Below are 115,343 nucleotides of genomic sequence, written 5' to 3' on the forward strand. Positions count from 1 at the left end.
GACCGCCCGCAGCACGACCGGCTGGAGGGCACGCTGGCCGTCACCGCGGCGTGCGTCCTGCAAGGTGCGCGGATCGTGCGCGTCCACGACGTCCGGGCCACCGTGGCCGCGGTCCGGACGATCGAGGCGGTGCTCGGATTCCGCGAGCCGCTGGCCCCCCGCCACAACCTCTGATCCGGACTCCGAACACCGGGCTGCAAGGCCCGCCGCGTGCTCGATCTGTGCTGATCCACGGGTTCTTTTCATCGTGTGCTGTGACTCTGGCCACGGTGTTACCACCGGTAACGGCTGCGGTGCTACCGTTAGTAACAGATGATATTGGAGAGAGGGTCAATAACGATGACGAGCACCGAGGCGACGCCGTTCTCGCTGGAGCTCAGCGAGGACGTCAGCGAGGTCCAGCAATGGGTCCATGAGTTCGCGAAGGACGTCATTCGTCCCGCCGCGGAGGAGTGGGACGAGCGCGAGGAGACTCCTTGGCCGCTCATCCAGGAGGCCTCGAAGGTCGGTCTCTATTCGCTCGACTTCTTCGCCACCCAGTGGCTGGAGCCGACGGGGCTCGGCATCCCGGTCGCGTTCGAGGAGCTGTTCTGGGGTGACGCCGGGATCGCGCTGTCGATCGTCGGCACCGGCCTCGCCGCCGCCTCGATCGCCGCGGTCGGCCTGCCCGATCAGGTCGCCGAGTGGGTCCCGCAAATGTTCGGCACCGCCGACGACGTCAAGCTGGGGGCCTTCTGCGCCTCCGAGCCGGACGCCGGCAGCGACGTCGGCTCGATCCGCACCCGCGCCTCCTACGACGAGGCCAAGGACGAATGGGTGATCAACGGCACCAAGACGTGGGCGACCAACGGCGGCATCGCCGACATCCATGTCGTGGTCGCCTCGGTCTACCCCGAGCTCGGCAGCCGCGGCCAGGCGAGCTTCATCATCCCGCCGCACACCCCGGGCTTGAAGCAGGGCCAGAAGTTCAAGAAGCACGGCATCCGCGCCTCGCACACCGCCGAGGTCATCCTGGACGACGTGCGCGTCCCGAGCCACTTGATCATCGGTGGCAAGGAGAAGTTCGACGAGCGCATCGCCCGGGTCCGCGAGGGCAAGAGCGCCAAGGGCCAGGCCGCGATGAAGACCTTTGAGACCACCCGGCCGACCGTCGGCGCGATGGCCCTCGGCGTCGCGCGCGCCGCCTACGACTACGCCCTCCAGTACTCCCAGGAGCGCGAGCAGTTCGGCAAGAAGATCGGTGACTTCCAGGCCATCGCCTTCAAGCTCGCCGACATGAAGTGCCAGATCGACGCCGCCCGCCTCATGGTGTGGCGCGCCGCCTGGATGGCCCGCACCGGCAAGGACTTCACCAGCGCCGAGGGCTCCATGGCCAAGCTGATGGCGAGCGAGGCCGCCGTCCGCGTCACCGAGGAGGCCATCCAGATCCTCGGCGGCAACGGCTACACCCGCGAGTACCCGGTCGAGCGCATGCACCGCGACTCCAAGATCTTCACGATCTTCGAGGGCACCTCCGAGATCCAGCGCCTGGTCATCGGCCGCACCATTACGGGCCTGCCCGTCCGCTAGCCCACACCGGTCAGCCCTCCGCGCACGAGACAAAACGCCCCTGGCGGTCACCGGCCGCCGGGGGCGCCGCTGTTTGAGGACGACCGCGTCACCGAGCAAGAGGTCAGACCTATTTCTTGATTTTCATCTAGAAAGCGCTTTCTTCCCATCGGATCTCATGTAAAGATCCGATGTATCCCCCTCAGTGGATCGTGGAAGGGAGCCCCCCGTTGCGTACGCGCCGGCCTTCACGCCTGAGAATCCTGACGGCTCTGCCGACCCTCCTGCTCACCTCGTTCACGGCCCTCGGGGCCAGTCCCGCCGCCGCGGCGCCGGCGACGCCGGTCACGGCGTCGGCGTTGCCCGACGGGCTGGCGCTGACGCCGCCGATGGGGTTCAACAACTGGAACGCCACTGGCTGCGACATCAACGAGCAGATGATCCGCGACACCGCGGACATCTTCGTCTCGTCCGGCCTGAAGGACGCCGGCTACGAGTACGTCAACATCGACGACTGCTGGGCCGAGCCGCAGCGCGACCCGGTGACCGGGCGGTACGTCGCGCACCACGAGCGGTTCCCGAGCGGCATCAAGGCTCTGGCCGACTACGTGCACGGCAAGGGCCTCAAGCTCGGCATCTACACCAGTGCGGGCACGGAGACGTGCGCGCGGACCATGCCCGGCAGCCTCGACCACGAGGAGCTCGACGCGCAGACCTTCGCCGACTGGGGCGTGGACTACCTCAAGTACGACAACTGCCACAACCAGGGCAGGCCCGCCGTCGAGCGCTACACCAAGATGCGCGACGCGCTGAAGAAGACGGGACGTCCGATCGTCTACTCCATCTGCGAATGGGGCCAGAACAAACCCTGGGAGTGGGGGAAGGACGTCGGTCACCTCTGGCGTACGACCGGTGACATCACCGACAGCTGGACCTCGGTGGTCTCGCTGTTCAAGCAGAACGCCCCGCTCGCCCCGTACGCCGGGCCGGGGCACTGGAACGACCCGGACATGCTGGAGGTCGGCAACGGCGGCATGACCGACCGGGAGTACCGCTCGCACTTCAGCCTCTGGTCGATCATGGCGGCGCCGCTGCTGATCGGCTCGGACCTGCGCAAGGCGACGCCGCGGACGATGGAGATCCTGCGCAACCGCGAGGTCATCGCCGTGGACCAGGACGCACTGGGCGTGCAGGGGCGCGTGCTGCGCGACGCCGGCGGACGCTGGGTGCTCGTCAAGCCGCTCGCCAATGGCGACGTCGCGGTGGCCCTCTTCAACGAGACCGAGGAGACGGCGACCTTCGAGGTGACGGCCGCGGAGCTCGGACTCCCGAAACGCCCGGCGTACGTGGTGCGTGACCTGTGGGCGCACCGCTCGTTCGAGAGCGCGGGCACGTTCTCGGCGTCCGTCCCCGCCCACGGCACCGTCATGTACCGGATCAAGCCGGGCGCCCGGAACTGGTGGCGGCAGCCGCCGCTCCCCGAGTACGGGCTGAGCCTGGCCGCTCCGGCGGCGGGCATCCCCGGCACCATCACCCCGGCGGGACGCCCGTTCACCGCGGACCTCACCGTGACCAACCGGGGTCGCGCGCCGATGCTCGCCGTGCGCCACACGATCGACGCGCCGGACGGCTGGAAGGCCGAGCCGCTCGGCCGCACGAGCACATCGGTGCTCCGGCCGGGCAGGCGGTTCGCCACGCGCTTCCGGATCACGCCGCCCGCCGGTCTCGCACCGGGCGGTCATGAGCTGACCGGCACCCTCGCGTACCGCTCGGCGGCAGGCAGCCGCGTCAGGTCCGTCGCCACCGAAGAGCTGATCGTGCCGGAACGGGTGCCGTCCGGTGCCTCCAACCTCGGTGACGTGCGGTGGGCCGTCGCGCGCAACGGCCTCGGCCCGGTCGAGCGCAACACCTCGGTGGGCGGCGCGCGGCCCGGCGACGGACGTCCGATGAGCATCAACGGCAAGGTGTACGGGACGGGCCTCGGGACGCACGCCCCAGCCGAGCTCATCTTCTACCTCGACCGAGCCTGCTCCTCGCTCTCCACCGACGTCGGCATCGACGACGAACGTGACCCGAGGCCTGATCCGGCGCAGGGCACGGCGACCTTCCAGATCTGGGCGGACGGCACCAAGACCGCCGACAGCGGCGTGCGCACCTGGCGCGACGACGCCGTGCACCTGGAGGGCGACCTGCGCGGCGCCTCGTACCTGCGGATCGTCACCGACGGCGGGCCCGACGGCTTCCGCTGGGACCGCGGCGACTGGGCCGCGCCGACGCTCACCTGCGGACAGTGAGGTGACAGGCCGATGAATCCCTTCACTCCCTCGCGCCGCGGTTTCCTCGGCGGAGCCCTCGGCGGTGTCGCGGCCGGGGCGGTGCCCCTGCCGAGGACCGCGGCGAGGCGCGGGCTGCGCGACCTGATGAGCACGGACCGCGCATGGGAACGGTTCCTCGCCGACCAGGACCTGCGGTGGGCGCGCCTGCCTCGCGCCTGGTACGAGGGGCCCTTCCTCGGCAATGGGTTCCTGGGCTCGATGGTCTACCAGGAGCCCGGCAGGAACGCGCTGCGCTTCACCGTCCAGCACAGCCAGGTGCAGGACCACCGGCCCGCGTTCGGCAACGAGTGGGGAGTCGCCCGGCTGCCGGTCGGGAACCTCGCCCTCGAACCCGCCGGCGAGATCACCGAAGTCGACCTGCGCCTGGACCTGTGGAACGCCGAGCTGCGCGGCACCCTCACCACAAGCCGGGGACGCATCCGGCTGCGCGCGTTCATCGAAAGTGGCCGGTCCCTGCTGGCCGTCGCGATCAAGACCACCGCCGGGGAGAACGGCGCGCGCCTGGTCTACCGGCCCTCGAAGGCGGTCAGCCCGCGGATCATCCGCGAGGACCCGCCGAAGGCGATGCAGCCCAACCCTGACCCGCACACCCGCGTGGACGGCGGCGTCACGCTCACCGTGCAGCCGCTCGCCGCCGGTGGGCAGACTGTGACGGCGCACACCGAGCACCGCGAGCGCAGTGAGCGGATCTTCTACCTGACAGTCGCGCATTCCCATCCGGAGCCCACTGCCGAGGCGAAGGCGCTCGGCACCGTGCGATCCGCGCCCCGGCTCACCGCCCTGGAGCGGGAGCACCGGACCTGGTGGCACCGCTTCTACCGCAAGAGCTTCATCTCGATCCCGGACGGGCTGCTGCAGAGCTTCTACTGGATCCAGCTCTACAAGCTGGCGTCCGCCGCCCGCGCCGACGCGCCCATCATGGCGACGACCGGGCCCTGGCTGGAGCCGACCCCGTGGCCCTCGGTCTGGAACAACCTCAACTCCCAGCTCGAATACTGGCCGGTGTACGGGTCGAACCATTTGGAGCTCGACCCGATACCGCGCTCGTTGAAGGCGTACCAGCGCATCCTCGTCGAGGCCCTCCGCCCGGAGTTCCGCGCCGACTCGATGGGACTGCGGCGCAGCACCGACGCGCAGTTCGACGACGCGGGCTTCGTGGGCGCGCCCGGGTATCCATCGCCGGATCCCGAAATCGGCAACCTGCCATGGCTGCTGCACAACGCCTGGCTCACCTACCGCCACAGCATGGACGAGCGGATCCTGCGCGACGTCGTCTTCCCGATCCTGCGCCGGGCCATGAACTACTACCTGCACTTCCTCAAACCCGGTGACGACGGCCGGCTGCACCTGCCGCCGACGTTCTCCCCGGAGTACGGGACCGCGCCCGACTGCAACTACGACCTCGCCCTGATCCGGTGGAGCTGCCGGACGCTGCTCGACGCCGCCGAGCGCCTCGGGGTGGCCGACCCGCTGGCCGCCCGCTGGCAGGAGGTGCTCGACACGCTCGTGGAGCCGCCGGTCGACGGCAACGGGTTCATGGTGGGGACAGGCGTGCCGTTCGCCAAGTCGCACCGGCACTACTCGCACATGCTCGCCGTCTACCCGCTCTACCTGGTCAACTGGGACCGGCCGCAGGACCGCGACCTGATCGACCGGTCGCTGCGGCACTGGATCGGCTTCGAGGGCGCACTGCGCGGCTACAGCTTCACCGGGGCCTCGTCGGTCTCGGCCGCGATGGGCCGCGGTGACGACGCGCTGAAATACCTGCGGGAGTTCGTCGCGCGCTTCGCCCAGCCCAACACCCACTACTACGAGGCCGGGCCGGTCATCGAGACGCCGTTGTCCGGTGCCCAGTCGCTGCACGACATGCTCTGCCAGAGCTGGGGCGGCGTGATCCGCGTCTTCCCCGCCGTGCCCGCGGCCTGGCGGGACGTCACCTTGCACAACTTCCTGACCGAGGGAGCCTTCCAGGTCAGCGCCGTACGCGAGCGAGGGGTCACGCGGTTCGTCCGGGTGCTGAGCCTGGCCGGGGAGCGTTGCCGCCTGCGGCACGGCCTGCCGGGCAGGCCCGCCGTTCGCGGCACGCGAGGCCGCCCGCCCGCCTGGCGCGACCTCGGCGGTGGCGTGATCGAGATCGACCTGGCGCGGGGGCAGGAGGCCGTCGTGCACGTCCGTGGGGCCGACCCGGACCTGGTGATCGCGCCGGTCCGCGTCACGACCAAGGCACCGCCCTGGGGCCTGCCGCCGCTCCCGCCGGCCGGGCAGGCGGTACCGGTCGAGCTCGCCGGTCATTTCGACAACGACGGCATCACCAGCGAGTTCTTCATGGGCGACGGCGACTTCGACGGCACGGGCGCCACCTACCCGGCCGCCGCCCTGCCACAGACCGGACGGGTGACCGCCGACGGCGTGGAGTTCCTGTTCGTCAACGGGATCGAGGGCAGCGCGAACAACGTCACCGCGGCCGGGCAGACGATCCCCGTGCCGGCGGGCCGCTACGCGCGGCTGCATGTGCTCGGTGCGAGCGACAACGGCAACGCCGGCACCACGGTGACGGCCGTCTACGCCGACGGTGGCACCGCGGCGGTCCCGCTCCGGCTCACCGACTGGAAATCCAACCCGGCCTACGGCGAGTCCGCCGCGGTACGGGCGCCGCAGTTCCACACCCGGACGGGCGCCAAGGACATCGCGGTCACGATCTTCCATCAGAAGGCCGACCTCGACCCGGCGAGGGAGCTCACCGCACTCCGGCTGCCGAACCTCACCCGGCCTCGCCCGCACCTCTTCTCCCTCACCCTGGAGAAGCCCTCATGAACAGGCGAACCGTGCTGACCAGCGGCGGGCTCGTCGCCGGTGGGGCGCTCAGCTCCGCGTTCATTCCGGAGAGTGCGCGGGCGACGACCGGCAGACCGGCGTTCCAGGTGATGACGCCCGCCGCGACCGTGGCGGCGCGCACCGACCGGCGCCCTGTCGCGGGCGGCGTGCACGACCCGAACGTGGGCCGCACCTTCATCTCGTGGAGCGGGCAGTACGAGAACGGCTACGTCCAGGCCTACGACCACCGTTCCCGGACGTGGTCGGGGCCGCTTCAGGTGACCGAGGGCGAGCACGACTCGCACAACTACCCCACGCTGATCCAGGCCCGGGACGGGCACCTGCTCATCGTCGTCGGCATGCACAACGTCGGCACGGTGGTGGCGCGCTCCGCCCTCCCGCACTCGATCGAAGGCCTCTGGCAGGTGCGCACGGTCGCCGAGGGAGCGGCGGCGAGCTACCCGATGCCGTTCAGGGCGCGGTCGGGGGAGATCTTCGTGTTCTTCCGTGAGACCACCAAGACCATCGACCCGAGAGTGCCGAGCGACACCCGGCCGATCCTCTACCTGCGCTCCCGGGATCACGGGCGCACCTGGAGAAGCTCCGCAGCGCTCACCGGCGCCCCGTACGCGCTCGGCTCGACCGATCGCGCGGACAACCTGAACGAGATCTACATCGGCCAGCTCCGCTACGACCCCGGCGGTCGCGGGCGGCCTGAACGGGCGCACCTGGTCTGGACGCTCGCGGGTGGCGGCCCCGATCAGCATCTGCACGACTACTTTCACAAGGACATCCACTACGCCGCGTTCGATCCGCGGACTCTGCGCTTTCACGGCCCAGGCGGACGCGACCTCGGCGTCCAGCTCACCGACGACGAGCAGGAACACGCCTGCAAGGTCGCGGTCACGCCGCTCGCGCGCCCCGCGCAGCTCAAGTCTCCCGACTACATCCAGCTCGTCGGCACGACGACGAGCGGTCGCCCGTTCGCGGTGTGGTCCGCGGCCGATGACACCGGGCTCTGGCACGTCTTCGTCTCCCGGCGGCAGGCCGGCCGGTGGCGTACCTCGGAGGTCGCGTCGGGGCTGCGCACTCGGGAGATGGAGCCGGTGGCAGGGGACGTCTGGCGGGTCTACACCACGCGTGACGCAGAGCCCGGCGTATCCACCTACCTCCTCGGGCCTGGCCGTTCCTGGCGGCCGGAGACGCAGATCGCCACGGCCAAGCCCGTACAGCGCATCGAACTGATCGCCGGGTTCCGCGATCCAGCCCGGATCCTCATCACCGGGGCGTCGAGCGCCCGGGACGTGTCCATCGCCGACGGCGACATCCATGTCGCGGGCCTGACCTGGAGGTGACCCTATGACCGAAAGCCCCCTCTCCCGTCGTGCGTTGCTGGGGGCCACGGCCGCCGGCGCGGCGTCCGCCACGCTGATCGGGGGAACGGCCACGGCCGCAGCCGCCGACGGCCTCGTGGACGTCGATGTCGACTGGCCACGGTTCCTGGCGGACGCAGACCTGATCTGGAAACGCCTGCCGCAGACCTGGTACGAGGGGCCCTTCCTCGGCAACGCGCTCCTCGGCTCGGGCATCTACGCCGAGCCCGGCGCCAACGCGATCCGGTTCAACGTCCAGCACAGCCAGGTGCAGGACCACCGCCCGCAGTTCGGCTCTCTGTTCGGCCTGGCCCGGCTGCCCATCGGCTACCTCACGCTGGAGCCGGTGGGCGCCATCACCGGGATCGACTGGCGGCTCGACCTGTGGAACGCCGAGTTGCGCGGCACCGTGACGACCGCCGCCGGCAGCCTGACACTGCGCGCGATCGTGCACGACGACCGGTCGGTGCTCGCCGTGGAGGTGAATCCGAGTGAGGGTGAACGAGGGTTCCGCTGGGTCTTCCACCCGGCCAAGGCGATCAGCCCCCGTGCGGATCCCGTCTTCAACAAGCCGCCGCCCGAGGGATACACCGCCAACCCGGAGCCGTCGGTGGCCCGGCACGGCGACCTGGAGGTGATCGTGCAGCCGCTGCTGGCCGGCGGGCAGCACGTCACCGCCTGGCAGGAGACGCGTCGCGGCCGGCGCCGCACCCTGTACGCGGCCGTGGCCTGGTCGTTCCCCGAGACGACGGCGGAGAGGGAGGCGGTGCGGATGGTGCGCGGCGCCGCCCGCCGCTCGTTCACCGCGCTCACGCCCGGCCATCGCGCGTGGTGGCACGCCTACTACCGCAAGAGCTTCCTCTCGCTGCCCGACCGGCGGGCGCAGGCCTTCTACTGGATCCAGCTCTACAAGATCGCCTCGGCGGCGCGGCGGGACGCGCCCGTGATGGCGACCAGCGGGCCCTGGCTGGAGCCGACACCGTGGCCCGCGGTCTGGTGGAACCTCAACGTCCAGCTCGAATACTGCATGATCCACGGCTCGAACCACCTCGAACTCGACGCGGTCACCCGCAGCCTCGACAGGTACCGGCGCAACCTGGTCGACCAGGTCGACCAGCGATACCGGGCCGACTCGGCGGGCATCCCGCGGACGACCGACATGACCCTGCTCAACAGCGGCGGCACCGGCACCAGCGGCTTCCCGGTGGGCATCCCTGGCCAAGCGTCACCGACGCCCGAGGTCGGCAACCTGACCTGGGCGCTGCACAACGTGTGGTTGTCCTATCGCCACACCATGGACCTCACGATCCTGCGCGATGTCCTCTACCCGCTGCTGCGCAGGGCCGTGAACTACTACCGGCACTTCCTGGCGCCCGGCGCCGACGGGCGGCTGCACCTGCCGTTCACCTTCTCGCCGGAGTACGGCGTCAACGCGCCCGACTGCAACTACGACCTGGCCCTGATCCGGTGGGGATGCCAGACCCTGCTGGAGACCGTGGAGGCCTTGGGCGCCCGCGACCCGCTGGTCCCCGAGTGGAGGAAGATCCTCGCGACGCTCGCCGACTACCCGGTCGACGGGAACGGTTACATGATCGGCGCCGGCGTGCCGTTCGCCAAGTCGCACCGGCACTACTCGCACCTGCTCATGATCTATCCGCTGTACGAGGTCACCTGGGAGCAGCCGGACAAGCGCGCGCTCATCGACCGTTCGCTGAAGCACTGGATCAGCTTCGAAGGGGCGCTCCAGGGCTACAGCTTCACGGGCGCCGCGTCCATTTCGGCGCAGATGCAGCGCGGCGACGATGCCGCCTTCTACCTGTCGGAGCTGCTCCGCCGCTTCGTGCAGCCCAACACCATGTACAAGGAGTCCGGCCCGGTCATCGAGACGCCCCTGTCGGCCGCCCAGTCCATGCACGACATGGTCTGCCAGAGCTGGGGCGAGGTCATCCGTGTCTTCCCAGCCCTGCCCGCCTCCTGGCCGGACCTCGCCGTGCACGACTTCCGGACGCAGGGAGCCTTCCTCCTGTCGGCCGTACGCCGGTCGGGCCGCACCGAGTTCGTCCGCCTGAAGAGCCTCGCCGGCGCACCCTGCCGTCTCCGCCCCGGGATCCCCGGCCCGCTGAAGGTCCGCAGCGCGTCTGGACGCCGTGTGCCGTGGCGCGTCCTGCCGAACGGCGACATCGAGATCGGCATGCGCCGCGGTGAGGAAGTGATCGTGCACAACGCCCGGCACCGGCCCGATCTCCAGGTCGGGCCGGCGGCGCCCGGCTCCCCGGCTCCGCCCTGGGGGCTTCCCGCCTAGGCGATCTCGATGTGGGCCGCGTCCACCCTCAGGTCCCGGTGAGCTGGTAGGCGCGGAGGTCCCTGATGAGCAGATGGCAGTTGCGGAGGGAGCCTGAGGTGTCGCCGAGGGAGCGGTAGATGCCCCACTTGGGGCGTACCCGGTCGGCGAGGAAGGTGTCCACGCCGGTGCGCCGGGCGTCGATGACCGTGGTCCCGCCGCTGCGGATCACCCAGCGGACCGAGCCCGCGCCCCCGTTGCCGATCTTCAGCTCGTAGTCGACGTCGATCCACTTGTCGTGCAGGGGTTCGAGGTCCGTGCGGCCCACCAGGATGTCGGGTCCGAAGACCTTGTGCTCGATGGTCTGCCGCCCGTTCACCCGGCGGAGCGAGGTCACCGTGATCGGCGCGGTGCCGCTGCCGGGCTGCTTGGTCTGCATGATGTGGGTGAACGTGGTGGTCGCGCGCAGCGAGTTCGGGATGAACATCGAGTAGGTGAGCCGCCAGGTCTCGCCGAGCAGCATCCGCAGGTACGCGCCGCCGGCGGGGTTCCTCCCGCCGGTGACCTCCTGGCGTTGCCGGTCGGTCGAGGTGTCGCGGTCGATCGTGTGCATGTTCCAGCGGTAGTGGTCGCCCTCGGCGAAGATGTGCGGCTGTCCCTCAGAGTGGGAGTCGGCCCGGTCGTCCTCGATCGTCTCGAAGGCGCGCAGCCCGTCCCGGCTGGGAACGGGGGACCAGCGCAGCTGCCAGGTGGGTGCCGCCATGGCCCGGGAGCCTAGTGGGATCCCGGCCGCGGCCAGCCCGCCGCCGAGTGCGGTGCCTTTGAGGAAGGTCCGGCGTGAGGTCATGATGCTCCTTAGCCGCCGCCCGTCCCGATCATCGCTTGTTCATGATCGGGCGCTTCGGGCGGGGATGGACGAGAGACCGCCATCAAGATACATCCGATGTTTGGTTTGTAAAGGTCTCTAACTAATTTCGCACGCCGCCTTCTCGACTCTCCCCAGGTGACGGCATATTTCCAGCCCCATCGAAGGCCGGATGTGAAATTTCAATCCGTTGACAGTCGCGCCCGGTCGTGACAAGACGGGGGTTCAAAGATCCAACCTTTCCGGTCTGGCTCCCCGCCCGTCCGGCAGACGGAAAACGGAGGGATCATGCGGCCCCGAGCTTCGTGGAAGACCCGACCGCGCGCGCTGGCGGCGGCGACGGCGATGGTGCTCGTCGCCTGGCTGCTCGCGGCGGTGACGGCGGCGCCCGCCGGTGCGGCACCGGTGCGGTACGAGGCGGAGAACGCCGCCATCTCGCAGGGGGTGGTGGAGTCCAACCACGCCGGGTACTCGGGGACCGGGTTCGTCAACGGCACCAACGCGACCGGCAGTTACGTGGAGTGGACGGTGAGCGCCGCGTCGGCTGGGACCGCCACCCTGGGTGTCCGGTACGCCAACGGCACGACAGTGAACCGGCCGATGGACGTCGCGGTGAACGGAACGGTGGTGTCGGCGGCGCGGGCGTTCGGCGGCACCGGCGCGTGGACGACGTGGGCCACCTCCACCCTGACCGCTCCGGTCAACGCGGGCGCCAACACGATCCGGCTGACCGCCACGAGCGATGCCGGCGGGCCCAACCTCGACTGCCTGGACGTCGAGGTGGCCGCGCCGGGCAACGACTACCAGGCCGAGGACGCGACGATCTCGCAGGGCGTGGTGGAGTCCAACCACGCCGGGTTCACCGGCACCGGCTTCGTCAACTACGACAACGTGGCCGGCTCGTCGGTGGAGTTCGCGGTGAACGCCGCGAGCGCGGGCCCGGCGTCGCTGACGTTCCGGTACGCCAACGGCACGACGACCGACCGGCCGATGTCCGTCGCGGTCAACGGCACGACCGTCGTGGCGAGCCAGTCGTTCCCGGGCACCTCTGCCTGGACGAACTGGCAGGAGATCTCCGTCAACGCCACGCTCAGGGCGGGCGCCAACACGGTGAAGGCGACCAGCACGACGGCCACCGGCGGCCCCAACCTCGACCGGCTGAGCGTCGGCGCCCCCGTCGACACGCAGCCGCCCACCGCGCCCGGTCAGCCGGTCTGCGCCGCCGCCGACATCGGCGAAACGACGATCAAGCTGAGCTGGCCGCCCTCCACGGACAACGCCGGCGTGGTCGCCTACGACATCTACAACCTCGGCCAGAAGATCGCCGAGGCCCCGAACCCGCCCGGCCCGCCGTACACCGTCACCGGCCTGACCGCCGACACCACGTACACGATCTCGGTCTTCGCCCGGGACGCCGCGGGCAACGTCTCGGCCAGCAGCCCCGAGGCCACCTGCAGGACCAGGCCGGGGGAGACGCAGCCGCCGACCGCGCCGACCGGCCTCACGAGCTCCAACGTGGGCTCGACGAGCGTGAGCCTCAGCTGGACCGCGTCCACCGACAACGTCGGGGTCACCGCGTACCAGATCCGGTCCGACGACAACAACGCGGTCATCGACCAGGTCACCGGCAGCCCGCCCGCGACCAGCCGGAACGTGACCGTGCTCGCATGCGGCACCGCCTACAGGCTGCACGTGGTCGCCCGCGACGCCGCGGGCAACACCTCGGCCAAGAGCAACGTGGTCTCGTTCACCACGAGCGGCTGCGGCAACACCCCTGGCACGCCCGCCCAGGTCTCGGGCGGCTGGGACATCCCGTGGGACATCGCATGGTCACCGGACGGCTCGTTCGCCCTGGTCACCGAGCGGGACACCTTCCGGGTCTTCAGGATCAACAAGGACGGGTCCGGCAAGACCCAGGTCGGCACCGTGCCCAACAGCCAGACCACCGACGGCGAGGGCGGCCTCATGGGCGTCGCGCTCTCGCCCACCTGGAACGGCACGAGCGACAGCGAGGTGTTCTTCATGCACACCTCTTCCGACGGCAACCGCATCGCGAAGATGACCTTCAACGGCTCGGCGCTCAGCGGCTACACCGCGATCGTGACCGGTATCCGCAAGAACCGCTACCACAACGGCGGGCGGATCAAGTTCGGCCCGGACGGCCAGCTGTACGCGGCCACGGGCGACTCGCAGCAGGGCGGCCTGGCACAGGACCGCAACTCCCTCAACGGCAAGATCCTGCGCGTGACCAAGTCGGGCGCGGCGGCTCCGGGCAACCCGTTCGGCACCCGGATCTACAGCTACGGCCACCGCAATCCGCAGGGGATCACCTGGGACGCGGCGGGACGGCTCTGGTCCTCCGAGCTCGGCAACTCCTCCGTCGACGAGCTCAACCTGATCGAACCGGGCAAGAACTACGGCTGGCCGACCTGCGAGGGCGATTGCGGCACCGCGGGGATGACCAACCCGAAACGCACCTGGTCGGTCGCCTCGGCGTCGCCCAGCGGCATCGCCTACGTGAACGGCGCGCTGTTCATGGCGGCCCTGCGCGGCCAGCGCATGTGGCGGATCGTCCTCGACGGCCCGAACGTCGTCTCGGCCAACTCGTACTGGAACGGGACCTACGGCCGCCTGCGCGCGGTGGAGAAGGTGCCCGGCGCCAACGCCCTCTGGTTCGGCACGACCAACTCCGACAACAACGGCAACGGCACGGCCGACCGGCTCTTCCGGTCGAACGTCGGCTGACGTGCCAGAGAGAAGCCAGCCATGCGGTCATCGCTGCGGTGCCTCTCGCTCAAAGCGCTCGCGCTGCTCACCGCGGTCACGGCGGTGCTCGCCGTGACCGCGGCGCCGCCCGCGACCGCCGAGCTGCACCATCCACGCCAGGCGTTCCTGCGCGGCTCCATCGGCGGCCTCTTCCTGCACTGGGGGATGCGCACCGCGCCCGCGCACACCAGCTGCAGTGCCTGGGAGTCGGCCGTGACCAACGGCGGCTGGAACCCCTCGTACTGGGTGAACGAGGCCAAGAAGCTGCACACGCAGTACATCGTGCTCGCCACGTTCCACAGCAGGCTCGGCTACGCGCGGCCCTGGCCGTCGGCGATCCCTGGCAGCTGCCGGACGAACCGGGACTTCCTCGGTGAGCTGGTCACGGCGGCCAACGGCCAGGGGCTGCGGGTCATCCTCTACATGACCGACGACCCGCAGTGGTGGAACGAGGGCCTGGGCTCGGGGCAGAGCTGGCTCAACTCCTCCGCCTACTCCTCGTACAAGGGCCGCAGCGTCGATCTGCACACCCGTGACGGGTTCGGCGAGTTCTCCTACGACAACTTCGTGGAGGTCATGCAGCGCTATCCGGAGCTGGCGGGGTTCTGGATCGACAACGACAACGCCTATTGGGAGCGCAACGGCCTGTACGAGCGGATCCGGCGCGACCGGCCCCACTTCACGCTCAGCAACAACAACGAGGACACGCCGATCATGGACATGATCAGCAACGAGCAGAAGACCGGGATGACGCCGTCGTACGACTACCCGCAGGCCGTCTACACCGCCGCGCCCAGGCTGATCGAGGCGGATTTCAAACTGCCCACGAGCGGCGCGTGGTGGTACACGGGCTCGGACAACGCGGTGGACCGCCGGCTGACGCTCGGCCGCCTCATCACCAACGCGGGGTCGTCGGTCAAGGCGCTGATGGCGGAGACGCCGATGAAGGCGGGGCGGATGCCGCCCGCGCAGGAGGCGTTCAACAACTTCGCCAACGGCTACCTGGAGGAGATCTGGGAATCGCTGCACGGCACCGAGGGCGGCGGCTACATGTACGGCGGCCTCAAGCCCGGCTTCTGGAACGACGGTGCCCACGGCGTCACGACGATCAGTAAGACCGACCCGAACCTGCACCACGTCCACGTGATCACCCGGCCGTCCGGCAGCACCCTGCGGATCCGCGACAACGGCTATGAAGTCGCCTCCGTGACTGACCTCAGAACGGGCGCCCCGGTGAGCTTCGGCCAGTCCGGCGGGACGCTGACGCTCAACGGTGTCTCGAACTGGGACCAGTACGACACGGTGTTCAAGGTGGTCACGGCCGGGCGCGAGGGGATCCTGCCGCGTTCCACCTACACCATGAGCGCGAGCGCCTCGGCGAGCGGTCACCCCGCCTCACACGCGGCCGACGGCGATTACCTGACCTACTGGGACGCCACCTCGGCGCAGCCGGTGTCGTTGCGCTTCGATCTCGGCTCGGCCAAGCCGGTGCGGTACGTCGGCATCAACCAGCGTGAGGACTCGACGACGTACCCCGCGTCGGGATCGGCGCGCATCCGCGACTACCGGGTCTACGTCAGCGACGACGGCAGCAACTGGGGCAGCCCGATCAAGACCGGCACGCTGCCCAACCACCGCGGCGTGCAGATCATCGACCTCCCCGCCACCACCACCGCCCGGCATGTGCGAGTCGAGAAGGTCAACAGCCACGGCGTCGCGCGTCTGCGGGTCGACGAGGCGTGGATCGGCACGGCGTACGCCGGGGACGGCGGTCCGGGCGGTCCCGGCGACCACCAGGCGGAGGACGCCACGATCTCGCAGGGTGTGGTGGAGTCCAACCACGCCGGGTTCACCGGCAGCGGCTTCGTCAACTACACCAATGTCGCGGGCTCCTACGTGGAGTTCACCGTCAACGCCGCCCAGGCGGGCAACGCCACGCTGACCTTGCGCTACGCCAACGGCACCACCACGGACAGGCCGATGGACATCGTCGTGAACGGCGCCGTGGTGTCGGCCGCGCGTTCCTTCGCCGGAACGGGCGCCTGGACCTCCTGGGCCACCACCACCCTCACGGTTCCGCTCAACGCCGGGGCCAACACGATCAGGGCCACCGCCACCACCGCCAACGGCGGGCCCAACCTCGACAAGATCACCATCGGATGAGGCGAGTGACCCATGCGCAACCACCGCATCCCACCCCTGACGATTCTCGTCGCACTCGTCGCGGCGGCCGTCCTCGCCATCACCGTGACCGAGGTGGCCACCGCCTCGGTCACGCCCGCCGCCCAGACCGCGTCCGCCACCTCGACCACGTCCACGTCCGCGTCCACCACCACCGCCTCGGCCGTGCCCGCCGCCTCCGCGCGGGCGCCGATCACGTGCCCGTCCGGCGGGCCGTACAACGTACGGAGCTACGGCGCGACCGGCAACGGCTCGACCAATGACACAGGCGCCATCAACCGGGCCATCGACGCTGCGTCGGCCGCCGGCGGCGGGGTCGTGCGGTTCCCGGCGGGGACCTACCGGTCCGCGAATTCCATCCATATGAAGAGCAACATCACCATCCAACTGGACAGCGGCTCGACCATCCTTGGCTCACCCAACGACGACTACGACCCGCCCGAGCCGAACCCGAACGACGAGTACCAGGACTACGGCCACAGCCATTTCCACAACGCGATGATCTGGGGCGACCGGCTGTCGAACCTGTGCTTCACCGGTTCGGGCACCATCGACGGCGGCGGCCACCTCATCACCGGCAACCCGGACTCCGGTGAGGCCGACAAGATCATCTCCCTGACGCGTTGCGAGGGCTTGGACGTCAGCGGGATCACGCTGCGCCGCGGCGGGCACTTCGCCATGCTGACCAACGCCTGCAACGACATCTCCTCAGACCGGCTGCGCATCGACACCGCCAGCGACCGGGACGGCTGGAACGTCATCAACGCCCAGAACGTCACCATCACCAACGCCGACATCTCCGCCGACGACGACGCGCTGGCCTTCAAGAGCGACTGGGCGCTGGGCCGGACGTACGACAACGGCCACGTCACGGTCACCGACTCCCGGCTCTCGGCGGAATGCTGCAACGCGCTGATGTTCGGCTCGGAGACCTGCGGCGACTTCACCGACTACCGGTTCGAGCGGATCACGATCAACGGCTCGAACAAGTCGGGCCTCGGCATGGTCTCGATGGACGGGACGACGATCTCCGACGTCCACTACAAGGACATCAGCATGACCGACGTGCGCGGCGCGATCATGCAGAAGGTGGGCACCCGCAGACGATGCGGTGACAACCCTGGCGTCGGCCGCATCCAGAACATCACGTACGAGAACGTCACCTCGTCCGGCCAGAGCAGCACCAACTTCACCGCGACGCTGTGGGGCGAGTCGGGCGCGAACAACCGCATCCGCGACGTCACGTTCACCAACGTCGATCTCACCGTCCCGGGCGGGAACGGCTGCATGGGCACCGGCGTGCCCAGCAACGACCCGAACAACTACAACCCGGTGAGCATCGGGACGCGGCCCGCGTACGGCTGGTACATCCACAACGCCCACGACATCCGGTTCGTGGACAGCTCCGTGCAGTTCGTGAGCAACGACTGCCGTCCGGCGGTGATCGCCAACACCGGCGGCGGCGTCTCGTTCGAGCGCTTCACGGCCGAACGCGGCAGCAACAGTCCCTTCGACATGGGCTTCCAGTCCATCACCGGCTACTGCGTCGCCAACAGCTCCAACACCGGCGGCGGGGCACTGCGGACCAGCGCGACCGGCGGCTCCACCCAGGCGTGCGGCCCGGCGCCCGGCAACCGGTTCGAGGCCGAGAACGCGACGATCTCGCAGGGCGTGGTGGAGTCCAACCACGCCGGGTTCACCGGCAGCGGCTTCGTCAACTACACCAATGTCACGGGCTCGTACGTGGAGTTCACCGTGAACGCGGCGCAGGCGGGCAACGTGCCGCTCACCTTCCGCTTCGCCAACGGGACGACGGTCAACCGGCCGATGGACATCACCGTCAACGGCGTCCTGGCATCCGATGAGCTCGCGTTCCCGGGCACCGGCGCCTGGCCGAACTGGACCACCACAAGCATGACCGTCCCCCTCAACGCGGGCGCCAACACCATCAGAGCCACCGCCACGACGGCCAACGGCGGACCCAACCTCGACCATCTCGCCCTGCCCGGCTGATACCCGCCCGCCCCCGACCAGGAGGCCGTTGTGCCCTGTGCCTGGAGAACATGTGCCCGGAGAACCTCCGCGGCCCTGACCGCCCTCACCCTGCTGACCGCCTCCGGCGTCGTCGTGACCGGGAGGGCCGACGCGCTTGTCGCGTCGGCTCGGCCGGCCATCGCGCTGGAGAACGGACTCGCCCGCACACCCCCGATGGGGTTCAACAACTGGAACACCACCGCCTGCAGGCCGGAGTTCAACGAGGCGATGGTCAAGGCGATCGCTGACATCTTCGTCTCGCGAGGGCTCAAGGACGTCGGCTACGAATACGTCAACATCGACGACTGCTGGGCGGAGCCCCAGCGCGACGCGAACGGCGATCTCGTGCCTCACCGGACCCGGTTCCCGAACGGGATCAAGGCCGTCGCCGACTACGTGCACTCCAAGGGGCTCAAGTTCGGCATCTACACGTCGGCGGGCACCAAGACCTGCAACGGCGCGGGCGGGTTCCCCGGCGCTCTCAACAACGAGCAGCGAGACGCCGATCTCTTCGCGAGCTGGGGCGTCGACTACCTGAAGTATGACAACTGCAACAACCAGGGCGTGGATGCGCAGGTGCGCTACACGCGCATGCGTGACGCGCTCGCCAACACCGGCCGCCCCATCACCTACTCCATATGCGAATGGGGGAGGACCGGTCCGCCGCGCGTCTGGGAGTGGGGCAAGGACGTCGGCAACCTCTGGCGTACGACCGGCGACATCAGCGACAACTGGACCAGCATGATCGGCAAGGCGCAGGCCAACCGGAGCCTGGCGCGGTACGCGGGGCCGGGGCACTGGAACGACCCCGACATGCTGGAGGTCGGCAACGGCGGCATGACGCCGGCCGAGTACCGCACCCATTTCAGCCTCTGGGCCGTCATGGCAGCCCCGCTGCTGATCGGTTCCGACCTGCGCGAGGTGTCCGAGGACACGTTCACGATCCTCAAGAACACCGACGTCATCGCGGTCGACCAGGACAAGCTCGGCCGCCAGGCCACCGTCGTCAGCGCCTCCGGCGGCCACGTCGTCTACAGCAAGGTCCTGGCGAACGGGGATCGCGCCGTGGCCCTGTCCAACGAGACCACCGCCACGGCGACGATCGGCACGACGGCGGCCGCGATCGGGCTCGGCGGCTCGGCCTCCTACACGCTCAAGGATCTGTGGACCAAGTCGACCCGGAAGACCACCGGGGCAGTGAGCGCCTCCGTGCCCGGCCACGGCACCGTGCTCTACCGCGTGTCCCGGGGCGGCACATCCCAACGGTACGAGGCCGAGGACGCCACGTCCGTCAGCGGCAGCACCGTCGACCGCAACCACTCCGGCTACTCCGGCAAGGGATTCGTCAACACCCCCAATGCGACCGGCAGCTACGTGCAGTTCACGGTGAACGCGGCGCAGGCCGGCCGGCACACGCTGGCCTTCGACTACGCCCACGCGGGCACTGCCGACCGGCCCGCCTCCCTGAGCGTGAACGGGACGGCCGCCGGCACGGTCCCCTTCGCCCCCACCGGCGCGTGGAGCCTCTGGCGCACCGCCACGGCGGCAGTGAGCCTGAACGCGGGCGCCAACACGATCCGTCTCACCGCCACCGGTACGGGCGGCCTGCCGAACCTGGACTACCTCGACACCCTGGAGGTCGGATCATGAGAAGGCGAACGATCGCGCGCCTGACCGCCGTTCTCGCGACGGTGGCGCTGCTGGTGCCCGTGCGCGTCCCCGGCGCCTCGGGCAACGCCGCAGCGCCGACGCGGTACGAGGCGGAGAACGCCGCCATCTCGCAGGGGGTGGTGGAGTCCAACCACGCCGGGTACTCGGGGACCGGGTTCGTCAACGGCACCAACGCGACCGGCAGCCATGTGGAATGGTCGGTGAACGCGGCGTCCGCCGGGACCGCCACCATTGCGATCCGGTACGCCAATGGCACGACGTCGAACCGCCCAATGGACGTCACCGTGAACGGAACGGTGGTCTCCGCGGCCCGGGCGTTCGGCGGCACCGGTGCCTGGACCACCTGGGCCACCTCCACCCTCACCGCTCCGGTCAACGCGGGCGCCAACACGATCCGGCTGACCGCCACCACGGCGGCCGGCGGGCCCAACCTCGACTACCTCGATTTCGAGGTGGGCGGGTCTCCGAACCCCGGGACGCCGGTCCAGGCCAACGGACAGCTCAAGGTCTGCGGGACGAAGCTGTGCAACCAGCACGGCCAGCCGATCCAGCTGCGCGGCATGAGCAGCCACGGCCTCCAGTGGTACTACCAGTGCCTCAACACCGGCTCGCTCAACGCGCTGGCCCAGGACTGGAAGGCCGACGTCCTGCGGATCTCGATGTACATCCAGGAGGGCGGGTACGAGACCAACCCGCGCCTGTTCACCGACCGGGTGCACAACCTCATCGAGCAGGCCACGTCGCGCGGCATGTACGCGATCGTCGACTGGCACATGCTGAGCCCGGGCGACCCCCACCACAACCTGGCCAGGGCCAAGACGTTCTTCACCGAGATCGCCCAGCGGCACAACGGCAAGAACAACCTCCTCTACGAGATCGCCAACGAGCCGAACGGGGTGAGCTGGGCGAGGATCAAGAGCTATGCCGAGAACCTCATCCCGGTCATCCGCCAGCACGATCCCGACACCCCGATCCTGGTCGGGACCCGCGCGTGGTCGTCGCTCGGCGTGTCCGACGGGGCCGACGAGACCGAGATCGTCAACAGCCCGGTGAACGCGTCCAACATCATGTACACCTTCCACTTCTACGCGGCCTCGCACGGCTCGGAGTACCTGAGCACCCTGTCGCGAGCGGCCGACCGGCTGCCGGTGTTCGTGACCGAGTTCGGCACCCAGACGGCCTCGGGTGACGGCGGCAACAACTTCACCCGGTCGCAGCAGTACCTCGACCTGATGGCGAGCAAGAAGATCAGCTGGACGAACTGGAACTACTCCGACGACTCCCGGTCCGGGGCCGTCTTCAAGAGCGGCACGTGCCCGAACGGTCCCTGGACGGGGACCGCGCCGCTGAAGCCCGCCGGGGTCTGGGTGCGGGAGCGCACCATGACCGCGGACGAATTCCCCGCAGGCTGACCCGCGCGAGGTGCCGCCCCTGCAGCTCGGGGGCGGCACCGGCCTGTATTGGACATCACGTCAGTGACTCTGATCGCAGCGGCCACCATCGTGACGATCTCGGCACCGGCATGGCGTACGGTTCTCACCATGACGACTGCGGGGACGGCGAGTCCCGGGGCGCGACGCGACCCGGGACGGCGGCGTGCCCTGCTGGAGGCGGCCGACCGGGTCATCCAGCGCGAGGGGCCGGGGGCGTCCATGGCCTCGATCGCCGCCGAGGCGGGGATCAGCAAGCCCATCCTCTACCGGCACTTCGGCGACAAGAGCGGCCTTTACCAGGCACTGGCCGAGCGGCACACCCGCAAGCTGATCGAGGGTGTGCAGGAGGAGTTCTCCCGCGCCACCTCGGTCCGGGCCCGCACCCGGTCGACGATCGACACCTATCTGTCGACGATCTCGAACAACCTCAACCTCTACCGCTTCCTCATGCACCGGGCCAGCGCCGAGGACGCCGCCACGCACGGCGCGATGAGCACCATGATCCGGGGGCTCAGCCGGGAGCTGGCCGAGGTCATGATCGCCGAGAGTGAGCTCACGGACCGCACCCGCGCCTACGTGTGGGCCCACGCGGTCGTCGGGATGGTGCAGACCGCCGGGGACTGGTGGCTCGACCACGCCGACGAGGTGCCGCGCGAGACCGTGGTCGACAGCCTCGCCGACCTCATCCTGGGCGGGCTCCCGGCCGCCGCCGCGTCGTCCCACCAGGTCCTGGAACTGTTCAGCGAATAACCCGACCTGCGGGTCAGGCCGCCGGGAGCACGCTCTCGGCGACGTGCCGGGCGCGGTCCTCGGTCACTCCGGGCCTTTTGAGGGACACGAAACCCCCGAGCAACCGCTCGGCCTCTGCCTCGTTGTAGACGGGGATGACGACCGAGAGTTCGATCGTGGCTCTGTTCACATCCCGGGGACCACGGCGGCCAAGGAGACGGTTGTATGACGTAGGTCACATGCGCCGGGATGCCCGATCGCTGCCAGGATGGAAAGTGATCACTTATTTCTGATCGGGAGGAGGCCGGGGATGGAGCTGGAGCAGCTGGCCGACCCGCTCGCGGAGGTGCTCGCCGAGCGCTACGGCGCCGGTGTCCAGATTCGCGGGCTGCGCCGGGGCAGCGGCGGTGCCTCCCGGGTCACCTGCGGATTCGAGGCCGTCACCGCGGCCGGCGAGGCGCACCCGCTGATCCTCCGGCTCACCACCCAGGGCGTGATGGCGGGCGGTCCGCTGTCGCAGGAGGCCGCACTGATGCGCGCGGCGGGCGCGGCCGGTGTGCCCAGTCCCGAGGTGATCGCCGCCGGGGACGCCAGCAGTGAGCTCGGCGCTGAGTTCGTGGTGATGGAACGCGTGGAGGGCGAGACGATCCCGCGCAGGATCCTCCGCGATCCCGCGCTGGCGGACGTCCGGCCCCTGCTGGCAGGTCAGTGTGGCGAGGTCCTCGCGGCGATCCACCGCATCCCCGTCGCGAGCGTTCCGCAACTGGAGCAAACCGACCAGCTGGAGGCCTGGCAGGCCGTGCTGGACGCCATCGGTGAGCCGCATCCCGCGCTGGAGTTCGCGTTGCGCTGGCTGACCCGCAACCGCCCGCCAGCGCGCCGGTCGGTTGTAGTGCACGGCGACTTCCGCAACGGCAACCTGATCGTCGGCCCTGACGGCATCAGGGCGGTGCTCGACTGGGAGCTGGCCCACCTGGGCGACCCTCTTGAGGATCTTGGCTGGCTGTGCGTAAAGGCCTGGCGGTTCGGGGCCGAGCCTCCGGTCGGCGGGTTCGGCACGTACGACCAGCTGATCGAGGCGTACGAGAAGGCGGGTGGAGCCCAGGTGGACCGCGTGGCGCTGCGGTGGTGGGAGATGTTCGGCGTGGCGCGCTGGGCGATCATCTGCGTCATGCAGGCTCAGCGCCATCTCACCGGCGGCGAGCGCTCGGTGGAGCTCGCCGCGCTGGGACGCCGGGTCGCCGAGAACGAATGGGACCTGCTGCGGATGCTCCCGTGATCACCTGCCGCCGGCGAGGTGGGCGTAGACGATGACGTTGTCGCGGTAGGAGCGCTCGTGCTTGTCGTAGGAGCCGCCGCACGTCACCAGGCGCAGACCCGCATAGCGGACGTCTCCGTACACGCGGTCGCGCGGGAAGTCCCATTTGCGGATCTGCTCGACGGCGTCCACCCGGAACAGTGCCTTGGTCCCATCGCGGCGGAGCACCCTGATCCGCGCGCCCGGCCTCAGCCTATGGAGCTCGTAGAAGACCGCCGCGCCGTCCAGGTCGTCGTAATGGCCCAGCACCACCGCCGACCCCCGGCTGCCCGGTGCGGGACCGCGCTGATACCAGCCCGCGTGCCCCGAGTGCTCGAACGGCGGGACCTCCACGGTCCCGTCGTCCTTCTTGTCGAGCCGCATCACCGGCGCGTCCACGCCGATCTCCGGGATCTCCAGCCGCTCCGGCGGCGACGCCGGAAGCTCCGGGCCGTCCGGGATGTTCCAGATCGCCCGCGGCCCGCCCTGGTCGCGGTAGTCCGGCTGCTCGCGCGGCTCCTTCACGCCCTGGCCCACGGCCATGGCGCCGAACACCGCCAGGCCGACGGCGATCAGGTAGCCGCCGTTACTCTCGCCCACGTGCCCTGGACCGGAGCAGTGCCACGCCGCAGATGCCGACCGCGCCGGCCACCATGGCCAGCCCCAGCCCTGTCCAGGGAACTCCGGGCCCCTGGGTTCCACCTCCGCCGGTCCTGACCCAGCCGTCCGGCGGCTTGTGGTCGCGGTCCCTCGACTTGTGCCTCTCGATGGATATGCGCCCGGTCTGGGGGTAGCCGGACGGGACGCACTTGGAAATCACCGTGTACCGGCCTGGCTCGACCTGCTTGACCTTCGCCTGAATGCTGAAGTAACCCGTACTGACCGCGCCCCGGCCGCTCGCCGGACCCGAGACGCTGACGAACGAGTCGTTGTCCCTGCAGCCTCCCGACACGGTGATCGTGTCGCCTGGCCGTACCGTCCCAGGGTCGATCTCGAGGTCGTCGGCCCATGCCGCCGGTATCGCCAGCATGGTGCCCGCGAGCACCGCCGCGCAGATGGCGGCCGACCTGGTATGCACCCTGCTTCCCCCCGAGGCTCGTGGTGCGGCGACTCGTGGCGCCACGGGGGTGTGCCCCGCTCGGTGGTGATTCCCGGCGGGTGCCCGGCCAAGGCCGCGCTGGGGGGATCTTTAACGACTCTTACCGAGCTGAGAGGCCGGGCTGCCCTATTAGACAGCCAGCGCGGCTTGTCCCTTGATAGGGCGGCTGAGTGGGGGCTGTGGGAAGGCGGGGAGCCCGGCCTCTTTTCTTCTCTCTATCCGGTCACTGGATCATTGGAGGAGGTGCCATGACCGGGGCGAGAGGTCCGGTGCCTGTCCGGTGCTGGTGCCCTTCGCCGTGAAGATCTCTCCCTGGTGGGTCACCAGCGCGCCCGCCTGGTAGGTGGTGCCGCTCTGCCAGGCGGCCACGCCCACCGGCGAGATGCGGCTCGTCCGGCCGTCGGCGCTCCGTGTCCGGGTCAGCGCGGTCGGCCCGACCCGGACCGGGCCGGTGTACGGCCGCCAGCGCACGCCGTCGGTGGAGTACTCGATCGCCAGCCCGGGGTTGCGGACGTTGGCGGTGAGCATGCCGCCGGAGATCTTCGCGCCGGGCAGCGGGATGCGGTAGTTCACACCCTTGCCGCGCAGCCCGACCGGCTTGTAGAACGACAGCAGCGGGAAGGTCGCCTGCCCGAGCGTGTTGTTGAAGACGTCCCACGCGGCGAGCATCTCGGCGGTGCCGGGGGTCCTGCGGTTCCAGGCCCGCTCGGCCACGCCGAGGAGCTTGGGGTACGCCTGGTACTCGCGGATGTCGGGGGTCTTGCCGTTCTCGGCCCACAGCTGGGCTTCGAGCCCGAGGATGTTCTTCTTGCCGGCCTCGGTGAGCTTCACCCAGTTCGGGTCGGGAGTGAACGGGCCGCCCCAGCGCGTCTCGGTGGCGTTCGCGTACACGTTGAACGGCTGGTAGGTGAACGTGCTCTTCTCGTCCACATAGGCGGCCCAGTAGTAGCCGGGCTCGTCCGGGTCCTTGTTGTAGGCCAGGTCCATGTAGAGGTTCGTCGCGTGCGCGAGGATCACCGGCGTGCCCTCGTTGGCGAACCTGTAGGCCCAGTCCTCACGGCCCCAGCCCCAGACGTTCTGCCAGGGGAGCGGCGCGAAGTTCTTGAGCCGCAGGTCGCGGGTCGGGTCGGTGACGTCCTCCCAGCCCGCCGTGGTCTTGGCGACCTTCTGCGCGATGCCGTTCCACTTGGTGAAGAACAGGTCCGCGAGCTGCTCGCCGCTCTTGCCCGCCGTCTCGGGGTTCTTCTGGCAGGCGGGCGAGCCCGACCACCAGCCGGGGGGCGGCCCGGGCGGCTCGTCGCCACCGAGGTGGAACCGGTTGAGCGGGGCCTTGGCGTCCGCGTACATCTTCCCGACCTCGGTCACGACCTTGGTGAGGAACGCGTAGGTGCTCGGGATGCACGGGTTGACGAGGTTGTCGTTGTAGTACTGCACGCTGACGTGCTGCGAGGTGTCCGCCGGGTCGAGCAGGCGGTAGGTGTCGTCCTTGGTGCGCTGGTAGCGCCGCTCCATCGACTGCACGGCCGCGCGGGCGTGCGCCGGGAAGTTGAACTCGGGCACGACCTCGATGTGACGCTCGGTGGCGTAGGCGAGGATCTCCTTGAAGTCCCGCACCGAGTAGTGGCCGCTGCCCTTGCCGACGAAGTTGGACATCGACTGCTCGAAGCCCTGGTAGGCGGGGGTACGGCCGAGGTTGGCCTCCTTCTCGTCGCCGGGCTTGCCGGCGATGCCGTCACCGCGGCCGAGGTCGTTCACCGAGCCGAATCCCTGGTGCAGCGCGTTCTTCTCGGGCAGGTCAAGCGCCCGCTTTGAGCCGAAGCCGGTGAGCTCGGGCAGCCCTGGGATCTCCACCCGCCAGCCCTCGTCGTTGGTCACGCCGAAGTGCAGCCGGTTCATCTTGGTGAAGGCCATCAGGTCCAGGAACTTCTTGACGGTCTCCTTGGTCTCGAAGTGCCTGGCCACGTCGATGTGCAGGCCGCGGTAGCCGAACAGCGGCGCGTCGGCGACCGTCGCCCGCGGCACGGCGACGGTGCCCGTGCCGGCGACCTGGTACGCGGTGGCGGGGATCAGCTGCCGCAGGGTCTGGATGCCGTAGAGCACGCCGGCGCGATCGGTGCCGACGATCTCCACGCCCCTGCCGGAGCCGGTGAGGATGTAGCCCTCGGCGTCGGCCTTGCCGTCGCGGTCGACGTCCAGCTTCGGGTCGAGGCGCAGCGAGATGGGCGCGCCGCCGCCCTTGGCCACGTCGCGCAGCGCCGACCTCAGGTATCCCGCCTCACCGCGCAGCGCAGCCGCGGCGTTGATGGGCGAGGAACCGCCGATTCGCACGGTGCCGCCGGTGGCGGTCGCCGACAGCGGCTGCGGCAGGATCCGTTGCTGGAGCGTCAACTGCCGTTTGCCGGAGGTGTTCTCGGCGAACCGGGTGGCCGCGGACTGCACCGGGCGCACGTCGCCGGAGAAGGCCTTGGTCTGCTTCGGGTCGGCCGGGTCGAGCAGGGTCTTGGACGGCACCCACCGGGGCTTTCCGTCGCCGTACGCGATGCTCCATCCGGCGGGCCCGTCCGTTTTGTGGGTCGCCCAGAGCTCGATGTTCATGTCGATCGTGCGGCGTTCGCCGGGCGCCACCGGCCTGAACGTGGCCGTCGGCTTGAGCGCGTAGAAGTCGCCGCTCTGGGCCCTGTCCGCACGGGCGACGGACAGTCCCTGGTCGGCGAGCTGCTTGCGCGCGATGTCGCCCGCGGCGCCGGTGAGGACGGCGGCGGGCTGGCGGACGGAGCTGAAGTACATCGTCCATCCACCGGCGAGCGCGCACCGGCGGTCGCCGTTGGCGAGGGTCAGCCGCGCCGGGAAGTAGCTGGCGTCGGTGACGGTGTGGTCGGCCGGCTGGTAGGTCATCAGCAGGTCGCGGGCGTCCGGGGCGCAGGCCGCGGACGCGGCGAGGGGGGTGGAGGCCACGGTGAACGTCGCGGCGAGCGCGGCGACGGCCGTGGCGGCGGCTGCGGATCTGTTGGGGGTCTTCATGGCAGCGTGAACCGCTCTCCTGGAATCGGCGTCGATCTCAGCGGCATGAATCGAATAGGAAAGTAACCTATCTATTTGCCGTGGGCCCAGCGCCTGATCCGGCCACCCGGAAAAGCGCAGGCCGGAGGGCTGGCCGGAGCCGGTCATCAGGGAGATCTTGACGGCGCTCAGCGCAGGCCGAACTCCCAGTTGCGGCCTTCCTTGTACTCCTTGAGGATCCGCCGCGCGGTCGTGGTCACGTGGACCTCGTCCGGGCCGTCGAAGATGCGCCCGGCGCGGGCGTGCCGGTACATGTGGTCGAGCGGCGTGTCGGGGGTCAGCCCCTGCGCCCCGTACACCTGGATGGCGCGGTCGATGACGTTGTGCAGCATGCGCGCCGCGGCCACCTTGATGACCCCGATCTCCACGCGTGCCTGGTCGCCCTCGTCGATCTTGTGGGCGGCGTGCAGGGTGAGCAGCCGCGACGACTGGATCTCGGTGTACGAGTCGAACACGTGCTGCTGCATGAGCTGCTTCTTGGCGAGCGGCTCGCCGAAGGCGGTGCGCTCGTGCAGCCGCGCGCACATGAGGTCGAACGCGCGCTGCGCCTGCCCCAGGAAACGCATGCAGTGGAAGATCCGGCCGGGCCCGAGGCGTTCCTGGGCGATGACGAAGCCGTGCCCGCGCGGCCCCAGCAGGTTGTCCTTCGGCACCCGCACCTCGTCGTACAGCACCTCGCAGTGGGCGCCGTCCAGGCCGAGCACCGGGGTGTCGCGCACGATCGTGTAACCGGGGGTGTCGGTCGGCACGAGGATCATGCTGAACGACAGGTAGGGAGAGGTGCCCTCGGGCTCGGTCCGGCACATGACCGTCGTGTACGCGGCGCGGCTCGCGAGCGTGGTGAACCACTTGCGGCCCCGGATCACCCACTCGTCCCCCTCCAGGGTGGCGGTGGTGGTGAGCTGCGTCGGATCGGAGCTGGAGATCCCGGGCTCGGTCATCGCGAAGCTCGGGTTGATCTCCGCCTGCACCAGCGGCTTGAGGAACCGGTCGCGCTGCGGCTCGCTCGCGTACCGGTGGAGCATCAGCGAGTCCTGGAGCGTGTAGGTGCCGAGCGCGAGCTGGCCGAACTCACTCCGTCCCTGCACCTCGTTGACGTACACGTAGTCGAGGAACGGAAGTCCCCCGCCGCCGAGCTCCTTCGGATGGCCGAGCGCCCACAACCCCTCGGACTTGACCTGCCGCTGGAGATCGGCGAGGGTCTCGGCGGCCTCCTCCCCGCCGCTTTGCAACACCGGCTCGGCGGGCTCGACCCGTTCGGTCATGAAGGCGTGGACGGCGTCGCGGATCGGCCGGACGGACGCGGGCACCTCAAAGCTCATGATCCCTCCTCGGGTCTAGAATCGCATTCTGTCCTGGATCGAGGAGATGCGCGATGGCCCAGCCCCACGACGCCCCGACCGCCGCCGAGCTCGTCGCCGCCGTCCGGGAGTTCCTCGAACGCGACGTGCTGGGCTCGCTGGAGGGCCGGACGCGCTTCCACGGCCTGGTCGCCGTCAACGTTCTCGGGATGGTCGAGAGAGAACTGGATCTCGGCGCGGCACAGGATCAGGCCCATGCCGCGCGGCTCGCCGAGCTGGGATTCGCAGACGACGCGGAGCTCGCCGCCGCGATCCGGGAAGGGTGGCTGGACGGCCGGTACGAGGAGCTCAAATCCGCACTCCTCGACGCCACGCGCGACAAGCTCGCGGTGGCCAACCCCTCGTACAGAAGCTGAGCCCGGGCGCCCCCGCGTAGGGGGCGCCCGGGCTCAGGGGATCACGCCCGGGATCAGGTGGAGCCGGTGAGCTCCAGCTCCTTGACCTTCGGGTCGCCCGCGTCGGCGACGTAGTCGTCCGACTTGGTGGCGTCGTCGCCGTCCTTGACCTTGGCGGCCTTGAGGATCAGCGTGCCGAGGATGGCCACGAGCAGGTTGAGCGCCAGGGCCAGGACGCCGACGTAGATCGTCATCTTGGTGTCGAAGCCCAGCTCGCTCAGGTTGTAGGCCGAGCCGCCGAAGTGCTTCTTGCCCTTGAGCGGGTTCGGGATCTCGTACAGCAGCCACATGCCCCACGCCAGGCCGGCCGCCCAGCCCGCGATCAGCGCGCCACGGTGGAACCAGCGGGTCATCAGGCCGAGCGCCACCGCCGGCAGCGTCTGCAGGATGATCACGCCGCCGATGAGCTGCAGGTCGATGGAGAACTGCGGGTCCAGCAGCAGGATGCACGCGACCGCGCCGACCTTGACGACCAGCGAGACCAGCTTGCTGACCGTGGCCTCCTGCTTCTCGGTCGCGTCCTTGCGGATGTACTCCTTGTAGATGTTCCGCGTGAACAGGTTGGCCGCGGCGATCGACATGATCGCGGCGGGGACCAGCGCGCCGATGCCGATCGCGGCGTACGCCACCCCGGTGAACCAGCTCGGGAACATCTGGTCGAAGAGCACCGGCACCACGGTGTTGCTGTCGGTGCCGATCGGCTTGGTCCCGGCGGCGATGGCCATGAAGCCCAGCAGCGCGATCAGGCCGAGCACGAGGCTGTAGGCGGGCAGCGCCGCCATGTTCCGCTTGATGACGTTGCGGTCCTTGCTGGCCAGCACCCCGGTGATGCTGTGCGGGTAGAGGAACAGCGCCAGCGCTGAGCCGAAGGCGAGCATGGCGTAGTTGAGCTGGTTGGCGCCGTTCAGCAGGGTGCCGTCGCCGGGGTTGGGGGTCGCGGCGAACTTCTTCTCGGCCGCGTCGAAGATGTCGCCCCAGCCGCCGAGCTTGCTCGGGATGTAGAGCACCGCGACGATGATCACCAGGTAGATCAGCACGTCCTTGACGAACGCGATGAGCGCGGGCGCCCGCAACCCGGACTGGTAGGTGTAGGCGGCCAGGATCGCGAACGCGATGATGATCGGCAGATGGCCGGTCACGCCCATCGCCTTGAGAACGGCCTCGATGCCGATCAGCTGCAGCGCGATGTAGGGCATCGTCGCGACGATGCCGGTGATCGCCACCAGCAGCGCCAGCGTGGGGGAGCCGAACCGGGCCCGCACGAAGTCGGCCGGGGTCACGAAGCCGTGCACGTGCGACACCGACCAGAGCCGGATCAGCACGAGGAAGACCAGGGGGTACACGACGATCGTGTACGGCACGGCGTAGAAGCCCATGGCGCCCGCGCCGAACACCAGCGCCGGAACCGCGACGAAGGTGTAGGCGGTGTAGAGGTCACCGCCGATCAGGAACCAGCTGATCCAGGAGCCGAAGTTGCGGCCGCCCAGGCCCCACTCGTCCAGGCTGTCCATCGTGGCCGGCCGCCGCCAGCGCGCCGCCACGAAGCCCATACCGCTGACGAGCAGGAAGAGGAAGCCGAAAATGATCAACTCGGTGAGGTGGTCCTTCATCGGTCAGTCCTCCTTCCGCTTGGTCATCCGGTAGACGATCAGCGTGGTGACCACGCCCAGGGGGATGAAGGCGAGCTGCATCCAGTAGAAGGCGGGGAAGCCGGCCAGCCGGGGCTCCTCCTTGTTGAACAGCAGCGTCAGCAGGGGGATGACGATGGGGACCAGCAGCAGCCAGTTCCAGTGGCTGCGGTCGGTCCGCCGCGTCTCCGGCGGTTCTTGCGAGGCCAAGGGATCCTCCTCGTACCGTGCTCATACACGACCTGTCCACATTGTGAGACAGGTCACGCTCAGGGGTGAGTCGGGCGGAGCCTACCTTCTCCCTGGTCACAGGCAGATATCGGACACGGTACGAGTTGGGTGGATCGGTCCAACACATCAGGATCCGGATCCCGTTTCGGGTGATCCGGTTCAGACGGTCCGGTCCGCCGCCGTCTTCGGCTCGTGCCGGACGTCCTCGGGCCGGTCCAGCTCGCGGAGCCAGCAGGCGAACTCCACCAGGACCCCGTCGGGGTCCTTGAAGTAGATCGACCGCACGAAGACCCCTTCGTGTACGTCCTTGGCGACGCCGAACTCGCTGTCGTCGTGGTTGAGCAGTACGCCGACGTCGATCCCCTTGGCCACGAGCTTGTCGCGGTACTCCTCGATCTTCTCCGGCGGCACGTCGAAGGCGATGTGGTTCATCGAGCCGACCGCCGACAGCAGCTCCCCGCGGTCGGGGAGGGTCTTGGGCGCCGACACGCCGGGCACGGGGTCGGGGGCGTCGGGGAACCAGAAGAACGCCAGCGCGTTGCCGCCGCCGCAGTCGAAGAAGAAGTGCTGGCCCCAGCCCATCGGGAGCTCGATCGTCTTGATCAGCGGCATGCCGAGGACGCCGGAGTAGAAGTCGACCGTGCGCTTCATGTCGCTGCAGACGAGCGCCACGTGGTTGACTCCGCGCAGTTCGAACTCGGTGTTGTCGCCGGTCATGAGTGGGAGCTCCCGTGCCGTAAGTGGTCCCTTGCATCCATCATGGCAAGCCCGGCCGGAATTGAGAACCCTGGCAGGCCGGCCGGCGGCACGCCGGGGACGGCCGGGCCGCTCGACCCCCGGGCGCGGACCCGGTAAGCTCGCCGCATGCGAATCGGGACCCACCAGTGGTGGTGGCGCCGCTGAGGCGGAGCCAGATTCGTGCTTGCTCGAACTTCCAGGCGACCGCCCTCACCCGGCGGTCGTTTTCCGTTTCCGCCGGTGTGCAGGGCCTGACGACGAGGGGCCACCGCGGTGGAGAACGACCGATATCAACCGCAGACCAGCGGGTTCGTGACAGCCGGGGGCGTACGGGTCACCCGTACGGCGACACCGGTCGATCCCGAGCGCAAATCCGACGTGCTCAACGCCCTCGTCGCGGCCGTGGGGGAGCGGCGCGGCGGCGTGCTCAGCTCCGGCATGGAGTACCCCGGCCGCTACAGCCGCTGGCACATGGCCTACCTCGATCCCTGCCTGGAGATCGTCGCGCGGGGCCGGGTGCTGACGGCGCGGGCGCTCAACGGCCGCGGCGAGGTGGTGCTCCCGGCGCTCGCGGGCGTCCTGCGCGGCACCGGGGAGGTCCGGGCCGACGAGCGGGACCGGTTCGAGGTCTTCATCCCGCCGACCGAGGAGTTCTTCACCGAGGAGGAACGCAGCCGGCAGCCCACCGTCTTCACCGCGATCCGCGCGATCGTCGACCTGTTCCGGTGCGACGACCCGCATCTCGGGCTGTACGGGGCGTTCGGCTACGACCTCTCGCTGCAGTTCGAGCCGCTCCGGCTCAGTCTGGAGCGGCCCGCCGACCAGCGTGACCTGGTGCTGCACCTCGCCGACGAGATGGTGGTCGTCGACCGCAAGCTGGAGGTCTCGCACCGCATGTCGTACGACTTCACGGTCGGCGACGCGAGCACCGCCGGGCTGCCGCGCGAGACCGAGCCGACCCCGACGGTGGTCGCCGCCGAGCTGCCGCCCCAGCCGGTGCCGGGCGTCTACGCGCAGATGGTGCGGGAGGCGAAGGACAAGTTCATCCGCGGTGACCTGTTCGAGGTGACCCCCGGCCACGCGATGTACGGGCGGTGCGACTCACCCTCGGCGTTCTTCGAGCGGCTGCGCGAGACCAACCCCGCGCCGTACGAGTTCCTGTTCAACCTCGGCGACGGCGAGTACCTCGTCGGCGCCTCCCCGGAGATGTTCGTCCGCGTCAGCGGAGACCGGGTGGAGACGTGTCCCATCGCGGGCACGATCCGGCGCGGCGCGGACGCGCTGGAGGACGCCGAGCAGATCCGGACCATCCTGACCTCGCTCAAGGACGAGTCCGAGCTGACGATGTGCACCGACGTCGACCGCAACGACAAGTCGCGGATCTGCGTGCCGGGCAGCATCAAGGTGCTGGGCCGCAGGCAGATCGAGCTCTACTCGCGCCTGATCCACACCGTCGACCACATCGAGGGGCGGCTGCGTCCCGGCTTCGACGCCCTCGACGCGTTCCTGACCCACATGTGGGCGGTCACCGTCACCGGCGCGCCCAAGACCTGGGCGATGCAGTTCATCGAGGACCACGAGGAGTCGCCGCGGCGCTGGTACGGCGGGGCGGTCGGGTTCGTCGGCTTCGACGGCTCGATGAACACCGGCCTCACGCTCCGTACCGCCCAGATCCGCGACGGCGTCGCGACCGTCCGCGCCGGGGCCACCCTGCTGTACGACTCCGACCCGGACGAGGAGGAGCGCGAGACGCACCTCAAGGCCAGCGCCCTGCTGCGCGCGCTCGAACACGGCCAGGACGCGCCCGGTGAACACGAGACCGAGGCGGCGGAAAGGCCCGGCGACGGCGTGAAGGTGCTGCTGGTCGACCACGAGGACTCGTTCGTCAACACCCTCGCCGACTACTTCCGCCAGAAGGGCGCCGACGTGGTCACCCTGCGGCACGGGTTCCCGGTCCGGATGCTGGACGAGCACGCCCCCGACCTGGTCGTGCTGTCACCCGGCCCGGGCCGGCCGGAGGACTTCGACACGGCGAGCCTGCTCGACGCCCTGGACGCGCGCGACCTGCCGGTCTTCGGCGTCTGCCTCGGCCTGCAGGCGATGGTCGAGCACGCGGGCGGCGAGCTGTCGCTGCTGCCCGAGCCCGCCCACGGCAAGCCGGGACAGGTGCGGGTGACCGGCGGAGCGATCCTCGGCGGGCTGCCGGAGGAGTTCACCGCCGCCCGCTACCACTCCCTGCACGCCAAGCCCGAGCAGGTGAAGGGCTTCCAGATCACGGCCCATATCGGGGACGTGGTGATGGCGATCGAGGATCCTGGACGCAAACGCTGGGCGGTGCAGTTCCACCCCGAGTCGATCCTCACCGCAGCGGGGCGGTCCGGCCATCGCATCGTGGCCAATGTGCTGGAACTCTGCAAGAAGTAGGGGTCTGCACAAAAGTAGGGCCTCTGCCGGAATTAGGGTGTGACCGGAAATGCAGGCCGGTTTGCGGGGTCCCCGCGCGGGGACCCCGCCGCCATGTTGACACTACTCTGGCTCATAGCGGTGATCATGATCATCGCAGGCATCTACGTCATCATCGCCCGGCGCGAACTGCTGTTCGGGATCATCCTCATCGTCCTCGGCTTCCTCGTCGGCCCCGGCGGGGTGAGCATCTTCAATCCCTGACCGGACCTGACAGGTATTCCTGCCAGCCTCGTTCCCATGAGTGAAAGAGCGCTGGCAGGAAAGATCGCACTGGTGGCGGGGGCCACCCGCGGTGCGGGCCGTGGCATCGCCGTCGAGCTGGGCGCCGCGGGGGCGACCGTGTACGTGACGGGTCGCACGACCCGCGAGAGCCGGTCGGAGATGAACCGGCCGGAGACCATCGAGGAGACCGCGGAGCTCGTCACCGCCGCCGGCGGGACGGGCATCGCGGTCCAGGTCGACCATCTGGAGATCGACCAGGTCGACCGGCTCGTCCGGCGGATCGACGAGGAGCAGGGCCGTCTCGACGTCCTCGTCAACGACGTCTGGGGCGCCGACCATCTCTTCGAGTTCGGCAGCGCCCTGTGGGAGCACTCCCTGGAGAACGGGCTGCGGCTGCTCAAGCTGGCGATCGAGACGCACGTCATCACCAGCCACCGCGCGCTGCCGCTGCTGATCAGGAACCCCGGCGGGCTGGTCGTGGAGGTCACCGACGGCACCGCCGAGACCAACGCCGAATATCGCAAGGAGTCGGGCTACTTCTACGACCTCGCCAAATGGACGGTGATCCGGATGGGGCTCGGGCAGGCCGCCGAGCTCGAACCGCACGGATGCACCGCCGTCTCGGTCACGCCCGGCTGGATCCGTTCCGAATCCATGCTGGAGACCTTCGGCGTCACCGAGGACGACTGGCTCGACGGCGCGAAGAAGAGCCCGCATTTCGCCATCTCCGAATCGCCCGCGTTCGTGGGGCGTGCCATCGCTGCGCTCGCGGCCGATCCGGACCGGCACCGGTGGAGCGGGCAGTCGCTGTCCAGCGGCGGGCTGGCGCAGGTGTACGGCTTCACCGACATCGACGGCAGCCGGCCGGACGCCTGGCGCTACATCGCCGAGGTCGCGAACGCGGGGAAGCCCGCCGACACGACCGGCTACCGGTAGAGCGGCTGTCGGTAAAGGGCGGCGAGCCGGGCGGCGGTCTCGCGCATGCGGTCCCGCAGCTCCACCGGCTCCAGGATCTCGATCTCCGGGCCGAGACGCAGCAGTTCGGTGTACGCGACGTCTGGCGACTCGACGGGCAGGCGGGTGGTGACCCAGCCCTGCTCGTCGGGTTCGCCCGCCTCCTCGGCGGCCCGCTGTGCGGCGTACGGCTCCACGTTGTATCTGAGCCGCCGCAGCCCCAACGGGCTCAGCCGGACGGTGATCTCCTCGCGGAGCATGGACCGCAGGAACGCGGCCGCCTGTCCGGCCCAGTAGCCGGACAGGTCGAAGCCCTCGTCACGGTCGAACATCTCGCCCACCGGCTCGACCGCGGTGATCCGGTCGACCCGGTAGGTGCGGTGGCCGTCGCCGACATGGCCGATCAGGTACCAGGTCCCGTTCTTGAGCACGAGCCCGTACGGCTCGACGACGCGGGTCACCTCGTCCTGCTTCCGGTAGCGGAGCTCCACGGTCTCGTCGCCCCACACCGCCTGCGCCAGCCGCGCCAGCAGCGGCGGCGGGTCGGCGTTGCCGAACCACCCGGGCGCGTCCAGATGGAAGCGCTGCCCGGCGCGCGCGGACGCGTCACGGAACGGCGCGGGGAGTGCCGCCAGCACCTTGAGCTGCGCCGCTCCGACCGCGTCGGCCAGTCCCATGTCCCCGGCGGGCCCGGGCAGGCCCGACAGGAAGAGGGCCTCGGCCTCCTCGCGGCTCAACCCGGTCAGCCGCGTCCGGTAGCCGCCCACCAGCCGGTAGCCGCCGTTGCGGCCCTGCTCGGCGTAGACCGGCACCCCCGCGGCCGACAGCGCCTCGACGTCCCGGTAGACGGTACGTTCGGAGACCTCCAGCTCCTCGGCCAGCTGCCCGGCCGTCATCGTGCCGCGGGCCTGCAGGAGCAGGACGAGTGAGATCAACCGGGCGGCGCGCATGGGCCCATCTTGACGCAGCACGGCGGGGGCTGCCACGCTGGCGTGGCTCAGTGGATGATCCACAGCCCGCGTCCGGAGCCGCCCATGACCTCGCCGATCGCCCGTGACACCATCGTCGACGCGCTGACCGAACGGCTGCGCGACGATGTGCTGAGCGGACGCTATCCGCCCGGCTCCTACCTGCCGCCCGAACGCGAGCTGGCCGCCGCGTACGAGGTGACCCGGACCTCGCTCAAGCACGCGATCGTCCGGCTGGTTCAAGTCGGGCTCGTGGAGACCAAGCACGGCGTGGGCACCCGCGTCCGCGACTACGAGCGGTTTGGCGGCCCGGAGCTGCTGCCCCTGCTCGTCCGCACCGTCGGGCCGTCCTGGATGGGCGAGATCTTCGAGGTCCGGCGCGAGATCGGGGCGCAGGTGGCGGCCAAGGCGGCCGTGCACATCACCACCGAGCAGCGCGACCGGCTCATGGAGCTGGCCGACCGGCTGCGCGCCGCCGCCGACGCCGGGTCGGCGCAACTGACCGAGTGCGAGATCCACCGCGTGATCGCCTCCGCGACCGGCAACCGGGTGTACGGCTTCCTGGTCAACGCGCTGCTCAACGCCTACATGGAGGTCCGCGACGTCTTCCGGTACGCGTTCGCCGACCCGGCCGCCGCCGCCGACCGGATCGCGCCACTCGTTGAGGCCCTGTGCGCGGGCGACCGGGACCGCGCCCGCGCGGCTGCCGACGCCTATCTGGCGGAAACCGAGCGGCTCATGCTCAATCCGCCCCTCGCCGACCAGGTGATCCGCCAAATCTGACAGCTTTGTGGCAGAAATAGCCCTCTTGGCTGTCGCAGGGTCATCCGGCCTTGTTAGCGTCTCGCGACATGGCGACAACGGAACACGCACTCACGGGGACCGCTCCGACCGCCGGGGACGACCGGCTGACCCTGCACTCCTTCATCGACGCGCTGCCCAAGGTCGAGCTGCACGTCCACCTCGTCGGGTCGGCGTCGGTGCCGACCGTGCTGGAGCTGGCCCGGCGGCACCCGGGCGGCCCCGTCCCCACCGGGGAGGAGGAGCTCCGGCGTTTCTACAGGTTCACCGACTTTCCGCATTTCGCGAAGGTGTACGAGGCGGTCTCCAACCTCGTGCGCACCCCCGAGGACGTCGCCACGCTGGTCCTCGGCACCGCCCGTGACCTGGCGGCCCAGAACGTCCGGTACGTCGAGCTGACCGTCACCCCCTACACGCACCAGCGCATGGGGATGCCGATGCCCGCCATCACCGAGGCGCTGGACCTGGCGGTGCGGCAGGCGCGGGACCTCTACGGCATCCAGGTCGCCTACATCTTCGACATCCCGGGCGAGTTCGGGCCGGAAGGCTGCCGCCAGACGGCCCGGCACGCATTGGAGCACCCGCCGGAGGCCCTCGTCGGATTCGGCCTGGGCGGCATCGAGCAGATGCGGGCCGCGATCCGCGACGAGATCCGCGAGGCCTTCCGCGCGGCGCGCGGCGCCGGGCTGCGCAGCCTCCCGCACGGCGGCGAGATGAGCGGCCCCGAGACGATCTGGGAGGTCATCGAGGGCCTCGGCGCCGAACGCATCGGCCATGGCATCCGCTGCCTGGACGACCCGCGCCTGGTCGCCCACCTGCGCGAGACGCAGATCCCGCTGGAGGTCTGCCCCACGTCCAACGTCTGCACCGGGCAGGTCCCCGACATGGCCGCGCACCCGCTGCCGCGGCTGCTGGAGGAGGGCCTGTTCGTCACCCTCAACAGCGACGACCCGCCGATGTTCGACACCACCCTCACCGGCGAGTACCGGGTGGCGGCCGACGTCTTCGGCTTCGGCCGGGCACAGCTCGCCGATCTCGCCCGGAACGCGGTCGCCGCCTCGTCGCTGGACGGGCCGGGCAAGCAGGCGATCGTCCAGGAGATCGACGCCGTCGCGTGAACCCCGCGGTCCGGCCTCCGGTCAGCCCCAGGCGAGCTTGCGCCAGGGGCTGCCGGGGTCCTCGACCAGGATCCGGTGGCCGGTGAGCGAACGGTCGTACCACTCGCCGAGCTCACCGTCGTCGAAGCGGAGCATGCGGCCGAGGATGTACCCGGCCGAGTAGTCCTCCCAGGACTTATAGACCTTGGACGCGTAGTGGCCGGCGCGCAGCACGCAGTCCTCGGCGGTCTCGGTGTCACAGAAGCCCGCGTTCAGCCCCCAGCGGGCCATGTTGACGGCACGCCCGAAGTCGTAGCCGAAGACGCTGTCCACGCGGCCCTCGGGCGGCAGCAGGCCGTCGATCCGGAACCGTTCCTCGTACCGGGCGATCTGCCGGGCGAGCTGGACGAGCTCCTCCGTCGTCTCCACGGAGACCTGCTTCTCCTGGCACCAGCCCGCGATGGCCGAGTGCCAGGCCAGCGGGTCCGTCATCCCGGCCGCGCGCCGATCCAGGACGATCTGGATGGCCGGATCGCAGTTCTCCGCCGCCAGGAGCCTGTCCATCTGCTCGCGCCAGCTCGCGGTGTCGGTGATGCCCCAGTCGTGGGAGAGCAGCGTGCGGTTGTGCTCGGGGTCGCGGTCGGTGCCGGTGATGGTGTTCCAGGCGACGCCGTTGCCGACGGCCAGGTGCGCCCCCACCGCGAGCGCGGCCGTGAGCCGCCCCCACGTGGGGGCCTCGTGGTCGGTGACGAGGATGTCGTAGTCGCGGTCGGGTCGCCGTTCGGCCTCCGCGAGGATGGCGGCCACCTGCTGGTAGCCGTCGCCGGCGGGCGGCATCTGGGCGAGCATGTCCCGCAGGGGCCCGACGGCGTCGCGCGCTCCGGCGTCGGCCACGATCAGGCGTGCGGCGTGGACCGCCGCCCGGTCGGCGCGCTTGTTGTCCTGCAGGGCCCGGAACCCCGACATCGCGCCCCAGGCGCGCCGGGCCGCCTCGGCGGTCCGGCCGGCGCCCGCCAGGACGTGGGCCGCCTGGCCGTCGAGGACGGCGCGCGCCTCGGCCGCGTCGCCGGGAAGCCCGCCCGCGGCCTGGTCCGCCCGGCCCAGCACCTGCAGCGCCTCGTCCGTACGGCCCGCGCCCTGGAGCGCACGGGCCTCCCGGGCACGCACGGCGACGGCCGAGACCCAGTCGCCGCCGGCCTCCATCGTGCCGGCGAGGGCGGCGAACGCCGCGGCGGCGTCCTCGAACCGCCCCTGCCGCTCGTACTTGCGCGCCCGGTCGAGCAGCTCGCCTGTGTTGTCGGCGGCCTGGTATGTCATGAGATCACACCGTACCGGCCCCGGTCAGGCCAGGGGTTCGACTTCGACGCGGGTGTCATGGAAGACCGGTCCGCCGCCCAGGTCGGTGTCGCGTTCGTCGACGACCGCGTTGGCGTTCGACCCGCCGCCGAACTTGGCCCAGTGTCCCTTCGTGGTGCCCGCGACCCCCGGGCGCAGCCGGTCGGTCACCTCCACGGTCACCTCGAACGAGCCGCGTTCGTTGACGATCCGGGCGCGGTCGCCGGTGGTGAGCCCGCGCGCCGCCGCGTCGTCCGGGTGGAGCTGGACGGCCGGACCGCCCGACCGGCGGCGCAGCTCGGCGTTGTTGCCGAAGATCGTGTTGAGGAACGTGTGGGACGCGCCCGAGACCAGCGCCAGGGGATAGCGGCGGGCCCGTTCGGGGTCCGCGACCTCGAACGGCGCGATGTAGTCGGGGAGCGCCGGGTGGCCGCCGCCGGCCGCGCGCTGCGACCGGAACTCCAGGCGGCCCGAAGGCGTGGGGAACTCCTCCGCGTACGGCAGGAACGGCTCCGGCACGTTGAGGCGGACGAAGCCCTCCTTACGGAGCCGGTCCAGCGTGATGCCGTCCAGCCACGGGTGCCCGGACGACAGGAGCTGCTCGGCGATCTGCTCGTCCGAGTCGTACAGGCTCGGCTCGGCCAGGCCCATCCGGTGCGCCAGCCGCCGGAACGTCTCGGTGCCGGACAGGCACTCGCCCGCGGGCTCCACGGCGGGCTCGTTCCACGCCAGGTAGAGATGCCCATAGCCCGAGTTCATGTCCTTGTGCTCGTGCTGCATCGTCGCGGGCAGCACGATGTCGGCGTAGTCGACGGTGTCGGTGGGGAACTGCTCCAGCACGACGGTGAACAGGTCCTCGCGGGCCAGCCCTTCGCGGACCTTGTTCTGGTGCGGGGTGCTGCCGACCGGGTTGGCGGCGATGACGAACAACGCCTTGACCGGCGGATCGTCCCGCTCCAGGAGACCCTCGCCCAGCCTGCTCATCGAGAGCGTGCGCACCGGGCCCGGCCGCAGATCGTCGCGGAACACGGCGGCCTGGTCGAGCTTGACGTGCCCGGACGTGGAGTAGCTGACCCCGCCGCCGCGCAGCGCCCAGTCGCCGGTCACGGCCGCGATGCCCGCGATGGTCCGCAGCGTCATGCCGCCGCCCGCGTTGCGCTGCAGGCCCATGGTGGCGCGGATCGCGGTCGGCCGGGTCCGCGCGACACGTTCGCCCAGAGCCACGATCGACTCCGCGGGAATGCCGGTGATCTCGGCGGCGCGGTCGGGCGGGAACTCGGCGATCCTGTCCCGGAACTCCTCCCAGCCCAGCGTGTGCTGGGCGAGGAAGTCCTCATCCTGGGCGCCGAGGCCGACGATCACGTTGAGCAGGGCGAGGGCGAGCGCCCCGTCGGTGCCGGGCAGCGGCGCGAGGTGCTCGTCCGCCTGCTGGGCCGTACGGGTGCGCACCGGGTCGATGGCGACCAGACGGGCGCCCGACCGGCGGGCCTCCTGGATGAACTTCCAGACATGGTGCCCGCTGGTCAGCGGGTTCGAGCCCCACAGAATGATCAGCTTGGCGTGGGCGAGGTCCTCGGGGTCCATGCCCGCCGAGGAGCCCATCGCCTGCTTCAGGCCTTCGCTGCCCGCCCACGAGCAGATGTTGGGGGCGTGACCGGACGCGCCCAGCGTGTTGAAGAACCGGCGGCCCGGGGTACCGCCCAGGCCCTGGATGAAGCCCAGCGTCCCGGTGCCCCAGTAGGGCCAGATCGCCTCGCCGCCGTGCTCCTCGACGACCCGGCCGAGCCGCGCCGCGATCTCGTCGAGCGCCTCGTCCCAGCTGATGCGCTCGAACCTGCCCTCACCCTTGGCGCCGACCCGGCGCATCGGATGAAGGATCCGGTCGGGGGCCTCGGCGTGCTCCAGCCACCGGTTGACCTTGGTGCACAGGGCGCCGCGGGTGTACGGGTGGTCAGGGTTGCCGCGCAGCCTGACCGCCTTGCCGTCCTTGACCGTCACCACCCACGAGCAGCCGTCGGGGCAGTCCAGCGGGCAGGCCCCCAGAACCTTCAACTCCGTGCCCATCAGACCTCCCCTTCGAACGTGTCCGCGAAGTAGGCCTCGACGTCGGGCCCGCCGGGATTGGCCAGCACGTGCCGCAGCCAGGCCCGCCGCTCATGATCCACCGCCGCGCCCTCCCAGACGCAGAAGATCGCCGGCGTCGGATGCGGGGCCAGCGCGGTGGGATCGTCCAGCGGCGCCGAGTAGAGCCGCTGGTGGATCTCGTTCTCGCCGGCCCACCAGTCGTACAGCACGAAGCAGAAGTCGCCCGCCCGGTGCACGACCACAAAGCCGATCCCATAACGATCGTGCTGCACGGCAGGGGAGGGGAACACCTCGGGCGCGAGCTTGAGCGCCGCCTCGGTCAGCTCCTGCGGCGGCCGCCCGCCCTCGGAGGCGATCCCGTACACCTTGAGCCGCCACCCGGCGTCCTCGTGCGGCCCGATGAACGTGATCGGCCGCGGCCGGTGGGGCCCGCGGACCGTGATGATCTGCTGAGACACGGCCACCCTCATCCCTCCACAACAGGCGAACGCCCCTAGTCTGCTGGATGGATTCACGAGTGTCACCTTGAGACGCACATTACGTCGCGCCCTCGCGGGATCCTGTCGGCGGGCGGGACTAAGGTTGCCGGGGCGGTGAACGAACGAGGAGGGGGAGATCCCGGTGGCGATCGACAAGGTCGAGATCGAGTTTCGCAGTGACGTGGTCGTCGAGCTGATCAAGTCTGCGGCGTCGGACGCCGACGTCTTGTGGGCGGCCCGCGTGTCCACCAAGGGCGAGAGCTCGCTGGCGGAGATCGAGGCCGACCCGGAGCGTTCCAAGGGCCTGATCAACTTCCTGATGCGCGACCGGCACGGCACCCCGTTCGAGCACTCGTCCATGACCTTCTACGTGAAGGCCCCCATTTTCGTCTTCCGTGAGTTCATGCGGCACCGCACGTTCTCCTACAACGAGGAGTCCGGCCGCTACCGCAAGCTCGACCCGGTCTTCTACGTCCCCGGCCCCGAGCGCAAGCTCGTCCAGGAGGGCAAGCCGGGGAAGTACGTCTTCGTGGACGGCACGCCTGAGCAGCACAAGCTGGTGACCGAGGCCACCAAGGAGAGCTACCGGCAGTCCTACCGGGCCTACCTGGAGATGCTGGAGGCCGGCGTGGCGCGCGAGGTCGCCCGCACGGTGCTGCCGGTCGGCCTCTACTCCTCGATGTACGCGACCTGCAACGCCCGCGCGCTCATGAATTTCCTCTCCCTGCGCACCCAGCGCGAGGACTCCGCGTTCCCCTCGTTCCCGCAGCGCGAGATCGAGATGGTCGCCGAGAAGATGGAGGAGCAGTGGGCGGCCCTCATGCCGCTCACCCATGCCGCCTTCGAGGCCAACGGCCGCGTCTGCCCCTAGTGGCAGAGGGTCAGAGATAGTTGCTGATCTCGATCAGGTTGCGGTCGGGGTCGCGGAAGTAGACGCTGCGGATGGGGCCGGTCGCGCCGGTGCGTTCGACGGGCCCCTCCTCGATGGGCACGCCGTGCTCGGTGAGCTCTTTGACGACCTGGTCGAGCGGGGTGGCGGCGATCAGGCAGAGGTCGGCGGTGCCCGGCAGGGCCCGGTCGGCCTTCGGTTCGAACTCGTGACCGGCCCGGTGCAGGTTGATCTTGCTGTGGCCGAACGCGAGCGCGTGGCGGCCGTCGCCGAACGAGACCGCCTCCATGCCCAGCACCCGGGTGTAGAAGTCGATCGTGGCGTCCAGGTCGGCGACGGTCAGCACCAGGTGGTCGAGCCTGTCGATGCGCATGCCCCAACGGTAGGCACCACAGATGGAATCTACAATGTAAAGGCGTCAGCCTCCGGAGACGGCGGGGAGGATGTAGACCTCGGCGCCGGGGATCAAGGGCGTCGCCAGCAGCGCGAGATCCCGTATGTTCGCGGGCCCGATGAACACGTTGACGTGCGGCCGGATCGCGCCCTGTTCGTCCCGTACGCGGCGTTCGACGGCGGGCAGCTCGCGGCCGAGGGCGTCCAGCAGATCGCCGACCGTCGCGCCGTCGGGCAGCTCCACCGGGACGACCGGCCGGGCGCCGGCGAGATCGCGCAGGGCGCCGGGCAGCCGGACCTCGACGGTGATCACGTCGTGGCCGCCCGCACGCACAGGACGTCGGGCAGATGGCGGACGACCTCGGTCCACGACTCGCCCCCGTCCCGGCTGGCGTAGACGAAGCCGTCGCGGGTGCCGAAGTAGACCCCCGCCGGGTCGGCCTGGTCGGTGCACATCGCGTCGCGCAGGACGGTGGTGTAGCAGGGCTCTTCGGGCAGCCCCTCGCTCAGTGACCGCCAGGTGCCGCCGGCGTCGTCCGACCGGTAGACCTGCAGGCGATGGCCGGTGGGGCTGCGGTCGTCAGCGCCGTTGAGGGGCAGCACGTACACCGTGTCGGGCCGGTGCGGGTGGACGGCGATCGGGAAGCCGAAGTCGGCGGGGAGCCCCTCGTCGATGCGCGTCCACGAGGAGGCGGCGTCGTCGCTCCGGTAGACGCCGCCGTGGTGCTGGAGGAAGAAGCGCCCCGGGTTGGACGGGTGCAGGTCGATCTTGTGCACGCACTGGCCGTACTCGGGGAACGCGTCGGCCTCGGGGAAGAAGTCCGCCTTGATGCCCCGGTTGCGCGGCGCCCACGTCGCGCCGCCGTCGGTCGTCCGGTAGACGCCGCCGGTCGAGATGGCCACGGTGACCGTCTGGGGATCCCCAGGGTCGGGGAGCACGGTGTGCAGGCACAGTCCGCCGCCGCCGGGCTGCCAGGTCGGGCGGTGAGGGTGTTCCCACAGGCCTTCGACGAGCCGGAACGTGTGCCCGCCGTCCTCGGAGCGGAACAGCGCCGCAGGCTCGACACCCGCGTACACCACATCGGGCTCGGACTCGGAGAAGCGCAGCTGCCAGATGTCGGCGAGGGCGGTCTCCGCCGGCTGCGGGAAGGCGATCGGGGGCTCTTCGGAGTCCTTGGCCGGCTCGCTCCAGCTCTGCCCGAAGTCGTCCGAGGTGACGATCGAGACACCCCAGAACGGGCTGTTGACGGCGGCGAGCATCCGGCCGCCGTCCGCGATCCCGATGGCCGTGACCGGGGTGCTGGGGAAACGGAGGGCATCGGTCGTCCATTCCGCCCGCCCGCGCCGGCTGCGGGCGGTGAAGAGACCCTTCCGTGTGCCGATGACGAGTACGACGTCGTCCATGACGTTCTCCCCGGTGAGACCTGGTGTAACGCCATGCTGACACGCTGCAGGCCGCCTGGGCCGGCTACTTCCGGAACGATGGTGAGATTAGGGCCGCAGGACGGCCTGTGTTTGCGTGACCTGGGCGATCCGCTTGCCGTCGGCGTCATGCAGGTCGGTCTGGACGACGATGGACGTGCGGCCGACGTGAAGTGGCCGCGCCACGGCGTTCACGTGCCCTGAGCGGAGGGCGCGGAAGAAGTTGGTCTTCGACTCCAGCGTGGTCGTGGAGGCGCCCGGCGGCAGGTTGAGAAACGCGCACGCGGCGCCCAGGGTGTCGGCCAGAGCCATCAGCGCGCCACCGTGCATCACGCCGCCGGCGGTGCAGCGGTCCGGGTCCCAGGCGAGCCGCCCGGTGACCTCGTCGGGCCCCGCGGTGTCGATCTCGACGCCCAGCGCGCGGGCGAACGGCATGGCATCGGCCAGCCGGCCTGGGGTGATCTCGGTGGTCATCATGCTCCTTGTCGGCTGCTTGAGATCACCTTCGTCGCCGGGCGGCGGCGGGTCCATTACCTCGGAGGTAAAGAGTGAGGTGAGCGGCATTACATGCGAGGTAATCGCTCCCGTGACGTGGTGGTCGATAGCGTCGGGGGCGTGACGACGATGACGACATCACTCAGCGACGTGCGGCCGATCGGGGAGCAGTTGCGCGCCTGGCGCCAGCGGCGGCGGCTGAGCCAGCTGGAGCTCGCCTCGGCGGCCGACGTGTCGACCCGCCACCTGAGCTTCGTGGAGACGGGGCGTTCGGCGCCGAGCCGCGAGATGGTCCTGCGGCTGGCCGAGCAGCTGGAGGTGCCGCTGCGCGACCGCAACCTGCTGCTGGTCTCGGCGGGCTTCGCTCCGGTGTACGCCGAGACGCCGATGGAGGAGCCGCGGATGGACTCGGTGCGGTCGGCGCTGCGGCTCGTCCTGGACGCGCACGAGCCGTTCCCCGCGGTGGTCGTGGACCGGTTCTGGAACCTGATCGACGCCAACGGCGCCGCGGCCCTGTTCATGGAAGGGGCGCCGCCCGAGCTGCTGGAGCCGCCGGTGAACGTGCTGCGGCTCAGCATGCATCCGGAGGGCATGGCCAGGAACATCCTCAACCTGGGGGAGTGGCGTGCCCACATGGTCGACCGGGTGCGCAGGCACGTGGCGCTCACCGCCGACGAGTCCCTCGCACAGCTCTACCGCGAGCTGCGCGACTACCCGGGCACCGACCCGGTGGCCGAGGCCGTCGTGACGCCTTCCGGGAACGAGGTCGTGGTGCCCCTGCGGATGCGGGCCGGGGGCGAGGAGCTCTCGTTCATCGGCACGATCGCCACGTTCGGCACGCCGGTCGACATCACGGTCGCCGAGCTGGCCATCGAGTCGTTCTACCCGGCCGACCAGCAGACCACCGACTTCCTCCGCCGCCGCGCGGGCTGGTGAGGGGCCGGGGGGCCGTCTGACTAGGACTTGCCCGGCTGGGATTCCTCGGCGCCGAGGAGGTCGTGGCGGATGCGGGCCGGGGGCACGCCCAGCCGCTGGAGCTCGCCGACCGAGCTCCGGATCATCTCGGTCGGGCCGGACACGTAGACGTCATGGTCCTGCCAGTCGTGGAATCGGCTGAGCACATCGGGGATCTGCCCTCGCATGCCGTCGTATCCGGGCTCTTCGGACAGGACGGGGATCACTTCGAGCCAGGGATAACTGGACTCCAGCAGGCGCAGATCCGGCAGGTCGTACAGGTCCCGCTCGGCACGCGCGCCCACCAGCAGCTGGATGTTGCGGTGCCGTCCGGACATGATGACCTGCTCGGCCAGCGCCTTGAGGGGGGCCAGGCCGGTCCCCCCGGCGATGAGCAGGAGGTCGCGGTCGGACTCGGGGTCGAGTGTCATGCTGCCCAGCGCCGGACCGAGCAGCAGGCTGTCGCCGGACGTGGTGTGCCGGACCAGGCTGCCGCTGACCCAGCCGCCGGGCAGGGCCCGGACGTGCAGGCGCACCATCCCGTCCGAGCGCGGCGCGTTGGCGATCGAGTAGGGCCGCCAGACGCGCGGCCAGCGGGCGGTCTGCACCGTGAGGTACTGCCCGGCGGTGAACGGGAGCTGCTGGGCCGGGCGGAGCGTCAGCACCGCCAGATCATGAGATCGGCGGTCGTGGTCGTGCACCTCGGCCACCCACCAGGGCGGCGTGTGCTCGGCGTCCTCGTCCGCGGCGGCGAGCATCAGGCTGCTCGCCTCCTGGTAGGCGGCGGTCCAGGCGGCCTCCACATCCGGTGTCCACTCGTCGCTGAACTTGCGCAGCGTCGCGATGAGCGCGGCCCCCACGGCCGGGTAGTGCTCCCGGAGCACCCCGAACTTGCGGTGATCACGGCCGAGCTGTGAGAGGTAGCCCGCGAGCGTGCCGGGACTGTCCAGACTCCATACGATCTTGGTGAGCGCGTGAAAGAGGCGGTCGCGTTGGATGTCCATTGCCGGTGGGAACATGGCGCGCAGCCGTGGATTCTCCGCGAATAGCCTCCCGTAGAAATAGGCGGCCGCCTTGTCTGCCGATGTCCCGAGTTGCGCGAAATTCTCTTTAACGAGGCGGGGTTCCAATGACATTGCCAAGCTCGCCCCCCTGGCTTTGTCTCCGGTCCCTCGACATTCCCCAGCGTCTCCAACGCCCCACGAGCGGCCCGGTCTGGTGAGATTCTCCCACCCAAAGCCGCTGGTACTCAACCGTTTCGCGGCAAGGTGCACGCATGCCCACGATTAGTAATCGAGTCATGATTCTCCGTAATCACCATTGAGTCGCTTGAGGAGAAGAATACTGATCAGTATTCAACAACCTGGGTTGTGCGGAGTTGATCGTCTCGGCGAATGGCCCTTGTGGGTCGCAAACTTTCGCGACACGAATGTGTCCGTAGATCGCCGCAGAAGGGGTAGGTGGATGCGGTGGAGAAATTTCATCCCGGGTATGAGGTTTCTGAATTCGTGCCCGGGGAGGGGTTGTCGGCCTGCGTGCGCCAGGGGATTACGGCAAGCTGGGACGGGGCCGGACCAGGGGTGGGGCGGTCCGAAAAGCGGGTCATCCGTCATGATGGCCCTGGCGAACGCGACGATTCGCAGCAAATCGGGTACCGAGCCGTGGCCACCGTTCATCGAGCCGGCCGGTGCTCATCGAGAAGGGGGACACAGGAATGGACGAGGCGACCCGCGGGGCTCCGGGCCCCCACGCCGCCCCCGGGAAATCTCCGCCGCTCATCGGCGTCACGACCTACCTCGAACCGGCCCGCTGGGGCGTGTGGGTCCGCGAGGCGGCCCTCCTTCCCGCGTCCTACGTGCGCGCGGTCGAACGGGCGGGCGGCGTTCCGGTCATGGTGCCGCCGATGGCCGGCCTGCGCGGGCTCGACAGTCTGGTCGGCGGGCTCGACGGCCTCATCCTCGCTGGGGGCGGGGATCTCGATCCGGAGCTGTACGGCGCGGAACGGCACGAGGCGACCGGGCCGCCCCAGCCGCAGCGCGACCGTTTCGAGCTCGCGCTCGCCCGCGCGGTGGTGGACGCGGACCTGCCGTTCCTGGCCATCTGCCGGGGCATGCAGATCCTCAACGTGGCACGCGGCGGCGCGCTGATCCAGCACCTGCCCGAGGCCGTCGGCCACGAGGGGCACGCCCCAGGCGCGGGCCTGGTGGGCAGGCACGGGGTGCAGATCAGCTCGACCAGCACGATCGGCAAGATCCTCGGGGACGCCGTGGAGGTGCCGACCTACCACCACCAGGCGGTCAGCCGGCTGGGCAAGGGCCTGGTCGCGGTCGCCTGGGCCGACGACCAGGTGGTCGAGGCGGTCGAGCTCCAGGGCCACCGGTTCGGGCTCGGCGTGCAGTGGCATCCCGAGGAGGGGGACGACCGCCGGCTGTTCGAGGCCCTGGTCGCCGAGGCGTCCGGGCACTGATCATCCGGCAGCTGATCATTGTCCCTGCCGGTGGGTAGGTTCATGCCACGCCGCCCGCCGGAGGTCGCCGCATGCCCCTGGACCCGCAGACCGCGAGATTCCTCGAAGACGTCCGCGCCCTGGCCGCGTTCGCCGGACCCGAGCCCACGATCGAGGACATGCGCAGCGCGCTGGGTCTGTCGTTCTTCAGTGAACGGCGCGATCTGCCGCAGGTGACCGACACGACCGTCCTGGCCGCAGGCGGGCCGGTGCCCGTGCGCCTCTACCGCCCCGTTCCCCCCGGCGGCCCGCCCCTCCCCGCGATCGTCTACTTCCACGGCGGCGGCTGGGTGATCGGTGATCTGGAGAGCGTGGACGCCGCCTGCCGCGAGCTGGCCGCGCGCGCCCGCTGCGCGGTGGTCAGCGTGGACTACCGGCTCGCGCCCGAGCACCCGTTCCCGGCGGCGGTGGAGGACGCGTGGGCGGTGACGGCCGGTGTTGTGCACGATCCCGAGCCGTACGGCGTCGATCCGCGCGCCGTCGCCGTGGCCGGCGACAGCGCCGGCGGCAACCTGGCCGCCGTGGTCGCCCTGCTCGCCCGTGAACGCGCCGTGCCGCTCGTCCACCAGCTGCTCGTCTACCCGGTCACCGACACCGCCATGGACACCGCCAGCCACGCCGAGTTCGCCACGGGATACGGCCTGGACGGCCCGGCACTGCGCCGTTTCATGGGGCTCTACCGTGGCGTCGCCGATCCCGCCGACCCGAGGCTGGCCCCGCTGCGCGCGCCCGACCTGTCCGGGCTGGCCCCCGCCACGGTCATCACCGCCGAATACGACATCCTCCGCGACGAGGGCGAGGCCTACGCGCGCAAGATGCGGGCGGCCGGTGTCCCGGTCGAGCTCCGCCGGTTCGAGGGGGTCGTGCACTCGTTCTTCCTGCTCCCTGAGATCTTCGATGCCGGTGTCGAGGCGATGGAGTTCGCTGTGCGACGATTGCGCGCGGCATTCGACGACGCGATCTCCGGGGAGATGGGTGCGGCATGAGCAGCGATGTGGATGCGGGCGACCTGGCTCGGTATGCGGCGTACGAGCGGCTGAAGATCGACTGGGCGGCGCCGCGGGTGCTGCGCGTCACGATCAGCGGCCCCGGCAAGCTCAACGCCGTCGACACCGTGGGGCACCGCGAGCTCGCCGGGATCTGGCGTGACGTCGACGCCGACGACCGGGTGCGCGCGGTGGTGGTGCGCGGCGAGGGCACCGCGTTCTGCGCGGGCGGCGACCTGGCGATGATCGAGGAGATGATGACCGACCACGCGGTCCGCACCCGGATCCTGCGTGAGGCCCGCGACATCGTCATGAACATCATCGACTGCGGCAAGCCGGTCGTCAGCGCGATCCAGGGGCCCGCCGTCGGCGCGGGGCTGGCCGTCGCCCTGCTGGCCGACATCTCGGTCGCCGGGCGCACGGCCAAGCTGCTCGACGGCCACACCCGGATCGGCGTCGCGGCCGGCGACCACGCCGCGATCATCTGGCCGCTGCTGTGCGGCATGGCCAAGGCCAAGTACTACCTGCTGCTCAACGACGTGCTCACCGGCGAGGAGGCCGAGCGCATCGGGCTCGTCAGCCTCAGCGTCGCCGACGACGAGGTGCACGAGCGGGCGCTGGAGATCGCCGGGCGCCTCGCCGACGGCGCCGCCGAGGCGGTGCGGTTCACCAAGCACGCTCTCAACAACTGGTTGCGCATGGCCGGGCCGGCCTTCGACGCCTCGCTCGCGCTGGAGTTCCTCGGATTCACCGGGGCCGACGTCCGCGAGGGCGTCGCCGCCGTCCGGGAGAAGCGGCCCGCCCAGTTCGGCTGACCTCATTCAGGGCGACGCCCCCAGGCCGGGGCGCCGAACTCCGGTAAGCGCGCCGTCCTCAGGCCTCCGGTGCGCTGACCGTCGGTTCGTGGTGCACCTTGAAGTTGACCGAGTTGGCGATGAAGCACATCTCGTGGGCGCGCTCGTGCAGGGCCACGGCGCGCTCGGCGTCCGCCGGGTCGCTGACCGTCACGTGCGGCCGCAGCACGATCTCCTGGAAGTGGCCGCTGCCGTTCGGCGTCTCCACCATCGTCCCGTACGGGCGGTCGGCGTACGCCGTGACGGTGATCTTGGCGCCGACGCACAGATGCAGGTACCACAACATGTGGCACTGCGACAGCGCGGCGACCAACAGCTCCTCGGGGTTCCAGCGTTCGGGGTCACCGCGGAACGCCGGATCGGCGGAGCCTGGGATGCCGGGTTTCCCGGCGGCAGTGACGTCGTGGTCGCGTCCGAAGGCACGGTATCCGCTGGTGCCCGTGCCCGAGTTGCCGGTCCAGGTGACTTCCAGTTCGTAGTGGTGCGTTTTCGGCATGCAACCTCTCTTCTCCGTGCCCTCAGTATGACTTGGGGAGGCCGAGCTCGTGCTGGGCGATGTGGGCGAGGACGAGTTCCTCGGCGACCGGGATGTTCTTGGCTATGCGCGCGTCGCGGAACATGCGGGCCACCGGGTACTCCAGCGAGTACGCCATGCCGCCGTGCGTCTGGAACGCCCGGTCCGCCGCCTGCCACGCCGCGTCGGCGGCGGTGAGCTTGGCGATGTTGGCCTCCGAGCCGCACGGCCGGCCCCGGTCCCAGAGCCAGGCCGCCTTGTAGGTCATGAGGCGGGCCAGCTCGACCTGCGCCTTGATCTTGGCGAGCGGGAAGGCGACGGCCTGGTTGGCGCCGATGGGCTTGCCGAACGGGGCACGGTCGCGCGCGTAGTCGCAGGCGACCTGGAGCACGAGCTCGCCGAAGCCCACGCCGCTGGCCGCCGCCAGGATGCGCTCGGGATTGAGGATGTCCCACATCACCGCGAAGCCCTGGTCCACGTGCCCGAGGACGCGCTCGGCCGGGACCCGTACGTCGTCCAGGAACACCATGCTGGACGCGACGGTGTTGGTGCCGAGCTTGGGGATCGGCTGGTAGCTGAGCGTGCCCTGGGCGATCGCGTCCTTGATGTCGACGAGGAACACCGTGAAACCGGCCGTGCGCGGCTTGGCCTCGGCCGCCGGGATCGTCCGGGCGACCAGCACCAGGAAGTCGGCGCGCTCCACCCCTGAGATCCAGATCTTCTGCCCGCCGACCAGGAAGTGGTCCCCGTCGCGGCGGGCCTGCGTGGTGATGTTGATGGCGTTGCTGCCCGCGTCCGGTTCGGTGATGGCGAAGCAGGTCTCGATCTCGCCGGACACGATCTTCGGCAGGAACTCGCGCTTCTGCTCCTCGGTGCCGTGCCGCATGATGGTCAGCCCGCCGAAGGCCGGGGTCAGCAGGTACATGAACGAGGCCGCCCCGCCCGCGCCGCCGGCCGCCAGGCTCTCCAGCGCGACCGACAGCTCCAGCAGCCCCTGGCCTGCGCCGCCGTACTCCTCCGGAATGGCGAGGCTGTGCCAGCCGCCCTCGACCAGCTCCTGCCAGACCTCCTCCGGCCAGCGCTTCTCCGTGTCGCACCGGTCCCAGTAGGCCTGGTCGTACTTCCCTGCGATCGCCCGCACGCCCTCCTGGACCGCCAGCGCGCTCTCGGGCAGGTTGAAATCCACTGCGCCTCCTCCGCATGCCGTTCTTCCCAAACCGTAGCCGACCCAGTAAGCGGTCACTGACATCACACCCCGCCTCGCGCCATGCCATACGGTTTGGTATGTTCGGCCCATACCAAACGGTATGGAATGGTGAGGGCATGGCGAGCAGACGAGACTGGCTGGACGCGGGCCTGGCGATCCTGGCGGAGCGGGGCGCCCCGGCGCTCACGATCGAGCGGCTCACCGGGCGGCTCGGGCTGACCAAGGGGTCCTTCTACCACCACTTCAAGGGGATGGGCGGCTACAAGACCGCGCTGCTCGCCCACTTCGAGGCAGAGTCGACGACCCGTTTCATCGAGCTCACCGAGGCGGACCCGCACGCCCCGGCCCTGGCCCGCCTCCAGCGGCTCCTCGACCTGGTCATCGACAAGGACGACCACGGACCCGAACTGGAGGTGGCGGTCCGCGCCTGGGCGCAGCAGGACGCCGAGGTGCGCGAGCTGCAGGAGCGTGTGGACCGCACCAGGATCGACTACCTGCGTGCCCTCTGGCTGGAACTCACCGGCGACCCGGACGAGGCCGCCCGGGTCGCCGATCTCTTCTACATGATCACGATCGGGGCGGAGCACGTCATCCCGCCGCTGGCGAAGGCCGACCTGCGCCGCCTCTTCGAACACGCCCTGCGCCTCGCCGCCGGCGGCCGCGCAGCCGACCCCTCGTAGGAGGACGTCCCATGAGCAATGTCAACCGCCGCGTTCCCCGGCCGGCCAGCATCCCCTGGCTCATCATCGGGATCGCGATCATCCACACCGTCTACGCGTTCGTCGCCCTGGCCGGCACCTGGGGCGACATCGTCCAGGACGGCGTCGTCAACTCGGTCAGCGGCGATCCCGAACGCGAGGCCGCCCTCTGGTTCTTCTACGCGGGCATCGGCTTCATGGCCATCGGCACGTTCGCCCACCGTGCGATCCGCACCACCGGCCGGCTGCCCCTCCAGGTGGGCGTCTACCTGCTCCTGATCGGCGGGACCATGGTCGTCATCCAGCCCGCCTCCGGAGGGTTCCTCGTCCTCGTCGCCGGGCTCCTGGCCTTGGCCGCCGCGCGCCTCACCCCGGCCGATACCCCCTGATCACCCCTTGACGGTGAGGAGGGGGCGGAGCTCGGCGACCGGGTCGGCGACGCCACCCGCCGCCAGGCCGGCGACGACCGGGCCGATGTCCTTGTACGCCCAGGGCGCCTCCTGCTTGAGATCGCGCCGCCACGCCGCCATCACGTCGGACCGCCGCGCCACCACGGGGTCGCGGTGGTCCAGCGGCGTGACCACGCGGAAGTCCCGCAGGAACGCGTCGAGCTCATCGTCACCGGCGCGCGCCGTCGCCCCGCGCGGAACGCGCCGACCGGCGCCGTGGCAGGCGCTCGCGAGCGTGCGCGGATCGCCGTGGCCGCGGAGCACGTAACTCGCCGCCCCCATCGAGCCGGGCACGATCACCGGCTCGCCCCACATCGCGTACGGGCCGCCGGCCGTCTCGGCGAAACCTCCCGCGGGCGTCGCGCCCTTGCGGTGCACGACCCGATCGCCCTCCTGCCAAAAGAGGTTGTGCGGCGCGTCGTACAGCAGGCGCGCCGAAAGCTCGCCGCACTCAGCCGCCAGGCCCGCCCGCATCGTCAGGGAGAGAAAGAACCGGTTGCCGAGTGCGAAATTCGCGGCGTTGCCGAAGGCGTCGAGGTAGGAGCGCCGCGCGGGCTCGGACCGTTCGTTGAGGGGGAACGGCAGGATCCCGTTCCGCGGCCGTGGCAGGCCGGACGGCCAGCCGGCGCGGAGGTGGTCGAGCGCGGTGGCGTTGGCCTGGTGGCCCAGCGACAGCGAGCCGCTGTGCGCCATCACGACGACCGTCCCGGGGGACAGTCCCCAGGCGTGGGCTGCGCGGGCGTCGTGAACGGCCGAGACGTACTGCAATTCGACGAAATGATTGCCTCCGCCGATGCCGCCGATGATGCTGTCGTGGCTCGTGCCGCCCGCGCTGCCGATCCAGTCGGCGAACGCCTCGGCGGTGGCCGCCGGGAAGGCGGGCGCGTGCATCCGGTCGAGGGAGTCGTCGGCGTCCTCCGGCTGAACGCCCGGCCAGCGGGCGTCGCCGGTGAGCAGCAGCCCCGGCAGGCCGTCCCGCAGCAGGGCCTCGCGCTGGGCGGGGGTGAGCGCGATCCGCCGGCCGCCCTCGAAGAACAGATGCCGGAGGCGTCGTTCGAGCGCGTCCAGCCGGGGGCGCACCCGGTCGGCCTGGAGCGAGGTGACCTCCAGCCGCATGCCGCAGTTGATGTCGTTGCCCACCGCCTGGGGCAGCAGCGCGTGCTCGGTCTCCAGGACCGTGCCGATCGGGATCCCCGCGCCCTTGTGGAAGTCAGGTGTCAGGGCGACCCGGGTGATGCGCGCGCCGGGCGCGACCCGGGCGAGCGTGTCGGCGGTCTCCAGGAGGGTGAGCACCTCGTCGACGGCGGCGGGTTCGAGCGGGACCTCGGGGCCGGCGCAGATCTCGACGGGGATGCCCCAGCGGTTGGGGAGGTGGAGCCAGGCGTCGTCGACGCGGACGAGCCGGTGGTCCTGGCGAGCGGGCGCGCTCGGGCGAGAAGACATGATGAAGATCCTTCGGGCTGCTGGAAGCGCGGCGGAGCGCGCGCAGGGAAAGGGAGAAGGGCGGGTGGCTCCCCGCCTGGGCCTCGGGTCAGCAGCCGCGAGGTGAGAGGCGAACGTAGCGCGCGCCGGGCGGGGCGCGCCAGCGGTTATCGGCCTCCGGGGAGGTCCAGATAGCGCGTGACCATGCGGGCGATCAGGTCGGCCACCTGGTCGGGCGGCTCGGTGGGGAGCACGATGTGGCTCATCGTCAGCCGGACCGCCGCCTCGGCGATCTCGCTGAACGCCTCGCGGTCGAGCTCCGGCCACTCCGCCAGCGCGTGCTCGATGATGCGGGTCCGCGCGGTGAACAACACGGGCTCGGCCTGGGTGGTGAGGAGGGGGAGCAGCTCGTCGCCGCCGGCGCCGGTCAGCACCACCTTCGAGATCGGGTCGTCGGCGGACAGCTCCAGCGTGAAGCGCACCGCGGCGGCGACGGCGGAGTAGAGGTCGTCGCTGTGCTCGGTCAGGATCCGGTCGATGCCGTCCACGTACCGGTCGTTGTCGCGCATGACCACCGCCTGGGCCATGCCCCACTTGTCGCCGAACTCGTTGTAGACCGTCTGCCGGCTCACGCCCACGGCGGCGGCGACGTCCTGCATACGCACGCCCCGGTAGCCGCGCTGGACGAGAAGATCGACGGCGGCGTCCAGCAGGGAGTCGCGGAGGGAGGCACGGTCTCCGGGCACGCGAGGCCCTCCCTTCCAGTCGATTCGCCGGTGACCATTATCGTCGGCACATGGTCGATGATGACTGTCTGACACTGAATCGTGCCCTGTGGGACGAGCGCGTACCGGTCCATGTCGCCACGTCCTGATCTGGGAGGGTCATGAACGGCATCCTGGTGGCCAATCGCGGTGAGATCGCCGTCCGGGTGATGCGCGCGGCGGCGGAGCTGGGCGTCAGGACGGTCGGCGTCCACACCCGTGACGACACCGCGGCCCTGCACACGCGGCGTGCCGACGAGGTTCGCGAGCTGCCCGGGGAGGGCGCCGCCGGCTACCTGGACCAGGACTCGATCCTGGCCGCGGCCAAGGACGGTGGCGTCTCCGCGATCCATCCCGGTTACGGGTTCTTGAGCGAGAACGCCTCGTTCGCGGCACGGTGCGCCGGCGCCGGGCTGACGTTCGTCGGACCGCGGCCTGAGTTGCTGGAGCTCTTCGGCGACAAGACCCTTTCCAGGGAGGTCGCCGCCGAGCTCGGCGTGCCGGTGACGCCGGGCACGAGCGGGCCCACCTCGCTGGCCGACGCGCAGGCGTTCGCGGCGGCCCACGGGCCGGTGATGCTGAAGGCGATCGCCGGAGGCGGCGGGCGCGGCATGCGCGTCGTCGAGAGCGCGGCCGAGCTGCCCGAGGCGTACGAACGGTGCCGGTCCGAGGCGTTCGCCGCGTTCGGCAAAGGTGATCTCTACGTCGAACGGTACGCACCACACGCCCGGCACATCGAGGTGCAGATCGTGGGTGACGGCTCCGGTGCCGTCACCCACCTGTGGGAACGCGACTGCAGCGTCCAGCGGCGTCACCAGAAGCTCATCGAGATCGCCCCCGCTCCGTCGCTCAGCGCCGGACTTCGCGACCGCATCCTCGACGCCGCGACGGCGATGGCGGCTCACGTGCGGTACGGGAGCCTCGGCACGTTCGAATTCCTCGTCACCGGCGGGGAGTTCTGGTTTCTGGAGGCCAACCCGCGGTTGCAGGTCGAGCACACCGTCACCGAAGAGATCACCGGTGTCGACCTGGTGAAGACGCAGATCCGCCTGGCGCGGGGTGAGAGCCTCGGCGACCTCGGGCTGGCGCGACCGCCCGCGCCCGCCGGGTGCGCGCTGCAGGTACGGGTCAACACCGAGACGCTGGACCGCGACGGGACGCCCAGGCCGGAAGCGGGCACGCTCACCGCGTTCAGCCCGCCCATGGGGCCCGGCGTGCGCGTCGACACCCACGGCTACACGGGCTACCGGACGAGCCTGAGATACGACCCGCTCCTGGCAAAGGTCATCGTCCGCGCGGAGGACTTCCCGGCCGCCGTGGCCAGGGCGACCGGCGCGCTCAGCGAATTCGAGATCACGGGAGTGGCGACGACCGTGCCCCTGCTCCGGGGGATTCTGCGGCATCCGGCGTTCGCGGACGGCGCGTTCGACACCGGATTCGTGGCCGAGCACCTCGCCGAGCTGCCGACGGCCTCGGAGCGGCCCGCCGGTGCTCCCGCCGCACCCGGCATGGTCGCGGTGGCCGCGCCGCTCCAGGGCACGGTGGTCAGCGTGGACGTGGCCGAGGGCGATCTCGTCCGGGCGGGAGCGCCCGTGGTGGTCCTCGAGGCCATGAAGATGGAGCACGTCGTCCGCGCCGTCGCGTCCGGCGTCGTCCAGGCGCTCGCCGTCACGCCGGGCCAGACCGTCACCGACGGCGCTCCGCTGCTCTTCATCGAACCCGCGGAGACCGACGGCGACCACGCCGACGACGAGGCCGAGATCGACCTGGACGAGATCCGCGGCGACCTCGCCGAGGTGCGGCGGCGCCACGAGATCGGCCTGGACGCGTCCCGCCCCGAGGCCGTCGCGCGGCGGCACGCGCGCGGCCACCGGACCGCCCGGGAGAACATCGGCGACCTCTGCGACCCCGGCACCTTCACCGAGTACGGCGCGCTCGCCATCGCCGCCCAGCGCCAGCGGCGTTCCCTGGAGGACCTCATCGAGCGGACCCCCGCCGACGGCATGGTCTGCGGCGTCGGCGACGTCAACGGGCACCAGTGCGTGGTCATGTCCTACGACTACATGGTGCTGGCCGGGACGCAGGGCTACCAGAACCACCGCAAGACCGACCGGATGCTGGAGATCGCCGAACGCCGCCGCCTGCCCCTCGTCCTGTTCGCCGAGGGCGGCGGAGGACGGCCCGGCGACACCGACACCACCACCGTGTCGGGCCTGGACGTCATGAGCTTCCACGCGATGGGGCGCCTGAGCGGGCTGGTCCCGCTCGTCGGCATCGCGTCCGGCCGCTGCTTCGCCGGGAACGCCGCCCTCCTCGGCTGCTGCGACGTCATCATCGCCACCCGCGACGCCAACATCGGCATGGGCGGGCCCGCGATGATCGAGGGGGGCGGCCTGGGCGTCTTCCGGCCCGAGGAGATCGGCCCGGCCGCGGACCAGGTGCCCAACGGCGTCATCGACATCCTCGTCGAGGACGAGCCCGAGGCCGTGGAGGCGGCCAAGCGCTACCTCTCCTACTTCCAGGGCACGCACCTTCACGACCGGCAAGCGTCGTGGACCTGCGACGACCAGCGGCTCCTCCGCCACGTCATCCCCGAGAACCGGCTCCGCGCCTATGACGTCCGCCGGGCCATCGTGCACCTGGCCGACACCGGTTCGGTGCTCGAACTCCGCCGCGGCTTCGGAGCGGGCGTCATCACCGCCCTCATCCGCGTCGAGGGCCGCCCCTTGGGGCTGATCGCCAACAATCCCGTGCACCTTGGCGGCGCCATCGACCGCGACGCGGCCGACAAGGCGGCCCGCTTCCTCCAGCTCTGCGACGCCCACGGCCTCCCGGTCGTCTCGCTCTGCGACACTCCGGGCTTCATGGTCGGACCCGACGCCGAACGCACCGCCACCGTCCGGCACTTCAGCCGCCTCTTCGTGATCGGCGCCAACCTCCGCGTCCCGATCGTCACGATCGTGCTGCGCAAGGGCTACGGCCTCGGCGCGCAGGCCATGGCGGGCGGCAGTTTCAAGGCGCCGCTCGCGACCCTCGCCTGGCCGACCGGCGAGATCGGCGGCATGGGTCTGGAGGGCGCGGTCCGCCTGGGATTCCGGAAGGAGCTCCAGGCCGCCGAGGATCCCCAGGCCCTCTTCGAGCAGATGGTCGCCGCCGCCTACGAGCACGGGAAGGCCCTCAACGCCGCCTCGGTCTTCGAGCTCGACGACGTCATCGACCCCGCCGACACCCGCCGCTGGATCACCACCGCCCTCGCCGGCGCCGAACTCCCCACGACGCCCCGCCGCTGGATCGACACATGGTGAACGCCGGCGCAGGGATGACCCTGCGCCGACGTTCAGACGGACGTCCTGATCAGCGGAGCGTGATCAGCGGAGGTCGAACCGGTCGAGGTTCATGACCTTGTCCCACGCCGCGACGAAGTCGGTCACGAACTTCTCCTTCGCGTCGTCGCTCGCGTAGACCTCCGCGAGCGCGCGCAGCTCGGAGTTCGAGCCGAAGACGAGGTCGGCGCGGCTGGCGTTCCACTTGACCTGGCCCGTGGCGTCGCGGCCCTCGAACGTGGTCGCGTCCTCCGACGTCGCCTTCCACGTCGTGCCCAGCTCGAGCAGGTTGACGAAGAAGTCGTTGGTCAGCGTCCCGGGGCTCTCGGTGAGGACGCCGAGCGGCGACTGCTGGTAGTTCGCGCCGAGGACGCGCAGGCCGCCGACGAGGACCGTCATCTCCGGGGCGCTCAGGGTCAGCAGGTTCGCCTTGTCGAGCAGCAGGTACTCGGCCGGCAGGCGGTTGGCCTTCCCGAGGTAGTTGCGGAACCCGTCGGCCTTCGGCTCCAGGGCGGCGAACGACTCGGTGTCGGTCTGCTCCTGCGAGGCGTCCACGCGGCCCGGCGTGAAGGGCACCGTCACGTCGTGACCGGCGTCCTTGGCGGCCTTCTCGACGCCGGCGGCGCCGGCGAGGACGATCAGGTCGGCGAGCGAGACCTGCTTGCCGCCGGTCTGCGCGGCGTTGAAGGACTGCTGGATGCCCTCCAGGGTGCGCAGCACCACAGCCAGCCGGTCGGGCTCGTTGACCTCCCACCCGATCTGCGGCTGCAGGCGGATGCGGGCGCCGTTGGCGCCGCCGCGCTTGTCGCTGCCACGGAACGACGACGCCGACGCCCACGCGGTGGACACCAGCTGGGACACCGACAGACCCGAGGCGAGGACCTGCTCCTTGAGGGAGGCGACGTCCTCGGCGTCGATGAGCTCGTGCGTCACGGCGGGCAGCGGGTCCTGCCACAGCAGCGTCTCGGCCGGGACCTCCGGGCCGAGGTAGCGCACGACCGGGCCCATGTCGCGGTGGGTCAGCTTGAACCACGCCTTGGCGAAGGCGTCCGCCAGCTCCTCGGGGTGGTCGAGCCAGCGCCGCGTGATCTGCTCGTAGACCGGGTCGACGCGCATCGAGAGGTCGGTCGTCAGCATCGTCGGGGCGACGCGCTTGGACGGGTCGTGGGCGTCGGGGACGGTCTCCGCTCCGGCGCCGTCCTTCGGCCGCCACTGGTTGGCGCCGGCCGGGCTCTGGAACAGCTCCCACTCGTAGCCGTACAGGGTCTCCAGGAAGCTGTTGTCCCACTGGGTCGGGGTGGGCGTCCAGATGCCCTCCAGGCCACTGGTGATCGCGTCCGCGCCCTTGCCGGTGCCGAAGGTGTTCTTCCAGCCGAAGCCCTGCTCCTCGATCGGGGCGGCCTCGGGGTCGGGTCCGACGTGCTCCGACGGGCCCGCGCCGTGGGTCTTGCCGAACGTGTGACCGCCGACGATCAGGGCGGCCGTCTCCTCGTCGTTCATCGCCATCCGGCGGAACGTCTCACGGATGTCGCGGGCCGCGGCCAGCGGGTCGGGGTTGCCGTTCGGGCCCTCGGGGTTGACGTAGATGAGGCCCATCTGGACCGCGCCCAGCGGCTCCTCGAGCTCCCGGTCGCCGGTGTAGCGCTCGTCGGCGAGCCAGGTGGTCTCCGGACCCCAGTAGACGTCCTCGTCGGCCTCCCAGACGTCCTCACGGCCACCGGCGAAGCCGAAGGTCTCGAAGCCCATGGTCTCCAGCGCGACGTTGCCGGTGAGGATCATGAGGTCGGCCCACGAGATGCTCTGGCCGTACTTCTTCTTGACCGGCCACAGCAGCCGGCGCGCCTTGTCGAGGTTGCCGTTGTCCGGCCAGCTGTTGAGGGGCGCGAAGCGCTGCTGGCCCGCTCCGGCGCCGCCACGGCCGTCGCTGATGCGGTAGGTGCCCGCGCTGTGCCACGCCATCCGGATCATGAACGGGCCGTAGTGGCCGAAGTCGGCCGGCCACCAGTCCTGGGAGGTCGTCAGCACCTCGGCGATGTCGCGCTTGACGGCGTCGAGGTCGAGGTTCTGGAACGCCTCGGCGTAGTCGAACTCCTCGCCGAGCGGGTTGGCCACGGGGGGGTTCTTGGCAAGGATCTTCAGATTGAGCCGCTCCGGCCACCACTGGCGATTTCCGCCACCCTGAGTCGGGTGGGGTGCGCGCCCGTGCGCGACCGGGCAGCCGCCCTCACCTTCCGGCTTCTCGTCGGTGACGATTGCGTCGTGGTTCTCGGTCATGGGAATCCTTCCGGACCAGGGGATCGGAGCTCGGGAACTGCCGGGTGAGCTCAGGAACTGCGGGTGCTCGAACAGTCGGGGCACAGGCCCCAGTAGGTGACCTCGGCCTCGTCGATCGAGAAGCTCTGGTCGTCGGACGCGGTCAGGCAGGGCGCCTCCCCGACCGCGCAGTCGACGTCGGCGACGACACCGCACGACCGGCATACGACGTGGTGGTGGTTGTCCCCGACGCGAGACTCATAGCGGGCCACGGAGCCGGACGGCTGGATGCGGCGCAGCAGCCCCGCGTCCGTCAGCGTGTGCAGCGAGTCGTAGACGGCCTGGTGGGAGACCTTCGGAAGACCCTCGCGCACGGCACGGATGATCAAGTCCGTGTCGGCGTGCGGATTCGCGTACACGGCGCCCAGCACGGCGACCCGAGGGCGGGTCACCCGCAGCGCGGCGCCGCGCAGCAGCTCCTGGAAGTCCGAGGTCATGGCCACGGCAGACAGGTAAGCCCATTTTCTTGAATGAGTCAAGACAAGGGCTCGGAGTGACCCGGACGGGGCTCGCAGGACGGGGCCATGTCCCCCAAAGATCCGATCTCGGTTTCCCCCGGCTTCTATGGGTGAGAAAGGGGACGTCGCGGAGCGAAAGGGGGCGCCGTGGAGCGAAAGGGGAGGGCATGGCGGAGCGGAAAGGGCGGGCGCTGGTGCTCGCGCCCATGCGGGGACCGGGCTGGGAGCTGCTGAACGAGCTGGCGGACGTGGTCTACGAGCCCGCGTACGAACCCGCGGCGGAGCAGCGGCCCTTCCGGCTCCGCCCGGCCGCCGACGTCGCGCGCGGGCTTGCCGAGACCGGCGCCACGATCCTGGTGGCCGAGGCGGACGAGGTCGCCGGGCCGGTGTTCGACCATCCCCTGGAGCTGGTCGCGGTCACCCGGAGCGACCCGGGGAACGTGGACGTCGCGGCGGCGACCGCTCGGGGGATTCCGGTGCTCTGCACCCCCGGGAAGGGTGCGGACGCGGTCGCCGAGCTCACGGTCGCGCTGCTCTTCGCGGTCGCGCGGGGAGTCGTGGCGGCCGACCGGTCGGTACGGGAGGGATCGGTTTACGCCGGGGGAGTCACCCCGTACCAGCGGCACAGGGCGTGGCAACTGGCGGGGCGGACGTTCGGCATCGTGGGCCTGGGCGCGGTCGGCCGGGCCGTGTGGTGGCGGATGGACGGCCTCGGCATGCGGGTCGTCGCGTGCGACCCCTACGCGGAGGGTGCGACGCACAAGCTGCCGGAGCTGCTCAACGTCGCCGATGTGGTGTCGATGCACGCGGCGCTCACCGAGGAGACCCACGGGATGATCGGGGACCGGCAGTTCGAGATCATGAAGGACGGCGCGGTGTTCCTCAACACCGCACGGGCCGAGCTGCACGACACCGGCGCCCTGGCGAGCGCGCTGTCCTCGGGCAGCTTGGCGGGGGCCGGACTCGACTCCGGTGAGCCCTCGCATCCGCTGGCGGGGCTGCCGAACGTGGTGCTGACGCCGCACATAGGCGGGGCGACCTTCGACGCCGAGGCCGACCAGGCGCAGCTCGTGGCCGCCGACATCGAGCGGTTGCGAAGGGGCGAACTACCCCAGCACTGCGTCAATCCCGAGGTCTTCCCAGCGGTTCCAGGCGCCGGGCCGGGGCGATCAAGTTGATCACGTTTCGGTTGCACAGGCGTAGGCGATCTTGCCTGATGAACGGGACATTTCGTAAGTTCACCGCAAACGGGGTGCCCCTGAACGTCCCCGGCAGGTCAGCGTCGACCGTCCCGCCCGTCGATCCGGGTCCGGGTTCGGGCATGCAGGCCTGCCCTTACTCCCCCGGAGGAGACGCCATGTCCGAGGTCAACCGCCGCGACCTGCTGGCCGGAGCCGCGGCCTTCGCGGGCTTCGCCACCGTGGGCCTGCTGCCCGGCACGGCCGCCGCGACGACCCGGCAGCGCCCCGGCGCCGCCCTGCCGCCCTCGCTGACCACCGGCGACAAGGCCGTGGTCGCCCGTGTCGACGCGCGCCGCGCGCTCAAGCACCTGAAGGTGCTCAGCGACGAGATCGGCTGGCGTGTGGCCGGCACCCGAGGCGAGCACCGCGCCGCCCGCTACGCCGCGGGAGTGCTGCGCGACCTGGGCTACAAGGTCCAGCTCCAGCCGCTTCCGGTGCCCGACAAGAACCTCGCCGAGATGCGCGTGGAGGTGAAGGGCCGCCGCGAGCACTGGCAGAGCTGGGCCGTGCTCAACGCCGCCACCGGCCGCGTCAAGGGCGAGGTGGTCGACCTCAAGGACGCCACCGAGGTCACCGCCGACCTGACCGGCAAGATCGCGCTCTTCAACCGGGTCGCCGGCAAGGAGCTCGTCCAGGCCAAGGCCGCCGTCGCCAAGGGCGCCAAGGCCGTCCTGATCCAGAACGTGCGCTCGACCACCTACCCCGAGCGCAAGGCCCAGTCGCTCAACATCGTGTTCGCCGAGTACGTGCCCGTCCCGGTGCTGGTCCTGGCCGAGTACCACGGCACGCAGCTGCGCTCCGGCGTCCGGCGCTTCACCCTCGAGGTCACCAAGCACACCAACCTGACCTCGTACAACGTCATCGCCGACCGCAAGGCCACCTTCCCCAACCCCGAGGGCAAGACGGTCATCGTCAGCGGCCACTACGACAGCGTGCCCGGGTCGCCCGGCGGCAACGACGACGGCAGCGGCACCGTGCTGTCCATGGAGCTGGCGCGGGTGCTGAAGCGCCTGCCCACCCAGCAGAACATCCGGATCTGCCTGTGGGGCGCGGAGGAGCTCGGCCTGGTCGGCGCCCGTTACTACGTGAGCAAGCTCAGCGCCGAGGAGCTCAAGCAGATCACCGGCGTGTTCCAGAACGACATGGTCGCCACCAGCCACCCGCCGGCGGGCACCTACTGGCTGCTGTCGGTGGACGGCAACGCCAACACCACCACGACCGCCGTGCTGGAGGCCGCCAAGCGGCTCGGCTACGTCGGCCAGACCAAGGGCCCGGTCGCCCGCGGTTCGAGCGACCACGAGGCCTTCTTCGAGAAGGGCGTCGCGGCGGGCAACTTCAGCTGGCGCGGTGGCGAGTCCCCGGCCCAGCTGGAGCCGGTCTATCACACGCCCGAGGACACCGTCCGGGGCAACGTCAGCCTCCAGCGGCTCCAGGTGTCGCTGGAACTGATCGGCGCCGCCGCGTACGACGTGGCGCGCCGCCGCTGACCTGAGGTTTCGCGCGCATCCGGTGGCGGGCCCTCCGTCAGGGAGATTCCTGGCGGAGTGCCCGCCACCGTTCGTGTTCGCCCCCATCGAGTAGAGTGTCGAGCTTGTGGCAGGCTGACCGCGGCCGGACGGGAACCGTCCGGGCGGCCGGCGGCTGCGGGGATCGCTGGTATCCCCGGTGGCGCGAGGTGCGCCACCGCTGTGGCCGAGCGGCACGGCCCCCCGGGCATGACCGGGGCGCGACCGAGGGTGCCGCAGTGGGGCGGCCACCGCTGCTTATGTCGCCTCGACACCGGGGGAGAGCTTGCGTCCGATTCTCGCCGACGCGCCTTCGAGCGCCGTGTTCCGCTCGCCTGGTGGCGCACCGCCACCACGCACGCTGCTGGACATCCTCGACGCCACGACGCTGCGGCATCCGTACGCGCCCGCGCTCGACGACGGCGCCACCCGCCTCGACTACGACGGCATGCGCGCCGAGGCCGACCGCATGGCCAAGGAGCTGGAGCAGGCCGGGATCGGCCCCGGCGACCGCGTCGGCGTCCGCGTGCCCTCGGGCACCGTCGACCTGTACGTGGCGATCCTGGGCGTGCTCACCGCCGGCTCCGCCTACGTTCCCGTGGACGCCGACGACCCGGACGAACGAGCCGCGCTGGTCTTCGGCGAAGCCGGAGTCTGCGCCGTCATCGGCGACGGCCGCGCCATCACGATCCTCGGCACGCCCGGCGGCCGCACCGGGCGGCCCGGCCCGGACGACGACGCGTGGATCATCTTCACGTCGGGTTCGACCGGAAAGCCCAAGGGCGTGGCCGTCACCCACCGCAGCGCGGCGGCGTTCGTCGACGCCGAGGCCCGGCTCTTCCCGGCCACCGAGTCCGACCGCGTGCTGGCCGGGCTCTCGGTGGCGTTCGACGCCTCCTGCGAGGAGATGTGGCTCGCCTGGCGGCACGGCGCCTGCCTGGTCCCCGCGCCGCGGTCGCTGGTGCGCACCGGCATGGACCTCGGACCCTGGCTGGCCGGACGTGGCATCACCGTCGTGTCGACCGTGCCCACGCTGGCCGCGCTCTGGCCGGTGGAGACCCTGGACGGCATCCGCCTGCTGATCTTCGGCGGGGAGGCCTGCCCGCCCGAGCTCGCCGCCCGCCTGGCCGTTTCCGGCCGCCAGGTGTGGAACACCTACGGCCCGACCGAGGCCACCGTGGTGGCGTGCGCCGCCCCTCTCGGCGGTGACAGCCCGGTACGGATCGGCCTGCCGCTCGACGGCTGGGACCTCGCGGTCGTGGACTCCGGCGGCGAGCCGGTGCCCTTCGGGGAGACCGGTGAGCTGGTCATCGGCGGTGTCGGCCTGGCCCGCTATCTCGACCCGGCCAAGGACGCCGAGAAGTACGCGCCGCTGCCCGCGCTGGGCTGGGACCGCGCCTACCGCAGCGGCGACCTGGTGCGCGCCGACCCCGAGGGCCTGGTCTTCGTCGGCCGCGCCGACGAGCAGATCAAGCTGGGCGGCCGCCGCATCGAACTCGGCGAGATCGACGCCGCGCTGCAGGCCCTGCCCGGCGTCACCGGCGCCGCGGCCGCCGTGCGCGCGACCGGGGCCGGGCACCAGCTCCTCGTCGGCTATCTCGTTCCGGGCGAGGACTTCGACGAGGCGACGGCGCGCGAACGCCTGCGGGAGGCACTGCCCGCTTCGCTGATCCCGCGGCTCGCACGTGTCGAGACACTGCCCACCCGTACCTCCGGCAAGGTCGATCGCGACGCGCTGCCATGGCCGCTGCCCGGCAGCGGCGATGCCGACACGGCCGGGTCCGCGGCGCCCATGACCGGCGCGGAGCAATGGCTGGCCGCACGCTGGGCGGAGATCCTCGGCGATGCCCCTGGCGGCCCCGACGCCGACTTCTTCGCCCTCGGCGGCAGCAGCCTGGGCGCGGCGCAGCTCGTGTCCGCCCTGCGTCCGCACCATCCGTCGGTGGCGGTCGGCGACATCTACGAGCACCCCTCACTCCGCGCGCTCGCCGGTCATCTCGGTGCGACCGAGGTCGAGGACGCGTCCGAAAGCGCCGTCTCCGACCGGACGGTCAGGCCCATGCCGAGGCGTGCCGCGCTGCGCCAGACCCTGCTGATGATCCCGCTGCTCACGCTCGGCACGATGCGCTGGGTGGTCGGCCTCGCCGCGTTCAACAACGTAGTGGGCCTGCCGTGGACGCCGGCGGTGTCCTGGTGGTGGGTGCTCGCAGGCGGGCTGCTGTTCGTGACGCCCGCCGGGCGGATGTGCCTGTCGGCAGCCGGGGCACGGCTGCTCCTGCGCGGCGTCGAGCCCGGCGACCACCCGCGCGGCGGATCCGTGCACCTGCGGCTCTGGACCGCCGAGCAGCTCGCCGCGCGGCTCGGCGCCGCGGAGTTGTCAGGTGCGCCGTGGTTCACGCTGTACGCCCGCGCGCTCGGCGCCCAGATCGGCCCCGGCGTCGACCTGCACTCACCGCCACCCATCACCGGGATGCTCAGGGTCGGGCGCAACGCCGCGATCGATCCCGAGGTGGATCTGAGCGGCCACTGGCTGGACGGCGACCTGCTGCGGATCGGTGAGATCCGCGTCGGCCCCGGCGCCACGGTCGGCGCCCGCGCCGTGCTGTTCCCCGGCACCCGGATCGGTAAGAACGCGCGCGTGGCGGCCGGTTCGGCGGTGACCGGCCGGGTCCCCGCCGGGCAGCGCTGGGCCGGTGCGCCCGCCGTGCGCAGGGGCAAGGCGCGTCCCCATGAGGGCGAGCCGCCGGCGCGGCGGCGCCGGTGGGCGGCGCTGTACGGCACGTCCGCGCTGCTGCTGAGCATGCTCCCGCTGATCGCGGCGGTCCCCGGGTTGGCCGTGCTCGGCGCGTTCGTACGCGGCACGACAACGCTGGGTGAGGCGCTCACGGCCGCGCTCGCCGGTGTGCCCCTCGCCACCCTCGCGGGCATGGGAACCTTCGCGCTCGCCACTCTGGTGTCGGTCCGGCTGCTCTCCCTCGGGCTGCACGAGGGCGACCATCCCGTGCACAGCCGCCAGGCCTGGCAGGTGTGGGCGACCAGCAGGTTGATGGGAATGGCGCGCGTGTGGTTGTTCCCGCTGTACGCCAGCATCCTCACGCCCGCCTGGCTGCGCGCCTTGGGGATGAAGGTCGGCCGGGACGTCGAGCTGTCCACGGTGCTGGCCCTGCCCTCCATGACCACGGTCAACGACGGCGCGTTCCTCGCCGACGACACGATGGTGGCGCCCTACGAGCTGGGCGGCGGCCGGATGCGGATCGCCCGGGCCCGCATCGGCAAGCGTGCGTTCCTCGGCAACTCCGGGATGACCGCCCCCGGCCGCAAGGTGCCCAAGGGCGGGCTGATCGGCGTCCTGTCGGCCGCTCCCAAAAAGGCCAAGGCCGGGTCTTCCTACTTGGGCATGCCGCCGGTCAAGCTGCACCGCACGGTCGGCGCGGGCGACCAATCCCGTACCTACCGGCCGCCGCAGAGGCTCAAGGCCGCGCGTGCCGCCGTGGAGCTCTGCCGGATCATTCCCGCCATGCTCACGGTCGCCGTCGGCGTGCTGGCCGTGGCCGCCTTGGAATGGCTCGCGGGCTCGTACGGGTTCGGAGCCGCCGCCCTGCTCGGCGGCGCGGTGGCCATCGCCGCCGGAGTGCTCGCGGCCACGATGGCGACGGCGGCCAAGTGGGCCGTGGTCGGCCGGATCAAGGCCGGTGAGCGGCCGCTGTGGAGCTCGTTCGTCTGGCGCAACGAGCTGGCCGACAACTTCGTCGAGGTGCTCGCCGCCCCCTGGTTCGCCGAACCGTGGCTCGGCACCGCGCCATTGAACCTCTGGCTCCGCTCGCTCGGCGCCCGCATTGGCCGCGGTGTCTGGTGCGGCACGTACTGGCTGCCCGAGGCCGACCTCGTGCGGCTCGGCGACGGCGCCACCGTCAACCAGGGCTGTGTCCTGCAGACTCACCTCTTCCATGACCGGATCATGAGCATCGACACGGTCGTGCTGGACCGGGGTGCGACGCTAGGCTCGAACGGTGTCGTCCTCCCTGCTGCGCGCCTCGGGGCGGACACCACGGTCGGACCCGCGTCCCTGGTGATGCGCGGCGAGCAGCTGCCCGCCGGCACCCGGTGGCTCGGCAACCCGATCGCCGCATGGCCTGGCGCGCGCTGAGGAGAGGCGTGCTGAGGAGCGGCACGCCGACGAGCTCGACCCCGGAGGACTCCAACCGCAGTGAACGCGTCATGATCGAGGATGCTCCGGGCATCGAGCGGTGCACCTACTTTCCCGGGCACGGCGACGACGGCTACCGGGTCGGCCACTACGACCTGGAGCTCGACTACCGGGTGGGGCCCAACCGGCTGAGCGGCACCGCGCGCCTGTCGGCGGTCGCCACCGCGCCGCTGGTGCGGTTCGACCTCGACCTTGGACCGTTCCGCATCGGCAAGATCCTGGTCGACGGCAAACCCGGGCGTTTCCGGCACCGGCGGGACAAGCTCCACGTCACGCCGCCGCGGCCGCTCGGCAGCGGCCAGCGGTTCACCGTCGAGGTCCGCTACACCGGCAACCCGCGCCCGGTGTCCAGCCCGTGGGGCGGGCTCGGCTGGGAGCAGCTCACCGACGGGTCGCTCGTGGCCGGGCAGCCGATCGGCGCGCCGTCGTGGTTCCCCTGCAACGACCGCGCCGACCACAAGGCCTCCTTCCGGATCTCGGTGACCACCGCGTCCGCCTACCACGTCGTCGCCAACGGCCGCGAGACCGGGCGGAGCCGTTCCGGGGCCAGCACCACCTGGGTGTACGAGCAGGACGAGCCGATGGCGCCCTACCTGGCGAGCGTCCAGATCGGCCGTTACCAGACCACCGAGATTCACGGCCGACCACCGCAGCGCCTCGCCTACCCGAGCCGGGCGGCCAGCCGGATCCGGAATGACTTCGGGCGCCAGGCCGAAATGATCGCGGCGTTCGAGGAACGGTTCGGGCCCTACCCGTTCGGCGCGTACACCGTCGTGGTCGCCGACGACGAGCTGGAGATCCCGGTTGAGGCCCAGGGCATGTCGATCTTCGGGACCAACCACGTGGACGGGCGGCGCGGCGCCGAGCGCCTGGTCGCGCACGAGCTGGCCCACCAGTGGTTCGGCAACAGCCTGACCCTGGCGCGCTGGCGTGACATCTGGCTGCACGAGGGCTTCGCCACCTACGCCGAGTGGCTGTGGTCGGAGGCCTCCGGGGGCGACTCCGCCGACGAGCACGCGCTGCGCTGGCACAGGCGCCTTGCCGAACAGCCCCAGGACCTCGTCCTGGCCGATCCCGGCGTAGAGCGGATCTTCGACGACCGCGTCTACAAGCGCGGGGCACTCACCCTGCACACGCTGCGGCGGACGATGGGGGAGGGCCGCTTCTTCCCGATGTTGCGGGAGTGGACGGCCGAACACCGGCACGGCACGGTGACGACCGAGGAGTTCACCCGGCTGGCGGAACGGCACGCCTCGCAAACGACCGAGGCCCTGTTCGCGTCCTGGCTCTACGGCCGCCGGCTGCCCCGGCTGCCCTGACGTACGCGGGCCTCGGAGACCGGTAAGCTGTTCGGTTCGCCCTCAGCCACCCCTCGTCCGGAGGTCTGCTCGCATGCCCACCGCCGAACACGAGATCACCGAAGCCGAACACGAGATCATCGAAGCCGAACAAGAGATCACTGAAGCGCAGACCCTCGCCGCCGAACGGGCGCACCTGGCCGAGTCGCGCGCGGCGCTGCGCCGGATGCGCGAGCACACCGCGGCGCTCTCCGCCGACGTGGCCGCGGACTGGGTGTCCAAGCAGATCCTGGAATCGCAGCTGGAGCTGCGCGTCGCCGCCCTCGCCGACCATCCCGACGCCCCGCTGTTCTTCGGCCGGATGGACCACGATGACTCCGGCAGCGACCTGCCCGCGACGATGTACGTGGGGCGGCGGCACATCCACGACGGCGACGAGGGCCGCCCGCTGGTCCTGGACTGGCGGGCACCGGTGTCGCGGGCGTTCTACCAGGCGGGACCGGCCGACCCGATGGGATGGCGCAGGCGCCGCCGGTTCGGTTTCAACGGCGGCGAGCTGACCGCGTTCGAGGACGAGCCCCTCGACGGCCGCGCCCTGGGCCCCTCGCAGATTCTGACCGAGGAGATCGAGCGGCCGCGCACCGGGCCGATGCGCGACATCGTCGCCACCATCCAGCCCGAGCAGGACGTGATCGTCCGCGCCGGCCTGGCGGCGACCGTGTGCGTCCAGGGTGCGCCGGGCACCGGCAAGACGGCGGTCGGCCTGCATCGTGCCGCGTATCTGCTGTTCACGCATCGGGAGCGGCTGGCCCGGTCCGGAGTGCTGATCGTCGGCCCCAACCGCGCGTTCCTCGCCTACATCTCCGCCGTGCTGCCCGCCCTCGGCGAGGTCCAGGTCGACCAGGCCACCATCGACGACCTGCTCGGCGAGCCCACGGCCACCGAGCCCGCGGCGGTCGCGGCCGTCAAGGGTGACGCCCGGATGGCGGACGTGCTGCGCAAGGCGCTCTGGCGCCATCTGCGCAAGCCGGAGGAGGGCCTGGTCGTCACGCGCGGCGCGAGCCGCTTCCGGCTCGCCGAGCACGAGGTCCGTGAGATCGCAGCGGCGCTTCGCGGGACCATGCGGTACGGCAACGGCCGCACCTCGTTCGCCCAGCGGCTCGCGCACCAGATCCTCGTCCGGATGGAGGAACGCGGCGAGGCACCTGACGACCGGGTGCAGGACCAGGTCGCCCGTTCCAAGCCGGTGAAGCAGCTCCTCGACCAGGTCTGGCCCAAGGTCACCGCCGAGCAGGTGCTCTTCCGGCTGCTGTCGGATCCGGCGGAGCTCCGGGCCGCGGCCGGGGGCGTGCTCACCGACGAGGAGCAGGCGGCGATCGGGTGGGCCAAGCCTGCCCGATCACACCGTTCGGCCAAGTGGACCGCGGCCGACCGCGCGCTGCTGGACGAGCTCAACGACCTGATCGAGCGAACGCCGTCGCTGGGGCATCTCGTGGTGGACGAAGCCCAGGACCTGTCGGAGATGCAACTGCGCGCGCTGGGCCGCCGCTGCGGCACCGGGTCGGCGACGGTGCTGGGCGATCTCGCGCAGGGCACCACCGCCTGGTCCGCGCGTTCCTGGGAGGACGTGCTGCGCCACCTCGGCCAGGAGGGCGAGGTCACCGAGCTGACGCTCGGCTTCCGCGTCCCCGGTTCGGTGCTGGACTTCGCGGCCCGGCTCCTGCCCCACGTGGCGCCGGAGCTCGCGGTGCCGCGCTCGCTGCGGCCGGGGGCGGGCGCGCTGACCGTGCGGCGCGTTCCGGAGCTCGGCGCCGGTGTCGCCGAAGCCGTGAAGGCCGCGCTGGCGCGCGAGGGCTCGATCGGCCTGATCGTGCCGGACGACGCCGTTCCCGGGTACGTGGCGACCCTGTCCGAGGCGGGCCTGGCGCACGATCTGCTCGGCCCGCAGGCCGCCGCGGACGAGCGGGTGCTGATCGTCCCGGCGTCCCTGGCCAAGGGACTGGAGTACGACCACGTGATCGTCGCCGAGCCCGCGGCGATCGTGGCCGCCGAGGAACGGGGGCTTGCGCGCCTCTATGTCGTCCTCACCCGTGCCGTCAGCACGCTCACCGTGCTCCATCGGGCCGACCTTCCAGCTCAGCTCACCTGATCCCGGCTGTTGACGGGCTCGCCCCGGGCTTCCTAAGGTGGCCCATACCGACCGGTTGGTATGTGGAGGTCCGTACGTGAGCACAGCACTCCCCGACGCCGACGACCTGCGGGCGCGGGTCGATGAGTTCCTCGCCGCCCACGATCCCGCGACCATGGAGCCGCTGGAGTTCCTGCGGGCGCGGTACGACGCGGGTCTCGCCTGGGTGCACTACCCGGTGGGACACGGCGGCCTCGGCGCCCCGCGCGCCCTGCAGCCCGCCGTGGACGCGCGGTTCGCGGCGGCGAAGGCGCCCCGCAACCAGCCCGAGCGCAACGGCATCGGGCTGGGCATGGCGGCGCCGACGATCCTCGCGTTCGGCACCGAGGAGCAGAAGCGCAGATTCCTCCGCCCGCTGTGGACGGGTGAGGAGGTCTGGTGCCAGCTCTTCAGCGAGCCGGGCGCCGGGTCCGACCTCGCGGCCCTCGGCACCCGGGCGGTCCGCGACGGCGACCGGTGGATCGTCAACGGGCAGAAGGTGTGGACCTCCATGGCCCACGAGGCCCGCTGGGCGATCCTCGTCACCCGCACCGACCCGGATGTGCCCAAGCACCGCGGCATGACCTACTTCGTCTGCGACATGACCGCGCCCGGCGTCGAGGTGCGGCCGCTGCGGCAGATCACCGGCGAGGCCGAGTTCAACGAGGTATTCCTGACCGACGTCGCGATCCCCGACGAGCACCGCCTCGGCGAGGTCGGCCAGGGCTGGCAGGTCTCCACCACCACGCTGATGAACGAGCGGGTCGCCATCGGCGGCGCCGCCACGCCCCGGGAGAGCGGCATGATCGGCGTGGTCGCCAAGCTGTGGCGGGAGCGACCGGAGCTGCGCACGGCCGGGTTGCACGACGCGCTGCTGCGCGCGTGGGTCGAGACCGAGGCGGCGCGCCTCACCGGTGAGCGGCTCCGCCAGCAGCTCACCGCGGGCCAGCCCGGCCCTGAGGGCTCAGCGGCCAAGCTCGCGTTCGCCAAGCTCAACCAGGAGGTCTCCGGCCTGGAGCTCGAACTGCTCGGCGAGGACGGGCTGCGCTACGACGACTGGACGATGCGCCGCCCGACCGAGGTGGACTTCACCCGGCGCTCGCCCGGCTACCGCTACCTGCGCGCCAAGGGCAACTCCATCGAGGGCGGCACCTCGGAGATCCTGCGCAACATCATCGCCGAGCGCGTGCTCGGGCTCCCGGGCGAGATCCGGGTCGACAAGGACGTGGCGTGGAAGGACCTCCCCAAGTGAGCGACCTGCTGTACAGCGAGATCGAGAACGACCTGCGCGCGGGTCTGCGCGGCCTGCTCGACGACAAGTGCCCCTGGGGCGACGTGCTCGCCGGGACCGAACGGGAGGAGCCGTACGACGCCAAACTCTGGCGTGCGGTGGCCGCCGAGTTGGGCTGCGCCGGACTGCCGGTCCCCGAGGAGCAGGGCGGCGCGGGCGCGACCTGGCGCGAGACCGCGGTGACGATGGAGGAGCTCGGCCGGGCCGTCGCGCCCGTGCCGTTCCTGGGCAGCGCCGTGCTCGCGACGGCCGCCCTCATGGCCGCCGGGGAGCGCGACCTGCTCACCGAGCTGGCCGCCGGCGAGAAGATCGCCGTCCTTGCCGTGCCGTTCACCACGGCCCCCGGCGTCGCGATGCGCGACGGCGCACAGGCCGCGGACGGCAGGCTGACCGGCGCCATCACCAGCGTCGCCGACGGCCTCGCCGCCGACGTCCTGCTGGTGCCCGCGCAGGACGGTCTCTACGCGGTGGACGCGGCCGACGCCCGCCGGACGGCGGTGACCTCGCTCGACATGACCCGCAGGCTCTGCGACATCGCGCTCGCCGACGTCCCGGCCCGGCAGATCGCGGCAGGGGAGGCGGCTGCCCGTGCCGTGCGAACGGCGCTCCTCACGGGCGCGGCGTTGCTTGCGTCCGAGCAGCTGGGCCTCGCCGAACGCTGCCTGGAGACCACGGTCGACCATCTGAAGACGCGCTTCCAGTTCGGCCGTCCCGTCGGCTCGTACCAGGGGCTGAAGCACCGGCTCGCCGACCTGTGGACCTCGATCACGCAGGCTCGCGCCGTCGCGCGCTACGCCGCGGACTGCGTCGCCGCAGGCGACCCCGACACCGAGATCGCGGTGGCCGTCGCCCAGGCACACTGCTCGGCCGTCGCGGTGAGGGCGGCGGAGGAGTGCGTCCAGATGCACGGCGGCATCGGGTTCACGTGGGAGCATCCCGCGCACCTGTACCTGAAGCGGGCCAAGAGCATCTCCCTCGCGTTCGGCACTCCCGACAGGCACCGTGCGGCGCTGGCCGCGTTGCTGGATCTGCCCCAGGCGTGAGCCCGCGGACAAGGTCACCAGCGCGCCAGGGCGTGTGCCTTCAGCGTCCGCGGCCAGGGTGGTCTTCAAGGCGTTCAAGTGGTGGGGGCAGGTGGAGCTGCTTCCGCAGGTCGCGCTGTACCGTCGCGATGTCCGCGCGCGCGTCCACCCTCACCACGAACTCCTTGCGCCGGAAGATCTCCAGCACCGGGTCGGTCTTCTCGTGGTAGATGCGCAGGCGCTCGGCCAGGGCCTCCTCAGTGTCGTCCTCGCGCGCGACCAGCTCGCCGCCGCACACGTCGCACCGGCCCTCCTCCTTGGGCCGCGTCGAGATCAGGTTGTAGTCCAGCCCGCACCGCGAGCACAGGCGCCGGGCCAGAACGCGGCGGCGGACCTCGCTGTCGGGAAGGTCCAGATGGATGACCGAGTCGATGTCGTAGCTCTCCAGGAAGAACTCCGCCTGCCGGGCGTTGCGCGGGAAGCCGTCGATGACGAACCCGTAGTTCCAGTCATGCTGGTCGAGCCGGTCCTGGACGACGCCCTCGACCAGGTCGTCGCCGACCAGCTCGCCCGCAGCCATGGTGCGCCGCACCTGGGCGCCGAGCTTGGTGTGGTTCTGGACGTGCCAGCGGAAGATGTCGCCGACGCTGATGTGCACCAGATCGAGGTCCTTGGCGAGGCGCAGGGCCTGGGTGCCCTTGCCGCTGCCCTGGACGCCGAAGATCACGTACTTGCGCATGTTCCACCGTCGCACAACCACGGCGTGCCGGTCTCCGCCGGGGTCCTCAACGATCCTTGGTGCCGTTGACCGTGCCGGAGTCCGACCCCCACAGCAGCTGGCTCAGCCTGCGGATCCCGAACCGGTCGTGGGGCCTCTCGCCGTCCGAGAGCTCCTCGATGACCGACTGGACGGCGGGCGGCCGGACGCAGACGAAGGTGGCGCGGGTGCGGCGCGCGCAGTGCAGGCGCACGGACGGGCGCAGCAACCGGGAGAGCGCGGGCCGCTCGCCGCGGCCCACGACGAGGATGTCGTCGCCGCGGGCGAGCCGTACCAGGGTGGCGCCCGGCTCTCCGACGACCGACAGCGTGGCCGTCTCGACGCCGGCCGGCGAGCCGTCGGCCACCTCGCAGAGCAACTGGGCGATCAGCTGCTCGCCTGCGCTCTGCAGCGCCTCGGTCACGCAGCCGAGCTGGCCGGCCGCCGCGACGTGGGCGGGCAGCGGCGCGGCGTGGACGACCAGCAGAGGCAGTCCCCGGATGCGGGCCTCGCCGATCGCCCAGGCGAGTGCGCAGCGTGCGCCCGCCGAGTCGTCGACCCCCACGACAACCCGCGGGCCGCCCTCCGGTCTCACGATCACTGTCCCTCCTGAGCGTGCCTGCCGGGGGTTGTGGAATCCAGGGTGCAGGCAACCGGGCCCGGAGGGAAGTGTTTCCGGCTGTCAGTCGAGCACGGGCGGCGAACGCGCGGGCTCTGCGACACTGGCGGCATGTCCCAGTCTATCGAATCCGACCCGGCGTGCGCCGTCGCCCACGGTGACGTCCGGCCCGACACAGGCGACCGCACCCTGGTGGTGGTGTTCGCCTCACCGGTGGCGGAGTTCCTGCTGCGGTACGCCGCTGACCTGGGCTATCGCTGTCTTCTGCTGGAGCCCGACAAGGAACGCGCGGGCTCGGTGGCCCTCGATGCCGACGTGGTCACCGAGATCCCACCGAGCCTGGACGCGGGCACCGACGTGGTGGTCACCGACCACCATCGCGAGGAGCTCGGGCTAATGCTGCGTGACGCGCTCGCCCACCAGGTCCGCTGGATCGGCGTGATGGGCAACCCCCGGCATCCCGCCCCGCACGTCCCGGCCCTGACCGGCCTCGGGGTCTCCGCCGCCGACATCGCCCGGGTGCACCGTCCCATCGGCCTCAACATCGGATCCCGCACGCCGGCCGAGATCGCCGTGGCCACCCTCGCCGGGCTTCTCGCCGACCGCAACGGACGGCCCGGCGGCTTCGACTTCTGAGCCCGGCCGTACGTGCCGGAGCGTGACGAACGCCAGGGCGGCCAGCCCGACGAACAGGACGGCGCTGAGCGCGGCCAGGGTGGTGAGGCCCGTGGTGAACGCGTCGTGGGCGGCGGCGATGAGCTGGCCCGCCTGCCCGGCGGGCAGCGTTCCGGCCGCGGCGGCGGCGCCGGTGATGCCCTCGGTGGCGGTCCTGACCGCCTCGTCGGGCAGGCCGCCGGGCAGCGCGTCGGTCAGCCGGTCGCGGTAGACGGCCGTGCCCAGGCTGCCCAGCGTGGCCACGCCCAGCGCGATGCCCAGCTCCGCGCTGGTCTCCGACAGCGCCGAGGCCGATCCGGCCTTCGCGGGCGGGACCACACCGAGGATCAGGTCGGTGCCGAGGGCCGCCGCCACGCCGACGCCGAGCAGGGAGATCACCAGGCCGGTCACCAGGATGGCCACACCGCCGTCCGCGTCGACCCCGGTCAGCACCCCGTACCCGAGCGCCGTCACCAGCAGCCCGCCGGCGATGAGTGAGCCGGGCCGGAAACGTTGCGCCAGCGCCGGGGCCGCCTGCGAGCCCACCACCATCGCCAGCGACGACGGGAGCAGCCACAGCCCGGCCTCCATGGGGGAGAGCCCGGCCACCACCTGCAGGTGCAGCGCGAAGAACAGGTAGCTGCCGCCCTGGATCAGGCCGAACAGCAGCCAGATCACCAGCGCCGAGCTGAACGTGCGGTTGGCGAACAGGCGCAGGTCCAGGAGCGGGTCGGGCAGGCGCCGCTGCCGCCGGGCGAACACCACGCCGAACGCGGCTCCGGCGACCACCGCGGTCGCGGGCAGCGGCTCCCAGCCGCTCTTGGCGATCTCCTTGAGGCCGTACACGACCGGCAGGATCGCGGCCAGCGACAGCGCCACGCTGAGCGGGTCCAGCCGGCCGGCCCGCTCGGCGCGGTACTCCGGCAGCAGGAACGGGCCCGTCGCGAGCAGGAGCAGCATCACAGGGACGCCGAGCAGGAACGCCCCGCCCCACCAGAAGTGCTCCAGCAGCGCGCCGCCGACCACCGGGCCGAGCGCGACGCCGCCCATGAAGGCGCTCATCCAGACCGCGATGGCCCGGCCCCGCTGCTGCGCGTCGGTGAACATCGTGCTGATGAGCGCCAGCGTGGAGGGCATCAGCGTGGCCCCGGCGACGCCGAGGATCGCCCGCGTGGCGATCAGCATCTCGGGGCTGGTGGAGTAGGCGGCGGCGACCGAGGCGACGCTGAACGCGGTCGCGCCGATCAGCAGCAGCCGGCGCCGGCCGATCCGGTCGCCCAGGGTGCCCATCGTGACCAGCAGCCCGGCGATCATGAAGCCGTACACGTCCATGATCCAGAGTTGCTGGGTGGCGCTCGCCCCCAGGTCCTCACTCAGGTGGGGCAGCGCCAGGAAGAGCACGCTCATGTCCAGGGACAGCAGCAGGGTGGGCAGCGTCAGCACCGCCAGGCCGATCCATTCCCGCCGCCCGGCTCGCCCGATCTCTGTCTTCATCATCCACTCCGTCTTCAGCGTCGGTGCTCAGTGCGTTCGGGGATATGGACCACGGCGGGTTCAAGAACTCATCGCCCGATTGCAAAATGCCTGGTCAGAGCCCTATTGAGGGAGGTGATACCGTGTCGCCCAGGTTCTGTCAGTGGTGTCGCATACCGTCGCATCCACCACATCGACCTTCGTGCCGCGCGTGAGGATCACGATCATGGCCAACATCACCGTCGACCAGGACTTCCAGAGCCAAGCCGACAACTACCGGCGTGAGCTGCTGGCGCACTGCTACCGCATGCTCGGGTCGATCCACGACGCGGAGGACCTGGTCCAGGAGACCTACATCCGGGCGTGGAAGGCCCAGGACAGCTTCGAGGGCCGGTCGTCCCTGCGGACCTGGCTCTACCGGATCGCCACCAACGTCTGCCTGACCGCCATCGACCAGCGCGGCCGGCGGCCCATGCCCTCAGGCCTGGGCGCGCCGAGCGACGACCCGGAGCGGCCCGTGGTCGCCCTCGACGACGTGCCGTGGCTGGAGCCCGCGCCCGACGGCGTGTTCGGCTCCGAGGCGGCCGACCCGGCCTCGATCGCCGTCTCCCGGGAGAGCACCCGGCTGGCGTTCATCGCCGCGCTCCAGCATCTGCCCGCCAAGCAGCGGGTCGTGCTCATCCTGCGCGACGTGCTCAAGTGGAAGGCCGCCGAGGTGGCCGAGCTGCTCGAGACCTCCACGCCGGCGATCAACAGCGCGCTCCAGCGCGCCCGCGCCCAGCTGGAGCAGGTGGCGCCCGACCAGGACGCGCTCGCCGAGCCGACCGACCCCGAGCAGCGGGAGCTGCTCGAACGCTACGCCGCCGCGTTCGAGAAGGCCGACATCGAGGGCCTGGTCAAGCTCTTCAAGGAGGACGCGGCCTGGGAGATGCCGCCGTTCCCCGAATGGTTCGTCGGCCCCGAGGCGATCGGGCGGCTCATCCGGGCGCAGTGCCGCCCCGGTCCGGGCGACATCATCATGGTGCCGACGTCCGCCAACGGTCAGCCCGCTTTCGGCATGTACAAGCGCGACGACGACGGCGTGCACCGCGCGTTCCAGCTGCAGGTGCTCAGCATCGACGCCGAGGGCGCCGTCTCGCACGTCGGGGTCTTCTTCGACCTTTCGCTCTTCGAACTGTTCGGCCTGCCGCAGGTGCACGGGGACGCTACTTCAGTGCCTGCTGGATGAAAAAGATGATCAGGGAGGCGACGATGCCGGTCACGTACTGCAGGATCGCCCAGGTACGGACCGGCAGCGTGCGCTGCGACCGCAGCGCGCGGTAGGCCTCCGCCGCCTCCTTGAGCTCCTTGTCCAGCAGGAGCCGCTCCGGTGGCGCGGCCACCGGGGTCATCAGCGTGCCGAGTGCCTCGACGTGGTAGGCCCGCACGACCTTTGACAGCGTCACGAACGGCAGCACCGCCGCGTACAACGCGAGCAGCGCGGCCCCCACGGGGAACCCGTAGAGAAACAGCCGCAGTGCCAGCGGCGGATCGTCCGCCGCCGCCGCGACGGCCGACAGCTCGATCGTGATCACGCCGAAGCCGAGCCCCGCCGCCACCAGGGCGAAGCACGTGCACAGCCGCTCGATGCCGGGAGTGTGGGCCGGGTCCATCCAGGTCAGCCGTAGGTTCCGGCAACGGCGCAGCTTGTGCGGCACCCAGGCGGTGACCGTCACCCAGTACAGCACTCCGCCGCCCAGGAACCCCGTCCACATCGCCGGCAGGTAGGCCAGCAGGAACGACACGTCATGACCGCCGCTGCGGTTCAGATCCACGAACGCGCCGACGACGCCGATCACCGCTCCGGCCAACCCGCACGCGATCTGTCTGCCCCGACCCTGGCAGCGGTCGAGCCACCTGACGATGTCGTCCCGGTCTGGGGACGCGCACAACAACTCCGCCACCGGCGGCGCGTTGCGCTCCGCATACCTCCAGCCGACCCACGCCATGGTCAGCATCAGCGCGCAGCTGAGGCTGAGCAGCGCTCCGTAGAGATGGCCACGCGGCCCGTGCAGCGCCATGTCCGAAGAGAACGATCCCGCGACGACGTTGAGCCCGTACGGCCAGCCCGAGGTGAGCGCGAGCAACAGCACCGCCCGCACCGCCGTGGGTCGGGGACCTTCGCGCATCGGCACCGGACGGGCCAGCCGCAGCAGCACCACCCGGTCGTACCCCTGCCGGATCATCGAGCAGACGTCATGGACGAACAGTGATCGCTCCCCCGGCGCACAGCTTGCGAGATCGGCCGCGACCAGCGCCTTCCCCGCTTCGGTCGCCGCGCGGGGAGGCGCTTTCGAGGAAATGGACGGGCCTGTCGCCGGTTCGGCCTCGAAGACGCCCATGGCCACCCCTGCTGAACGAGAGTGCGTCACCTCATGGTGAGACGCCCGGAACGGGGCGTCCGCCGGGCGGCCGGGTTGGGTTTCCGCTGAGTGGAAACCTCGGTCCCTCACCGGTGCGACCGCTGGGATGGTGAGGGCTGGAGAGGAGAGCGAATGGACAAGGTCGTGGCCTCGGCAGCCGACGCCGTCGCCGACATCGCCGATGGGGCGTCACTCGCGGTCGGGGGTTTCGGCCTCTGCGGCGTGCCCTCGGTACTGATCCGCGCGCTGCACGAGCAGGGCGCCGGAGACCTGCGGATCGTCTCCAACAACTGCGGGCTTGACGGCAGAGGGCTCGGGCAGCTGCTCGCGGCCGGGCGGATCGCCCGCGCGATGGGCTCGTACGTCGGAGAGAACAAGGAGTTCGCCCGGCAGTACCTGGCCGGAGAGATCGAGGTCGAGCTGATGCCGCAGGGCACGCTCGCGGAACGGCTGCGGGCGGGCGGCGCCGGGATTCCCGCGTTCTACACGCCCGCCGGTGTCGGCACGCTCGTCGCCGAGGGCGGGCTCCCGTGGCGGTACGCGGCGGACGGCAGCGTTGAGATCGCCTCACCGCCCAAGGAGGTGCGGGAGTTCGGGGGGCGGCCCTACGTGCTCGAAGAGGCCATCACGACGGACTTCGCGCTGGTGCGCGCGGCCAAGGGTGACCGGCACGGCAACCTCGTGTTCGACAAGGCCGCCCGCAACTTCAATCCGCTCTGCGCCACCGCCGGTCGCGTCACCCTGGCGGAGGTGGAGGAACTGGTCGAGCCCGGCGAGCTGGATCCGGACGCCGTTCACCTGCCGGGCGTTTTCGTGCAGCGCGTGGTGGCACTGACCCCGGAACAGGCCGCCGACAAGCCGATCGAGCGGCGTACGATTTCAGCGCCTCCGGCGCGGGGGACGGTGCGGTCCTGATGCCGTGGTCCAGGAACGAGATCGCCGCGCGGGCGGCCGCGGAGCTGCCGGACGGGGCCTACGTCAACCTCGGCATCGGACTGCCGACCTTGATCCCCGGCTTCATCCCCGAGGGGCGGCACGTGGTGCTGCACGCGGAGAACGGGCTGCTCGGCGTCGGGCCCTACCCGGCCGAGGACGAGGTCGACGCCGATCTCATCAACGCGGGCAAGGAGACCGTGACGCTGCTGCCCGGGTCCGCGGCCTTCGACTCGGCGCTGTCGTTCGGCATGATCCGCGGCGGCCACATCGACATCGCGGTGCTCGGTGCCATGCAGGTCTCGGTGCGGGGCGACCTCGCCAACTGGTCCGTGCCCGGAAAGATGATCAAGGGGATGGGCGGTGCGATGGACCTGGTCCACGGCGCCCGGAAGGTGATCGTCGTGATGGAGCACACCACCCGGGACGGCGCCGCCAAGATCGTCGAACAGTGCTCGCTGCCGCTGACCGGCGCCCGCTGCGTCGACCGGATCATCACCGAGCTGGGCGTGCTGGACGTGACGGACGACGGCCTCGTCCTGGTCGAGACCGCGCCGGGCGTGACGCCCGAGGAGATCCGCGCCCGCACCGGGCCCTCAATCATGGAGCCGGCATGACACATCCCCCGTACCTGCATCCCGCCTACACGAGCACCGTGCTGCGGGCGCCCGCTCAGGAGCTCGTCATGCCCAAGCTCGGGCCCGACAGCGTCGAGCTGACCGCGCCCGTGTTCGGCGACGCCGAGGTGGGCGCGCTGGACGCCGACCTGACCCGGCAGGGCCAGGGCGAGCCGCTCGGTGAGCGGATCATCGTGACCGGCCGGGTGCTGGACTCCCGGCACCGTCCGGTGCCCGGCGCGCTGGTCGAGGTCTGGCAGGCCAACTCCGCGGGACGCTATGCCCATGAGCGCGACGAGCATCCGGCGCCGCTCGACCCGAACTTCGCCGGGGCGGGCCGCTGCCTCACCGACGGGGCGGGCCGCTACCGGTTCGTCACCGTCAAGCCGGGGGCCTATCCCTGGCGCAACCACCACAACGCCTGGCGGCCGGCGCACATCCACTTCTCGGTGTTCGGCACCGCGTTCACCCAGCGCCTGGTCACCCAGATGTACTTCCCGGGCGATCCGCTGTTCCCCTACGACCCGATCTTCCAGTCGATCCCGGACGAGCAGGCCCGGGACCGCCTGATCGCCCGGTTCGACATGGACACCACCGAGCCGGAGTGGGCCCTCGGCTACCAGTGGGACATCGTGCTCGGCGACACCCCGGTGGAGGAGTGATGACGACCCCCTCGCAGACCGTGGGGCCCTTCTTCGGCCACGCGCTGCCCTACGAAGGCGGCCCGGAGATCGTCGCCGGCGCCCGGCGCGACGCCATCCGTGTGCACGGCCGGGTCTACGACGGAGCCGGCGCGCCGGTCCCGGACGCGCTGGTGGAGATCTGGCAGGCGGACGAGACCGGCACGATCCCGCGAGGGCCCGGTGGGCTGCGGCGGGCCGTGGGGGGCTTCTCCGGCTTCGGGCGATGCCCCACCGGGGCGGACGGGAGCTACTGGTTCTCCACGGTCAAGCCCGGACCGGTGGGCGCCGGCGCCCCCTACCTCGCCGTCCTGGTCTTCGCGCGGGGGCTGCTCAAACCCGTCTTCACCCGGCTCTACTTCCCCGAGGACGCACACGACGAGGATCCCCTCCTGGCCGAGGTGCCGGTGGCGCGGCGTGACACCCTGATCGCGGAACGCGAGGCCGACGGATCCTACCGTTTCGACATCCACCTGCAAGGCGAACGGGAGACGGTCTTCCTTGGTTTCTGACGGGCACGGTTCTGACGGGCGCGGTCCTGACGGGCACGGTTCTGACGAGCACGGGCAGCCGGACGCCGGGCTGCTGTCCCCGGTCCGCGCCGGGACGGCGGCAGGCGCGGCCGCCGGTGACCGCGCCTGGCTGCGGGCCATGCTCGACGCCGAGGCGGCGCTGGCCCGTGCCCAGGCCCGGCTGGGCCTCGTTCCGCCGGAGGCCGCCGCGGCCATCGAACGGGCCGCGCGTGCGGACGGGATCGACCTGGTCGAGCTGGCCCGCCGGGCCCGCGCGGCAGGCAACCCGGTGGTCCCGCTCGTCGCCGACCTCAGACGGCTGGCGGGGTCAGCCGGCGAGCACGTCCACAAGGGCGCCACCAGCCAGGACATCATCGACACCGCCGCGATGCTCGTCGCCTCCCGGAGCCGGGCGATCCTGCGCGCCGATCTCGACCGCGTCCTCGCCCTGCTGGCCGCGCTCGCCGAGCGGCACCGCGACACCCCGATGGCGGGCCGCACTCTCGGGCGGCAGGCCCTCCCCATCACCTTCGGGCTCAAGGCGGCGGGCTGGCTGACCGGTGTCCTGGAGGCCCGTGACAGGCTCGCGTCCGTACGGCTGCCCGTGCAGCTCGGCGGAGCGGCGGGGACGCTGGACGCCTTCGGCGACCGGGCGCTGGAAATGCTCCGCGCCTTCGCGGAGGAGGCCGGGCTCGCCGAACCGGTTCTGCCGTGGCACACAAGGCGTACGCCGGTGGCCGAGCTGGCCGCCGCGCTCGCCCTGACCGCCGGCTCCCTCGGCAAGATCGCCACGGATGTCGTGCTGCTGGCGCAGAGCGAGATCGACGAGGTCGCGGAGCCCGCCGCCCCAGGACGCGGCGGCTCGTCGGCGATGCCGCACAAGCGCAACCCCGCCCTCGCCATCATGATCAGATCGGCCGCCCTGCAGGTGCCCACGTACACCCAGGTCGTGCTCGCGGCCCAGGCCGCGCCGCTGGAGCGGCCCGCGGGGGAGTGGCACGCCGAGTGGCAGCCGTTCCGCGAGTGCCTCCGGCTGACCGGCGGCGCCGCCGCGACCACGGCGGAGATGCTCGACGGGCTGGAGGTCTTCCCCGGCCGGATGCGCGCCAACCTGGACGATCTCCTGATGGTCCTCGGTGCCGAGCCCGGCCCCGGGGCCGCCCCGGATCTCGTCGATCGGGCCCTCGCCGCGTACCGCGGGAGCGTGCGATGACGGCCCTGCACCATCGCCTCGACGGCCCGGAGGGCGCACCGCTCGTGGTGCTCGGCCCGTCGCTCGGCACCAGCACGGAGTTGTGGGACCCGCAGATGCCCGTGCTCGCCCGGCGCTGGCGGGTGTTGCGGTACGACCTGCCCGGCCATGGACGGTCACCCTCTCCCATGGGCGCCGTCACCGTCGAAGATCTCGCGGACGAGATCGTCCGGTCACTTGACCGGCTGGAGATCGACCGGGTCGCCTACGCGGGGGTCTCGCTCGGCGGGGCCGTCGGGACGGCCCTGGCGCTCCGCGCGCCCGAACGGGTCGCCAGCCTGGTCCTGTGCTGCACGTCGCCCCGCTTCGGGCCGCCGGAGGCCTGGCACGAACGGGCCGGGCGCGTACGCCGTGATGGCACCGGACCGCTCGCCGATACCGCCGCCGAACGCTGGTTCACGCCGGGCTTCACCGGTGCCCAGCCCTACGTCGAGATGCTCCGCACCACCGACGCCGAGGGGTACGCCGCGTGCTGCGAAGCGCTCGCCCGCTTCGACGCGACGGAGCGGCTCGCCGGGATCACCGCGCCGACGCTGGTGGTCGGGGGCGCGCAGGACGTGCCGACCCCGCCCGCCGATCATGCCGAGCCGCTCGCCGCCGGGATCCCGGACGCCGCGCTGGTCGTGATCGAGGGGGCGGGACACCTCGCCAACGCGGAACGGCCGGAGGCCGTCACCCGCGCGATCACCTCCCATCTGGACCGTACGTGGAAGGGACTCCCCGGATGAACGACGAGCAGCGGCACGCCGAGGGCATGCGGACGCGGCGCGCGGTGCTCGGCGACGCCCACGTCGACCGGGCGGTGGCCGGCACCACCGCGTTCACCGCGGACTTCCAGGACCTGATCACCCGCTACGCCTGGGGAGAGATCTGGACCCGGCCCGGCCTCGACCGCCGGACCCGCAGCTGCATCACCCTCACCGCCCTGGTGGCCAGGGGGCACCTGGAGGAGCTCGCCATGCACGTCCGTGCCGCGCTCCGCAACGGGCTGACCCCGGAGGAGATCAAAGAGGTCCTGCTCCAGACCGCCGTCTATTGTGGGGTGCCCGCCGCCAACGCGGCGTTCGCGGTGGCCCAGCAGGTGCTGGCCGAACAAGAATGAACACAGGGTGAGCACGGAGTGAGCACGGGTTGAGGAGTGTCGCGGCCAAGGTCATGGCGATCCTGGACGCCTTCGCGGCCGGGGACGTCCGCCTCAACCTGAGCGAGATCTGCCGCCGTGCCGGGCTGCCCCTGGCGACCGGCCACCGCCTCGTCGGCGAGCTGGTGGCGGGCGGGTTCCTCGAACGTGTCCCGGACGGCACGTACCGGATCGGCACCCGGCTCTGGCGCATCGGCAGCCAGGCGCCGGCCGTGACGGGCCTGCGCGAGCTCGCGCTGCCGCACATGGAGGACCTGTACGAGGCCACCCATGACAACGTCCAGCTCGCGGTCCTGCGGGACGGCAAGGCGCTCTTCGTCGAGCGGCTGCGCGGGACCCGGTCCGTGCCCGTCGTCACGCAGGTCGGCGCCACGCTGCCGCTCCACGCCACCGGAGTGGGCAAGGTGCTGCTCGCGTACGCGCCGGACGCGGTGCTGGAAGGCGTCCTCGCCGGCGGGCTGACCCGGCACGCGGCCCGCACGATCACTGATCCGCAGGAACTGCGCAGGTGCCTGGCCCAGGTACGCCGCAACGGCTATGCCGTCACCCGGGACGAGATGACGCTCGGCGCCGCCTCGGTGGCCGCTCCGGTCCGGGCCGGCGACGGGACGGTGGTGGCTGCTCTCTCCCTCGTGTCGCGCACGCGCAGCGCCGACATCCGGCGCTTGCTGCCGCCTCTGACGACCGCCGCGCGCGCCCTCTCGCGCGATCTGGCCGCGCACTGGCGCGGCGGGGCCCCCGGCCAGCTGGACGTCACTTCCGCTGAGCGGAAACTCAGCCCTTGACGCAGCGGTGACGCGCGCCATGATCCCAGGAGAACGGACGAGGAGGCACCATGCGCACCCAGGTCGCGATCGTGGGAGGCGGCCCTGCGGGACTGCTGCTCTCGCAGCTGCTGCACCGCCAGGGCATCGATTCGGTGGTGCTGGAGAGCCGTGACCGGGACTACGTGGAGCATCGGCAGCGCGCCGGGATGCTGGAGCAGGGAACGACCGACGTGCTCCGCGACAGCGGCGTGGGGGAGCGGCTCGACCGGGAGGGGCTCGTCCACCATGGGCTGGAGCTGCGGTTCGGCGGGGCGGGCCATCGCATACCGCTGACCGATCTGACCGGCCGGACGGTGACCGTCTACGCGCAGACCGAGATCGTCAAGGACCTGGTCGCGTGCCGCCTGGCCGACGGCGGCGACATCAGGTTCGAGGCCGAGGTGCTCGAGATCGACCCGTCCGCGCCGAGCGTGACCTACCGGCACGAGGGCGCCGTGCACACCCTCGCCTGCGACTACGTCGCCGGGTGCGACGGCTTCCATGGCGTGAGCCGTCCCGCGGTGCCGGGGCTCCGGACGTTCTCACGGGACTACCCGTTCGCCTGGCTCGGAGTGCTCGCCGACGTCCCGCCCTCCACCGAGGAGCTGATCTACGCCCATCACGAGCGCGGTTTCGCCCTGCACAGCCTCCGGTCTCCCAAGGTCAGCCGCCTCTACCTCCAGGTCACGCCGGACGAGGATCTGGACGCGTGGCCCGACGACCGCATCTGGACGGAGCTGGCCGCCCGGTTCGCCACCGACGACGGCTGGGAGCTGCGCGAAGGCCCGATCACCGACAAGGCGATCACGCCGATGCGCAGCTTCGTCGCCGAGCCGATGCGGCACGACCGGCTCTTCCTGGCGGGCGACGCCGCGCACATCGTGCCGCCCACCGGCGCCAAGGGCCTCAACCTCGCCGTCTCCGACGTCACCGTCCTGGCGAACGCGCTGGCCGAGCGGTACGCCAGCGGATCCGAGTCGCTCCTGGACGCCTACTCCGCGACGTGTCTCGCGCGGGTCTGGCGGGCCGAGCACTTCTCGTACTGGATGACGACGCTCCTGCACGCCGACCCGGCCGCGGACGACTTCACGCGGCGCCTGCAGCGTTCCCACCTGGACTACGTGGCCTCATCGCAGGCGGCGGCCACGTCCCTCGCCGAGAACTACGTCGGCCTGCCGCTGTAGGGACCGGGGCGGATGCAGGGAACCGGGGCGGAGCGGTCCACGTTCAGCCGAGTAGGAACGTCTGAGCCCGCGCGCGGGGCGGCTGCCCCGGTCCCGGAGGTGACGTCGATGCGCGGCCCGTTACGCCGGAGCCCCGGCGCCGCCGGGGGCTGCGCCTGCTGGTGCACCTGGCTCTGGCGGGCGCCGTGCTGTTCTTCGCAGCCTCCGCGCTGACCGCCTGGCGGACGGCGAGCTACGACCGGAACATCCAGCGCCTGCCCGACGTGTTCCCGGAGCAGCGGACGTCGCGGCCGGTGCCCGACCCGGGGCAGAACTGGCTGCTCATCGGCTCCGACCTGCGCGGCGACGCGACCGAGGAGAAATGGCGGCCGGGCCGCGCCCGCTCGGACACCATCATGGTGCTGCACGTGCCGGAGGGCGGGCACCGCGCGTACGTGGTCTCCGTGCCGCGCGACCTGTGGGTCGAGATCCCCGGCTGGCGGCACGCGAAGATCAACGTGGCGTTCTCCCGGGGCGGTCCCGCCCTGCTCACCGAGACGGTGGAGGAGCTGAGCGGGCTCCGGATCGACCACGTCGCGGTGGTCGACTTCGCCGGCTTCGAACGGATGACGGACGCGCTGGGCGGCGTCGAGATCAGGCTGGAACAGCCGATCTACGACCCGACCAACGGCTGGTCGTGGCCGGCCGGTGTCAACCATCTCGACGGCGAGAGCGCGCTGCGGTTCGTTCGGGAGCGCAAGGGGTTGTCCGGCAGCGACCTCGACCGGGTCAGGCGGCAGCAGCTCTTCCTGCGGGCCATGGCGGAGAAGGCGGCCAGCACCGGCACGCTGCGCAACCCGTTCAAGCTCGACGCGTTCCTCAGCGCGGCCAGCGAGTCGCTCGCCGTGGACTCCGGGACCGAGTTCGACACACTGCGCGCGCTCGCCCTGCGCCTCGCCCGCATCGGCCCCGGCAGGATCACCTACCTCACGATGCCGAACGGCTCCAGTTCCTGGATCGACGGGCAGAGCGTGGTTCTCCAGGACCGGGAACGCGCCGACCGGTTGTTCGCCCGGATGAGATCGGGCTCACTATGATTCAGATCACGCAAACTGGCAGAGCCTGAAACTTTGCCGATCACGCAAGTTTCGCCTATCGTGATGGCATGACCGTTGAGATGGGCCTGCGTGAACGCAAGAAGGCCGCGACGCGAGAGGCGTTGCGGGTCGCCGCGATGCGCCTGGCCGTCGAGCACGGCGTCGAGGGGGTCACGGTCGAGGCCATCGCCGCGGCGGCGGGAGTGTCGCCCCGGACCTTCCACAACTACTTCCCCGGCAAGGAAGAGGCGATCGTCGCGACCCTGACCGACGGCGCGCGGGCCGTGATCGAAGGCCTGCGGCTCCATCCCGCGGAGGAGCCGGTCTGGGACGCCCTGCGCACCGTGATCGTCGGCATCATGCTGCCGCCCGAGACCCGGGACGAGACCATCGCGCTGATGCGGGTGGTCAAGGCCAACCCCGCGCTCGTGGCCCAGCAGATGTGCGGCATCGGCGAGATGGAGCGCGAGGTCGCCGAGATCATCGCGGCCCGCACCGGGACCGACCCGGACCGCGACCTGTATCCCCACCTGGTCGCCGGCGCCGCCGGCATGGCCATGCGCGCGGCCGTCGACCTGTGGGTCGAAGGCATGACCGGCACCGACCTGCCCGACCTGGTCGACGAGGCCTTCGCGCAGCTGCGCGCCGGCCTTCCGCCGCCACGGACGGCCCGCGACGCGTAGAGGCGTCACCCGCACCCCGAAACCCACCCCACCCACCCCCGCGCCTGATGGCCAGCCCGCCATAAGGCGATGTCCGTATGCCCTCTTTTGGGCTGCCCTTGTAAGCCCTCCGGGCCGCCGCAAGCCGCCTGCGATGATGGGAACTGATCTCTCTTGGCCACCTTCCTCTACCGGCTCGGCCGGTTCTCCTACAGGCGGCGCAAGCTCGTCGCCGCGCTCTGGGTGGGGCTGCTGGTGCTCTTCGGCGTCGGCGCCGCCACTCTGTCCGGGCCGACCTCCAACAACTTCTCCATCCCGGGCACCGAGTCCCAGAAGGCGATCGACCTGCTCGAGGAGCGGATGCCGCAGGCGTCCGCCGACGGCGCCACCGCACGCGTGGTGTTCGCCGCGCCGAACGGCGGCAAGGTCACCGACGCGGCGAGCAAGAAGGCCGTGGAGCAGGTCGTCAGCAAGCTCAAGGCCCTCCCGGACGTGGCGAACGCCGTCGATCCGTACCAGGCCAAGTCCGTTTCGCAGGACGGCCGGATCGCGTACACGCAGGTGACCTACAAGGTCCCGTCCATCAACCTCGACGAGGGCGACCGCACGGCGCTGGAGGCCGCCGGTGAGCCCGGCAAGGCCGCCGGCCTCACGGTGGAGATGGGAGGCGACGCGACCGAGGGCATGCCCGAGCAGAGCGCGACCGAGATCATCGGAGTGGCGGTCGCCGCCGTGGTCCTGGTCATCACGTTCGGCTCGCTCATCGCCGCCGGGCTGCCGCTGCTCAACGCCATCCTCGGCGTCGGCATCGCGATGGCCGGCATCACCGCCGCGACCGGCCTGATCGAGATGAGCTCCACCACGTCCACGCTGGCGCTCATGCTGGGGCTGGCCGTCGCCATCGACTACGCGCTGTTCATCGTCTCCCGTTACCGGCACGAGCTCGAGGAGGGACGGGACGGCGAGGAGGCCGCGGGCCGCGCCGTCGGCACGGCCGGCTCGGCGGTCGTCTTCGCCGGGCTCACCGTCGTCATCGCGCTGGCCGGACTCGGTGTCGTCGGCATCCCGCTGCTCACCGAGATGGGCCTGGCCGCCGCGTTCGCCGTGGTCGTCGCGGTCCTGATCGCACTGAGCCTGCTGCCCGCGCTGCTCGGCTTCGCCGGGCGCAAGGTGCTCGGCGGCAAGATCCCGGGCCTGCGCGGCGGGCGCGTGCGGCCGGGCGGCAAGCCCGCGATGGGCGAACGCTGGTCCCGGTTCATCCTCCGGCGCCCGCTTCCGGTGTTGCTGCTGGCCGTGGTCGGGATGGGCGTGCTGGCCGCGCCCGCCCTCGACCTGAGGCTAGGCCTGCCCGGCGACGAGACCAAGAGCACCTCGACCAGCCAGCGCAAGGCGTACGACATGCTCGCGGAGGGCTTCGGCCCCGGCTTCAACGGCCCCCTCATGGTCGTCGTCGACGCCGGGGAGGGCGGCGACGCCAAGCCCGCGGCGCAGCGTTTCGCCGGGCAGGCGCAGCGGCTCGGTGACGTCGCCGCCGTCACCACGCCGGTCGTCAACCAGGCCGGTGACACCGCGATGCTGACGGTCATTCCCAAGAGCGGGCCGAGCGACAAGGCGACCGAGGACCTGGTGTCGGAGCTGCGCGGCCAGAGCGCCGGCCTGCGGGCGGCGACCGGCGCAGACGTCAAGGTGACCGGCCAGACGGCCATGAACATCGACATCTCGGCCAAGCTCGGCGACGCGCTCCTGCCCTATCTGGCGGTGGTCGTGGGGCTGGCGTTCATCCTGCTGATGCTGGTCTTCCGGTCCATCCTGGTGCCGCTCAAGGCGACGCTCGGCTTCCTGCTGACGGTCGCCGCGACGTTCGGCGCGGTGGTCGCGGTCTTCCAGTGGGGCTGGCTGGCCTCGCTGCTGGGCGTGGCCGAGACCGGACCGATCATGAGCATGATGCCGATCTTCCTGATCGGCGTGGTGTTCGGGCTGGCGATGGACTACCAGGTCTTCCTCGTCACGCGGATGCGGGAGGAGTTCGTGCACGGCGCCGAGCCCGGCGAGGCGATCGTCACCGGCTTCCGGCACGGAGCCCGGGTGGTGACCGCGGCCGCCGTCATCATGATGGCCGTCTTCGCCGGCTTCATCTTCTCCGGCGAGTCGATGATCAAGATGATGGGCTTCGCGCTCGCGGCGGGCGTCGCGTTCGACGCGTTCGTCGTCCGCATGACGATCGTCCCGGCCGTGATGGCGCTGCTCGGCCGCTCCGCCTGGTGGTTGCCGCGCTGGCTCGACCGGCTCCTGCCGAACGTCGACGTCGAGGGCGAGAAGCTCCGCGAGCACCTCGGCGAGGACGAGGCCCGGGCCGCCGAGGAGCATCGCGAACTGGAGATCGCCCGTACGTGATCCATCCCTGGCCGCGGCGCTCACCGTGGTTCCGGCCCAGCGGCGGGCGGCCCCGGCCCATCCGGGAACTGCTGCTCGTCGCCGTGCTCTTCGGGGCGTACAAACTCGGCCGCGTGCTGGCGGACGGGCGCGTCGCGGAGGCGTTCGACAACGCGCACGGGATCTGGGATCTGGAACGCAGCCTCAGGCTGCCGAGCGAACTGGACGTGCAGCAGGCGCTCCTGCACAACGACGTGCTCGTGCACGCCGCCAACTCCTACTACGCGTATGCGCACTTCCCGGCCACCGCCGCGTTCCTCCTGTGGATCTATCTGCGGCGGCCCGCGTACTACCGCTGGATCCGGTGGGTCCTCGTCACCCTGACAGCGGCCGGTCTCGTCCTCCATCTGTTCCTGCCGCTCGCGCCGCCACGCATGCTCACCGGAACCGGCCTGATCGACACGGGCGCGATCTTCGGGCCCGCGGTGTACGGGGCGCCGCAGACCGACACCCTCGCCAACCAGTACGCGGCGATGCCGTCGCTGCACATCGGCTGGGCCATCATCCTCGCGACGGGCCTCATCGTGAGCACCCGCGACCGATGGCGGTGGTGGTGGATCGCCCATCCCGTCATCACGGTCGCGGTGGTGGTCGCCACCGCCAACCATTACTGGCTGGACGGCATCGTCGTGGGCGCGCTGCTCGCCGTGGTGCTGTTGGTGATCAGACCGCCCGTGACGGTGCGGCTGCCCGTGACCGTCCCGACCGCACCGGCCGGGCCACGACCCGTGTCCGTTTCGACGGGACGAGGGTCACGTGCCGCACCCGTGGCCTCTCCGGAGCCGGATCGGCCGCTCGCAGCTCCACGGCCGCCAGCACCTCTCGGATGATCACGCGCATCTCCATCAGCGCGAGCTGGGCACCGACGCAGTAACGGCGCCCGCCGCCGAAGGGCATCCACGCCTTGTTGGCCCGGGCCGCGTCCGGACCGAGGAACCGCTCCGGCCGGAACGCGTCGGGCTCGGGGTACACCGCCGGGTCACGGTGGATGAGCATGATGAGCGGAGAGGGCATCCAGCCCGCCTCCGCCTCGTGGTCGCCCAGGCGCAGCGGGGCGTCCAGCAGCCGCGGCACGTCGTAGACCACCGGCCGGGACCGCAGCGTCTCCTTGACCACCGCGTCCAGATAAGTCTCGTCCTCACCCCCGTCCAGCTCGGCGGTCAGCCGGTCCAGCACCGGCCGGTTGCGCAACAGCCGTTCGAAGGCCCAGGCCAGGCCGGTCGCGGTCGTCTCGTGCCCGGCCTCCAGGAGCGTGATGAGCTCGTCCCGCAGCTCCTGGTCGGACATGCCGCGGCCGTCCTCGTCCCGGGCCGCCAGCAGCAGCGAGAGCACGTCGGTGGCCTCGGGATCGGGGGCGGCGCGGCGCCCCGCGATCTCGTCGTACAACATCTCGTCGACCGCCTCCCGCACCCGCGCGAAGCGCGTGGTCGGCAGGAACGGCAGCCGGCGCGGCACGGGCGAGGCGAGCAGCCATTCGCGCGTTCGCGGGGGCATCAGGAGCAGCGACGACGAGCCCGCGACGTCGATCAGCTCGGCGACGGCGCCGCGCAGCCGATCCAGGCGCCGGGTGTCGCGGATGCCGAACACCAGCCGCAGGATGACCTCCAGGGTGATGCCCTGCATCCGGTCGCGCAGCGCGAACGGGGTGTGCAGCGGCCAGCGGGCGATCTCCGCCGCGGCGATCTCGGCGATCTCCGTGCGCCAGCGGGCGATGGCCCGGCCGTGCAGCGGCGGGCTGATGAGCCTGCGGTGCCGCCACCAGGGCTCGTGGTCCAGAGTGAGCAGCGAATGCCGTCCGACCAGCGGCTCCAGGAACTGACGGCGGATCTCACCGGCGCGCCCGCCCGACGCGTCGGTGGCGTACACCCGCTCGGCCAGCTCCGCGGTCGTGACGAACACCTCGGGTGGAAAACCCGGGAAGTCCACCCGGAACACCGGGCCGTGGCGGCGCCGAGCCGCCTCGAACGTTCCCACGGGATCGACGACGTAGCGGGCGGCGCGGAGGAGGGACACCCGCGGTATGGGCGCTGGAGGAGTCATCGGCGGCTCCGATCTATACGTGCGTATTATACGTACGTATAGATCCCTATCATGGGAGGCGTGGCGGGTAAACAGGGAAGTGAAGGTCATCGGGAGAGGTTGCTCGCGGCGGCGCTGGTCTGCCTCCGCGAGAAGGGATACGCGCACACCACCGCGCGGGATCTCGTCGCCGCCTCCGGGACCAATCTGGCGTCCATCGGCTACCACTTCGGCGGCAAGGAGGCCTTGCTGAACGAGGCGCTGGCGAGCGTCGTTCGCGATTGGACCGCCCGCGTCGAACAGGCGATGTTCGGCGGCCCGCCCGTGCGCGACACCCGGGAGCTGCTCGAACGCGTGCTCGTCGCGCTGATCGACGTGTTCGACGAGCTGCGCCCCCTGATCATCTCGTGCGTCGAGGCGTACGCGCCCGCGCTGCGGTCGGACGCGCTGCGGGCACGCCTGGCCGAGTCGTACGCCGAGTCCCGCCGCGACGGCGCGGCCATGATCCGCCGGGCCGCGGCCGAGCTCGGCGTCGAGGTGCCCGCCGACCCCGAGGCGGTGGTCTCGGTGCTGGTGGCGATCTCCGACGGGCTCATGCTGCAGTGGCTGGCGGATCCGGCGAGCACCCCCGACGCGCGCCAGGCCCTCGACGCGCTCGCCGCCCTCTCGGTGGTGGCCGCGCCGGAGCGCGCGGCTCCCGGGCGGTAAGGGGTTTCCGCTCGGTGGTCCGTGACGGTAGGGGCTGTGCGATGCTGAACGGGTGACTGCGCTCGGGCCCGCCGACGCGATCGCCGCCGCGTCCGCGCATTACCTCAAAGGTGAACCGATCGACATGTCCGCGCTCGCCGTGGAGCTCGGAGTCGGCCGTGCGACGCTCTATCGCTGGGTCGGCAGCCGGGAACAGCTGCTCGGCACGGTTCTCGCCGAGATGACCGAGCTGACGTACCGGACCGCCGTGCAGGGAGTTCAGGGAAGCGGTCCGGACCGCGTGCTCACCGTGCTGGACCGTTTCATGCGCGCCGTGGTCACCGCCGTGCCGCTCAAGGCGTTCACCGCGCGCGAACCGCGGCTGTTCGTGCGGCTGGCCACCATGCAGGGGCCGATCGAGGAGCGCGCCATCGCGCTGCTGACCGCCGAGCTGGAAGAGCAGATCGAGGCGGGCCGGCTGCTGGTGCCGCTGCCCACCCGCACCCTCGCCCAGGCGATCGTGCGGATCTGCGACTCGTTCATGTACGCCCACCATCTGGGCGGCAGCCGGCCGGAGATCGAGACGGCTCTCGACGTGATCGAGCTGCTGCTGCGGTCGTGCACCGCAGCCAGTACCGGCATTGGTGACGAAATCACCACAAGGTGGGGAATGAACACTTCGTGACGATCGTTCCCCCCGCCATGAGAGGGTGCGAACCGTGAGTGACATTCCCCGCCGCGCGGTGACCCGCACCGCCAAGCTGGCAAGCCTTCCCCTCGGGTTCGCCGGGCGCACCGCGGTCGGCCTGGGCAAGCGGACGATCGGACGGCCCGCCGAAGCGGTGGCGCTGGAGGTCCAACAGCGCACCGCCGAGCAGCTGTTCAAGGTCCTGGGAGAGCTCAAGGGCGGCGCGATGAAGGTCGGCCAGCTCCTGTCGATCTTCGAGGCCGGGCTGCCCGAGGAGCTCGCCGGGCCCTTTCGCGCCAGCCTGACCAAGCTCCAGGAGGCGGCGCCGCCCATGCCCGCCGCCACCGCGCACAAGGTGATGGCCGAAGGGCTGGGGGAGGACTGGCGGGAGCGGTTCGCCGAGTTCGACGACCGGCCCGCCGCCGCGGCCTCGATCGGTCAGGTGCACAAAGCGGTCTGGCACGACGGCCGCACCGTCGCCGTCAAGGTGCAGTACCCCGGTGCGGCCAAGGCGCTCATGAGCGACTTCAACCAGATCTCGCGGCTGAGCAGGCTCATCACCCCGCTGTTCCCCGGGATCGAGGTCAAGCCGGTCGTCGCCGACCTCAAACGGCGCCTGGAGAAGGAGCTCGACTACGTCGACGAGGCCCGCGCCCAAGCGGCCTTCCACGGTGCCTTCGCCGACGACCCCGACTACCTGATCCCGGCGGTGGTCGCCCAATCGGGCAACGTCCTGGTCACCGAATGGATCGACGGCACGCCGCTCTCCCAGGTGATCTCCGGAGGGACGCGCGAGCAGCGCGACCGCGTCGGCCTCCTGCTCTTCCGCTTCATGCACGCGGGGCCGGCGCGATGCGGCCTCATCCACATCGACCCGCACCCGGGCAACTTCCGCCTGATGGACGACGGCAGGCTGGGCGTCATGGACTTCGGCGGCGCCGCCCGGGTCTCCGCCGAGCTGCACTGGACGATCGGGCGGCTGCTGCGCATCAGCACGCTGGGCAGCGGTGAGGAGATGGTGGCGGCGGCTCGCGAGGAGGGGTTCCTCGCGCCGGACGCCGAGGTCGACCCCGAGCTGGTCGCGCAGATCGTCACGCCGCAGGCCGCCCCGTTCATCGAGGAGCGGTTCAGGTTCAGCCGCGAATGGATGCGCCAGGAGACCAACCGCGGGCTGGGGCTGGCCACCGACATGCGGCCGGGCAGCATCGTCCGCCAGATCAAGCTCCCGCCGCAGTACCTGGCCATCAGCCGTGCCCTGGCCGGATGCGGCGGCGTGCTGTGCCAGCTGGAGGCCGAGGGCCCCTTCCGCGCCGAGGCGGAGCGCTGGGTGCCGGGCTTCGCCGAGGAGGACGAGCCCGACGAGGCCGAGGCGACCGCCTAGCCGTTCCGGCCGGAAAGGGCCTTGGCCTCCTCTTCCTCGACCTGGCGGTTCCATTCGGCCTTCGACGAACGCCAGGCCTCGTCGTCACGCCCGTACCGCCAGTAGCCGGAGATCGAGAGCTGTTCGAGCGGGATGCGCCGGTCCACCCGCAGATGCCTGCGGAGATCCTTGACGAAGCCCGCCTCGCCGTGCACGAACGCGTGCACGCTGCCCTCGGGGAAGTCCAGCTCGCGCACCGCCCGGACGAGAGCGTCGCCGACCTTGTCGCCGCCGCGGTGGAGCCACACGATCTCGGCGCTGGCGGGGGCCTCGAACTTCTGCTCCTCCTCCGGCCCCGCCACCTCGATGAAGACCCGGGCGGGAACACCCTCCGGAACGCGTTCCAGAGAAGCGCCGATCGCCGGGAGCGCGCTCTCGTCACCCACCAGCAGATGCCAGTCCGCCTCGTCGCTGGGCGCGTAGCCGCCCCCCGGGCCGAGGAACCTGATCACATCGCCCGGCTCGGCGTTCGCGGCCCACGGGCCGGCCAGGCCCTCGTCGCCGTGGTAGACGAAGTCCAGGGTCAGCTCGACCGCGTCGGCGTCCCACGCGCGCACGGTGTAGGTGCGCGTGACCGGCCACTGGTCGCGAGGCAGCTCGGCGCGGATCGCCTGCATGTCGAACGGCTCCGGGTAGTCCACGCCAGGCGGCGCGAAGAGCAGCTTCACGTAGTGATCGGTGAACTCGCCCGCGTCGAACCCGGCGAGCTCGTCCCCGCCGACCACCACCCGGATCATGTGCGGGGTGATCTTCTCCTTGCGCAGCACCCGGGCCTTGTTGACCTTCGGGGTCTTGCGTGCGGTCTCCGTCGCCATTCCGAACCTCCGACCGTCTGGGATACTTAGGTAAGCCTAACTTGTCCTTCGGGGTAACCGAAGGTCTCCCGCCTGATCGTTTCGCCCGGACTTGAACTCAAGCCGACTTGAGCTCATAGCGTCACCGCCACGGCGCGCGGAACGTCCGCGCGACCGCGTCCCCACAGGGAGGGAACATGGCGGGCAAAGGCCGGACAGGCCTGTTGGTCTCGGCGTTCATGGGCACGTTCATCGCGCTGCTCGATCTGACGATCGTCAACGTGGCGCTGCCGGAGATCCAGGCGGACCTGCGCACTGATGTGACCGGGCTCCAGTGGGTCGCCGACGGCTTCACGGTGCCGCTGGCGGCGCTGATGTTGTCGGGCGGCGCACTCGGCGACCGGTTCGGACGCAAACGACTGTTCCTGGGCGGCATCGGGCTCTTCATGGCCGGCTCGGTGGTCTGCGCCGCGGCATCGGGCCTGGGCGTCCTGGTCGCGGGACGGGCGGTGCAGGGAGTCGCGGCGGCCATCGTCGTCCCGGGAGCCCTGTCCCTGATCGGCCAGGCCGAGCCCGATCCCCAGCGCAGGGCGAGGCTGATGGGTCTCTGGGGGATGTTCAGCGGCCTGGCCGTCATCTCCGGGCCGCTGCTCGGCGGGGTGCTGGTCGACACGCTCGGCTGGCCGAGCATCTTCCTGGTGAACGTGCCGCTCGGGCTGGCCGCCGTGGCCATCGGGCTGCGCTCGATCCCCGAAAGCGCCGATCCGGCTCACGCCGCCCTCGATCCGGCCGGTCAGCTTGCCGCGGTCGCCGCGCTCGGGTCGCTGACGTACGGGGTGATCGAGGCGCGCGAGCACGGCTGGAGCTCGCCGCCCACCCTCGGCTTCCTCACCGCGGCCGTCGTGGCGGGCGCGCTGCTCGTCGTGCTGGAGCTGCGCAACCCGCGTCCGATGTTGCCGGTTCGGCTGTTCTCCGACGCGCGTTTCGCCATCGCCAACGCCGCGTCGGTGGCGCTGGGTTTCGGCGCCAACGGCGCGTTCTTCGTGCTGACGGTGCTCTATCTCCAGGAGCTGCGCGGACACTCGGCCATGGCGACCGGGGTGCTGCTGCTCCCGATGACGCTCGCCATCATGCCCGCCGCGGTCGTGGCCGGACGCCTGACCGCGGCGTTCGGGGCCCGGCGGCCCATGGTCCTCGGATACGCCCTGACCGGTGTGGCGCTCGCCGGGATGGGCGTGCTCGACGCGGGCACTCCCTACCTGGCGATCGGCGCCCTGTTCGTGGTGGCGGGCGTCGGGCAGGGGCTGGCGATCACTCCGGCGGCCGCGGCGGTGCTGGAGATCGTGCCCAGGGAACGCACGGGCATCGCCTCGGCGACCGTCAACACGGCCCGCCAGGCCGGGACCGCGCTCGGCATCGCCGTGCTCGGCACGGTCGCGGCCGGCTCGGGGGGACTCGCGGCAGGGGTGCGCACGAGCCTGGTCGCCGCCGGAGCCGTGGTCCTGGCGGCGGCCGCCCTGCTGGTGCTCATGCCCGGAAGGGGATCCCATCCTCGATCCACGTCCGTGTCGCCTCGCGCAGATGCGGGCATCCCCCGGCCGGGTCGTCCCGCGGGCACGTGAGGAGGTGTTCCAGATAGGCGCGGCCGGTGGTGAGCCGTTCGATCTGCGCGCCGATGGCCTCGATGCGGCCCGCCACCGTCCCGCGCCAGTCCGGAGCCGCGGCCAGCACGTCCTTGATCTCGTCCAGGCTCATGAGCCCGGTCTCCTGCATGATCCGGATGAGGGCGATCCGGTGCAGCTCCGCCGGGCCGTACCAGCGGCGGCCGCCCCGCCGCTCGGCGGGTGCGGCGAGGCCGCACTCGTCCCAGTAGCGGAGCGCGGAGACCGTCATGCCGAACTTCGCCGCCGCTTCGCCGATCGAGATGAGATCGTCTTCCATGTGCCCCATCTGACCTCGAGCCGGCTTGAGAACGCCAGTCCCCGCACCAGGCCCTGCGGCATGAAGAGCATCGCGAGGACGAGCAGCAGCCCGTAGACGGCGTACGAGAGCACCGAGGGCGCAGCGGCCGGCATGCCCTCCATCGTGCCGATGTTGTTGAGCAGCTGGAGCAGCAGCGTGATCACCGTGGCTCCCGCGAGGGCGCCCCAGATCGTGCCGGTGCCGCCGACGACGACCATGACGACGTACTCGAAGGAGAGCAGGACGGGGAACGACCCGGGCGCGACGTATCCGATGAAGAAGGCGTAGACACCGCCGGCGAGCCCGGCGAAACCGGCCGACAAGCTGAACACCGCCAGCTTGTAGCCCGCCACCGGAACTCCCGACGACTCCGCGGCCACCTCGCTGGTGGCGAGCGCGCGGAGGCCGCGCCCGGGTCGCGAGTCGACGACGTTCCTCGCGATGAGGACCACGACGGCCAGTGCGGCCAAGGCCAGGTAGGCGTACGAGACGTCGTCGGCGAACTCGTATCCGGCGACCTCGAGCTGGGGTATGCCCTGCAGCCCGATGTCGCCGCCCGCCCACTCCTGCCGTCCGGCCAGGCTCAGCAGGATCAGCTGGACGGCGAGGGTGGCGAACGCCAGATGATGGCCGCGCAACCGCAGCAGCGGGACGCCGATCAGCGCCGCGGCCGCCGTGGCGATCACCGGGGCGGCGAGCAGCGCGACCCAGGTGGGGAGGCCGTGGACGGCCAGCAGCGCCGCGCTGTAGCCGCCGATCATGTAGAACGACGCCTGGCCGAGGGAGACCTGCCCGCCGTACCCCATGAGCAGCGACAGGCCGGTGACGACGATGGCCGCCAGCAGGAGCAGCACGTACACCGGCACCTGTGACGGGGGCAGCAGCACCGGCATGGCCGCCGCCACGGCCGCGACGACCAGCGCGGCCAGAGTTCCCGGGGAACGGAGGAGATGGCTCACCGTGCGGCCTCCATGTCGAGCGCGGTCCGGCGCGAGGCCTGCCAGATCATGATCGCCAGCATCAGCACGAGGGCGACCACGGTCTGGTAGGAGGCGTCCAGGTAGCCGGCGACCAGTGCCTCGGCGACGCCCAGCGTGAGCGCGCCGGCGAGGGCCAGTCCGGGCCTGTTCAGACCGCCGAGGATCGCGGCGGCGAACCCGTTGGTGATCAGCAGCACGTCGCTGTTGAACGAGATGGGCAACATGGGCGTCAGCAGGACCCCCGCCGTGCCGCCGAGCACGCCGCCGAGCGCGAAGGCCGCCAGTCCCATGCGGGTGACGTTCATGCCCACGGCGCGCGCCGCGTAGGGGTTGGACGCGGCGGCGCTCAGGGCCTTGCCGAGGTAGGTCCTGGAGAAGAACAGGCCGAGCGCGGTGAAGACCAGCGCGGTGGCCGCGATGACGAGCAGATGTTGTCTCTGCACGTAGGCGCCGGCGACCTGGATCGTCCCGCCGAGCCCCGGATGCGAGCGCGGTCCGTCGCCCCACACCATGATCTCGACGGCGTACGCGACGAAGCCCAGGCCGAGGGTGATGATCAGTGCGGCCCGGGGGCCGGTGCCGGGCTTTCCGGTGGCGACCAGGCCGGTGAGGAGCCCGACGGCGCCGGCGGCGGTCACCGCCGCGACCTCCGCGACGCCGTGGGGCAGCCCGGCCGACAGGAAGGAGCCGGCGGCGAGTCCCGCGACGACGGCGAACATGCCCTGGGCGAAGTTCACGGTGCCGCTGACACGGTGGACCGTCACCAGGCCGCTGGCGAGCAGCGCGAAGCCGCAGCCCACGGCCAGCCCGGAGACGAGGTACTGCAGGAGGTCGCTCATGGCGTCACTCCCAGGTAAGCCGCGACGACGTCGCTGCTCTCGGCCAGTTCGGCACAGGGACCCTCAGCCCGGATCCGGCCTGCCTCCAGCACGTAGGCGCGGGTGCACAGATCGAAGGCCAGGCGGGCGTTCTGCTCGATGAGGACGACCGCCAGGCCGCGTTCGGCGTTGAGCCGCCGCAGGTGCCCGGCGAGCGTCGTGGTCACCAGGGGGGCCAGGCCCAGCGACAGCTCGTCCACGATGAGCACGGCCGGATCGCCCATCAGCGCCCGGCCGAACGCGACCATCTGCTGCTGACCGCCCGACAGCGAACCCGCCTTCTGGCGCCGCAGGCGTGCCAGCTCGGGCAGGACCTCGTACACCCACGCCGTGTCCCGTGCCGACGAACCCTCGCGGCGCCGGCGCCAGGCCCCCAGCGCCAGATTGTCGTCGACGCTCAGATCGGGGAACATCTGCCGGCCCTCGGGAACGAGCGCCGCCCGGCCGTCCAGGCGCACCGTGCCCCCGGCCGGGCGGACCAGCCCCATGATCGCGTTGACCAGGGAGGACTTGCCCGCGCCGTTGGGCCCCACAAGAGCGACCATCTCACCGGCCGAGACGTGCAGGGTGACGTGGTCGAGGGCGGTGGCGTTGCCGTACCGCACGACGAGACCGGTCACCTCCAGCACCGGGTCGCTCATCCGGTGGCCTCCCATCCGGCGGCCCCGGTCGTCTCCCGCCCGAGGTAGGCGGCGACCACGCTCGCGTCGGCGCGGACCTGCTCCGGCGTGCCCTCGGCGATGAGGCGGCCGAGGTCGAGCACGCTGACGCGGTCGGCGAGACGGGAGACGAACGTGACGTCGTGCTCGATGAGCATCATCGTCAGCCCGTCGGCGCGCAGGCTCTCGATCAGCTGGGCGAGCGCCTCCCGCTCGCCGGCGCGCAGCCCGGAGGCCGGCTCGTCCAGGAGCAGCAGATGGGGCTGGGCGCACAGCGCGCGAGCCAGCTGGAGCGAGCGCTGCTGGCCGAGGGGCAGCGCGTCGGCCGGCCGTCCCGCCCAGTCCCGCAGGCCGACCCGGTCGAGCGCAGCCAGGGCGTCGGCCTTGATCCCGGCCTCCTCGCGGCGGTGCCTGGGCAGCCGGAGCGCCGCGGCGAGGAAACCGTGCCGGGTGCGGGCGTGCGCGCCCACCATGACGTTCTCCAGCGCCGTCATCCCGTGGAAGAGCCGGGCGGACTGGAAGACGATCGCTATGCCGAGCCGGGCCCGCGCGTGCGCGCTGAGCCTGTCGATGCGCCGCTCCTCGCCGTTCGGGCGGTAGCGGATCGTGCCGTGGTCGGCGGCGAGATGGCCGCTGATCAGGTTGAAGAGCGTGGACTTGCCCGCTCCATTGGGGCCGATGACCCCCCGCGTCTCACCGGCCGCGACGGTGAGCCCGACGTCGCGCACCGCGTAGACGCCGCCGAAGGCGCGGGAGATCGAATCGACGGTGAGCACGGCGCTCATCCCGCCGCCGCGGCGGTCTTGGCGAGCTGCGTCCGGGACCAGGGGACCGGCACGAGCTTGCCGTTCTTGACCTGGTTCATGGAGATGTCGGTGGGACGCAGGCCCGAGTGGTCCGTCGCCGAATAGGTGTACTTCCCGCAGGGTGTGACGAGGGTCAGGGTCTCCAGCGCGTCACGGATCTTGTCCCGGTCGGGTTCGCCCGCCTTCTCGATGGCGGCGGCCAGCAGCTTGACGCCCGTGTAGCCGTCCATGGCGAACTGGGGAGGCTCGTACCCGTACTTCTTCCGGAACGGCACCGACATCTCCTGGACCGACTGCTTGAGCTTGCCGTCCGGCAGGTAGTCCTCGACGACGCCGATGGCGCTCTGCACGTACACCCCTTCGCTCGCGGTGCCGACCGGCTCCAGCCAGAGCTTGGTGGCCTGCGAGGCGGTCATGACGAGGGGGATGCCCAGGCGGGCGCCGGCGTACTGCTTGGCCAGCGTCACCCCGGGCGCGCCGCTCGCCCAGGCGACCAGGGCCTGCGCTCCCGAGCCGCGGACGTGGGTGAACACCGGGCTGAAGTCGGTGGCGGTCGTCTCGTACGGCTCGGCCTTGACGATCTGCACGCCGTACTGGCCCGCGTACCGCTGCATCCCGGCGAAGCCCGCCTTGGAGTAGGCGCTCTTGGTGTCGTAGGCCACGGCCACCTTGGAGATCTGATGGGCCTGGAAGTACTGCAACAAGGCCTCGGCGTACCGCGATGAGATCGCCGGCACCACGAACGTGTACTTGCGCACCGGGTTGACCTGCTCGTCGGCCGGGGCCAGCGAGATATAGGGGATCTTCGCGCGCTCGGCGAGCGGCTCGACCGCCAGGCCGACGTTGGAGAACGTGGACCCGATGACGGCGGCCACGCCCTGGGACTTGAGCTTGTTGAAGTGGAGCACGCCCTGGTCGGGCGCGGTCTTGTCGTCGAGGGTGGTCAGCTCCAGCTTGCGGCCCTTGATGCCGCCCGCCGTGTTGATCTGCTCGACCGCCAGGTCGACGGTCTTCTTGGCCTCGCCGCCGAGCGGGGCGTAGTTGCCGGTGAGCGACTCGATGAAGCCGACCTTGATGGTCGAGCCGGAGCCGCCGGAGTCGCCGGAGCCGCATGCCGACAGCGAGAGGACGAGCGCCGCCATGCCGGCCAGGGGAGTGAGGAGGGGGACGAGTCTGCGCACAGGAGACCTCCTGGGGGGTGGCGCGTCGTCGCGAGCCTGCTGCGAACATAGGCGTCTGCGTTGCAGCCGTCAATAGTCTGCACAACGTCAACGTCAGTCCCAGGGACCTCACAGCTCCAGCGTCAGGCGCGGCCCGGCGGCCCGCGACACGCAGATCATCATCAGGTCGCCCGCGCCCCGTTCCTCCTCGGTGAGCACCGAGTCGCGATGGTCGGGCACGCCGTCGAGCACGGCCGTCTCGCACGTGCCGCAGGTGCCCTCCTGGCAGGAGGACAGCACGGCGACGCCGGCGGACTCCAGGACCTCCAGAATGGAACGGTCAGCGGGGACCTTGAGCGTTCGGCCGCTGAGGGCGAGCTCGACCTCGAAGGCCTCCCGCGGCGCGGCCCCGGCCTCGGGTTTCGGCGTGAACCGTTCGACCCTGAGCGAGCCGGGCGGCCAGTCGGCGCACCGCCGCTCCACCTCGGCCAGCAACGCCTCGGGGCCGCAGCAGTACACCAGGGTGTCCGCACGGGGCTCGCCGAGCAGGCCGTCGAGATCGAGGAGACCGGTCTCGTCCTGCGGGGACGTCTGCACCCGCTCGCCGTGCCGTTCCAGCTCGGCCAGGAACGCCATCGAGGAGCGCCGCCGGCCGCCGTAGACGAGCCGCCAGTCGGCCCCCGCTGCCTGTGCCGCCGCGATCATGGGCAGGATCGGCGTGATCCCGATCCCGCCCGCGATGAAGAGGCACCGTGGGCGCGACGGCGTGAACGCGAAATGGTTGCGCGGCCCGCGCACGGTCAGCCGGTCGCCTTCGGCGAGCTTGTCGTGGACGTGGGCCGATCCGCCGCGGCCGTCCTGCTCCCGCAGCACCGCCACACGCCAGCCGTGCGGGTCGTCCGGATCTCCGCAGAGGGAGTACTGCCTGACCAAGCCGTCGCCGAGGACGAGCTCGATGTGCGCACCGGGCTCCCACGGTGGCAGCGGCCCACCGTCCGGAGCCCGCAGCGTCAGCCCTGCCACGTCGTCGGCGAGGGCCTCCTTGCGCGTCACGACGACCGTGGTCTCGGATTCGGGGATCACCGCTGCTCCGCCTCGTGGTCGGGATGGGAGAGCAGCCACTGCCAGATCCCCACGGGATCCTCGGCCCGGTGCTCGGCCCCGCAGTGGCAGATGCCGACCAGCACGTCCGAGCCGGGTTCCCAGATGACCCGCAGCCGGGTGGTGGTCGACGTCACGACGCTCATGCGCCCGTCATCCGGCGCAGGAGGCGGCGGGCGGCCAGTCCGCCGGTGTCGATGTTGATGCTCAGCTCCTGGTAGCCCTCGGGCTCCCCGGCGATGACCTTCTCCAGGACGTTCAGGGCCTCGACGTCCTGGAGGACGACCGTGCGGTTGCTCTCGGCGAGGAACGCGGAGACGCCCTCGTCGTCCAGGGCGAAGTCGCGGGCCACCATCCAGAAGTCGTGGGTGCTCGTCTCGGTCTCCGGGGTGATCGCGTACACGATCTCGGCGTGGCAGGCGGCCGGGTCGTCGGCGTCGGGCCCCGGCTCCACCCCGGTGGGCGCGATGCGGCTGTGCAGCAGGTAGAGGCACGGCGGGTGGTACTCGATGTCCTGCCACCGGTCGATGCGTCCCTTGATCCCGGTCGAGTCCGCGTAGAACGAGGGGCACTCCACGTCCTTCATCCGGCGGCTGACGTAGACCACCCCGGCCTCGTCGTCGACCTCCGTGGTGATCGGCGTCTGCGCCACCTCGGGCGTGCCGATGTAACCGGCGTGCAGATACGTTTCATGGGACAGGTCGAGCAGGTTGTCGATGAGCAGCTCATGCCGTGCGGCCAGCGGCTCCATGCCGCGCACGGTGACCCAGCCGTCCATCGCCAGCCACGGCGCGCGCGGGATGGCCGCCTGATCCGCCTTGCCCGGATCGCCGATCCACACCCACACCAGCGAGTCCTGCTCGACCACGGGGTAAGCGGGCACCCGCGCGGTGCGCGGGATGCGGACCTGGCCCGGGACGGCGACGCAGGCGCCGTCGGGAGCGTAGGTGAAGCCGTGATAGCCGCAGATGATCTGGTCGCCGTCGCGGACGCTCTCCGAGAGCGGGAAGCGGCGGTGGACGCACCGGTCGGCCAGGGCCACCGGGTCCCCGGCACCGGTCCGGTAGAAGACGATCGGCTCGCCGCAGATGGTCCTGGCCAGCAGGCCGTCGCCGACTTCCTCGCCGTAAGCGGCGACGTACCACTGATTGGTTGCAAATCCCATGTGCCGACCATCGCCCGGGCCACGCGAGCCTCGCCACGCGAGTTCCATCTGATGGAAAGCGTGTGTGATCGCGTTCACAGGTCGGGACGTTCAACGCTCCCGCGCACCGCGGAACTCGGTGTCCGCGCCGCGCGCGGCGAGCCCAGCGACCGCGAGATGCCACGGGCGGCGGCGCGTACCGCGGGCACCAGGACCCGCCAGTCGTACCCGTGGGAGGGGACCACGACCGAGACCGCCGCCTCGACCTTGTCGGCGGGGCCGAACACGGGGGCGGCGACCGAGAGCGCGATCGTCTCCACCTGGCCGTCGCTGATGGCGACGCCCGTGCGGCGCACCTCGGCCAGCGTCCGGCGCAGCTCGGTGCCGGACACGATGGTGTTGGCGGTGTACCGGCGCAGCGGACCGCGGATCGCACGCTCCTGCAGCTCGGTCTCCGCATGGGCGAGCAGTGCCAGCCCGACTCCGGTCGCGTGGGCGGGCCATCGCCCGCCCACGCGGGTGAAGACGTGGACCGCGTCGCGGCCCGCGATCCGTTCGACGTAGACGACCTCCAGCCCGTCCAGGACGGCGAGCTGGACGTTCTGGTGGGTCGCCTCGTACAGGTCCTCCAGGTACGGCATCGCGGCCTCGCGCAGGCCCAGGCCGCGCGGGGCCAGCGCCGCGACCTCCCAGAGACGCAGGCCGATGCGGTACGTGCCGTGCTCATCGCGTTCCACGGCGCCCCACTGGGCGAGCTCGCCGAGCAGCCGGTGCACGGTCGGGGCCGGCAGGCCGGTCTGGTGGCTGATCGCGGACAGGGTCAGCGCGGGACGCTCGGGTGAGAACGCCGCCAGGATGCTGAGGACGCGAGAGGTGACGGAGCCGCGGCTCACCGCTACTCCAGCGGATCGAAGCGATGGGCGGCCCAGACCCGGCGGGACAGGGCCTGCGGGTCGCGCACGTCCTTGGTGAAGGTGTCGAAGACGTGGGTGATGGCGCCAGCCGGGTTGTAGGCGGGCCATCCCGGGTCACCGGTCGTGGCGAACGCGGTCCACGCGGCCCTGAACTGCGCGGAGAGCTCGACCGCCTCGTCCGGGACCGGTTCTCCGATCACCAGCTCCGCGACGCCCTTGTCGAGGGTGCCGAACGTGAGGGGGACGTCGAGGGCGTGGCAGGCGCGCAACATCCCCTTCAGGCCGGGGGAAGGCCAGGCCAGCTCGTAGGCGAAGGTCTTGCCCCCCGCGGCGGCGTGGGCGTCGGCGAGATGCGCGCTCGGCATGCGGAAGAGCCAGTCCGACAACACCAGGCTGTAGAGGTCCTCGGCCGGGGTGTGGCGGTGCGCGGCCCGGTAGGCGGCGGCGCCGCCCGGCGGGGCCAGATGCTTCATGATCTTGGTGACATGGCCGTCCCCGAGGGTGCCGAACCGCCCGGCGAGCGCCAGGAACAACCGGAACTCGTCACGGTTGAAGCCGACGATCAGCTCCAGGTCGCGCCCGGCTCCGTCCGCGAGGGCCCGCCACGGCGTGGTGGGCAGCACCTCGCCGTCCACGACGGGCGAGTACGGCGTGGGCGTGCTCGCGATCGGGCCCCACGTGGGGTGGTCGTCCTGCAGCTTGGCCGTCATCGCCTCCGCCGCCGCGACCAGCACCTCGGGGGAGACGTCCGCGAGATCCGCGACGGTGGGGCCACAGCCGACCTCCGCGGTGATCGCCGTGCTGAGCCGGTGCGCGAACTCCGGTGCGAAGTACGTGCCGGGCACGCTCTGCGCGATCGCCCTGCGGAACAGCCCGCGGGCGGCCGGCATCGCCAGCAGGGCCGCGATCGAGCCCGCCCCGGCCGACTCGCCGAAGACCGTGACCCGCCCGGGGTCGCCGCCGAACACGGCGATGTTGTCCTGGACCCAGCGCAACGCCGCGATCTGGTCGAGCAGGCCCCGGTTCGCGGGCGCGCCCTCGACCCAGCCGAAGCCCTCCATCCCGACCCGGTAGTTGAACGTCACCACGACCACGCCTTCGGCGGCGAGCGTGGCGCCGTCGTACTCGGGCTGGGACGAGGTCCCGACGAGGTAGGCGCCGCCGTGCACCCACACCATGACCGGGAGCCCCGAGCCGCCGTGGTCGGGCGTCCAGACGTTCACCGTCAGGCAGTCCAGCCCCTCGGCGGGAGTCCAGCCGGGAAATCCGGGCACCATGGCTGCCTGCGGAGCACGGGGACCGAACGCGACGGCCTCGCGCGTCCCGTCCCAGGAGGCGGCCGGGACCGGCGCGGCCAGCCGGTTGCGGCCGAAGGGCTCGGCCGCGTACGGCACGCCCTTGAAAACGGTGATCCCATCGTGCGCCCGGCCGCGGATCCGGCCCGTGGTGATCCTTGCCTCTGCTCCGGTCACGCTGCTCAGTAGAACACGGGCCCGCGGGAACACGGGTCACCCGGATACAGAGCGCAGCCCAACTTCCTGTGCACCTCTTATGCCGATACGTTCGGTTCACCGCGCGCCGTGCCAGGGGAGGAACGATGTCCGTGCTCGCCGAACTGCTCAAGGCCCTCGCCGCCGGATCGGTGGAGGTGGTCGATCTGACCGCGCCGCTGTCGGAGTCGACGCCGATCCTGCAGCTGCCGGAGCCCTTCGCCAACACCGTCCCGTTCGCGCTGCGCGAGATCAGCCGGTACGACGACCGGGGCCCCGCCTGGTACTGGAACGACATTGTGACGGGCGAGCATGTCGGCACCCACTTCGACGCGCCCGTCCACTGGGTCACCGGGCGGGACGGGGAGGACGTCTCGCAGGTCGAGCCGCGCCGGCTGGTGGCGCCGGCCGTGGTCCTGGACGCCTCGGCGGAGGCCGCCGCCGATCCCGACTTCGTGCTGGAGATCGACCACGTGCGCGCATGGGAGAAGGTCAACGGGCCGCTGCCCGACGGCGGATGGTTGTTCTACCGGACGGGCTGGGACGCCCGTTCCGCCGACGCCGCCGCGTTCCTCAACGCCGACGAGACCGGACCGCACTCGCCCGGAGTCTCCGCCGAGTGCGCCCGCTGGCTCGCCGAGGAGACGCCGATCATCGGGATCGGGGTTGAGACCGTCGGCACCGACGCCGGGGCGGCCCACGGGTTCGAGCCGCCGTTCCCCTGCCACTCCTACTTCCTCGGCGCCGGCAAGTACGGCCTCACCCAGCTGCAGAACCTGGCGCGCCTCCCGGTGCGCGGCGCGGTCGTGCTGGCGGCGCCTCTGCCCATCGTGGGCGGCTCCGGCAGCCCGGCCCGCGTGCTCGCCCTGGTCGAACGAGACGTCGTCGAACGATGAACGTCGCTGAGGCCGTGGGGACCGCCCTGACCCGGCTCGGCGTCGAGACCGTCTTCGGCGTCGTCGGCAGCGGCAATTTCCACGTCACCAACGCCCTGGCCGCGGGCGGCGCCACGTTCGTCGCGGCGCGGCACGAGGGCGGCGCCGCCACCATGGCGGACGCCTACGCGCGGGTCAGCGGCGGGCTGGGCGTGGTGTCGGTGCACCAGGGCCCCGGGCTGACCAACGCGATCACGGGCATCGCCGAGGCCGCCAAGAGCCGCACGCCGCTGCTGGTGCTGGCCGGCGAGGTGGCCGCCTCGGCCGTGCGGTCCAACTTCCGCGTCGACCAGTCCGCGATCGCGACGGCGGTCGGCGCGGTCGCCGAACGCGTCCACTCGCCGGAGACGGCGCTGGCCGACGTCGCCCGCGCCTGCCGCACCGCCGTGGCCCAGCGCCGGACCGTCCTGCTCGGCCTGCCGCTCGACGTCCAGGCCGCCGAGCACCCCGGTCCCGTCGTCATCCCGGCGAACAAGCCGCTCGCCGCGCCCGTGCCGCCGCTCCCGGTCCCGGCGCCTGCCGCGATCGCCCGGCTGGCCGACGCGCTGGCGGCGGCCGAGCGGCCGGTGTTCATCGCCGGGCGCGGCGCACGGCTGTCGTCCGCGGCCGAGCCGCTCCGCGAACTGGGCGAGCGCTGCGGCGCCCTCCTGGCGACCTCCGCCGTCGCCCGCGGGCTCTTCGGCGGCGACCCGTTCGACCTCGATGTCAGCGGCGGATTCGCCACGCCGGTCGCCGGCGAGCTGATCTGCGGTGCCGACCTGATCGTGGGCTGGGGCTGCTCGCTGAACATGTGGACCACACGGCACGGCTCGCTGGTCGGCGAGGGCGCCAAGGTCGTCCAGATCGACCTGGAGGCGGAGGCGCTGGGAGCCCACCGGCCGGTCGACCTCAGCCTGATCGGGGACGTGGCCGAGACGGCACGGCTGGCCGACGCCGAGCTCGCCGCGCGCGGCCATGCCTCGGCCGGCTACCGGTCGGCCGAGGTGGCCAAGCGGCTCACGTACGAGGGGCGCTGGCGCGACCAGGCCTACACGGACGAATCGGACGGCGAGCACATCGACCCGCGGACGCTGTCGATCGCCCTGGACGACCTGCTGCCGGAGGAGCGCACGGTCGCCGTCGACTCGGGCAACTTCATGGGATACCCGGCGATGTTCCTCGCCGTCCCGGACGCCGACGGCCTGGTGTTCACGCAGGCGTTCCAGTCCATCGGCCTCGGCCTGGCGACCGCGATCGGCGCGGCGGTCGCAAGGCCCGACCGGCTGACCGTCGCGGCCCTCGGGGACGGCGGCGCGCTGATGGCGATCGCCGAGCTGGAGACCGCCGTCCGGCTCGGGCTGGGCCTGCTCGTGTTGATCTACGACGACGAGGCGTACGGAGCGGAGGTGCACCACTTCGGGCCGGACGGGCATGCGCTCGACACTGTGACCTTCCCGCCCGCCGACCTCGCTGCGATCGCGCGCGGCTTCGGCTGCGCCGCCGTCACCGTCCGCGACCGGGACGGCCTCGCGGCCGTCGAGGCGTGGCTGGCCGGGCCGCGCGACCGGCCGATGGTCGTCGACGCGAAGGTGACGCGGCACCGGGCCGCCTGGTGGCTGGAAGAGGCCTTCCGCGGTCATTGAGAGTCACCGCATACATGCCCTGGGTGATGGGAATGATCGCCAGGGTGACATTGGCGCGACTTACCGGTTGACCGGTTGGTCCGGGTTACTTACGTTCACGGAAGTTGTGCCTCATGTCACACCCGCCCGTTCATCCGAGGAGAAGAGATGGCGGAACGACTGAGATTCTCTCCGCTGGCCCGTGAGATGGCCGCCGAGTTCGCCGGAACGATGATCCTGATCCTCTTCGGGGTGGGGGTGGTGGCGCAGGTCGTCGCGGGTGGGATCGGTGACCACGACAGCATCGCCTGGGCATGGGGGATCGGCGTGGTCCTCGGTGTCTACGTCTCGGCCGCGATCAGCGGCGGGCACATCAACCCGGCCGTCACGTTCGCGCTCGCGGTGTTCAACCGGTTCTCCTGGCGCAAGGTCCTCCCGTACTGGTTCGCCCAGACCTCCGGAGCCTTCATTGCCGCGCTGATCGTGCGCTGGAACTACACCGAGGTGCTGGCCAAGGCCGACCCCGGTCACACGATCAAGACCCAGGGCGTCTTCACCACCCTTCCCGGTAACGGAACGCTCCCCGTCAGCATGTGGGGCGGTTTCCGCGACCAGATCATCGGCACCGCCATCCTGCTGTTCGTGGTGATGGCCCTCACCGACCTGCGCAACCTGCCGCCGCTGTCCAACCTCACCCCGGTCGTCATCGGCCTGCTCGTCGTCGCCATCGGCATGGCGTGGGGGACCGACGCCGGCTACGCGATCAACCCGGCGCGCGACTTCGGGCCGCGGGTGGCGCAGTTCATCACCGGATACGGCGGCGCCTGGCGAGATCAATATGGTGATCTGTACTTCTGGGTGCCCATCATCGGCCCGCTCATCGGCGGTGTGATCGGGGCGGGGCTCTATCTCTTCCTCATCGGCCGGAACCTGCCTCCGGAGACCAAGCCGGAAAGCAAGCCCGAGACCAAGCCCGAGTACGACGTCCAGTCCTGACCACAGGAGAGACCGATGGCCGACTTCGTCGGAGCGCTCGACCAGGGGACGACGAGCACCCGATTCATGATCTTCGACCACGGCGGCAACGAGATCGCCCGCCACCAGCTCGAACACGAGCAGATCCTGCCCCAGGCGGGCTGGGTCGAGCACAACCCCACCGAGATCTGGGAACGCACCCGCGCCGTCATCCAGACGACCCTCAACCAGGCAGGCCTGGGCCACCAGGACCTCGCCGCGCTCGGCATCACCAACCAGCGCGAGACGACCGTCGTCTGGAACAAGCGGACGGGCCGCCCCTACTACAACGCGATCGTGTGGCAGGACACCCGCACCGACCGGATCGCCTCGGCGCTGGAGCGCGACGGGCGCGGCGAGACGATCCGGCACCGGGCAGGGCTGCCGCCCGCCACCTACTTCAGCGGCGGCAAGGTCCAGTGGATCCTGGACAACGTCGACGGCGTGCGCGAAGCCGCCGAGAACGGCGAGGCGGTCTTCGGGAACATCGACACCTGGGTCCTGTGGAACCTGACCGGCGGCACCGATGGCGGCGTGCACGTCACCGACCCGACCAACGCCAGCCGCACCATGCTGATGGACCTTGAGACGCTGGACTGGGACGACCAGCTGCTGTCGTTCTTCGGCATCCCGCGCGCCATGCTGCCCACGATCAAGCCGTCCTCGGCGCCCGACCCGTACGGGATGACCCGCGCGGACGGTCCGCTCGGCGGCGAGGTGGCGCTGTGCGGCGACCTGGGCGACCAGCAGGCCGCGACGGTCGGGCAGGTGTGCTTCGCACCCGGCGAGGCCAAGAACACCTACGGCACCGGCAACTTCCTGCTGCTCAACACGGGCGGCGAGCTCGTCCGCTCCAAGGCCGGGATGCTCACCACCGTCTGCTACCAGTTCGGGGAGAGCGCCCCGGTCTACGCCCTCGAAGGGTCGATCGCCGTGACGGGCTCGGCCGTGCAGTGGCTGCGCGACCAGCTCGGGATCATCTCCGGCGCCTCGCAGAGCGAGTCCCTCGCGGCGCAGGTGGAGGACAACGGCGGCGTCTACTTCGTGCCCGCGTTCTCCGGCCTCTTCGCGCCGTACTGGCGATCGGACGCGCGCGGCGCGATCGTCGGGCTCTCCCGCTTCAACACCAACGCACACCTGGCACGCGCGACGCTGGAGGCGATCTGCTACCAGTCCCGTGACGTCGTGGAGGCGATGCGGGAGGACTCAGGGGTGTCCCTGGACGTGCTCAAGGTGGACGGCGGCGTCACGGCCAACGAGCTGTGCATGCAGCTCCAGGCCGACATCCTCGGCGTCCCGGTCTCCAAGCCGGTCGTCGCCGAGACCACCGCCCTGGGCGCGGCCTACGCAGCGGGCCTCGCCGTCGGATTCTGGCGTAACACCGACGAGCTGCGGCAGAACTGGAACGAGGACAAGCGCTGGCAGCCGGAGTGGGACGAGGAGAAACGCGATAAGGGCTACGCCGGCTGGCGCAAGGCCGTCGAACGCACCTTCGGCTGGGTCGACGTGGACTGATCCAGGCACAGACTGATCCAGGCACAAACTGATCGGCACACGAACGTGTACGCCGCCGACCCTCGTCCGGCGGCGTACACGTTCGTGTGCCGCTGTGTCGTCCTGCGCTGTGTCTCCCTGCGCGGTGTCTTCCTGCGCGGTCTACTTGCGCGCGGCCGCGGTCTTGCGGCGGTTGGCCTTCTTGATCGCGGACACGAGCTCGTCCTTGGACATCGAGGAGCGGCCCTCGACGCCGAGCTCCTTGGCGACCTCGTAGAGATGCCGCTTGCTGGCGTTCGCGTCCACCCCTTCGGCGGTCTTGGCGGGGCTCCGGCGGGCGGCGGGCTCCCCCTTCGCCGCCTGCGCGTCCGACGGCCCCTTCTTGCCGCCGGCCTTGCGCTGCCAGCGGTCGCCGACCTTCTCGAACGTGTGCTTCAGCGCGCTGAACGCGGTGCGGTGCGCACGTTCGCCTTCGCCGTATTGATCCACCGCCGAGTCGTGGGCCTTCACCCAGGTGTCCTGGGCCTCCTTCGGAGAACGCCGCAGGGTCGACGGCATGTCCTGACGGCCAGGCATGAGTCGCTCCTTTCGTGCGATTCCTCTGTCAGGGACGCCCTACCCAGGACGAACTACCTCACTCGGATTGCCCGGATCACGCCGAACGGGCGGGCAGCGGCTCTCTCGCGCACCATTCGATCGTCCTTCGCAGGCCTTCCTTCACCGGAACCTCCGGCTCCCAGCCGAGGACCTCCTTGGCGAGGCCGATGTCGGGCCTGCGCACCGCCGGGTCGTCCACGGGCCGCTCGATGAACCGCAGCCTGGACCGCGAGCCGGTCAGCTCGATGATCAGCAGGGCGAGGTCGGCCATGGACAGTTCGTAGGGGCTGCCGATGTTCACCGGCCCGGGGTGGTCCGACAGCGCCAGTGCCAGGATGCCCCGGATCGTGTCGTCGACGTAGCAGATCGAGCGGGTCTGCGAGCCGTCCCCGGTGACGGTGAGCGCCTCGCCGGCCAGCGCCTGCCGGATGAACGTCGGGATGGCGCGGCCGTCGTCGGGGCGCATCCGCGGGCCGTAGGTGTTGAAGATGCGCACGATCGCCGTGTCGGCCCCGCGTGACTCGCGGAACGCGGCGGTGAGCGCCTCCCCGAACCGTTTGGCCTCGTCGTACACGCTGCGCGGCCCGATCGGGTTGACGTTGCCCCAGTACGACTCGGCCTGCGGGTGCTCCAGCGGATCGCCGTACACCTCCGAGGTGGAGGCCAGGACCAGCCGCGCACCCTTGTTCTCGGCCAGTTCGAGCGCGTTGCGGGTGCCCTGGCTGCCGACGTCCAGCGTCTGGATCGGCCAGCGGAGGTAGTCGGCCGGAGAGGCGGCGGAGGCGAAATGGAACACGTGGCTCACCGGCCCCGACACCCAGATCGGCTCGGTCAGGTCGCGCCTCTGGAACTCGAAGTCCCCCCGTCCGGTCAGGTGCGTGACGTTGCGGGCGGCGCCCGTCAGCAGATTATCCAGGCAGACGACGGCGAACCCCTGGGCCAGCAGTGCCTGGCACAGATGGGATCCGAGAAACCCCGCTCCTCCCGTCACGACGGCGCGCCGAGGTGTCATGGTGAGCTCCTTCCTGATCATGAGTGTGTGCGGGGACCGTCAGCAGGTGCACGGCCGCGTCGAGCACCCGGCCCGTGGAGATCTCCAGCAGGCCCGGGTCGGGCTCGGTCCCGTGCGGATCGCCCTGCCGTCCCATCCAGAGGACCCGGTGCTCGGGCCGCT

The 115,343-nt window shown here is 71.1% G+C and carries 99 protein-coding genes and 2 pseudogenes (2 of these 101 running past the window's edge); 57 read left to right on the forward strand and 44 right to left on the reverse strand.

The features are described from left to right. The 6 genes from folP to F8566_RS03045 form a co-directional block, all read left to right on the forward strand. On the forward strand, positions 1-174 hold the final stretch of the coding sequence (gene folP / locus F8566_RS03020) for a dihydropteroate synthase (protein WP_151557641.1). The gene continues 732 nt to the left of window position 1, outside the view; the window shows 174 of its 906 coding nt (coding positions 733-906); its start codon lies beyond the left edge, outside the window; its stop codon occupies positions 172-174. Between the two features lie 165 nt (positions 175-339). Further along, positions 340-1,569 carry an acyl-CoA dehydrogenase family protein gene (locus tag F8566_RS03025; protein ID WP_151557642.1) on the forward strand — a complete coding sequence of 410 codons (1,230 nt, stop codon included), beginning with the start codon at positions 340-342 and terminating at the stop codon, positions 1,567-1,569. Positions 1,570-1,778: 209 nt separating this feature from the next. Next, positions 1,779-3,842 (forward strand): NPCBM/NEW2 domain-containing protein, encoded by a 2,064-nt coding sequence (locus F8566_RS03030; RefSeq protein WP_225992809.1) that lies wholly within the window; start codon positions 1,779-1,781, stop codon positions 3,840-3,842. A gap of 12 nt (positions 3,843-3,854) precedes the next feature. Then, a complete protein-coding gene (locus F8566_RS03035; RefSeq protein WP_151557646.1) occupies positions 3,855-6,698 on the forward strand; it encodes a glycosyl hydrolase family 95 catalytic domain-containing protein in 2,844 nt (947 codons plus the stop codon). Further along, positions 6,695-8,053, forward strand: a complete 1,359-nt coding sequence (locus tag F8566_RS03040) for a BNR-4 repeat-containing protein (RefSeq protein ID WP_151557648.1) — start codon at positions 6,695-6,697, stop codon at positions 8,051-8,053. Before F8566_RS03035 ends, F8566_RS03040 begins: the two co-directional genes overlap by 4 nt. 4 nt (positions 8,054-8,057) lie before the next feature. Beyond that, positions 8,058-10,373, forward strand: coding sequence for a glycosyl hydrolase family 95 catalytic domain-containing protein (locus F8566_RS03045; protein ID WP_151557650.1), 2,316 nt, complete (start codon positions 8,058-8,060; stop codon positions 10,371-10,373). Between the two features lie 28 nt (positions 10,374-10,401). Here the strand turns inward: F8566_RS03045 and F8566_RS03050 are convergent, their stop codons facing one another. Next, positions 10,402-11,199, reverse strand: coding sequence for a twin-arginine translocation signal domain-containing protein (locus F8566_RS03050; protein WP_151557652.1), 798 nt, complete (start codon positions 11,197-11,199; stop codon positions 10,402-10,404). 306 nt (positions 11,200-11,505) lie between these two features. Here F8566_RS03050 and F8566_RS03055 point away from each other — a divergent pair, with 306 nt between their 5' ends. From F8566_RS03055 to F8566_RS03080, 6 genes are all read left to right on the forward strand, one after another. Beyond that, positions 11,506-13,962, forward strand: a complete 2,457-nt coding sequence (locus tag F8566_RS03055) for a PQQ-dependent sugar dehydrogenase (protein WP_225992810.1) — start codon at positions 11,506-11,508, stop codon at positions 13,960-13,962. A 21-nt stretch (positions 13,963-13,983) separates the two neighbouring features. Continuing rightward, positions 13,984-16,146 (forward strand): discoidin domain-containing protein, encoded by a 2,163-nt coding sequence (locus F8566_RS03060; protein WP_151557654.1) that lies wholly within the window; start codon positions 13,984-13,986, stop codon positions 16,144-16,146. Positions 16,147-16,158: 12 nt separating this feature from the next. Further along, the gene (locus F8566_RS03065) at positions 16,159-18,177 is read left to right on the forward strand and encodes a glycosyl hydrolase family 28 protein (RefSeq protein ID WP_151557656.1); all 2,019 of its coding nucleotides are present in this window, start codon (positions 16,159-16,161) and stop codon (positions 18,175-18,177) included. 30 nt (positions 18,178-18,207) lie between these two features. After that, complete coding sequence (locus F8566_RS03070) at positions 18,208-19,848, forward strand: carbohydrate-binding protein (protein ID WP_225992811.1); 1,641 nt, start codon at positions 18,208-18,210, stop codon at positions 19,846-19,848. After that, positions 19,845-21,281, forward strand: a complete 1,437-nt coding sequence (locus F8566_RS52585; RefSeq protein ID WP_151557658.1) for a cellulase family glycosylhydrolase — start codon at positions 19,845-19,847, stop codon at positions 21,279-21,281. The genes F8566_RS03070 and F8566_RS52585 overlap by 4 nt, the downstream gene beginning before the upstream one ends. A gap of 129 nt (positions 21,282-21,410) precedes the next feature. Next, positions 21,411-22,052 carry a TetR family transcriptional regulator gene (locus F8566_RS03080; RefSeq protein WP_151557660.1) on the forward strand — a complete coding sequence of 214 codons (642 nt, stop codon included), beginning with the start codon at positions 21,411-21,413 and terminating at the stop codon, positions 22,050-22,052. Positions 22,053-22,065: 13 nt separating this feature from the next. On the opposite strand, the gene F8566_RS49625 is transcribed toward F8566_RS03080, so the two are convergent. Next, complete coding sequence (locus F8566_RS49625; protein ID WP_192809482.1) at positions 22,066-22,221, reverse strand: hypothetical protein; 156 nt, start codon at positions 22,219-22,221, stop codon at positions 22,066-22,068. A gap of 120 nt (positions 22,222-22,341) precedes the next feature. On the opposite strand from F8566_RS49625, the gene F8566_RS03085 reads away from it, so the two are divergent. Next, entirely contained in the window at positions 22,342-23,310 is a 969-nt protein-coding gene (locus tag F8566_RS03085) for a phosphotransferase family protein (protein ID WP_151557662.1), read from the forward strand. Here F8566_RS03085 and F8566_RS03090 read toward each other — a convergent pair whose 3' ends face one another. From F8566_RS03090 to F8566_RS03105, 4 genes are all read right to left on the reverse strand, one after another. After that, positions 23,311-23,928, reverse strand: a complete 618-nt coding sequence (locus F8566_RS03090) for a class F sortase (RefSeq protein ID WP_151557664.1) — start codon at positions 23,926-23,928, stop codon at positions 23,311-23,313. Continuing rightward, complete coding sequence (locus tag F8566_RS03095) at positions 23,915-24,406, reverse strand: hypothetical protein (protein ID WP_151557666.1); 492 nt, start codon at positions 24,404-24,406, stop codon at positions 23,915-23,917. Before F8566_RS03095 ends, F8566_RS03090 begins: the two co-directional genes overlap by 14 nt. Positions 24,407-24,658: 252 nt before the next feature. Then, a complete protein-coding gene (locus F8566_RS03100) occupies positions 24,659-27,448 on the reverse strand; it encodes a family 20 glycosylhydrolase (protein WP_151557667.1) in 2,790 nt (929 codons plus the stop codon). A 167-nt stretch (positions 27,449-27,615) separates the two neighbouring features. Beyond that, positions 27,616-28,809 (reverse strand): acyl-CoA dehydrogenase family protein, encoded by a 1,194-nt coding sequence (locus tag F8566_RS03105; protein ID WP_151557669.1) that lies wholly within the window; start codon positions 28,807-28,809, stop codon positions 27,616-27,618. Positions 28,810-28,862: 53 nt separating this feature from the next. Here F8566_RS03105 and F8566_RS03110 point away from each other — a divergent pair, with 53 nt between their 5' ends. After that, a complete protein-coding gene (locus F8566_RS03110; protein ID WP_151557671.1) occupies positions 28,863-29,204 on the forward strand; it encodes a DUF6285 domain-containing protein in 342 nt (113 codons plus the stop codon). A gap of 53 nt (positions 29,205-29,257) precedes the next feature. Here the strand turns inward: F8566_RS03110 and mctP are convergent, their stop codons facing one another. The 3 genes from mctP to F8566_RS03125 form a co-directional block, all read right to left on the reverse strand. Then, positions 29,258-30,853, reverse strand: coding sequence for a monocarboxylate uptake permease MctP (gene mctP / locus F8566_RS03115; protein ID WP_151557673.1), 1,596 nt, complete (start codon positions 30,851-30,853; stop codon positions 29,258-29,260). 3 nt (positions 30,854-30,856) lie between these two features. Next, entirely contained in the window at positions 30,857-31,081 is a 225-nt protein-coding gene (locus tag F8566_RS03120; RefSeq protein WP_151557675.1) for a DUF3311 domain-containing protein, read from the reverse strand. 180 nt (positions 31,082-31,261) lie between these two features. Further along, complete coding sequence (locus tag F8566_RS03125; RefSeq protein WP_151557676.1) at positions 31,262-31,819, reverse strand: VOC family protein; 558 nt, start codon at positions 31,817-31,819, stop codon at positions 31,262-31,264. Between the two features lie 294 nt (positions 31,820-32,113). Here F8566_RS03125 and F8566_RS03130 point away from each other — a divergent pair, with 294 nt between their 5' ends. The 3 genes from F8566_RS03130 to F8566_RS03135 all read left to right on the forward strand — a co-directional run bounded on the left by F8566_RS03130 (position 32,114) and on the right by F8566_RS03135 (position 35,464). Then, positions 32,114-34,264, forward strand: coding sequence for an anthranilate synthase component I (locus tag F8566_RS03130; protein ID WP_151557678.1), 2,151 nt, complete (start codon positions 32,114-32,116; stop codon positions 34,262-34,264). A 93-nt stretch (positions 34,265-34,357) separates the two neighbouring features. Next, positions 34,358-34,507, forward strand: a complete 150-nt coding sequence (locus F8566_RS49630) for a GPGG-motif small membrane protein (RefSeq protein ID WP_192809483.1) — start codon at positions 34,358-34,360, stop codon at positions 34,505-34,507. Between the two features lie 36 nt (positions 34,508-34,543). Next, a complete protein-coding gene (locus tag F8566_RS03135) occupies positions 34,544-35,464 on the forward strand; it encodes an SDR family oxidoreductase (protein WP_151557680.1) in 921 nt (306 codons plus the stop codon). Here the strand turns inward: F8566_RS03135 and F8566_RS03140 are convergent. Further along, a complete protein-coding gene (locus tag F8566_RS03140; protein ID WP_151557682.1) occupies positions 35,455-36,432 on the reverse strand; it encodes a helix-turn-helix transcriptional regulator in 978 nt (325 codons plus the stop codon). The genes F8566_RS03135 and F8566_RS03140 overlap by 10 nt on opposite strands. Positions 36,433-36,516: 84 nt before the next feature. Between F8566_RS03140 and F8566_RS03145 the strand changes: the two genes are divergently transcribed. Next, entirely contained in the window at positions 36,517-37,233 is a 717-nt protein-coding gene (locus F8566_RS03145; protein ID WP_151557684.1) for a FadR/GntR family transcriptional regulator, read from the forward strand. Positions 37,234-37,301: 68 nt separating this feature from the next. Then, positions 37,302-38,369, forward strand: a complete 1,068-nt coding sequence (gene add, locus F8566_RS03150) for an adenosine deaminase (protein ID WP_151557686.1) — start codon at positions 37,302-37,304, stop codon at positions 38,367-38,369. 21 nt (positions 38,370-38,390) lie between these two features. On the opposite strand, the gene F8566_RS03155 is transcribed toward add, so the two are convergent. From F8566_RS03155 to F8566_RS03165, 3 genes are read right to left on the reverse strand one after another with little or no spacing between them, the layout of a single operon-like run. Beyond that, positions 38,391-39,665, reverse strand: a complete 1,275-nt coding sequence (locus F8566_RS03155) for a DUF1266 domain-containing protein (protein ID WP_151557688.1) — start codon at positions 39,663-39,665, stop codon at positions 38,391-38,393. 24 nt (positions 39,666-39,689) lie between these two features. Next, positions 39,690-41,747: a molybdopterin-containing oxidoreductase family protein gene (locus F8566_RS03160; protein ID WP_151557690.1), complete on the reverse strand. Its 2,058-nt coding sequence runs from the start codon at positions 41,745-41,747 to the stop codon at positions 39,690-39,692. Then, positions 41,747-42,226, reverse strand: a complete 480-nt coding sequence (locus F8566_RS03165; RefSeq protein ID WP_151557692.1) for a hypothetical protein — start codon at positions 42,224-42,226, stop codon at positions 41,747-41,749. The genes F8566_RS03160 and F8566_RS03165 overlap by 1 nt, the downstream gene beginning before the upstream one ends. A 163-nt stretch (positions 42,227-42,389) precedes the next feature. On the opposite strand from F8566_RS03165, the gene thyX reads away from it, so the two are divergent. Beyond that, entirely contained in the window at positions 42,390-43,118 is a 729-nt protein-coding gene (gene thyX, locus F8566_RS03170; protein WP_225992812.1) for an FAD-dependent thymidylate synthase, read from the forward strand. Positions 43,119-43,128: 10 nt separating this feature from the next. On the opposite strand, the gene F8566_RS03175 is transcribed toward thyX, so the two are convergent. The 4 genes from F8566_RS03175 to F8566_RS03190 form a co-directional block, all read right to left on the reverse strand. Further along, on the reverse strand, positions 43,129-43,509 hold the full coding sequence (locus F8566_RS03175) for a VOC family protein (RefSeq protein ID WP_151557694.1): 381 nt from the start codon (positions 43,507-43,509) through the stop codon (positions 43,129-43,131). 45 nt (positions 43,510-43,554) lie between these two features. Further along, on the reverse strand, positions 43,555-43,842 hold the full coding sequence (locus F8566_RS03180; RefSeq protein ID WP_151557696.1) for a ubiquitin-like small modifier protein 1: 288 nt from the start codon (positions 43,840-43,842) through the stop codon (positions 43,555-43,557). Beyond that, a complete protein-coding gene (locus F8566_RS03185) occupies positions 43,839-44,933 on the reverse strand; it encodes a WD40/YVTN/BNR-like repeat-containing protein (protein ID WP_151557698.1) in 1,095 nt (364 codons plus the stop codon). The genes F8566_RS03180 and F8566_RS03185 overlap by 4 nt, the downstream gene beginning before the upstream one ends. 87 nt (positions 44,934-45,020) lie before the next feature. Then, on the reverse strand, positions 45,021-45,428 hold the full coding sequence (locus tag F8566_RS03190; protein WP_225992813.1) for a PaaI family thioesterase: 408 nt from the start codon (positions 45,426-45,428) through the stop codon (positions 45,021-45,023). A gap of 147 nt (positions 45,429-45,575) precedes the next feature. Here F8566_RS03190 and F8566_RS03195 point away from each other — a divergent pair, with 147 nt between their 5' ends. Beyond that, positions 45,576-46,382 (forward strand): helix-turn-helix domain-containing protein, encoded by an 807-nt coding sequence (locus tag F8566_RS03195; protein WP_151557989.1) that lies wholly within the window; start codon positions 45,576-45,578, stop codon positions 46,380-46,382. Positions 46,383-46,402: 20 nt separating this feature from the next. Here F8566_RS03195 and F8566_RS03200 read toward each other — a convergent pair whose 3' ends face one another. Continuing rightward, positions 46,403-47,536: a globin domain-containing protein gene (locus tag F8566_RS03200; protein ID WP_151557700.1), complete on the reverse strand. Its 1,134-nt coding sequence runs from the start codon at positions 47,534-47,536 to the stop codon at positions 46,403-46,405. Between the two features lie 578 nt (positions 47,537-48,114). Between F8566_RS03200 and F8566_RS03205 the strand changes: the two genes are divergently transcribed. The 3 genes from F8566_RS03205 (at position 48,115) to F8566_RS03215 (ending at position 50,707) form a co-directional block, all read left to right on the forward strand. After that, positions 48,115-48,867 carry a gamma-glutamyl-gamma-aminobutyrate hydrolase family protein gene (locus tag F8566_RS03205; RefSeq protein ID WP_151557702.1) on the forward strand — a complete coding sequence of 251 codons (753 nt, stop codon included), beginning with the start codon at positions 48,115-48,117 and terminating at the stop codon, positions 48,865-48,867. A gap of 71 nt (positions 48,868-48,938) precedes the next feature. After that, positions 48,939-49,892 carry an alpha/beta hydrolase gene (locus tag F8566_RS03210; RefSeq protein WP_151557704.1) on the forward strand — a complete coding sequence of 318 codons (954 nt, stop codon included), beginning with the start codon at positions 48,939-48,941 and terminating at the stop codon, positions 49,890-49,892. Beyond that, positions 49,889-50,707 carry an enoyl-CoA hydratase/isomerase family protein gene (locus F8566_RS03215; protein WP_151557706.1) on the forward strand — a complete coding sequence of 273 codons (819 nt, stop codon included), beginning with the start codon at positions 49,889-49,891 and terminating at the stop codon, positions 50,705-50,707. The genes F8566_RS03210 and F8566_RS03215 overlap by 4 nt, the downstream gene beginning before the upstream one ends. A gap of 58 nt (positions 50,708-50,765) precedes the next feature. Here the strand turns inward: F8566_RS03215 and F8566_RS03220 are convergent, their stop codons facing one another. Both F8566_RS03220 and F8566_RS03225 read right to left on the reverse strand, forming a co-directional pair. Continuing rightward, a complete protein-coding gene (locus tag F8566_RS03220; protein ID WP_151557708.1) occupies positions 50,766-51,242 on the reverse strand; it encodes an OsmC family protein in 477 nt (158 codons plus the stop codon). A 22-nt stretch (positions 51,243-51,264) separates the two neighbouring features. Beyond that, complete coding sequence (locus F8566_RS03225; RefSeq protein WP_151557710.1) at positions 51,265-52,446, reverse strand: acyl-CoA dehydrogenase family protein; 1,182 nt, start codon at positions 52,444-52,446, stop codon at positions 51,265-51,267. A 137-nt stretch (positions 52,447-52,583) separates the two neighbouring features. Between F8566_RS03225 and F8566_RS03230 the strand changes: the two genes are divergently transcribed. Both F8566_RS03230 and F8566_RS03235 read left to right on the forward strand, forming a co-directional pair. After that, the gene (locus tag F8566_RS03230) at positions 52,584-53,147 is read left to right on the forward strand and encodes a TetR/AcrR family transcriptional regulator (RefSeq protein ID WP_151557712.1); all 564 of its coding nucleotides are present in this window, start codon (positions 52,584-52,586) and stop codon (positions 53,145-53,147) included. A gap of 11 nt (positions 53,148-53,158) precedes the next feature. Then, positions 53,159-53,554: a DUF6463 family protein gene (locus tag F8566_RS03235; RefSeq protein WP_151557714.1), complete on the forward strand. Its 396-nt coding sequence runs from the start codon at positions 53,159-53,161 to the stop codon at positions 53,552-53,554. Here the strand turns inward: F8566_RS03235 and F8566_RS03240 are convergent, their stop codons facing one another. Further along, positions 53,555-55,057 (reverse strand): RtcB family protein, encoded by a 1,503-nt coding sequence (locus tag F8566_RS03240; RefSeq protein WP_151557716.1) that lies wholly within the window; start codon positions 55,055-55,057, stop codon positions 53,555-53,557. A gap of 146 nt (positions 55,058-55,203) precedes the next feature. Next, positions 55,204-55,782 carry a TetR/AcrR family transcriptional regulator gene (locus F8566_RS03245; RefSeq protein WP_151557718.1) on the reverse strand — a complete coding sequence of 193 codons (579 nt, stop codon included), beginning with the start codon at positions 55,780-55,782 and terminating at the stop codon, positions 55,204-55,206. A gap of 140 nt (positions 55,783-55,922) precedes the next feature. On the opposite strand from F8566_RS03245, the gene F8566_RS03250 reads away from it, so the two are divergent. Beyond that, a complete protein-coding gene (locus tag F8566_RS03250; RefSeq protein ID WP_151557720.1) occupies positions 55,923-59,105 on the forward strand; it encodes a carboxyl transferase domain-containing protein in 3,183 nt (1,060 codons plus the stop codon). A 63-nt stretch (positions 59,106-59,168) separates the two neighbouring features. Here F8566_RS03250 and katG read toward each other — a convergent pair whose 3' ends face one another. Then, the gene (gene katG, locus F8566_RS03255; RefSeq protein WP_151557722.1) at positions 59,169-61,397 is read right to left on the reverse strand and encodes a catalase/peroxidase HPI; all 2,229 of its coding nucleotides are present in this window, start codon (positions 61,395-61,397) and stop codon (positions 59,169-59,171) included. 50 nt (positions 61,398-61,447) lie between these two features. Next, positions 61,448-61,873, reverse strand: a complete 426-nt coding sequence (locus tag F8566_RS03260; protein WP_151557991.1) for a Fur family transcriptional regulator — start codon at positions 61,871-61,873, stop codon at positions 61,448-61,450. 188 nt (positions 61,874-62,061) lie between these two features. Here F8566_RS03260 and F8566_RS03265 point away from each other — a divergent pair, with 188 nt between their 5' ends. The 7 genes from F8566_RS03265 (at position 62,062) to F8566_RS03295 (ending at position 74,646) form a co-directional block, all read left to right on the forward strand. Beyond that, on the forward strand, positions 62,062-63,072 hold the full coding sequence (locus tag F8566_RS03265; RefSeq protein WP_151557723.1) for an NAD(P)-dependent oxidoreductase: 1,011 nt from the start codon (positions 62,062-62,064) through the stop codon (positions 63,070-63,072). 179 nt (positions 63,073-63,251) lie between these two features. Next, complete coding sequence (locus F8566_RS03270) at positions 63,252-64,622, forward strand: M28 family peptidase (RefSeq protein WP_151557725.1); 1,371 nt, start codon at positions 63,252-63,254, stop codon at positions 64,620-64,622. Between the two features lie 304 nt (positions 64,623-64,926). Beyond that, entirely contained in the window at positions 64,927-68,787 is a 3,861-nt protein-coding gene (locus tag F8566_RS03275) for a Pls/PosA family non-ribosomal peptide synthetase (RefSeq protein WP_151557726.1), read from the forward strand. Between the two features lie 8 nt (positions 68,788-68,795). Then, the gene (locus F8566_RS03280; protein ID WP_225992814.1) at positions 68,796-70,166 is read left to right on the forward strand and encodes a M1 family metallopeptidase; all 1,371 of its coding nucleotides are present in this window, start codon (positions 68,796-68,798) and stop codon (positions 70,164-70,166) included. Positions 70,167-70,239: 73 nt separating this feature from the next. Then, positions 70,240-72,294, forward strand: a complete 2,055-nt coding sequence (locus F8566_RS03285) for a HelD family protein (RefSeq protein WP_151557728.1) — start codon at positions 70,240-70,242, stop codon at positions 72,292-72,294. A gap of 76 nt (positions 72,295-72,370) precedes the next feature. Beyond that, a complete protein-coding gene (locus F8566_RS03290) occupies positions 72,371-73,564 on the forward strand; it encodes an acyl-CoA dehydrogenase family protein (RefSeq protein ID WP_151557730.1) in 1,194 nt (397 codons plus the stop codon). Further along, positions 73,561-74,646 (forward strand): acyl-CoA dehydrogenase family protein, encoded by a 1,086-nt coding sequence (locus tag F8566_RS03295; RefSeq protein ID WP_151557732.1) that lies wholly within the window; start codon positions 73,561-73,563, stop codon positions 74,644-74,646. The genes F8566_RS03290 and F8566_RS03295 overlap by 4 nt, the downstream gene beginning before the upstream one ends. A gap of 40 nt (positions 74,647-74,686) precedes the next feature. Here F8566_RS03295 and F8566_RS03300 read toward each other — a convergent pair whose 3' ends face one another. Together F8566_RS03300 and F8566_RS03305 are read right to left on the reverse strand one after the other, a co-directional pair. Beyond that, entirely contained in the window at positions 74,687-75,364 is a 678-nt protein-coding gene (locus tag F8566_RS03300; RefSeq protein WP_151557734.1) for an adenylate kinase family protein, read from the reverse strand. A 46-nt stretch (positions 75,365-75,410) separates the two neighbouring features. Continuing rightward, positions 75,411-75,983, reverse strand: a complete 573-nt coding sequence (locus F8566_RS03305) for a universal stress protein (protein ID WP_192809485.1) — start codon at positions 75,981-75,983, stop codon at positions 75,411-75,413. A gap of 129 nt (positions 75,984-76,112) precedes the next feature. On the opposite strand from F8566_RS03305, the gene F8566_RS50855 reads away from it, so the two are divergent. Then, on the forward strand, positions 76,113-76,637 hold the full coding sequence (locus tag F8566_RS50855; protein WP_225992815.1) for an XdhC family protein: 525 nt from the start codon (positions 76,113-76,115) through the stop codon (positions 76,635-76,637). A gap of 234 nt (positions 76,638-76,871) precedes the next feature. Here F8566_RS50855 and F8566_RS03310 read toward each other — a convergent pair. Beyond that, positions 76,872-78,152 (reverse strand): annotated as a pseudogene (locus F8566_RS03310) (MFS transporter); the annotation flags it as partial. Between the two features lie 202 nt (positions 78,153-78,354). On the opposite strand from F8566_RS03310, the gene F8566_RS03315 reads away from it, so the two are divergent. Further along, positions 78,355-79,356, forward strand: a complete 1,002-nt coding sequence (locus F8566_RS03315) for a sigma-70 family RNA polymerase sigma factor (protein ID WP_151557737.1) — start codon at positions 78,355-78,357, stop codon at positions 79,354-79,356. Here F8566_RS03315 and F8566_RS03320 read toward each other — a convergent pair. Further along, a complete protein-coding gene (locus F8566_RS03320) occupies positions 79,334-80,509 on the reverse strand; it encodes a hypothetical protein (protein ID WP_151557738.1) in 1,176 nt (391 codons plus the stop codon). The two genes, F8566_RS03315 and F8566_RS03320, sit on opposite strands and share 23 nt — an antisense overlap. 153 nt (positions 80,510-80,662) lie before the next feature. On the opposite strand from F8566_RS03320, the gene F8566_RS03325 reads away from it, so the two are divergent. The 13 genes from F8566_RS03325 to F8566_RS50865 all read left to right on the forward strand — a co-directional run bounded on the left by F8566_RS03325 (position 80,663) and on the right by F8566_RS50865 (position 92,656). Continuing rightward, positions 80,663-81,445: a CoA transferase subunit A gene (locus F8566_RS03325; protein ID WP_151557739.1), complete on the forward strand. Its 783-nt coding sequence runs from the start codon at positions 80,663-80,665 to the stop codon at positions 81,443-81,445. Beyond that, the gene (locus F8566_RS03330; protein WP_151557740.1) at positions 81,445-82,080 is read left to right on the forward strand and encodes a CoA transferase subunit B; all 636 of its coding nucleotides are present in this window, start codon (positions 81,445-81,447) and stop codon (positions 82,078-82,080) included. Before F8566_RS03325 ends, F8566_RS03330 begins: the two co-directional genes overlap by 1 nt. Continuing rightward, positions 82,077-82,742, forward strand: a complete 666-nt coding sequence (gene pcaH, locus F8566_RS03335; protein WP_151557742.1) for a protocatechuate 3,4-dioxygenase subunit beta — start codon at positions 82,077-82,079, stop codon at positions 82,740-82,742. The genes F8566_RS03330 and pcaH overlap by 4 nt, the downstream gene beginning before the upstream one ends. Continuing rightward, the gene (gene pcaG / locus F8566_RS03340) at positions 82,742-83,272 is read left to right on the forward strand and encodes a protocatechuate 3,4-dioxygenase subunit alpha (protein ID WP_151557744.1); all 531 of its coding nucleotides are present in this window, start codon (positions 82,742-82,744) and stop codon (positions 83,270-83,272) included. Before pcaH ends, pcaG begins: the two co-directional genes overlap by 1 nt. Continuing rightward, entirely contained in the window at positions 83,262-84,485 is a 1,224-nt protein-coding gene (gene pcaB / locus F8566_RS03345; protein WP_151557746.1) for a 3-carboxy-cis,cis-muconate cycloisomerase, read from the forward strand. The genes pcaG and pcaB overlap by 11 nt, the downstream gene beginning before the upstream one ends. Next, on the forward strand, positions 84,482-85,252 hold the full coding sequence (gene pcaD, locus F8566_RS03350; RefSeq protein WP_225992816.1) for a 3-oxoadipate enol-lactonase: 771 nt from the start codon (positions 84,482-84,484) through the stop codon (positions 85,250-85,252). Before pcaB ends, pcaD begins: the two co-directional genes overlap by 4 nt. After that, positions 85,249-85,626, forward strand: a complete 378-nt coding sequence (gene pcaC, locus F8566_RS50860) for a 4-carboxymuconolactone decarboxylase (protein WP_225992817.1) — start codon at positions 85,249-85,251, stop codon at positions 85,624-85,626. Before pcaD ends, pcaC begins: the two co-directional genes overlap by 4 nt. A gap of 29 nt (positions 85,627-85,655) precedes the next feature. After that, positions 85,656-86,450 carry an IclR family transcriptional regulator gene (locus F8566_RS03355; protein WP_225992818.1) on the forward strand — a complete coding sequence of 265 codons (795 nt, stop codon included), beginning with the start codon at positions 85,656-85,658 and terminating at the stop codon, positions 86,448-86,450. 50 nt (positions 86,451-86,500) lie between these two features. After that, positions 86,501-87,655: a 4-hydroxybenzoate 3-monooxygenase gene (locus F8566_RS03360; protein WP_151557748.1), complete on the forward strand. Its 1,155-nt coding sequence runs from the start codon at positions 86,501-86,503 to the stop codon at positions 87,653-87,655. Between the two features lie 161 nt (positions 87,656-87,816). Next, positions 87,817-88,731: an LCP family protein gene (locus F8566_RS03365; RefSeq protein WP_225992819.1), complete on the forward strand. Its 915-nt coding sequence runs from the start codon at positions 87,817-87,819 to the stop codon at positions 88,729-88,731. Positions 88,732-88,799: 68 nt separating this feature from the next. Next, positions 88,800-89,414: an acyl-CoA-like ligand-binding transcription factor gene (locus tag F8566_RS03370; protein ID WP_151557752.1), complete on the forward strand. Its 615-nt coding sequence runs from the start codon at positions 88,800-88,802 to the stop codon at positions 89,412-89,414. Positions 89,415-89,567: 153 nt separating this feature from the next. Then, positions 89,568-91,787: an MMPL family transporter gene (locus F8566_RS03375; RefSeq protein WP_151557754.1), complete on the forward strand. Its 2,220-nt coding sequence runs from the start codon at positions 89,568-89,570 to the stop codon at positions 91,785-91,787. Then, positions 91,784-92,656 (forward strand): phosphatase PAP2 family protein, encoded by an 873-nt coding sequence (locus F8566_RS50865; RefSeq protein ID WP_225992820.1) that lies wholly within the window; start codon positions 91,784-91,786, stop codon positions 92,654-92,656. Before F8566_RS03375 ends, F8566_RS50865 begins: the two co-directional genes overlap by 4 nt. Before the next feature lie 16 nt (positions 92,657-92,672). Here F8566_RS50865 and F8566_RS03385 read toward each other — a convergent pair. Continuing rightward, positions 92,673-93,956 (reverse strand): annotated as a pseudogene (locus F8566_RS03385) (cytochrome P450); the annotation flags it as partial. Between F8566_RS03385 and F8566_RS03390 the strand changes: the two are divergent. From F8566_RS03390 to F8566_RS03400, 3 genes are read left to right on the forward strand one after another with little or no spacing between them, the layout of a single operon-like run. Next, positions 93,927-94,553, forward strand: a complete 627-nt coding sequence (locus F8566_RS03390; RefSeq protein ID WP_192809487.1) for a TetR/AcrR family transcriptional regulator — start codon at positions 93,927-93,929, stop codon at positions 94,551-94,553. The pseudogene F8566_RS03385 and the gene F8566_RS03390 sit on opposite strands and share 30 nt — an antisense overlap. 52 nt (positions 94,554-94,605) lie before the next feature. Beyond that, positions 94,606-95,217: a QsdR family transcriptional regulator gene (locus F8566_RS03395; protein WP_225992821.1), complete on the forward strand. Its 612-nt coding sequence runs from the start codon at positions 94,606-94,608 to the stop codon at positions 95,215-95,217. Positions 95,218-95,251: 34 nt separating this feature from the next. Continuing rightward, a complete protein-coding gene (locus F8566_RS03400) occupies positions 95,252-96,601 on the forward strand; it encodes an ABC1 kinase family protein (RefSeq protein WP_192809488.1) in 1,350 nt (449 codons plus the stop codon). On the opposite strand, the gene F8566_RS03405 is transcribed toward F8566_RS03400, so the two are convergent. Further along, the gene (locus F8566_RS03405) at positions 96,598-97,455 is read right to left on the reverse strand and encodes a siderophore-interacting protein (RefSeq protein ID WP_151557760.1); all 858 of its coding nucleotides are present in this window, start codon (positions 97,453-97,455) and stop codon (positions 96,598-96,600) included. The two genes, F8566_RS03400 and F8566_RS03405, sit on opposite strands and share 4 nt — an antisense overlap. Before the next feature lie 176 nt (positions 97,456-97,631). Here F8566_RS03405 and F8566_RS03410 point away from each other — a divergent pair, with 176 nt between their 5' ends. Then, entirely contained in the window at positions 97,632-99,056 is a 1,425-nt protein-coding gene (locus tag F8566_RS03410; RefSeq protein ID WP_151557762.1) for a DHA2 family efflux MFS transporter permease subunit, read from the forward strand. On the opposite strand, the gene F8566_RS03415 is transcribed toward F8566_RS03410, so the two are convergent. From F8566_RS03415 to F8566_RS03460, 11 genes are all read right to left on the reverse strand, one after another. Continuing rightward, complete coding sequence (locus tag F8566_RS03415; protein WP_225992822.1) at positions 98,962-99,375, reverse strand: MerR family transcriptional regulator; 414 nt, start codon at positions 99,373-99,375, stop codon at positions 98,962-98,964. The genes F8566_RS03410 and F8566_RS03415 overlap by 95 nt on opposite strands. After that, positions 99,324-100,355, reverse strand: coding sequence for a branched-chain amino acid ABC transporter permease (locus tag F8566_RS03420; RefSeq protein WP_225992823.1), 1,032 nt, complete (start codon positions 100,353-100,355; stop codon positions 99,324-99,326). Before F8566_RS03420 ends, F8566_RS03415 begins: the two co-directional genes overlap by 52 nt. After that, positions 100,352-101,215 (reverse strand): branched-chain amino acid ABC transporter permease, encoded by an 864-nt coding sequence (locus F8566_RS03425; RefSeq protein ID WP_151557766.1) that lies wholly within the window; start codon positions 101,213-101,215, stop codon positions 100,352-100,354. The genes F8566_RS03420 and F8566_RS03425 overlap by 4 nt, the downstream gene beginning before the upstream one ends. Continuing rightward, positions 101,212-101,895, reverse strand: coding sequence for an ABC transporter ATP-binding protein (locus F8566_RS03430; protein WP_151557768.1), 684 nt, complete (start codon positions 101,893-101,895; stop codon positions 101,212-101,214). Before F8566_RS03430 ends, F8566_RS03425 begins: the two co-directional genes overlap by 4 nt. Beyond that, positions 101,892-102,698 (reverse strand): ABC transporter ATP-binding protein, encoded by an 807-nt coding sequence (locus tag F8566_RS03435; RefSeq protein ID WP_151557770.1) that lies wholly within the window; start codon positions 102,696-102,698, stop codon positions 101,892-101,894. Before F8566_RS03435 ends, F8566_RS03430 begins: the two co-directional genes overlap by 4 nt. Then, a complete protein-coding gene (locus tag F8566_RS03440) occupies positions 102,695-103,900 on the reverse strand; it encodes an ABC transporter substrate-binding protein (RefSeq protein ID WP_225992824.1) in 1,206 nt (401 codons plus the stop codon). The genes F8566_RS03435 and F8566_RS03440 overlap by 4 nt, the downstream gene beginning before the upstream one ends. 108 nt (positions 103,901-104,008) lie before the next feature. Next, positions 104,009-104,962: a PDR/VanB family oxidoreductase gene (locus tag F8566_RS03445; protein ID WP_225992825.1), complete on the reverse strand. Its 954-nt coding sequence runs from the start codon at positions 104,960-104,962 to the stop codon at positions 104,009-104,011. Beyond that, positions 104,959-105,126, reverse strand: coding sequence for a hypothetical protein (locus F8566_RS49640; RefSeq protein WP_192809489.1), 168 nt, complete (start codon positions 105,124-105,126; stop codon positions 104,959-104,961). Before F8566_RS49640 ends, F8566_RS03445 begins: the two co-directional genes overlap by 4 nt. Continuing rightward, positions 105,123-106,145, reverse strand: coding sequence for an aromatic ring-hydroxylating dioxygenase subunit alpha (locus F8566_RS03450; protein WP_151557774.1), 1,023 nt, complete (start codon positions 106,143-106,145; stop codon positions 105,123-105,125). The genes F8566_RS49640 and F8566_RS03450 overlap by 4 nt, the downstream gene beginning before the upstream one ends. Positions 106,146-106,219: 74 nt before the next feature. Then, a complete protein-coding gene (locus F8566_RS03455) occupies positions 106,220-107,017 on the reverse strand; it encodes an IclR family transcriptional regulator (protein ID WP_151557776.1) in 798 nt (265 codons plus the stop codon). Between the two features lie 2 nt (positions 107,018-107,019). Next, a complete protein-coding gene (locus tag F8566_RS03460) occupies positions 107,020-108,510 on the reverse strand; it encodes a carboxylesterase/lipase family protein (protein WP_225992826.1) in 1,491 nt (496 codons plus the stop codon). Between the two features lie 125 nt (positions 108,511-108,635). Here F8566_RS03460 and F8566_RS03465 point away from each other — a divergent pair, with 125 nt between their 5' ends. The 4 genes from F8566_RS03465 to glpK all read left to right on the forward strand — a co-directional run bounded on the left by F8566_RS03465 (position 108,636) and on the right by glpK (position 113,593). After that, positions 108,636-109,424, forward strand: coding sequence for a cyclase family protein (locus tag F8566_RS03465; protein ID WP_151557778.1), 789 nt, complete (start codon positions 108,636-108,638; stop codon positions 109,422-109,424). Further along, positions 109,421-111,085 carry a thiamine pyrophosphate-binding protein gene (locus F8566_RS03470; RefSeq protein ID WP_151557780.1) on the forward strand — a complete coding sequence of 555 codons (1,665 nt, stop codon included), beginning with the start codon at positions 109,421-109,423 and terminating at the stop codon, positions 111,083-111,085. Before F8566_RS03465 ends, F8566_RS03470 begins: the two co-directional genes overlap by 4 nt. A 147-nt stretch (positions 111,086-111,232) precedes the next feature. After that, positions 111,233-112,060 carry an MIP/aquaporin family protein gene (locus F8566_RS03475; protein ID WP_151557782.1) on the forward strand — a complete coding sequence of 276 codons (828 nt, stop codon included), beginning with the start codon at positions 111,233-111,235 and terminating at the stop codon, positions 112,058-112,060. 15 nt (positions 112,061-112,075) lie between these two features. Then, a complete protein-coding gene (gene glpK / locus F8566_RS03480; protein ID WP_151557784.1) occupies positions 112,076-113,593 on the forward strand; it encodes a glycerol kinase GlpK in 1,518 nt (505 codons plus the stop codon). 141 nt (positions 113,594-113,734) lie between these two features. On the opposite strand, the gene F8566_RS03485 is transcribed toward glpK, so the two are convergent. From F8566_RS03485 to F8566_RS03495, 3 genes are all read right to left on the reverse strand, one after another. Then, on the reverse strand, positions 113,735-114,148 hold the full coding sequence (locus F8566_RS03485; RefSeq protein ID WP_151557786.1) for a ChaB family protein: 414 nt from the start codon (positions 114,146-114,148) through the stop codon (positions 113,735-113,737). A gap of 76 nt (positions 114,149-114,224) precedes the next feature. Continuing rightward, positions 114,225-115,181 (reverse strand): UDP-glucuronic acid decarboxylase family protein, encoded by a 957-nt coding sequence (locus F8566_RS03490; protein WP_225992827.1) that lies wholly within the window; start codon positions 115,179-115,181, stop codon positions 114,225-114,227. After that, positions 115,078-115,343, reverse strand: the final stretch of a protein-coding gene (locus F8566_RS03495) for a glycosyltransferase family 9 protein (protein WP_225992828.1). The gene runs 802 nt beyond the window's last position; 266 of the gene's 1,068 nt are visible here — the last part of the coding sequence; its start codon lies off the right edge, out of view; the stop codon is at positions 115,078-115,080. The genes F8566_RS03490 and F8566_RS03495 overlap by 104 nt, the downstream gene beginning before the upstream one ends.

Origin of the sequence: Actinomadura rudentiformis (assembly GCF_008923185.1) — a bacterium.
Taxonomy (GTDB): Bacteria; Actinomycetota; Actinomycetes; order Streptosporangiales; family Streptosporangiaceae; genus Spirillospora; species Spirillospora rudentiformis.

What these genes read in the sequence shown, in the direction of transcription:
- F8566_RS03025 (WP_151557642.1), top strand. Translation starts at nt 340, where the DNA reads ATGACGAGCACCGAGGCGACGCCGTTCTCGCTGGAGCTCAGCGAGGAC.
- F8566_RS03035 (WP_151557646.1), top strand. Translation starts at nt 3,855, where the DNA reads ATGAATCCCTTCACTCCCTCGCGCCGCGGTTTCCTCGGCGGAGCCCTC.
- F8566_RS03040 (WP_151557648.1), top strand. Translation starts at nt 6,695, where the DNA reads ATGAACAGGCGAACCGTGCTGACCAGCGGCGGGCTCGTCGCCGGTGGG.
- F8566_RS03045 (WP_151557650.1), top strand. Translation starts at nt 8,058, where the DNA reads ATGACCGAAAGCCCCCTCTCCCGTCGTGCGTTGCTGGGGGCCACGGCC.
- F8566_RS03050 (WP_151557652.1), bottom strand. Translation starts at nt 11,199, where the DNA reads ATGACCTCACGCCGGACCTTCCTCAAAGGCACCGCACTCGGCGGCGGG.
- F8566_RS03055 (WP_225992810.1), top strand. Translation starts at nt 11,506, where the DNA reads ATGCGGCCCCGAGCTTCGTGGAAGACCCGACCGCGCGCGCTGGCGGCG.
- F8566_RS03060 (WP_151557654.1), top strand. Translation starts at nt 13,984, where the DNA reads ATGCGGTCATCGCTGCGGTGCCTCTCGCTCAAAGCGCTCGCGCTGCTC.
- F8566_RS03065 (WP_151557656.1), top strand. Translation starts at nt 16,159, where the DNA reads ATGCGCAACCACCGCATCCCACCCCTGACGATTCTCGTCGCACTCGTC.
- F8566_RS52585 (WP_151557658.1), top strand. Translation starts at nt 19,845, where the DNA reads ATGAGAAGGCGAACGATCGCGCGCCTGACCGCCGTTCTCGCGACGGTG.
- F8566_RS03080 (WP_151557660.1), top strand. Translation starts at nt 21,411, where the DNA reads ATGACGACTGCGGGGACGGCGAGTCCCGGGGCGCGACGCGACCCGGGA.
- F8566_RS03085 (WP_151557662.1), top strand. Translation starts at nt 22,342, where the DNA reads ATGGAGCTGGAGCAGCTGGCCGACCCGCTCGCGGAGGTGCTCGCCGAG.
- F8566_RS03100 (WP_151557667.1), bottom strand. Translation starts at nt 27,448, where the DNA reads ATGAAGACCCCCAACAGATCCGCAGCCGCCGCCACGGCCGTCGCCGCG.
- F8566_RS03105 (WP_151557669.1), bottom strand. Translation starts at nt 28,809, where the DNA reads ATGAGCTTTGAGGTGCCCGCGTCCGTCCGGCCGATCCGCGACGCCGTC.
- F8566_RS03110 (WP_151557671.1), top strand. Translation starts at nt 28,863, where the DNA reads ATGGCCCAGCCCCACGACGCCCCGACCGCCGCCGAGCTCGTCGCCGCC.
- mctP (WP_151557673.1), bottom strand. Translation starts at nt 30,853, where the DNA reads ATGAAGGACCACCTCACCGAGTTGATCATTTTCGGCTTCCTCTTCCTG.
- F8566_RS03125 (WP_151557676.1), bottom strand. Translation starts at nt 31,819, where the DNA reads ATGACCGGCGACAACACCGAGTTCGAACTGCGCGGAGTCAACCACGTG.
- F8566_RS49630 (WP_192809483.1), top strand. Translation starts at nt 34,358, where the DNA reads ATGTTGACACTACTCTGGCTCATAGCGGTGATCATGATCATCGCAGGC.
- F8566_RS03135 (WP_151557680.1), top strand. Translation starts at nt 34,544, where the DNA reads ATGAGTGAAAGAGCGCTGGCAGGAAAGATCGCACTGGTGGCGGGGGCC.
- F8566_RS03140 (WP_151557682.1), bottom strand. Translation starts at nt 36,432, where the DNA reads ATGCGCGCCGCCCGGTTGATCTCACTCGTCCTGCTCCTGCAGGCCCGC.
- F8566_RS03145 (WP_151557684.1), top strand. Translation starts at nt 36,517, where the DNA reads ATGACCTCGCCGATCGCCCGTGACACCATCGTCGACGCGCTGACCGAA.
- add (WP_151557686.1), top strand. Translation starts at nt 37,302, where the DNA reads ATGGCGACAACGGAACACGCACTCACGGGGACCGCTCCGACCGCCGGG.
- F8566_RS03155 (WP_151557688.1), bottom strand. Translation starts at nt 39,665, where the DNA reads ATGACATACCAGGCCGCCGACAACACAGGCGAGCTGCTCGACCGGGCG.
- F8566_RS03160 (WP_151557690.1), bottom strand. Translation starts at nt 41,747, where the DNA reads ATGGGCACGGAGTTGAAGGTTCTGGGGGCCTGCCCGCTGGACTGCCCC.
- F8566_RS03175 (WP_151557694.1), bottom strand. Translation starts at nt 43,509, where the DNA reads ATGCGCATCGACAGGCTCGACCACCTGGTGCTGACCGTCGCCGACCTG.
- F8566_RS03185 (WP_151557698.1), bottom strand. Translation starts at nt 44,933, where the DNA reads ATGGACGACGTCGTACTCGTCATCGGCACACGGAAGGGTCTCTTCACC.
- F8566_RS03190 (WP_225992813.1), bottom strand. Translation starts at nt 45,428, where the DNA reads ATGATGACCACCGAGATCACCCCAGGCCGGCTGGCCGATGCCATGCCG.
- F8566_RS03195 (WP_151557989.1), top strand. Translation starts at nt 45,576, where the DNA reads ATGACGACATCACTCAGCGACGTGCGGCCGATCGGGGAGCAGTTGCGC.
- F8566_RS03200 (WP_151557700.1), bottom strand. Translation starts at nt 47,536, where the DNA reads ATGTCATTGGAACCCCGCCTCGTTAAAGAGAATTTCGCGCAACTCGGG.
- F8566_RS03205 (WP_151557702.1), top strand. Translation starts at nt 48,115, where the DNA reads ATGGACGAGGCGACCCGCGGGGCTCCGGGCCCCCACGCCGCCCCCGGG.
- F8566_RS03210 (WP_151557704.1), top strand. Translation starts at nt 48,939, where the DNA reads ATGCCCCTGGACCCGCAGACCGCGAGATTCCTCGAAGACGTCCGCGCC.
- F8566_RS03215 (WP_151557706.1), top strand. Translation starts at nt 49,889, where the DNA reads ATGAGCAGCGATGTGGATGCGGGCGACCTGGCTCGGTATGCGGCGTAC.
- F8566_RS03220 (WP_151557708.1), bottom strand. Translation starts at nt 51,242, where the DNA reads ATGCCGAAAACGCACCACTACGAACTGGAAGTCACCTGGACCGGCAAC.
- F8566_RS03230 (WP_151557712.1), top strand. Translation starts at nt 52,584, where the DNA reads ATGGCGAGCAGACGAGACTGGCTGGACGCGGGCCTGGCGATCCTGGCG.
- F8566_RS03235 (WP_151557714.1), top strand. Translation starts at nt 53,159, where the DNA reads ATGAGCAATGTCAACCGCCGCGTTCCCCGGCCGGCCAGCATCCCCTGG.
- F8566_RS03240 (WP_151557716.1), bottom strand. Translation starts at nt 55,057, where the DNA reads ATGTCTTCTCGCCCGAGCGCGCCCGCTCGCCAGGACCACCGGCTCGTC.
- F8566_RS03250 (WP_151557720.1), top strand. Translation starts at nt 55,923, where the DNA reads ATGAACGGCATCCTGGTGGCCAATCGCGGTGAGATCGCCGTCCGGGTG.
- katG (WP_151557722.1), bottom strand. Translation starts at nt 61,397, where the DNA reads ATGACCGAGAACCACGACGCAATCGTCACCGACGAGAAGCCGGAAGGT.
- F8566_RS03260 (WP_151557991.1), bottom strand. Translation starts at nt 61,873, where the DNA reads ATGACCTCGGACTTCCAGGAGCTGCTGCGCGGCGCCGCGCTGCGGGTG.
- F8566_RS03265 (WP_151557723.1), top strand. Translation starts at nt 62,062, where the DNA reads ATGGCGGAGCGGAAAGGGCGGGCGCTGGTGCTCGCGCCCATGCGGGGA.
- F8566_RS03270 (WP_151557725.1), top strand. Translation starts at nt 63,252, where the DNA reads ATGTCCGAGGTCAACCGCCGCGACCTGCTGGCCGGAGCCGCGGCCTTC.
- F8566_RS03285 (WP_151557728.1), top strand. Translation starts at nt 70,240, where the DNA reads ATGCCCACCGCCGAACACGAGATCACCGAAGCCGAACACGAGATCATC.
- F8566_RS03300 (WP_151557734.1), bottom strand. Translation starts at nt 75,364, where the DNA reads ATGCGCAAGTACGTGATCTTCGGCGTCCAGGGCAGCGGCAAGGGCACC.
- F8566_RS50855 (WP_225992815.1), top strand. Translation starts at nt 76,113, where the DNA reads ATGTCCCAGTCTATCGAATCCGACCCGGCGTGCGCCGTCGCCCACGGT.
- F8566_RS03315 (WP_151557737.1), top strand. Translation starts at nt 78,355, where the DNA reads ATGGCCAACATCACCGTCGACCAGGACTTCCAGAGCCAAGCCGACAAC.
- F8566_RS03320 (WP_151557738.1), bottom strand. Translation starts at nt 80,509, where the DNA reads ATGGGCGTCTTCGAGGCCGAACCGGCGACAGGCCCGTCCATTTCCTCG.
- F8566_RS03325 (WP_151557739.1), top strand. Translation starts at nt 80,663, where the DNA reads ATGGACAAGGTCGTGGCCTCGGCAGCCGACGCCGTCGCCGACATCGCC.
- F8566_RS03330 (WP_151557740.1), top strand. Translation starts at nt 81,445, where the DNA reads ATGCCGTGGTCCAGGAACGAGATCGCCGCGCGGGCGGCCGCGGAGCTG.
- pcaH (WP_151557742.1), top strand. Translation starts at nt 82,077, where the DNA reads ATGACACATCCCCCGTACCTGCATCCCGCCTACACGAGCACCGTGCTG.
- pcaG (WP_151557744.1), top strand. Translation starts at nt 82,742, where the DNA reads ATGACGACCCCCTCGCAGACCGTGGGGCCCTTCTTCGGCCACGCGCTG.
- pcaD (WP_225992816.1), top strand. Translation starts at nt 84,482, where the DNA reads ATGACGGCCCTGCACCATCGCCTCGACGGCCCGGAGGGCGCACCGCTC.
- pcaC (WP_225992817.1), top strand. Translation starts at nt 85,249, where the DNA reads ATGAACGACGAGCAGCGGCACGCCGAGGGCATGCGGACGCGGCGCGCG.
- F8566_RS03360 (WP_151557748.1), top strand. Translation starts at nt 86,501, where the DNA reads ATGCGCACCCAGGTCGCGATCGTGGGAGGCGGCCCTGCGGGACTGCTG.
- F8566_RS03370 (WP_151557752.1), top strand. Translation starts at nt 88,800, where the DNA reads ATGACCGTTGAGATGGGCCTGCGTGAACGCAAGAAGGCCGCGACGCGA.
- F8566_RS03405 (WP_151557760.1), bottom strand. Translation starts at nt 97,455, where the DNA reads ATGGCGACGGAGACCGCACGCAAGACCCCGAAGGTCAACAAGGCCCGG.
- F8566_RS03410 (WP_151557762.1), top strand. Translation starts at nt 97,632, where the DNA reads ATGGCGGGCAAAGGCCGGACAGGCCTGTTGGTCTCGGCGTTCATGGGC.
- F8566_RS03415 (WP_225992822.1), bottom strand. Translation starts at nt 99,375, where the DNA reads ATGGAAGACGATCTCATCTCGATCGGCGAAGCGGCGGCGAAGTTCGGC.
- F8566_RS03425 (WP_151557766.1), bottom strand. Translation starts at nt 101,215, where the DNA reads ATGAGCGACCTCCTGCAGTACCTCGTCTCCGGGCTGGCCGTGGGCTGC.
- F8566_RS03430 (WP_151557768.1), bottom strand. Translation starts at nt 101,895, where the DNA reads ATGAGCGACCCGGTGCTGGAGGTGACCGGTCTCGTCGTGCGGTACGGC.
- F8566_RS03435 (WP_151557770.1), bottom strand. Translation starts at nt 102,698, where the DNA reads ATGAGCGCCGTGCTCACCGTCGATTCGATCTCCCGCGCCTTCGGCGGC.
- F8566_RS49640 (WP_192809489.1), bottom strand. Translation starts at nt 105,126, where the DNA reads ATGAGCGTCGTGACGTCGACCACCACCCGGCTGCGGGTCATCTGGGAA.
- F8566_RS03450 (WP_151557774.1), bottom strand. Translation starts at nt 106,145, where the DNA reads ATGGGATTTGCAACCAATCAGTGGTACGTCGCCGCTTACGGCGAGGAA.
- F8566_RS03465 (WP_151557778.1), top strand. Translation starts at nt 108,636, where the DNA reads ATGTCCGTGCTCGCCGAACTGCTCAAGGCCCTCGCCGCCGGATCGGTG.
- F8566_RS03470 (WP_151557780.1), top strand. Translation starts at nt 109,421, where the DNA reads ATGAACGTCGCTGAGGCCGTGGGGACCGCCCTGACCCGGCTCGGCGTC.
- F8566_RS03475 (WP_151557782.1), top strand. Translation starts at nt 111,233, where the DNA reads ATGGCGGAACGACTGAGATTCTCTCCGCTGGCCCGTGAGATGGCCGCC.
- glpK (WP_151557784.1), top strand. Translation starts at nt 112,076, where the DNA reads ATGGCCGACTTCGTCGGAGCGCTCGACCAGGGGACGACGAGCACCCGA.
- F8566_RS03485 (WP_151557786.1), bottom strand. Translation starts at nt 114,148, where the DNA reads ATGCCTGGCCGTCAGGACATGCCGTCGACCCTGCGGCGTTCTCCGAAG.
- F8566_RS03490 (WP_225992827.1), bottom strand. Translation starts at nt 115,181, where the DNA reads ATGACACCTCGGCGCGCCGTCGTGACGGGAGGAGCGGGGTTTCTCGGA.